Source organism: Ruegeria sp. BHSC043 (assembly GCF_059612985.1).
In genome coordinates, this window is record NZ_JBXWRS010000001.1 from 1 (window position 1) to 110,105 (window position 110,105).

Genomic DNA, 110,105 nt, shown 5'->3' on the forward strand with positions numbered 1-110,105 from the left:
ACCGGACCCGATGGCACGGCCTTTGAAATAAGGCTTCCGCGCGGCGATGCGGGTTTTTGAAATATTTTTGAAGAATCGGGTTGCACGTCTCGGGCGGCGGGTCTAAATAGCGCCTCACCAACGCGGACCGATAGCTCAGCTGGATAGAGTACTTGACTACGAATCAAGGGGTCGGGGGTTCGAATCCTCCTCGGTCCGCCACTTGGTGCTTTAAATCATTGATTTGCGGTAAGAAAATTTGTTGGGGTGCGGCTCGCCTGCCAACCTACCCGCCAAACTCAAATCACACTCATACCCTAAGTTTTTAAACCTCTTTTGCAGGCAATCCGTCTGCTCCTGCGCAGCATCGAATCAACCCACAAAAAAATGCCTCGCTGAAGTGGGGCTAGGAAACTCAGGGTGAGCCATGTCTTTGCCCGTTGGCGATTAACCTTTAAGGTTTCTTTCTGCATTCTTGTAAATAGAGAACAGGAGGAGAGATATGGCAACTTATCGCTGCGGTGTCTGCGGCATGAGGGTAAATGCCACCTGTGCTGACTGTAACGAGCCGCTCATCAACGATACGCTTGAACTGGAAGATGGTCGCAAGGTTCAGATCTCGCGCTGCCCAAAATGCAATGGCAAGATCAAGTCGCCTATGTGCTGCGGGCAGGATATGGTCTGCGAGACCTGACACTAACTGTCTCGTCCTTTTTGCAGAGAGCTCTAACGGCTCCGGTTTCCCATACGTTCCTGAACCCCTTTGCAGTTTAGGGTCAGTCCAAAAAATCTCCGCGGAAGTAGGCCCAAGACCAGGAGATAGATTAGGTCTTGTTCGCGCGCGAAGTCGGATTGCGGACCTTCACTGCACATCCCACGAAACTGCTTTGCAGTTAAAAAAAAAGCGACCTATCTAAGCTGGTCGAGGGTCTATGCGCCGTTTTCAACATCCTCTGGGAATCTCCAATAGCGTTTCAGGAACCAGTGCATTTGCGCTTTCTCAATCGGTCCAGCTTGTGTCGCCATTTCAACTAGTGAAGCTCTTACGCTCTTGGCCCAGTCCACTTCCTTTTTGAAGCCGTTCGAGCCCGTGTGCCGATCTGCCAGCACCTTCAGCACCTCCCCAACAGTGTCGAATTCTCCTGAGGTCACGTAGCCAAAGATCAGAGCTGCGAATTGACCGTGGTCTATCTCGTGTAGAATTTCAGTGCGACTGAAGCCAACTCGACCATCTTGTCCAGAAAACTCGCAGCTGAACGCTTCAAGATTTTCAGCCAACAAACCTAATAGCCGACCTGCTTCGTCAGCGATGGTTGCCTCAAAGGCCGCACGTTGAGCATGTATCATAGCGTTTACAATTGGTTTACTCACTTCATCGAGATCGAAACGGTATCCTCCGAAAGAAAACCCTCCTGAAAGGCTCCAGCCATATTCCCTCCCATATTTCGCAGCAGGGATCTTCCCCGAGTTGGACAGAGCATTGATCCGTTTCTCAATACTTTTCGCTAGTTCGGTTTCGTTTCCATCACCGTCTTTGGCAATTGTAATGAGGTCATGCGCCATATGCAGGTAAGGGCCGGGTTCGATGCTTTCTTCTTCAAACACGTAGTGTTTTGCTTCTTCATAGGTGCGTTTTAGATCATCGGTTGGCATACGTCTCCATTCGACGAAGCGCCGCCATAGGGGGGTGTCAACCATACCAGTAAACTGATTTGTCGCGCGAAGGGACGAATTGATTTTTTCTGGCTCTTCAAATCCAACCCCGATTAGTGACACGCCTAGATCGATCGGGAGTATATTTGTGGAACTACCCGCGAAAATCTCTGCTCGTTGGTGGTTAGTATGGTATTGAAATAGAGGATGGGGTTCTTCCTCCCCGTCCGGCTTTGTGAAGCATTTGTAATTTCCTCTTTCGGCCAGATGTTCCGGTTTGATTTTTCTAGTTGCAAGCGCCATCGACAAAATTAGGTAGGTGCGCACAAACCGGCGCATTGCATCCTTGGATTCGCGAAGGTCTCGGTCAAGTACGTCAATAACCCTTCCACAGTCTTGCACGCATTGCCTTAGAACTCTCAGGTTTCCATTCTTTTCCGTAGAAAAAACTTCGAGAACTAAATCATTGTTGGCTTCAAACCATGTTTTCCCGGGGCCGTCTGGCATCGCAGCAATGAATACGGGAAGAGCACTGCCTGCTTCAGCCACTATTTTGACGGTTCGGCCTACTACCTTTTCCTTACGCTTCAGGAATTTATCGCACTTTTCTTTTTCTCCATCGGATCTTTCTTCCCGTTCGAAAAAAGAACAAAGGATGACATTTTTCGATTTGTGTTCAACGAGTTCGTTGAGCAGCCCTAAGAGCTCAGTAGGTGGTATCTCGCACCGCTCGACGTCATCAAAGATAAGGATGTCGGGCAGATTATTGATCATAATTTCTTCGAGAGCGTCTTGGGCTAGGGATCCAACATTTTCCAGTTTCGCTAGCTTTCCTAGAGACTCACCTAGTGTTCCAACCGCCTCCGCTAATTTTGCACCGGAAGTCCCGGCGAGAAGCGCACGTCGGAAGGCCCTTCGATCGTTGACGCCGTTCAACGTCGCATAGCGGGCAGTACCTTGTCTGAGGGCATCCTTGAACTCATTCCTCACTAGGTATGTTTTGCCTGCTCCCCATGGGGCTTCGATCATAAAGGCGTATCCTGGACTTTTGATCTTTGCGTATTCATGGAGTGCATTGATTGCTGCTTTGTTCTGATCCACGATCTCGCTCCGCTCCGGCTGGTCGAATGCACGCTAGGCGGATTTTCTGGCAAGTCCAAGGCCCGGGTTGGGCCAGCAAAGTTGTTAGGCGGAGTCGGAGCGATCCGGCTTAATGAGGATTGAAGTCTGCTAATACCTGTCAGTTCCCAACTTCAAACTGCGCCCAAGGATCATCTTCATCCGGTTCCTGCGGTGCCTGAACGCTATGACGGCTCGTCGGGGTGCCGCCCAAGGCCGTCAAGTGCATCCGCAGTTCCCGGATATGCGCCGCCGTCACGTCGCCACCAGCCTGAAGGCCAGCGCGCAGGCGGCAGGCCGATTCCAGCAATGCTCGATCCGACGAAACCAGCCAGGGCAGTTCGTCAGAGAAGGTTGCCCAGACCGCTTTCTCGGCCTCGGAGAGATAGTCAGGAGGCCCGCCAAGTTCGCCCGTGCCTGTCGGCTCTTTGATGCCCTTGTAACGCTCCGGGTGCTTGTTCAGCGCCCCTGTGAGCGCCGCCTTTGCCAAGGGTGTCTTGCGTCGTGCCATGCTCAAACCTCGAAATTCTGAATTGGGGATGCGTGAAGAAAGTGGGGCGGGCGGTTAGCAGGCTGTTTGCCCTGAAGATCGAACCACCCCCCCCCTCTGTTGGCCGGAGCCGTGACAGGAGGTGCCACGCTCCGGCTGCGGGTGTTTTGTTGGCACTCCACCGCCCGCTGGGAGTGGATGCACACTCAAAGGGATGCGCATCCTACCATTCATCAGCCCTGAACCCCGGTGATGGTGTGGAAGGCCGCTTCGTGCTGTGCGGCGATATCCGCCCGCATATGCGCCAAGAGGCCATACTGAAGGTTGTCGGCGAACCGTTCCTTCAGAACCTCGACGCGGATCTCGGAGCGAATGCCGATCATCAGGTGGGCGAAGTTGCCGACAAATATGGTGGACTCGTCGGAGCCAGCGCCGCCATCGGTCGGGATTGCCGTGGTCGTTAGCAGCGGAATGTCCGAGATTGCCTTGGGGGCCATCAAGGGTTGCCCGGTGCTGTCGGTCAGGCCGGTGAGGGTGCCTTCATCGCGCGGGTGCATGATGATCGCCGAAACCGAGCCTGCATTTGCACTGAGGATGCCCGTGCGTGCCGTCACGAAAGGCGCGTATGTGGTGAGCGCCGCACCGTGTGCCGTGGTGCCGATGCCCGCCATGTTCGCCACGCCCTTGGGTTCGGGAGCAGTGCCGCTGCCCAACAGGGCCACGCGGTCCAGTTCCTTCGCCAGGGCGGTTGCGAGGATGCGCGGCAACTCGGTGTCGAGGTTCAACGTGTCATCGAACAATTCCCGCGAAACCTTGGTCATCACTGCCAGAGACTTGGGAACCAGCGGCACATTGGTGAAGGTCGGATCGGATTCGGCAACAAGCGCGTTTTCAACGCGCCATGCCGGAACCGGGTCGGATGCCAGCTTGGCAATGTTGTTATTGTCGCTGCCGAGCGGCACCGTGCGCGCCCCTGCTGCAATGGCAACCGAGTTCGCGCGCAACAGGTCGATCAGTTGCGCCGAGAGCATGGTGGGCACTGTATAGCCGCCCGCGCTGTCGGTGCCTTCCGCAAGCGCCCGTTTCTCGGCTTCGGTCTTTGCGCCGCGCACCATAGCGCCGAGATACTGCCCCAGTGTCAGGTCGTGCTTGGCCGGGTCTTTCGCCTGCGCCCAGGTCGTCATGCGTTCTTCGGGTTTCAAGCCAAAGGCCGCATCGCGTGCGCCGGTTTCACCGCCAGCGCCATCAATCGCGATATTGCTGCCAATCGGGCGGCGGGTGTCGCCATCGTCGGAACTCTGTTCCTTTGCATCCTCGATCTGCTCGCGCAGTTCGTCTGCTTCGGCCAGAAGTATGTCAAATTCGCGCTCGATCTTCCGCGCCTCCTTCTCCGGCGTGTCGTCGGTGATCTTCTTCGACAGAGCGCGGGCCTGTTTGACCTTGGCCCTGTGCTCCGCTCTCAACTCTTCGAGAATCATCGCTCGTGTCCTTCGCTCTTGGGGCGCGCGTCGGAAAGCCGCCCCGGTTTATGGGGTTGTGCTTTCTCCTGCGCTTGGGGCGAAGGGTGGCCTGCCGAATTTCCGGCGGCGTGCTCCGGTCGTTGACCGGGCAAATCACACTGCCTGCAAGATACATGTTCTTGTAATGTTCTGTCAACCGCAGTGCGACGTAAACGCAGCTTTCGGCGTAAGCGCGCAGCATGGAAGTTCCGACGCCGAATGGATTTTCGCGTTCTCGCCATATCAAGCCCGCCCGCGGGGTTGGTGGCGTTGCTGTTCCCGGTGCAACAGATGTGGGATCGCCTTTTCCAGTTCCGGGAAACCACGCACTTCGGCAAAGAGGCGCATACTTGCCAGCAACATGGCGTAGCTGAACATGTGAACGTTGCCGCCGAATTGCTCCATCGTGGAGATTGCGTGTTCCAGAGTTGCCATTGAGCGCTCAGCCTCGACCTGAAATTGCAGTTCGTTCTCGGTCGTCATTGCCCGACCTCCTTTGCTGTCGATTGGTTGAATGATTGCCCCAAGCCCTCGCCAGACTGGTGCCCATAGCAGGGGGAAAAGGGTGTATAGTGATTGTGCCCAGATCTGGGATAGTCAGTCGCTAAGCGATAGAGGCCCGTTTTTCGGCGCAACTTGTCTGGGGCTGCCAGTTCCTCGATAAAGCCCCGCTGCAACAGAACATCGCGCGCGGTTGCGATCCTGTGACGTGACCAAGGCGGGCTTCCGGCCTCGCTCATGGCCCTTGGCGCGATGGCAAACGACGCTCTGTTGCTGTGCCAGCGCTGGAACATCTGCAACAGCGTGAAGGCTTCGGGATGGTCTATGAGGTCATCCATGATCTGGTCTCCATCGGTGACTTGGGGTTTGCGAAGACCGAGGAAGTTGCGGCCCGTGGCCTCGTATTTCCAAGCGGACTGTGCGCAGCGCTCAATCTCGGCTGCACATAGCGGCTCGGGGAAGGCGCTGGCCCAGGTCTGTGCAACGTCCACGAGGTCGTCTAGGCGGTCGCAATGGCGCGCCTGAGCCATGCAGTAGCGCCATAGGCTTTGATTGCGTTCACCGGGCAGGGTGAGACTTGCCCGATGCCCAGAGACAACCTCTAGCGCCTCTGAGGGGATCGTGGGCAGATTGGCAACGTCATGCAGACCGCCAGATTTGAACGTGTAGGATGCTGCAAGATCCTCTCGCCATGACGGCGGTGCGATGGTGAAGCCATTCCCCAGCACGTCGATGGGCTGACCTGGGAACGGGCGGATGTGCCGCCCTTCGCCATTGTGGCGATACCACAGCTTTGCCTTGCCGCTGGCCGTGCGGATGGCAACGGGTGTTTCCCCGAAGCGTTCCACCGCCAAGGCAAGCCAAGCCTCCCCAACACCGTCAACGTCAATCTCGGTCAGGCCTGACGGTTTGCCCATGACGATGCCAAGGCCATCGGCACCGCCGAGGTTAGGAATGTTTGCCCACGTCCGCGCCCGCTGAGGGGTGGCATTCTTCCATCCCCGAACGGCTGGTCGCTTGTTGCGCGTGTCCACCGGGAAGGCGGGCAGGCCAGCGTCAGCATATGCCTCCGCATGTTGTGCGAAAATGCCAATACTGGCGTCCATCACTTCAGCGCCCCCGAACGCTTGTGCGCCTGTTTGTGGTGCTTGCGGCATAACCACTCCACCATAAGGGGGCGGTCATAATCGGGGTGATGGGCTTCGGCCTTTTCTTCCCCACAGATCTCGCATGGCTTGCGCTGGATTAGGCCGCGCCGCAGGGCCGATTGCGTTGCAACATGCGCCCAAACCTTTTTCGGGTTGCGCCGACGCCACTGCTCCTGCCGGGTGAGTTTCCGCTTTTCCGCCATGGTTCAACCTCCCCAGATCAGGAAGGCCAACGCGCTTGCCTGGGCTTCTGTCAGCCCGTGAAGGCGCATCAGAAGTTTGACTTGAAGTGTCTTCATTGCTCTTGCCTCAAAGGTTTGCCTTTGACGGCGCAGAGTGGTAAATTCTGACCCAGAGAAGCCCGCAAAGCCTCTGGATTTAGAACCCCGCCCGCGACCGTCGCAGGTGGGGTTTTTCATGCCGCTGTTCCGTGAGCTTGGGACTGTTCCCAAGCTTCAAGCTCGGACAGTTTCCAGCGTGCGCAACCGGGTGTCAGTCTTACAACGCGAGGAAAGTTGGGTTGCTCACGATGCCAGCGCCAGACTGTCGGGCGGGCGATGCTGTAACGATTTGCTACTTCGGTATCGGAAAGGAAAATATCTGCCATTGTCGTGCCTATTTTTGTTTCAGCACGATCAATTTGGCCTTGCTCACCGGAAAATGCGTCCACAGGTGGATGGCAAATTCTTGGTTATGTGTTCACCTACTTTTCGGCCTCTTCAGCGTTCTTTGCCCAGGCGCGAAAAGCCGCCTTCGGATCTCCACCTACTTCGAAGGCGTCAAACAGTTCAGAAAGAAAAAATCCAAACTTCGAAGCGGGATTCAGTGCTTTCGCTGGGGCGGACTTGCCTGTGTACTGTCTCCAAATGTCTCGTGCCGCTGAGACCAATTGAATTCCGCGCAAATTCATTTTGCTCAGAGCTTTGCGTTTTCGATCTGATTTTTGGATTTGGCGCTTTGTTTCTGCGACAGCAAACAGAATTGCCGAGCTATTCTCTGGAAAACGGTACAAGACCTCACTGGCCGGTTTCCCAGTTTCTTGAAGATATTTTTGCATCTCGGCGTCGGCATAGAGCAACCCGTCGTTTACCCGCCTTTGATGTGGTCCGCGTAGAACAGTCATTGCAAGCGTGTCGCGTGCCGATTCCGTCATGCTATCCACATCCAACAATCTCACGAGGTCGCGAACGCACCGTTCAATTTTCTCCAACGTGGCAATGTCGTGAATCTCATCGTAGAGATACGGATCATCACCGAATGCGTATTTTGCCAGCCGATCATGCACGAGCGGCGCGAGGTTCGGTTCGATGTCCAGATACTGACAAAGGATTTCCTCTACTCTATCCGTCACCATGTCGCCTCCATCGAAACGACTTTTGCCCCTGCTTCCCCGCGTAGAAAGCGCCCCCATGCGGCCATCATACCACGTCGCTTTTCGATCATGTCGCCACGTCGATACGCTCGTTCAACCTCGGACCCGACCGAGTGGGCTAAGGCAATCTCTGCCATCTCGCGCGGATATTCGGTTCTTTCTGCCGCCCAGTCGCGAAACGTGCTACGCAGCCCGTGCGGCACCGCTGGACGCCCTGAGCGTCGATCTAGGTAACGTTCAGGCTTCGCTGCATGTATGCGCTTCATACAGGCTGACAGAGCGGCATCAGATAGCATTCCACCCCGTGCTGCTGGGAACACAAACTCACTGCCCTCCATCCGGTCGAGACCGTGCAAAAGCTCCACCGCTTCGCGAGTTAAGGGAACTCGGTGTTCGTTCCGCATTTTCATGCGCTCGGCTGGCACCGTCCAAAGTGCATTGTCCAAGTCGAATTCCGACCACACTGCACCGCGTACCTCGCCGGATCTGGCGGCAGTCATTGCCATGAACTCCAACGCGCGTGTTGCATAGCCGGAGCGCGATTGAACATCGCTAAACCAATCGGGAACATCATCCAAACTCAAGGCAGGATGATGCTCGACTTTCGCCACTTTGGACGGCTTCGGCAAAACCGCGTCCAGGTTGTTTTTCCATCTGGCCGGGTTGTCGCCTGTCCGGTGTCCCGCAACCGTGGCCCATGCCAACACGGCCTCGACGCGCCCGCGCAACCGGGATGCGGTTTCGTTCTTGGTCAGCCAGATCGGTTCCAGGATGCGTTGAACGTCCGAGACTTCGATGTCCGCGACCAGCATGTTTCCGACTGCCGGAACCGCGTATTTGTCCAAGGTCGCGCGCCACTGCTTCTTGTGCTTGGGGTTTTCAAACTCCTTCAGCTTGCCCACCAGAAACTTTTCCATCGCCTGAGCAAACGTCATGCCGCGCTTCTGAGCAGCTATGAGTGCTGCTCTGTTGGCTTTGCGTTGCTCAACGGGGTCGATCCCTTCGCGGATCATCTGGCGCGCCTCTCGCGCTCGTTCACGCGCCTCTGCCAGCGGAACGTCGGGATATCCGCCCAAACCAATGTGACGTCGCCGGTTGCCAACCTTGCACCGGAGCAACCAAGACCGAGCGCCGCTTGGCGTGACCTGCAAGAGAAGCCCATCAACACCGCCGACGGCAAAGGTGGCGTTGCCCCCGTGGCCAGGGTGTTCAAGCCGCTTTACCTCAAGGGCTGATAGTTCTCTCGCCTTCTTCGGCATAGTTCGACTCCCGATTTTTTCGTCCCGCCAACCTACCCGCCATAAATTATGATATTGGGCGTTACGGATAGCAACGGGAAATTTCAGGAGGTCCAAGAAAATTACATATTTTCAAATCTTAATGCGCTGTGGCGATACAGGTTGCACTAGCACTGAGGCGGTTCCTCGGTCCGCCACTTGGTAAAATCCAGCCGGTGACTTCCAAGAGAAATTTTTCAAGTCGGCGACTGTCTTTCTCCCCCAAGACAATCTGGAAGGTGCCGACACTCCCGGCCGCAATGCACTTTAAATGCGCGGTGTGACCCTGCCGTGCGGCGGAAGCAATACAAAGAGTGATGGACTGGCATCGGATTTCTTTGCGGTATCCAAAACGCCGGTCGGTGCGGCCTTCTGGCAGACGGGAGGCGGCCCTTTCGGGTTCTGGAAGAACCGGCCTGCCCCGCGGCGTTGCATCTGGACTGGGGCAGGTGAATAGCCGTTTGATTTGACCCGTCACTTTGCAAGAGCTCACATCCTCGTGGGGGGCACTTCTGCTGCAAGTCGTTCGGGCTGAGCGGCGCAGACTCCGGTTCGCAGTACATGGAACTGGCGCCGAAGCGCCGCGAATTCGACGGGTAACGTGGCTGTAAACCGGCCGAAGATTTCCTTCCGGTGGCCTGCATGACGGCGCGTACCGTTTAGCAGCGTTTACGAGATCTAATCAGGGCGAGCGGCAATTCGGGCGGCGACATCAAGATGTTTTTATGTTGAACTGGGCAACCAGTGCTGCTTGCCCCTCTTTCTGGGCGAAAGAAAAAAATTTTTGTGTTTGCGGGAGGAAAATGATGTTTGGAACAACACGAAATTTGATCGCAGCGACCGCCACGTGTGCGGTTGCGTTTGTCATCGGGGCAGATTCGGCCCGGGCCCAGCAAGGCGATTGGTCCTATCAGGCGACGATCTACCTGTTCATGCCGGAAACCAAGACCAGCCTCGACACGCCCGCAGGAGGCGTAGAGGGCACGTTGAGTTTCTCGGACGCGCTGAGCAACTTGGATCTGGCCTTCATGGGTACATTTTCCGCGACCAACGGGCGCTGGACCCTGTTGGCGGACTACAACTACACGGACCTGTCGTTCGGAACCGATACGCCCGGACCGATTTTCTCGGGTCTCGACACCTCGGCAACAACACAATTCCTCAGCGCCTATCTGGGCTATCGGGTCTACGAGGATCCGACCGTTCAACTGGATCTGGCGGGTGGTCTGCGCTGGTTCAGTACTGAAACTACCTTCACGCTTCGGCCCGGTTCCGCGCCGGGTGGTACAAGTTCGGTCGACAATAGTTGGACCGATGCGGTGATTGCAGCGCGGGCGCGTTTCGTCCTGTCCGAACGGTGGACCGGCACCGCCTTTTTCGATTATGGCGGCTTTCAGAGTGACAGCGAAACCTGGCAGGTGCTGCTGACCGCGGATTATGCTTTGAACGAAAGGTGGCTGATCCGGGGTGGCTATCGCTACATTTCCTTTGATCACGTCCTGAACGGCAACGACTTCACGTTCAGCCAATCTGGGCCAGTGATCGGGGCGACTTACCGTTTCTGACGACTTTTCAGGGTCTTTAGGTGGTCATCTGGCCCCAAGGCAAGTTTCTCAGACTTGCGCTGCCTCACTGTGATACTCTGTGAGTCGAGCCTGCGGCAAAGACCGGTCGCACAAAACGGAAATGGGGGGACCAGATGTTTAGAGTGACCGCGATACTCGCCGGATTGATAGCCTTGCCAACCTCGGGTTTTGCGGATGCCGTTCCCAGCAAGGAGGCTGCCGAAGGCACTTTCGCCGAAGCACCGTTTTCGCCTTATGCAAATCGTACTTTTCCCGAACGTCCGTTGTGGGGCGATACACATCTGCACACGTCCTTGTCATTGGACGCCGGCGCTTTCGGCAATACGCTCGGTCCGGATGAGGCGTGGCGATTTGCGAAGGGCGAGCAGGTAATCTCTTCGACAGGTCAGCCGGTGCGCCTTGCGCGGCCTCTCGACTGGATGGTTCTGACCGATCACACCGACTTGATGGGGTTTGCGCCTGACCTGCAGGCGGGCAAGCCGGGTGTGCTGGCTGATCCGAAGGGGTTGCAATGGTACCAGGGCTACAAGGCTGGCGGGGAAGAGGCCGCCAAGGCCGCCTTTGATATCATTACCAATTTTTCGCAAATGACCCTGCCCGAGGTGCTGCTGGAATCCTACAGCCCCGGCGCCGATGCATTTGCCTTTACATGGGAGCAGATCGTTCTGGCCGCCGAACGGCACAACGACCCCGGCAATTTCACCGCTTTCATTGGGTTCGAATGGACTTCGGTACCCAAGGGGTTCAACCTGCACCGCAACGTCATGCTGCGGGACGGGCCGATCCGAGCGCTGCAGGTGGTGCCACCGGTCACACAACCGCCCTACGGGGATACGGATCCCAAGGCGCTCTATGCTTGGTTGGAAGACTATCAGGCCCGGACCGGCGGACGGGCTTTGGCCTTTGCGCATAATGGCAATCTGTCCAACGGCTGGATGTTTCCGACCGAAGACACCTATCACGGTGGCAAGGTCGACGAAGAATACGTCAAGAATCGTGCCAAGTGGGAACCGCACTACGAGGTGACGCAGATTAAGGGCGACGGAGAGGCGCATCCCTTTCTCAGCCCGGATGATGAATTTGCCGACTACGAGAATTGGGATGTGGGCAATCTGGATATTACGCAACTGAAAACCGACGACATGTTGGCCGGCGAATACGCGCGCGAGGCGCTGAAACGCGGATTGATGCTCGAAGAGAAATTCGGCGTAAACCCCTACAAGTTCGGAATGGGCGGCGCCACCGACAGCCATACTTCGTTGACCACAGCGGAGGAGGAAAACTATTTCGGAAAATCCGTCAGTGCCGAACCATCGCCGACCCGTGTGCTGCACCCCTTCGTCGAAAGCGAGTTGGGCGCGTTCGAAGGGCATACGCTGGTGGCCTCGGGCTACACGGCGGTCTGGGCGTCGGACAACACGCGCTCGGCCATTTTCGACGCGTTCAAGCGGCGCGAAACCTATGCCACGACCGGGCCTCGGATCGGGCTGCGGTTCTTTGGCGGATGGGATTTTGTCGAGGACGATTTGCTGACGCGTCTGGTGGCCGATGTAGGCTATACCAAGGGCGTACCCATGGGCAGTGATCTCCGCCCGCGCGAGGGTGAGGGTTCACCGACCTTCCTGATCGGGGCGTTGCGCGATCCGATTGGCGCCAACCTGGATCGTGTCCAGGTGGTCAAGGGCTGGTTGGACGCCGAGGGTGAGATGCAGGAAAAGGTGTTCGACGTTGTTTGGTCAGGGGATCGAGAGCCGGACGCAAATGGCAAACTGCCCCCGGTCGGAAATACGGTCGATCTGGACACCGCAAGCTGGACCAACACGATCGGCGCGTCCGAGTTGGTGACCGTCTGGACCGATCCCGAATTCGATCCGGCAGCCCGGGCTTTCTACTATGTCCGGGTATTGGAAATCCCGACCCCACGCTGGGTTCTGTACGACAAGTTGCGCTTTGACCTTGAGCTTCCCGAGGAGGCGCAACTGGTGCATCAGGAGCGCGCCTATTCGTCACCGATCTGGTACACACCGGAGGGATGACCGGTTGTCGAAAATGTTTCAGCCGGGCGGATGACAACGCCCGGTTTTTTTTGTCATGATGGGCGAGTGGGCTTTGCCCCGGTGTCGTGGCCACTTTTCCGTGAAAGCTTTTCGAGAGTACAGGTAATTTGATGCGTTTTCTGAAAGAACCACTGGCACATTTCCTGCTGATTGGAGTGGCAATCTTCGCGTGGTTCTACTGGATATCCCCACCGTCCGAGGAGCAGGCTCAGCAGCAAGCAATCGTTGTTGACGACAATGATGTATCGATGTTGGCAAGCCGGTTCAGCGCCAGTTGGAATCGTGCGCCCACCCCAGAAGAATTGCGGCGGCTGGTGGATGGCTTGGTACGCGAAGAAATATTGGTGCGCGAGGCTCGCGATCTTGGTCTGGACCGGGGCGATCCAGTCATTCGGGCGCGGCTTGCTCAGAAGATGGAATTCCTGACTCGCTCGATTGCGTCGTCTGTCGTGCCCGAAGATGCGGAACTTGCGGCGTATCTGCAAGACAATCCAGATAGATTCCGAACGCCCCCGAAATTCGCCTTTGAACAAGTCTTCTTGGGCGAGACCCCCGGCAGCGCCGATGTTGAGGCGGCTCAATCGGCTCTTGCGGTGGGCAATGACCCTATGCAGGTGGGGCTGCCCACGCTGTTGCCAAAGACGGTGCCGCTGTCGTCGGCGCGCGCAATCGATAGCACGTTTGGGCGCGGCTTTTCCGAGATCCTGGCGACGTTGCCAAGCGGAGCATGGGCCGGACCGGTGGTGTCGGGCTATGGCCAGCACTTGGTGAGGGTCAACGCAGTGGAGCCGGGCATACTGCCGCCGCTGGATGACGTTCGTGACATGGTGATTCAAGATTGGCGCAGACAAACCTCCGAGGAACTGGCCGAAGCACAATACCAGAGCCTGGCTGACAGGTATGAGATCTCGCTGCCCGCGTGGGAGCCGCAAGAATGACGAGGATCCTCGCAGCGCTTTCCGCCTTTTGGTTGATGCTTGCGGCCGGGCAAAGCCAAGCCCATGCCTTGGATCCCGGTTTCCTCGATCTGCGGCAGTTGACGGAAAACACGTGGCAGGTTCTGTGGAGGCTGCCGGATGTGAACGGGCGGCCGATGGCAATCGAGGCGGTCTTGCCAAAGATTTGTACGCCGCAATCAGGACCCGCGCCGCAGAACGATGGGGCTGCGTGGGTTTCGGTCTGGGTGGCGCAATGCCAAGGACCAATCGCGGATCAACCGATCGCGATTGATGGGCTTGAGTTGCAACGCAACGACGTATTGCTGCGGATGCAGCCATTGGCTGCAGAAGCGGTAACGCTGCGTTTCACCCCAGACAATACCAAGCTGACGATCCCGGCCGATCCGTCAACCTGGGCGGTTTTCGCCAGCTATTTTCAATTGGGGTTCGAACACATTCTCGAAGGTTGGGATCACCTGTTGTTCGTGTTTGCCCTGATCGTTCTGGTGCGCGATCCTTGGCGGCTTGTCGGGGCGATTACGGCGTTTACGGTCGCACATTCAATCACATTGGCCTTGGCCACACTTGGCTTGCTGCAAGTGCCGGGTCCTCCGGTCGAAGCGGTGATCGCCCTGTCCATCGTGTTTCTTGCCCTTGAGATATTGCGGCACAAGGACGGGCAGTTGCGACTGTCCGAGCAATATCCGTGGATTGTCTGCTTCAGTTTCGGTTTGTTGCACGGTTTGGGGTTTGCCGGGGCCCTGTCCGAGATCGGTTTGCCTGCAGGTGACATTCCAGCCGCATTGCTAGCCTTCAATATCGGGGTCGAAGCCGGCCAATTGGCATTTGTCGCCGTCGTCGCGCTTGGCTTGGCGGTGCTGCGTGTTCTGGGTGCTTTCCAATCCCGTGGCGCACTCGACTGGGCGACGACGGTAACCGGATATGGAATTGGAACCGTTTCGATGTATTGGCTGATCGAGCGGGTCAGTGGTTTCTGACCCCGACCCGTCAAAACCGATAAAAACGTCGGGCCGTGCGCCCGAACACATCCGCCTGCATCTCAGCCGGAATCAGCGAACGGTGGCGAGACACCAGTTCCGCATAGTCCGAGGACAGGCTGTCTACAGGGAAGTTGGACCCGAACATGCAGCGGGCGAGGCCGAACTGGTTCAGGCACTCCTGAACGATCGGGCGGACGGAGTCTGCCGTCCAACCGTGGTCGAACATGCCTAGCCCGGACAGTTTGCACGACACATGCGGCAGCGCGGACAGCGACCGAAGGGATCTGGACCAGGATTTTATCCCGCCCTCTGTTCTATCATGTGGCGAGCCGGCATGACACAGGGCAACCGAAGTTTCGGGCGCGCGCTCCAGAACGCGGGCGGCTTGCTCCATCAGCTCGGGCAGCAGTTGCAAATCAAATGAAAGACCGCGCGCGCCCAGTTCCTGCAGGCCGGCCAGAAAACGTGGGTCGTCCAGCAGGGCATTGGTGCCGGATGCCATGTCCTCTTCGGGTGCGCGGCCGACGATCTGGCGCACGCCCCGCAACGAGGGCAGGGTTTGCAGCCTGTCCAGCCGGTGCCCCAGGTCCGGGGCAGTCAGATCGCAGAAAGCCACTTGGACCAACGGCCAGTCGGGTGTCTGATCGGCAACCGATTGCACCCAAGCGGCCTCGGCCCAAGGGTCCGCCGCGCCCACCTGAATGTGCACGGACGCAGAAAACCCCTGCGCCGCGGCGTCTGCGCGGAATTCGTCCAGAAGATAGTCGCGTTGGATCGCTGATGGGTCACCGAAAAACCTCACAGCGCCGGTTTCCATCAGCCAAGGATAGTGCACCGCCTTCAGGTTCCACAAATGGTGATGTGCGTCGATCATCATGGCGTGGCAGTCCTTAGCGTGCGCGACAGGATGTCGACCCCTTGCTGGTTCCAGAAATGCAGCAGGTCGATGAAAATCCAGTTTTCGGCCAGCTTGTCGCCCGCGCGCCGATAGATGTCGATGACCCGAAACTCACCCGGTTTGCCGGTTGCGGGCATGCCCATGAAGCCGCCTGTCGGAACGGCGGTGAAGTTGGGCCATCCGAAGAACCCGCCATAATGCCCCTCGGCCATGCGGCAGATGTGTCGCGTTTTGGACCGCTCGGCGAAACCGGCGCGGAACGGGCCCGAGTGCTGCTTGGCATAGCGCGGGATGGTGTAGGTGGCTCCGATCCCCTCGGGACCCCACCACAGCATGTCGTCATGCCAGGTGCGTGCCAGTTCCTCCTCCAGCGTCAGGCCGCTGTTCCACTGGCCCAGGTCCGAAATCATCGCGTTGATCAGCGCCAGTGTCTTTTGGCCTTCGGCTGCGGGCTGGTCGTCGATCAAAAGCCCGTCATGGGTTCTGGGGCCGGGCTGCACGAGGTGTGCCGCGGTTTGTGGAGGAAAGGGGTTCAGCCCGGCCTGCACCATGAGGTGGGGAATGTCGAAATACATGGCCGTTTCGGTGATTTTTCCATCTGCGACCCTGTAAAAGGCGCAGTACCGCAGAAAGGCCAGCTTGCCGGTGGGCGGAATGCCCAGCCACGGCGCGTCGAACAGGCCCATCAGATGCCCCATCGACACGACCCAGACATCATCGGATTGGGTCAGCGAGTTTCGGCCGGCAAAGAAGATGTCCATCCGGTTCTGCATGCGCTTCAGGCCGTGCTTGATCGGTTGCCAGAACGTCTCGGCCACGGCCTTTGCGCCGACGATTTCATGGAAGGGGTGAAAGCCGCGCCACAGCAGATCGGGTGCGCAGAATTGTTCGATGACCTGGCCGACGCCGGCGGCATCCGTGTCATCCAGCGCGTCGTGGAATGCCAAAATCAGTTTTTTCTGGTCCTGAAAACTCACGGTTTTTCCGTTTCCTGGCAGAGGGTTGCGATTTAGGTCAGGAGTGTGTGAATCACCTGCTTCGGACAGTTTTGCATACGTTTGCAAAATTGTCTTGCCAGAATTGATGTGGCTGGATTACTCTTTTGCAAACGTATGCAAAACGATTCCTTCCCGGGAGGCACCATGGCGGAAATTCAACTGCGCAATGTCGGCAAGCGCTGGGGGTCGTTCGTGGGGGTCCACAATTTCGACCTGACCATCGCCGATCGCGAATTCCTTGTGCTGTTGGGGCCGTCCGGATGCGGCAAGACCACCACGATGCGTATGATCGCGGGGCTCGAGGACGTGACCGAGGGCGAGATCCTGATCGACGGCAAGGTGGTCAACGATCTGGAACCCAAGGACCGCGACGTGGCGATGGTGTTCCAGAGCTATGCCCTGTACCCCAACATGAACGTCTATGAAAACATCCGCTTTCCGCTGAAGGTTCGCGGCATCGACCCCGCGACCCATGACGAGAAAGTGCGCCGCGCCAGCGCGATGGTCGAATTGGACGACTTTCTGCATCGCAAACCGGCCGAGCTGTCGGGCGGTCAGCGCCAGCGGGTCGCTCTGGCCCGCGCGATCGTGCGCGAACCGAACGTGTTCCTGATGGATGAGCCGCTGTCGAACCTGGATGCCAAGCTGCGGGTATCGACGCGGGCGCAGATCAAGAACCTCAGCCACGAACTGGCCGTTACCACGATCTACGTCACCCACGATCAGATCGAGGCGATGACCCTGGCCGACCGTGTCGTGGTGATGAAGAAGGGGATCGTGCAACAGGTCGGCAGCCCGACCGACATCTATGACCGCCCCGCCAACACCTTCGTGGCCAGCTTCATCGGCTCACCCGCCATGAACCTGATCGAGGGTCGCGTCGAAGGTGGCGTGTTCCGCGCGCAGCACGTGGACATCCCCGGAATAGATGCCCCCGACGGGCCGCTGACGCTGGGGTTCCGGGCCGAGGACGCCGCTCTTGCTTCAGAGCAGGGTCAGATCACGGCCCCGATCTATACGCTCGAGCTTTTGGGCGACGCCACGATGATCTCGGTCCGGGTCGGCGGCGCGCTGGTCTCGGTCAAGGCCGACAAGTCTTTCCGCGCCGAGATCGGCGATTCCGTCTCGTTCTCGGTGCCAAGCGAAATCTGTCATCTCTTCGAAGCTGGAAGCGGTGCGCGGATCGGGGATTGACCCCGCAACAGCCCGCAAGGGCAAACCACCGGTCCGGACGTCGACGACGGACCGATCCTGACAGGGAGAAACGCATGAAACTCAAGACTCTCATACTGGCCGGCGCGATGTCGGTGGCCTCGGGCGCCGCTTGGGCCGCCTGTTCGTTCGAAAACACCGTTCCGCTTAAATCGCTTTCGGCCGGGTTCGAGGCCTGGAAGGCCGCCACCGACGCCATGGCCGAATGCGGCAATTTCAGCGCCTCGCTGGATCAGGAATTCCGCGAGAAGCAACCCGAAGCCTTTGCGGCCAACCCGGCGCTGTACCAGATCGGCGGCGTGTCGAACGCCACGCTGGTGCCGCTGCTGAACGCGGGCACCATTCGTCCGCTGGATGATCTGGTCGCCAAATACGGCCAGGACTTGCTGCCGAACCAGCTGATCAAGGTGGACGGCCAGACCATGGCCATCGCCATGATGGTGAACGCCCAGCACCTGATGTACCGCAGCGACATTCTGGCCGATCTGGGCATTGCCGAGCCCAAGACCTATGCCGACGTGCTGGCCGCGGCGGAAAAGATCAAGGAAGCCGGCGTGGTCGAGTATCCGCTGGGCGGCACGTTCAAGACCGGCTGGAACCTGGGTCAGGAATTCGTGAACATGTATTTGGGCGAGGGCGGCGAGTTCTTTGCCGAAGGCAACATGCCCGCGATCAACAACGAACAGGGGGTTCGCGCGCTGGAAACGCTCAAGGCGATGACGGCATATATGGACCCGGAATACCTGGTCTCGGATTCGACATATGTTCAGCAGCAGTTCCAGCAGGGCAAGATCGCCATGGCCAACCTGTGGGCCAGCCGCGCGGCCGCAATGAACGACGAGGCCGAAAGCCAAGTGGTCGGCAAGGTGACGATGGCGGCGGCTCCGTTGGGGTCGGCGGCTCCGGCGACCACGATCTGGTGGGACGGCATGGTTCTGGCCAAGAACATGAGCGACGAGGAAGCCGACGCCGCCTTCCGCGTGATGATGGAAGGCATCGACGCGGAAATGGTGCAGGCCAACAATGACGTCGCAGTCTGGCTGAACCCGGCCTACACGCCCGGTGAACTGGCTGCGGGTGCTGCCGCCTCGGCCGAAGCAGGCGCCAAGCCCTACCCGGCGTCGGGGCCGATGGGCATCATGCACACCGCGCTGGGCAATGGGTTGGCCGACTATCTGACCGGTGCCAAGGACGCCCAGACCACCCTGGCCGACATCGAAGCCGACTATCTGACCGCCGCAAAAGAAGCCGGCCTGGTCGGCAACTGATCCGCACGCGGGAGGGGGCCGACCTCCTCCCGCATCTTCCACCACCGAGAACCATGAGAAAGGCAGAGCCATGAATTTCCGGACATTTGCCGCCTTTGTCGGCCCCTCTGTCTTTATGATGCTTCTCTTCATCGCGTTCCCGCTGGTCAGCGTGTTCAAGCAGAGTTTCTATGTCACCCAGCCCATCTACGAGACGGTCGAGGTCGAGACCTGCACGCCCGGCTTCCTGACGCAGACCTGCGTGACTGAAGAAAAGTCCATTCCGAAACTTGATGAACACGGCGAGATCATCACGCAGACCCAGTTTGTCGGGCTGGAAAGCTATCGCAACGTGCTGGAGCCCGAACGGGCCTGGCGCGCGATCAGCGAAGGCAGCTGGAGCGTGCTGTCCACCATCAATTTCTGGAAGGCGCTGCGCTTTACGCTGACCTTCACGTTGATCACCCTGCCGCTGGTGATCGGGTTTGGTTTGGCCATCGCCATCGTCATCAACAACGCCGCGCAGGCGATTCGGGGGCCGGTGATCTTCGTGTCGCTCCTGCCCTTTATCATCACGCCGGTCATCGGTGCCTTGTCGATCAACTGGCTGTTTCGCGGTGACGGCATCCTGACGGCCATGCTGGAATGGTGGCTGAACCGCGACATCGCCCTGTTCGCGCAGGCCTGGACGATCGAGTTGCTGATGATGCTGTACCGCGTCTGGCATGTCGCGCCCTTTGCCGCGATCGTGTTCTATGCCGGTCTTCAGACCGTGAACCAGGACAGCCTTGAAAGCGCAGTTATCGACGGCGCAAGCCGCTGGCAGCGCCTGAAATACATCGTCATCCCGCACCTGATGCCGCTGATCATCTTCGTGTCGATGATTCATCTGATGGACGCATACCGGGTGTTCGAAGAAATCGTCGGCTTCTCGAGCCAAGGCTACGTCATCTCGCTGCAATGGCTGACCTATGACTTCCTCGTGCCGGATCAGGCGGGCAACCGTTCGATCAGCCGGGCCTCGGCCAGCGCCATGCTGACCATGGTCGGAATCGTCATCCTTCTCATCGCACCGCTGCGCCGGACATGGCGCGACCATAAGGGAGGCCACTGACATGTCCTCAAGCGCGCTTCGCCAACCGCTCGGTCTGCGGCTGACATCGAATTTCTGCCTGGCCTTCTGGTGCCTGGTGGCGGCCTTCCCGATCTTCTGGATCACGGTGATGAGCTTCAAGTCGCCGGTGGACGCATTCGACGGCAATGCGCTGAACGTGATCTTCGGTCCGGCTACGCTCGAGACCGGAAAGGGGATCTCGATCCTCGATATCCTGATGGGCATCGCAGTGCTGTGGGCCACCGCGCGCCTGGCCACCAAGACCCTGCCCGAAATGGTGAAGTCCTACACGCGGCCAGGGCAGGCCTGGTTCGGCTGGATCATCGGCGGGCTGGTTCTGGTGCTGGGTTTTCTGCTGGTGTTCTTCATTGTTCTGCCGGCCATTCTGAACGTGCTGAACCCACTGTTCGGCCCGCTGGGGCGCGACGTGTTGGGCCTGACGACCGAGCACTACAAGACCGTTTGGATCGACCGCGGCTTTTCCAACAACTTCAAGAACTCGCTGATCGTTACCGCGGGCGTCGTGACCGTGTCGCTGACAGTGGGCACGCTGGCGGGCTATGGGCTGGCGCGGTCCGGCTCGACGCTTGCGTTCTGGATCCTGATCGTCGCGTTGGTGTTCCGCGCGCTGCCGCACTCGGTTCTGGTGGCGGGCTATTTGCCGGTCTTCATCAACTCGGCCGAATGGCTGCGCCCGATCCTGGGGGAAAACGCGCCCACGCTATATGGCAAGCCCTTTGCCGTGATCGCGGTTCTGGTGGCGATCAACCAGCCCTTTACCATCTGGATGCTGCGGTCGTTCTTCCAGAACATCCCGGCCGAGCTGGACGAAGCCGCGCGCGTGGATGGCTGCAACCATTTCCAGGCCTTCCGTCGGGTGATCATGCCTGTGATGTGGCCGGGCGTCATCACTACCGGGCTGTTCAGCTTCCTGCTGGCCTACAACGACTTTCTGGTGACCTCGCTGCTGCTGGACGCGCAGAACCAGACCATGGTTCCCGCCATCGCCGGCATGTTCAACCGCGAAACCACCACCACCGACCAGGTCGTCGCCGTGGCCGCCGCCGTGTCGATCACCGCGCCGCTCTTCTTCCTGGTCATGATCTTCCAGCGCCAGATCGTCAGCGGACTGACCGCCGGCGCGGTCAAGGGCTGATGAGCCGCCGGTTCCGCCATAACGCCCTGACGCGCCACCCGGCGCTAAACAGGTTGCCAAGGGATTTTCCCGGGTTTGGGGGCATGCTCCCCCGATCCCCAATACCTGACAATCTGACAAGGACAAGACGATGAAAGGTTCCCGACCTGAACAAGCGGTTCTGACCCGCGACACCGACCTGACCAAGACCGAAGACACGCGCCGCGTGATCGAAGCCATGGTCGACGGCCTGAATGACCACCGCATCAACGACATTGGCGAGTTCTTCGCCGAAGGGTTCCGCTGGATGGGCAACCAAGGCTGCGGCACGAAGAACGGTCTGCAAGAGTTTCAGGACAACTGGCAGCGCCCCTTCCAGGCCGCGTTTTCCGACAAGGTCTGCATCGACGAGGCGCGGCTCTACATGGGCGAATGGGCCGCGGCCTTTGGCCGGCAGGAGGCGACCCATTCGGGTGAATTTCTGGGCATTCAGCCCACCGGCAAGCGGGTCGAGATCCGCTACATGGATTTCTGGAAAGTGGTCGACGGCAAGATCGTCGACAATTGGGTGAACGTCGACTTCGCCCATGTCGCCGCGCAGCTGGGCGTCGACCTCTTCCAGGGCCACGGCTGGGAAGCATATGACCGGGGCGAGAAAACTCCGCCCCGTCCAGACAACTGAGGATCAAGACAATGGCAATCGAGTATCTCAAACGCGGCAAGTCCGACGCAGACCGGGCCGAGGATGACGCCAAGACCCGCGCCGTGGTCGAGGCGACCCTGAAGGATATCGAAACCCGTGGCGACGCCGCCGTACGCGAGCTGAGCGAGAAGTTCGACAACTATTCGCCCGCCTCGTTCCGCCTGTCGCAACAGGAGATCGACGACCTGATCGCTCAGCTGTCAGACCGTGAGCTGGCCGACATCAAGTTCGCGCAGGAGCAGGTGATGAACTTTGCCCGCGCGCAACGCGCCTCGATGACCGATATCGAGGTCGAGACCCTGCCGGGCGTGATCCTGGGCCACAAGAACATCCCCGTGCAGTCGGTCGGGTGCTATGTGCCCGGCGGCAAGTTCCCGATGGTGGCTTCGGCTCATATGTCAGTGGCCACGGCCAGCGTTGCGGGTGTGCCGCGCATCATCGCCTGCACCCCTCCGTTCCAGGGCAAGCCGAATCCGGCGGTGATCGCCGCCATGCATCTGGGCGGCGCGCACGAGATCTATGTCATGGGCGGTATTCAGGCGATCGGCGCGATGGCGCTGGGTACCGAAACGATCGACCCGGTGCACATGCTGGTCGGCCCCGGCAACGCCTTCGTGGCCGAGGCCAAGCGCCAGCTGTTCGGCCGCGTCGGCATCGACCTGTTCGCCGGCCCGACCGAGACCATGGTGATCGCCGATGAAACCGTCGATGCCGAGATCTGCGCCACTGACCTGCTGGGGCAGGCCGAACACGGCTACAACTCGCCCGCGGTTCTGGTCACCAACTCGCGCAAGCTGGCCGAGGAGACGCTGTCCGAGATCGACCGCCTGCTGGGCATCCTGCCGACGGCTGACACCGCGCGGGTCAGCTGGCAGGATTATGGCGAGGTGATCCTGTGCGACAGCTATGACGAGATGCTGCAGGTCGCCGACGAGATCGCCTCGGAGCATGTTCAGGTGATGACCGATCGCGATGACTGGTTCCTGGACAACATGACCTGCTATGGCGCGCTGTTCCTGGGGCCGCGTACCAACGTGTCGAACGGTGACAAGGTGATCGGCACCAACCACACTCTGCCGACCAAGAAGGCCGGGCGTTATACCGGCGGCTTGTGGGTTGGCAAATTCCTGAAGACCCACAGCTATCAGAAAATCCTGACCGACGAGGCGGCAACCCTGATCGGCGAGTACGGCTCGCGTCTGTGTCTGCTGGAAGGGTTCGTGGGCCATGCCGAACAATGTAACGTACGGGTGCGCCGCTATGGCGGCATCAACGTGCCGTATGGCGCACCGGCCCCATACCGGGATGCCGCCGAATGAGTGACAAGCATACGCAGCACAAGGCGCTGATCGCGCCGCTTCGGGCGGCGATGTATGATTTCGACGAAGCCGGCGTGCGGGACGCGCTGGCGCAGGTGACCGCGCCTGACGCTCTGTTCCGCCTGTGCCATCCTTTCGGTGACAGCACCGGCAGCGAGGCGTTCTACGATCTGGCCTTCAAGGGCCTGCTGGATGCCTGGCCGGACCTCGAACGGCGCGACTATATCGTGATGGCCGGACCGGACGAGTTCGGCGCCGACTGGGTCGGCTGCGGCGGCTACTATACCGGAACCTTCACCGGTCCGTGGCTGGACATCCCGCCCACCGGCCATCAGGTGACCATGCGGTTTCACGAGTTCTACCGGTTCGAGAACGGCCGGATCGTAGAAATGCAGGCCCTGTGGGACATCCCCGAGGTAATGATGCAGGCCCGCGCATGGCCGATGGCGCCCAGCCTGGGACGCGAATGGCATGTGCCCGGCCCGGCCACGCAGGACGGTCTGGTGCCGGGGCCCTACGACGCCGACAAGGGCCGCGCCACCTGCCAGCACATCATCGACATGCTGGAACATCTGAAAAAGCACCCCTCGCAGGGCGGGCCCGAGGTGATGGAGATGGAGCGGTTCTGGCATCCGCGCATGAACTGGTACGGGCCTTCGGGCATCGGCACCGGGCGCGGCTATGCCGGGTTCCGTAATTGGCACCAGATCCCGTTCCTGAACGGAATGCCGGATCGCGGGCAATATGTCGACGACATCACCTATCATTTCTTCGGCGATGGCGACTATGCGGCAGTGACGGGCTGGCCCAACATGATCCAGACCGTCACCCATGACGGGTGGATGGGCATCGCGCCTTCGGGCAAGCGGATCACCATGCGCAGCCTCGATTTCTGGCGGCTGGAGAACGGACGGATCCGCGAAAACTGGGTTCTGGTCGATCTTCTGGACGCCTATGCGCAGCTTGGCGTTGACGTCTTTGCCCGCCTGCGGGAATTCAACAAGGCCCGGAACCTGGGCCGCATTGAAACCCCGGATGGAATGAGCTGATGACCCAACTGCCCCGCACCCCTTCGTTCTCGCTGAGCGGCAAGACCGCGTTGGTCACCGGCGCATCTTCGGGCATCGGATTGGGGTGCGCTGTCGCCCTGGCCGAGGCCGGCGCGCATGTGGTCTGCGCCGCGCGCGGGGCCGAGCGGCTGAACGAAGCGGTGTCCGCCCTGCAGGCGCAGGGCTGGTCGGCCGAGGGGCGGGTGCTGGATCAGAGCGACCTGACCGCGTTGCAGGCGCTGTTCGCCGCGCAAGCCTTTGACGTGGTGGTGAACTCGGCCGGGACCGCGCGGCACGGGCCAGCCGTCGAAACCACGCCCGAGGATTTCGACGCGGTCACGAGTGTCAATCTGCGCTCGGCCTATTTCCTTTCGGCCTATGCCGCCAAGGCGCTGATGGCGGCCGGGCGGCCTGGTTCGATCATCCATATCTCCAGTCAGATGGGCCATGTCGGCGGCATCGACCGGGCGCTGTATTGCGCGACCAAGCACGGGCTGGAAGGCATGGTCAAGGCGATGGCGATCGAATGGGGCAAGCAGGGCGTCCGCATCAACACGGTCTGCCCGACCTTCATCCGAACCCCGCTGACGCAATCGACCTTCGACAACCCCGAACGCGCGGCCTGGATCATGGACAAGATCAAGCTGAACCGCGTAGGCGAGGTCGAGGACATCATGGGCGCGGTTCTCTATCTTGCGTCCGACGCCTCGGGGCTGGTCACCGGCACGTCGATGCTGATCGACGGCGGATGGACGGCAGACTGATGGCTGACAAGGTCACATCGCTTCAGGTCGCGCAACTGGCCGGCGTCAGCCAGTCGGCGGTCAGCCGGGTGTTCACGCCCGGCGCTTCGGTCAGCAAGAAGACCGAGGAAAAGGTGCGCAAGGCGGCGGCCGAACTGGGCTATCGTCCCAACGTGCTGGCCCGGGCGATGGTGTCGGGCAAAAGCCGGATCATCGGCCTGGTGGTCGGCTACCTGGACAACTACTTCTATCCCGAGGCGTTGGAGAAACTGTCGAACCGCCTGCAAGAGCATGGCTATCACGTGCTGATCTTCATGGCCTCGCGCTCGGCCGGAAACATCGACGACGTGATGGAAGAGATCCTCGATTATCAGGTGGACGGGGTCATTCTGGCCTCGGTGCCGATGTCGTCGGATATCGCCACCCGCTGCCAGCAGGCGGGCGTTCCGGTGGTGCTGTTCAACCGCAGCCAGGATATCGAGGGCATCACCACCGTGACCTCGGACAACTATGCCGGCGGCCGCAAGGTGGCCGAGTTTCTACTGGCGGGCGGGCACCAGCGCATCGCCTACATCGCGGGCTGGCAGGGTGCTTCGACCCAGCGCGACCGCGAGGCGGGATTCCGCGCCGCGCTGGCCGCCGCCGGCCAAAGCCTGTTTGCCCATGACACTGGCGATTTCCACACCGAAAACGCCCGGCAAGCCGCCCGCCGCATGTTCGACGTGGCGCCCGAGGCGCGCCCGGATGCCGTGTTCGTGGCCAATGACCACATGGCGCTGGCGGTGATGGACGTAATCCGGTTCGAACTGGGCCTGCGCATCCCCGAGGATGTCTCGGTCATCGGCTACGACGATGTGCCGCCCGCTGGCTGGCCGGCCTACAACCTGACCACGATCCGTCAGCGCGCCAACCTGATGGTGGCCGAAACGGTGACCGCTTTGCTTGATCACATTGAAAACCCAAAGGACGCCGCCCCCCGCAAGGTTGCCATCGACGGACCTCTCGTCGTGCGGACCTCGGCGCGGCTGCCCAAGGGGTGGACCCCCAAAAGGACTGACTCATGAAAGGCTTCGATCCCAAGTTCAAGGATTTCCCTGACTATATCATCGGCATCACCAAGGAGATCTGGGAAGACCGCGGCATCGCCACGCTGCACGACTATTACAGCCCCGACATCGTGGTGCGGTCGCCCGCCTCAGTGGTGCTGGGCAACCAGAACGTCATCGGCGCCACGATGGCGACCCTGGCCGAGTTTCCAGACCGGCAGCTGCTGGGCGAGGACGTTATCTGGTCGGGCACGCCCGAGGACGGCATGCTGAGCTCGCACCGGATCATCTCGACCGCCACGCATCTGGGCGACGGGGTCTATGGCAAGGCCACGGGGACCAAGCTGCGCTATCGGATTCTGGCCGACTGCCACGCGATCGACAACCAGATCAACGATGAATGGCTGATCCGCGATCAGGGCGCGATCGTGCGCCAGATGGGTTGGGACCCCAAGGAATACGCTGCCGACCTCATCGCGCGCGAAGGCGGGCCGCAGAACTGCGTCAAACCCCTGTCGCCCGACACCGACCAGCCAGGCCCTTACACGGGCAGTGGCAACGACAACGAGTGGGGCCAGCGCTATGCCGACATCCTGACCCGGATCATGGGCGCCGACATGGGCGTGATCGGGGCCGAATACGACCGCGCGGTGCAGTCCGAATATGTCGGCGGCCTGACGGGGCACGGCTGGGATGCGGTGGACCGGTTCTGGATGGGGCTGCGCGCCAGTTTCCCCAATGCGGAGTTCCGCATCGAGCACCAGATCGGCCGCGACGATCCCAACATGCCGCCCCGTGCCGCGATCCGCTGGAGCCTGTGGGGCAAGCATGAGGGCTGGGGCGTGTTCGGCGTTCCGACCGGGGCGCAGGTCTATGTGCTGGGCATCAGCCATGCCGAGTTCGGCGCGTTGATCACCGGCCAACCCAGGCTGCGCCGCGAATACACGCTGTTCGATGAAACCGCCGTGTGGAAGCAGATCCTGCTGCAGACGGGCGAGGCCTGATGCTCAGACCGTGGCCATACCGGCTGAACCACAGCCAGGCTGCGCGACGGTTCCATGCCCATCGCGCCTCGCTGCGGGCGCGGCGTCTGAACCTGCGGCCACCGGGTTGAACGGAGTCTCTTCCCATCGTTCAACCCAATCACAGGAGCCCAAAAATGACCCAGCTTGAAACCCGCATCGTCCGCTATGGCGAACTCAAGCCCTGCAAGACCGCCTTCATCGACGCCCACACGCCCGGCTCGGATCAGAAGGAGAATTTCACCATCATCGGCGGCGGCGTCTCGGAAAGCCCCGATCAGCATGTCCACATCCGCGACACGCCCGGCTTCAACATCGGCGCCGCGGGCCAGCCGCCCAAATGCCGCAACTCGCTGCACAGCCATACCACCGCCGAGGTGTTCTTTGTCCTCAAGGGGCGGTGGCGCTTCTTCTGGGGCCGCTGGGGCGACGCCGGTGAGGTCGTGCTGGAGGAAGGCGACATCTTCAACATTCCCACCGGTATCTTCCGCGGCTTTGAAAATATCGGCACAGATTACGGGATGATTATGGCCATCCTGGGGGGCGATGATGCCGGCGGCGGGGTGACCTGGGCGCCGCAGGTCATTCAGGATGCCTCGGCCCATGGTCTGGTGCTGGGCGAAAACGGGGTGCTGTACGACACCAAGAAGGGCGAAAACCTGCCCGACGGTGTCGAACCCATGCCTTTGTTGACCGAGGAGCAACTCAAGGCCTTCCCCGAGGTTCCGGTGCAGAACGTGGTGCGCGACTATGTGGCCCGCTACTGGGACCTGATGGCGCTGGCCGCCAAGGCACCGGCCAGGGTGATCGGCCCCGACGCCCTGCTGAAGGACCGCCCCGGTTTCGAGGTCGAATTCCTGACCCGTGGTTCGTTGGGGGCAGAGAGGGTCACGCCCGAGAAGCACACCGTACTTATGCCAGTGCGCGGCCACTGGCTGCTGCGTACCGACGAGGCCGAGGCGATCCTGAATCCCGGCGACACCTGCCTGCTGAACCCGGGCGAGGCCTATACGCTTGAGCCGTCGATGACCGGCGAGGCCAGCCTGTATCGCGTCGTGGCCACCGATGATCCGGCCGGCGCAACCTGGACCGGCCAGTAACGAAAGGAGAGCCCGCATGACACGGATACTGACAACCCATGTGGGCTCGTTGCCCCGCACGCAGGAGGTGGTGGATTTCATCTTCGCCCGCGAACGGGGCGAACCCTATGATGCCGCCGCCTTCGATGCCTGCATGACCCGGGCCGTTTCCGAAACGGTGCGCAAGCAGGTCGAGGCGGGGGTAGATATCGTCAGCGACGGCGAGACCTCCAAGATCTCGTACGCGACCTATGTCAAGGATCGCTACACCGGCTTTTCCGGGGACAGCCCGCGCAACGCGCCCGCCGACCTGAAGATGTTCCCCAGCTTTCTGCAACGGCTGGCGGATGAGGGCGGCACCCCGCAATACGCCCGTCCGCAATGCACGGGCGAGGTGCGGTCCAAGGGGCAGGATGAGCTGAACAAGGACATCGCCAATCTGAAATCGGCCATGGCGCAGCACGGGGTCGAGCGTGGGTTCATGAACGCAGCCTCGCCGGGCGTGATCTCGCTGTTCCTGCAGAACGCGCATTACCCCACGCGCGAGGCATATCTCGCCGCGCTGGCCGATGCGATGAAGGACGAATACGAAACCATCGTGGCCGCCGGGCTAGATCTGCAGCTCGATTGCCCCGACCTGGCCCTGTCGCGCCACATGCTGTTCACCGACCTGTCGGATGATGAGTTCGTCAAGGTCGCCAACCTGCATGTCGAAGCGCTAAACCACGCCCTGCAGAACGTACCACAGGACCGCGTGCGCGTGCATATCTGCTGGGGCAACTACGAAGGCCCGCATTGCTGCGACATCGCCATGGACAAGGTGTTCTCGACGCTGATGGCGACCAGGTCACGCTATGTCCTGTTCGAAACCTCGAACCCGCGCCACGCCCATGAATGGACCGTGTTCCGAGACCGCAGGGCCGAGATCCCCGACGACAAGATCCTGGTGCCGGGGGTCGTGGACACCACCACCAATTTTGTCGAACACCCCGAACTGGTCGCGCAGCGGATCCGCCGCTTCACCGAGGTCGTGGGCGCCGACCGCGTGATCGCCGGCAGCGATTGCGGGTTCGGCACCTTCGCCGGGTTCGGGGCCGTCGATCCGCAGATCGCCTATGCCAAACTGGCCGCCCTGGCCGAGGGGGCGGCGCTGGTCAAATGACCCCGCTGGTTTTGCTGCCCGGCATGATGTGCGACGCGCGCCTGTTCGCCCCGCAGATCGCGGCGCTGTCGGGCACAACCCCGCTGATCAGCGTGCCGCTGACGGGCCATGACAGTGTTGAGGCGCTGGCCGCCGATGTGCTGGCCTGCGCCCCCGGCCGGTTTGCGCTGGCCGGCCTGTCCATGGGCGGCATCGTCGCGATGGAGGTCCTGCGTCAGGCGCCGGACCGGGTCGCGCGGTTGGCGCTGCTCGACACCAACCCGCTGGACGAACGGCCCGAAGTCAAGGCCCGTCGCATCCCCCAGATGGCGGCGGTCGAACGGGGCGAGCTGTGGCGCGTGATGCGCGACGAGATGAAGCCGAACTATTTGGCCGATGGCCCGCGTCAAGGCGCGATTCTCGATCTGTGCATGGCCATGGCGATGGATCTTGGCCCGGATGTCTTTCTGCGCCAGTCCCGCGCCCTGATGGATCGCCCGGTTCAGACCGAGACGCTGCGGTCTTTCGTAGGACCGTCGCTGGTTCTGTGCGGGCGGCAGGATGGGTTATGCCCGGTCGAGCGGCACGAGCTGATGCACGGTCTGCTGCCCAACGGCACGCTGTCGGTGATCGAGGGCGCGGGGCATCTGCCGACGCTCGAGCAACCCGACGAAACAACGGCGGCCCTGCGCCGCTGGCTGGAGGAATGATGACACCGTCCCTTTTGACCCTGCTGCGCCAGGTCGACACCCCCACCGTCTGCAACGCGATCGAGTTCGCACAGGGCAAGCGCGGCTTTGACGGGTTCACGCGCGGCACCATGGTGTGTTCGGCCCCGACCGAGCCGCCGGTCGTGGGCTTTGCCCGCACCGCAAAAATCGCCGCGGTGCATCCGCCGACCGAGGCGCCCGAGGTCATCCGCCAGCGCCGGATGGCCTATTATGAGTACATGGCAGCGGCCCCGTCGCCTTCGGTCGCGGTGATCGAAGACCTCGACTTTCCCGATTGCATCGGCGCCTATTGGGGCGAAATCAACACCACGGTCCACAAAGGGTTCGGCCTGTCAGGAGCGTTGACCAACGGCGTTATGCGCGATCTAGGTGACTTGCCGGCGGGCTTTCCAGTGATTGCGGGATCGATTGGCCCCAGCCATGGCTTTGTCCACGTCCGCGAGATCGACACGCCGGTTTCCATTTTCGGCCTGACGGTCCGGCCCGGCGACTTGGTGCATGCGGATCGTCACGGCGCGGTGGTCGTGCCCGCCGAAGTCATCGACCGGCTGGAGGACGCCATCGGGCGCTTGATTCAAACCGAACGCATCGTTCTGGATGCAGCCTGCCAACCGGGCTTCGATTTCGAAGCCTTTCAGCAGGCGTGGGCCGCGTTCGAAAAGTCGCGGGTCTGAAACCAACCGCCCGCGGCGGACCATGGCCCGTCGGGTTCTGCCGATATTCTGACGGTTTGCCGGAAGACGACGCGCGTCGGGCGGTGTAGATCGGGAAAGGTTGGACTTTTCCACCGCATTCCCTCAGGGTCCGGTCGGAAACACCGCGGGCGCCGTTGACGGCGGCTTACACCGCATTTCACACCGGACCGGCGCAGCAGAGAGCATCAGATGCGATACGACACCAAGCCCTATGACGAGATCCAGGTCGGAGAGACCGCCGAACTCGAACGCGTGTGCAGCGATGACGATCTGTTGGCTTTTGCCGCGGCCTGCGGCGATCACGGCGCGTTGCATTCCGCCTTGCCCGAAAGCGGCAATCTGGTTGCGTCTCCGGCCTTTGTCGGCGGGCTGGTTTCGGCGGTCGTGGGCAATCTTTTGCCCGGCTTGGGTGCGGTTCAGAAATCCTGCACCTTCGACCTGGCGACGCCCGCCGCCGCAGGAGACGCGTTGCTGGCCCGAGCGACCGTGGCCGAAAAGCGCCCGAACCGCGAGGTGCTGCTGGAGGTCGCCGTGACTCGTCCGAGCGATGGCACCTTGATCCTGTCAGGCCAGGTCGTGGCGGTCGCGCCGGACCGCCCCGTGCCGGTCGACGGGATCGAAACGCCAAGAGTTGTCGTTCTGCGTCACCGTCACTTCGATGCGTTGGTGCAGAAATCCCGGCCGCTCGACCCCATTCCGACGGCGGTTGCCGCCCCCGAGGACGCCAATTCGTTGGGCGGGGCCATGCTGGCGGCGCGCGAAACGATCATCCATCCCATTCTGGTCGGCGACCCGGCCAAGATCCGTGCGGCCGCGCAAGAGCTTGGCGTCACGCTGAACGGCGTCGAGATCGTCGAGGCCACCTCGCATGCCCATGCGGCCAGCCTGGCTGTTGACCTGGTGGCGGATGGCCGCGCCCGGGCGCTGATGAAAGGTCATCTTCATACCGACGATCTGTTGCGGGCGGCCCTTCGGCGCGAGCGCGGCCTGCGGGCTGGACGGCGCTTCACGCATGTCTTCGTCATGGATGTGCCGGGCCAGCCGCACCCGATCCTGATCACCGATGCGGCGATCAACATCGCGCCGGATCTGGAGACCAAAGTGGACATCACCCAGAACGCAATCGACCTTGCCAGGTCGCTGGGCTTCGCCACGCCCAAGGTGGCCGTGCTTTCGGCGGTCGAGACGGTGAATCCTGCGATTCCGTCCTCGGTCGACGCGGCGCTGCTGTCGAAGATGGCGGACCGCGGGCAGATCACGGGTGGTCTGGTCGAGGGGCCGTTGGCCATGGACAACGCCGTCAGCCTGGACGCGGCCCGCACCAAGGGCATCATGTCGCCGGTGGCCGGGCAGGCCGAGATCCTGGTCGTGCCCAATCTGGATGCGGGGAACATGCTGGCCAAGCAACTGGCCTATGTCGCCAACGGAAAAGCCGCCGGGGTCGTTTTGGGTGCCCGGGTGCCGATCATTCTCAACAGCAGGTCCGACGACGACAAGGCCCGTTTGGCATCATGCGCCATCGCCGCCCTGCATGCGGCCCGGACCAGAGGCGTTGTCACATGAGCCATGTGGTCACCCTGAACGCCGGCTCGTCTTCGCTGAAATTCAGCCTGTTCACGCTGCACAAGGATGACCCGGTGGCGATCTGCACCGGCGCGGTCGAGCGCATCGGTAGCCCCGAGCCGACCATCGCAGCCAAGACATCGGATGGCCGGGTCCTCGGAGGCGACGAGGTCGGGCCCATCGCGGATCACATGGCGGCGATGAACCGGGTTCTGGATCTGTTGACCCAATGGTTTCCAAAGGCCGAAATCGTGGCCGTCGGGCATCGTATCGTCCATGGCGGACCAAAGCATGATCGCCCAATTCAGCTGACACCAGACAGCCTGCGCGCGCTGGAAGATCTGGCGCCCTTCGCGCCGCTGCATCAACCCTACAACCTGCAAGGGGTGCGCGCCGCGATCGAGCGTTTTCCCCAGGCAGTTCAGGTCGCCTGTTTCGACACGGCTTTTCACCGCCACCATCCGTGGGTGAACGATACCTTTGCACTGCCGACCGAATATTACGACATGGGCGTGCGGCGCTATGGGTTCCACGGGCTCAGCTATGAATACATCGCGGACCATCTGGCCAAGACCGCGCCTCTTTTGCATGGGGGGCGGGTGATCGTGGCCCATCTGGGCAATGGCGCGTCGATGTGCGGCTTGATCCATGGGCGTTCGGTGGGGTCCAGCATGGGCTTTACGGCTCTGGACGGCCTGCCCATGGGGACCCGCTGCGGCCAGCTTGACCCGGGCGTTGTGCTGTATCTGATGCAGCAGAAAGGCATGACTGCGGACGAAATCACCGAGTTGCTGTATTGCAAGTCGGGTCTGCTTGGCCTGTCCGGCCTGTCCAACGACATGCGCACGCTCGAGCAGGCGGATACCGGGGCCGCGCGCCGCGCCATCAGCTATTTCAACTTTCGCGCCCGGCGCGAGATGGGCGCCCTGGCCGCAGTTCTGGGCGGGCTGGATGCGGTGGTGTTCACCGGCGGGATCGGCGAAAATTCGGCGCTGGTCCGTGAACGCATCTGCGTCAACATGGGCTGGCTGGGAATCGAACTGGACCATGACGCCAATACCGAGCATGTGCGGATAATTTCGACGCCCTTGTCGCGGGTTCAAGTCATGGTGATTCCCACCAACGAAGAATTGGTGATCGCCCGTGCAGCCGCGCGGTTCGTCTATCCTCACATGTACGAGGCACTTTTAGATAAAGCAGCGGCCGGGACAGTCTGAATCGACGCGTCAAACGCAATCAAAACGCCTTGGAGCGTCAAAAAAATGTCGGGACTACGGGAAACCCCCAATTTTGGCGGGGCTGCGCTTGGGCTAGTTTCTGATTAACCAAGGTTGAACTTGGCCTACCACTTTCCCCGCGAGGGGCTGGCTACCTACCCCCTCGGCCGGCCCCTCGAAATTCTTGACGATCGCGATCTGATTGTGCCCCAGGGTTGGGCTTGTTCGGACTACGCCGTGAGTTGCGACTGGATCAGTTGGGGCAGGTCGAGAAATTCGTCAAACGTGGAATGATGCGGGATCCGAGCGACTGGCGATTTCCGGTAGCCGCGGGAAAACAGCAGAAACGGCACGTTTGCCCTCTGCGCGGTTTCCGCATCAACCTCGCTGTCGCCGACGAATATTCTGACCGGATGCTGGCCCAAAGCGTCGAATGCGGCGTTCAGATGATCGGGGTCGGGCTTGCGCACGGGCAAGCTGTCACCGCCGATCACCGCGTCGAAGTAGGGCTCCAGATTCAGCGCCTGCAGAATGTGTCGTGCCGGTGCCTCGGGCTTGTTGGTGCACAGACCCAAGGACATGCCCGCCTGCCGTAGGGCTTCCAACGCCTCTTGCACCCCTGGATAGGAACGCGTCCGTGAGCTGGACGCGTTTGTATAGTGGCGCAGGGTCGCCTGGGTCAGTTTACCGTGCCTGTTCATGTCCATGTCGCAATGAACCATCACCCGCTCTACCAGCTTGGGCAGGCCATTGCCGACGAATCCTCGGATCGTTTCTTCGGGCAGGGGCGCAAGGCCCTGATCGGCCAGCATCCGGTTTGCCGCCGCCGCGATGTCGGCCAGGCTGTCCACCAGCGTGCCGTCCAGATCAAACACGATTGCCGCCGTCATCCTTGTCCCTTCCGTCGGTCATCCGCCCCGGCCTAGCGGGCCTGCCGATGGGGCGCAACGGTTCGGTTGAAAAACCGGCTCTTGACATACCTTAGTATTTTTATCAGATTAAGAGCGTAAACGCATAGCCAACCCGGCGCCGGGCCAGCCAAATCCATGAAAACCGAACGGAAAAGGCGCTTTGCCTGAACACAACCGGAGATGACCCGATGAACGCGCAGAACCCGAATCCGACCCAAGCCTATGCCGTTTCGATGCTGCCGGCCCACAAGGCCGAGGATCTGACCCAGGGCGGCAACCTGGCCCATATCGAGCTGGGCGACCAACTTTACACCCTGCGCATCACCCGCGCGGGCAAATTGATCTTGACGAAATGAGCGGCGCATCCACCCGGGGCGGCGCCCCGGTCGGGCGGCTGGCGGATCTGACTCCGATCGAGGCTGGCGCCGTCATGTATCTGCGGATGTGGAGTGACGGTGCCGCCGGCCGTGCCGACGCGGCGCATGATTTCGACGTCGCGCTGGGCGCCGATCATGGGCAGCTGGCTATGCTGGCGCTGGATCGTCTGTGCAGCCTGTGCGCCCATCACGGCCGCCGCCCCCTGATCCGGCACGAGTTGGGTTGCGCCTGTCTAGGCGCGGACGAAAGCTGTTTCGCGCAGATGATCGCCGCGGCCTCGGAAGGGGCGCGCGAGGATGCGATGATGCTGGCGGCCTTGATCGTACGCCCCGATTTCGCACCCGCGCTGGCGTCGCTGTCCGAACAGTTCGGGCTGGCTCTGCGGCGTATGACTGCGGACTTCCCGCTACCGTCCACCGGCCATCAGATCCCCTCGGCCGTGCTGCATTGACAGCGCGGTCAACTGCCTGGCCGAATCCGGCCGGGGCGTATCTTAGCAGCAGCCGCACCCTTCATGGTGATGGGTGTGGTTACAAACCGGGGCAGGGGCATAGTCGCCCACCTCGGCCAACACAGACCGCAGCGCCCACAGGATCATGTCCACATCCTCGGCCTCGATGGTCAGAGGCGGGCGGATCTTCAGAATGTTGTCCTTCGGCCCCTCGCTGCCGATCAGGATGCGGTGGTCCCGCATGCGGTTCTTGACGTATCGGCAGATCTCGGTGCCTTCCGAGCCGTCGGGGTTGATCAGTTCGACCCCAAGAAACAGGCCCATGCCCCGCACGTCGCCTACGCAAGCGAACTCGGCCTCGATCGCGCGCAGACCATCCATCAGCCGTGCGCCCATCACGCGGGCATTCTCCTGGAGGCCCTCGTCATCGACGATGTCCAGCACCTCTTTGCCGATCCGGCAGGACAGGGTCGAGCCGCCGAAGGTCGAGAAGAACTCGATCCCGTTGTCGAAACTGTCGGCGATCTCGCGCGTGGTGGCCAGCACGCCCAGAGGGTGGCCGTTGCCGATGGGCTTGCCCAGAACCACGATGTCGGGCGACGCCCCCTGATGCTCGAAGCCGAAGTAGTACTCGCCCAACCGGCCTAGGCCTGTCTGCACCTCGTCGGCGATGCATACGCCGCCGGCGGTGCGGATTTTTTCGTAAACCGCCGGAAGATAGCCCTTGGGCGGGATGATCTGCCCCCCAACTGAGGGGAAGGTCTCGGCGATGAACCCGGCCACCCCGTGCCCCTTGCGCTGAAGGGCGGCAATCGCGTCGTCCACAAGGTCGGCATATTTGCGCGCGCGGTCGGGGTCGTCGCGTTTGAACCGGCCGCGATAATCGTCGGCCACCTCGACCAGTTCGACCCAATCGGCCTGACCCACGCCGCCGGGCTTGTTGAACTTGTAGGCCGAAATGGCCACCGCCGCATTGGTGTTGCCGTGATAGCCGTGATCGGGCGTCACCATACCTTTGGCCCCGCTATGCGCCCGGGCAAGGCGCAGGGCCAGCTCGTTGGCCTCGGTGCCCGAGTTGACGAAGAAGCACACCTGCAGGTGATCGGGCAGCTTCGACAGCAGCTTGTCGGCAAATTCCACCTGCGCGGGGTGCAGATAGCGGGTGTTCGAATTCATCCGCTTCAACTGATCCACCGCGACGGCCTGAATGCGCGGATGCGCGTGCCCCACATGCGGCACATTGTTGTAGGCATCCAGATAGGGCCGCCCCCATTCGTCGAACAGGTGATGTTTCCACCCACGCACCAGCATCACCGGGTCGTCATAGGTCAGGCTCAGGTTGCCGCCGAAATGCGCCCGCCGTTTGTTCAGGATCTCGGCCTTGTCGGTCGGGTGATAGTATACCTTCTCGTCCGGCAGGTTCAGCAGGGCCGCCGGGTTCGGGCAGACCGCATGCCACAGGTCCAGCTCGTCCGGGTCAGCGACACCGGGCCAGTCGGCCTGCATGCCGGCCGTGGTCAGGGCCAGCTGGAAATGCACATGCGGCGCCCAGCCGCCGTTCTGGCCAGCATCGCCCAGCCGGGCGAACGCCGCCCCCTGCGCCACCGGATCGCCGGGTTTCAACCGGTCACAGACCTCGGGATCCAGATGTCCATATAGCGTATAAAACGCGTCACCCTCGGGGGTTTCGTGATGCAGGATCACCACGCCGCCATAGTCCAGATGGTTCGCCCGGTTCTCGACCGCCTCGACCCGACCGCTCAGCGGCGCCAGCAAAGGCGTCCCCGCCGGAGCAAACACATCCACCGCCAGATGTACCGTGCGCCGGTCCGACGCCTTCCAAGGGCCCTTGCGGAACGTCGGCTCGGCATAGATCAGGCGCGGTTCGTTGTAATAGCCCAGCCACAACCCGTCGCCGAATTCCGCGCCCACCCGCGCGGCCTCGTCCAGCGGCATGTGAAACGGGTTCTGCGGCCAGGTCGAGTTTTCGACCGACAGCGAACCCATCGGAACGTTCGACAGATCCTGTCCCAACAGCTGCGCAAACTGACCACGATGTTCGGACAGGTACGCGTGAATGCGCTCGGCCCCGTCGGTGACGGGCAGCCCGCAGGCCGCCCGCAGCCGCGCCGGCATCAGCTCGCCATTGACCGAACCATCCTCGAGGAACCGCCAGGCCGGTGCCTGGCTGATGGTCACATACGGGTCGTCCGGGTTTTCAGCGGCCATCAGCGTGGAATTGACGACCGACACGGCCAGCCGCATCCGCAGCAGAGGCCAGATCAGGTCCACTTCCTGCGGGCGCAGTCGGTTTGCGGCGTGATAGCCCCTCACCAGCGCAACCAGTGCCCGTTCGGGGTGCGGGTGATCCAGCACCACATACGCCCCGGCGATCGCCAGTTCGCACACCCGCGGCGCGGCGCACATGTCGCCCAGATCGATCAGGCCCGAAACCTGACGGCGCTCCGACAGCTCTCCTTCGACCAAGATGTTGTAGTCATTCACGTCATTGTGGAGGGCTTGCCGGGGCAGCGTCGCCAGCATGTTTGAGACGGCATCGAACTGTGTACAAATCTCGCGCAGAAGGGCTGCACGATCCGGGTCGGCAACCGCATCTAATTTGTCAGCGATCCAGCCAGCCTGGGTCAGGTCCCATTTGAAATCCGGCCGCTCCAGGCCGGGATGCGAAAACCGCTCCAGCGCCCGATCGGTCGCCCCCAATACCCGGCCCAGTTTCAGGATCAGGTCCTCGGTTTTCGGCGCCGCCTTGGCATAGCACCGGCCCGGCAGCCGCTCCAACAGCCACGCCAGCCGAGGCCGTCCCGCGTCGTCGTCGATCTGCGGCAACAAGCTACCGTCCAGACCGGGGATCACCTTGGGAAACGGTAGCCCGGGGGCCTCGGCCGCGATATGCTCCAACGCCGTGATCTGTAGATCCACCAGCTGCGGGTCGCATTCGGCCCGCATGACCTTCAGAACATAGTCCTGCCCATTGGTGGCCTGAACTAGGAAATTCAGGTCATACTCGCCATCCAGCCGCGAGAGCCGGGCGTCCAGCCCCCAGACCCGCCGCAGCGCGACCGCCCAAAAAGCACTGACATCATTCATTCGAAATTCCGCCCCGCGCCCGCCGGAGCCCTTTTCATCTGGCCAATAATATCCTCAGGGGGAATCGCGCCTTGGCGCGATAGGGGGCAGACAGCCCCCCGCGTTACCCCATGGCCCGCAGGCGCTTGATCAACGACGAGGTGTCCCAGCGGCTACCGCCCATCTTCTGCACATCCTTGTAGAACTGATCGACCAGCGCAGTCACCGGCAGCGATGCCCCGGTCTCGTCCGCCGTGTCCAGGCAGATGCCAAGGTCCTTGCGCATCCAGTCCACCGCAAAGCCGTGGTCGAAATGGTCGTCCAGCATGGTCTCGTATCGGTTCGACATCTGCCAGCTTCCGGCGGCACCCTGGCTGATCACCTCAACCACCGCGCGCCCGTCCAGCCCGGCCTTCTCGGCGAAATGCAGCGCTTCGCTCAGCCCCTGCACCAGCCCTGCGATGGCGATCTGGTTGCACATCTTGGTCATCTGGCCCGCGCCGCTGTCCCCGATACGGCGGCAGATCTTCGCATAGACCTGCATCACCGGCTCGGCCCGGTCATAGGCTGCCTGATCGCCGCCGCACATGATCGACAGAACCCCATTTTCGGCCCCGGCCTGGCCGCCCGAGATCGGCGCATCGACAAAGGAGATACCGCGGGCCTTGGCCGCGGCGTACAGCTCGCGTGTGACCTTGGCCGAAACGGTGGTGTGGTCAATGAAAACCGAGCCTTCCGCCATGCCTTCGAACGCGCCGTCCTCGCCGGTGCAGACCATGCGCAGATCGTCGTCGTTGCCGACGCAGGCCATCACGAACTCGGCCCCTTCGGCGGCATCGCGCGGCGTGGTCGCCATCTGGCCACCATGCTGCGACACCCATTGCTCCGCCTTGGCCGCGGTGCGGTTGTAGACGGTCACTTCATGCCCGGCCGCCTGCAGATGCCCGGCCATCGGATAGCCCATGACGCCAAGGCCAAGGAATGCAACTTTTGCCATTTTCGAGATCCTCCCTGTGACCGGTCCGGGGCAGAGAACGCCCGCTGGCCGGATTGTTCGTCAAAGACAAAGCAAAGCCGCGCCCAAAGGGCAACCCCGCACCGGGAAACAGGCCGCAAATAATGGCCGCGCGTCACGCGCCGCTGATATTGCGCTCCATCAGGCGCTGGTACAGGCGTGGGGCCAGCCGGTTCAGCCACCAGGCCAGCCGCGCCACCCGTCCCACCGGGATGACGGGCCGCCCGCGATCCAGCCCTTGCAGGATCACGCGAGCGGCCGCCTCGGGGGTCATCTCGTCCATGCCGTCGCTGGCCGATCCGGGGCGTGCGGTGCCGTCCGGCTGCCGCTCGGCCCGGCCCGGGTTGGTCGCCACGAATGAGGGCGCCGCGATATGCACCCGCACGCCATGGGGCCGTTCTTCGGATCGCAGCGATTTGAAGAAACCTTCCAGCGCGTGTTTCGAGGCAGCATAGGCCGTGCGGTGATACAGCGGCGCAAACCCCGCCACCGACGAGATTGCAAGATGCGCCCCGCGCGACTGGCGCAGCGCCGGTAGAAAGGAGCGGGCCATCGAGACGGCTGCGAAATAGTTGATCTCGAACACCTTGCGGTGGCTGGTATCGTCGGACTGATCGAACCCGCAGATCTGGGTGATCCCGGCGTTATAGACGACCAGATCGATGCTGTCGCAGTGCGCAAGCGTATCGTTCACGGCGCGCGCCAACTGGGCCGGATCGGTAAGATCACAGGTAATCGCCATCTGCGTGGCGGTGTCCTGCACCCCATCCACCTTCAGGTCCAACAAGACCACACGCCATCCACGCTCTTGCAGCGCGGCCGAGAGCGCCTGACCCAGGCCGCCGGCCCCGCCCGAGATCACTGCGGTTTTCATAGGCCCACACTCCTTTTCCAAAGGTCGAACACCTCGGCGCTGGTCTTCTGCGGGACATAGCCGAACACGGTTTTCAGCGCCGTATTGTCCAGAACCGGTCGGTATTGCAGGAACCGCACCTGTTCGGGCCCGTATCGCGACAGGCGCAGGGGGCGGGCCACGGCCAGCGCCGCCTTCAGCGCCCAGGCCGGCAGGCGCAGCACAGATTTGTCCAGCGCGCGGGCCAGATCGTCGACACTCAGCGCGCCGTCCCCGGCGACGTTGTACACTCCCGGCGGCCCGTCGGTGGCCGCGCGTTTCAGGATGCGGGCCAGATCGTGGGTCCAGATGAACACGAAGGGGCTGTCGCTACCCGCCACCGCCAGCAGGCGGGATTTGCGGAACAGGGCAGTGATCTGGTTGTCGGTGTCGTCGCCCAGCACCGTGCCCACCCGTAGCACTACCTGCTCCAGCTGCGGCGCGGCGGTTCGGGCCTCGGCCAGCAATTCTTCGACCTGCCGCTTGTGGTCGGAATAGGGAAACTCGGGGTTGCCGCGCACCGGATCGGTTTCGCGCAGCGGCACCGGGTTGTCCGCGTGATAGCCATAGGCCGCACCCGAGGAGGTGACGACCAGCCGCCGCACGCCATGGGCCAGCGCGGCATCGATCACCTTGCGCGTGCCGCCCACATCCACCGCATGGGCCTCGGCCCGCGACATCCCCGGCGGAGGTGTGACGACCGAGGCCAGATGCACGATCACCTCGGGCTTCACCTTGGCGATCACCCGCGCGGGGTCGCCCGTGGTGACGTCCATGCGCAGAAACGGAACCTCGTCCGGCAGCGTGTCGGGGCGGCGCAGGTCGGTGGCAAACACCTCATGGTCGCTCAGCTCGTTCAGCAGGGCGCGGCCAACCAGCCCCGCGGCGCCGGTGATCAGGATGCGGGTCATCGGGCGGCCTCGGTCCGGGCCATCAGTTGCGCCAGCGCCAGCCCCGAGATGGCATGCCAGATTCCCCAGAAGGCGGCCACCACGGCCATGCCGCCCAAGCCGTTGAAAAAGGCGAAGATCAGCACCAGTCCAAGGCCCGAATTCTGGATGCCGGTCTCGATCGTGATTGCACGCCGGTCATAGGGGGACAGCCGGGTCAGAGTGGCCACGACCCAACCGCCCCCCAGTGCCAGTGCGTTGTGAGCGATCACAAGCCCGGCGACCGCCCCCGCGTAGCCCAGGAAGAAACTCCAGTTGGCCGCCAGGGCGAGTACGATGAAGGCCACGAAAATGGCCATGGACAGGATCTGCAGCGGCCCGCGCAGCCGCGCCGTCAGGGCGGGGCGCTTCTGGTTCAGGGTCACGCCCAGAACCAGCGGCAAGATCAGCATCAGCCCGACAATGATGGCGATCTGCACCGGGTCGATCTGGGTCTGCTGCAAAATGGCGCGGGTCGGCGGGTACAGCCCGCCCCACAGCGCGATGTTGAACGGGGTCATCACGATGGCCCCGATGGTGGCGAAGGCGGTCATCGACACCGACAGCGCAGCGTTCCCGCCCGCCCGATGGGTGATGAAATTCGAGATATTGCCCCCCGGACAGGCCGCCACCAGGATCAGCCCCAATGCGATCGAGGGGCGCGGCTCGGTCAGCCAGACCAACAGGAAGGTCAGCGCCGGCAGTACCAGGAATTGCGAGGCCAGCCCCACCACCACTGGCTTGGGCGCGCGCCGCAGCCGGTCGAAGTCGCGTGGTGACAGGTCGATGGCGATCGAGAACATCACGATCGCCAAAATCGCGTTCAGCAGGGTCAGCGAGCCGGGGCTGAAATTAAGCGTAATCTCGTCGATGCCGGTCATGCGCGGGCTTTCCGGAACCGCGCGATCCAGTCTGTCACCGCCTTGCGATAGGTCGCCTTGTCCACGTAATAGGCCATTCGGGGCAGGTTCAGGTACTGCATGCCTCCGGTGGCGCGCTTATAGTCTTTTTGTTTTTCCGCCTTCAGCGCCGCGGCCACGGGGCAGCCGGATTGAAGACCCTTGATATAGCGCGCCACCATTTCGGCCTGCTCATGGCGTCCTTGCCAGCCCAGCCCGGTGGCTTCGATCATGCCCAGAACGAACAGATCGTCGCGTTCGGGATGCATGGCGTTCAGATACAAATGTGGCGCGTCGCCCTGCCAGTTCAGCAGGTTCGGGTCGATGAACGGATAGTGCAGCTTGTACCCGGTCGCGGCCAGAATAATGTCATAGTCGCTGGCGCTGCCGTCCTTGAAGTGGACCGTGCGCCCCTCGATCCGGTCGATATCAGGGCGAATGCGCAGGTCGCCGTGGCCTGCGTGGTAAAGGACCAGCGAATTCACCACCGGGTGGCTTTCGTAGAGTTTGTAGTCAGGTTTGGGAAAGCCGTATTTCTGCGGGTCGCCCACGAACCAGCGCAGGATCATCCCGTCGATCCGGCGCTTCAGCCACATGGGCAGGCGGATCATCCCGCCCAGCGTGTCGGCGGGTTTGCCAAAGACGTATTTCGGCACGAAATAGTATCCCCGCCGCATCGACAAATCGCACCGCGTGGCGTGGTGGATGGCGTCCACCGCAATGTCGCACCCGGAATTGCCCGCGCCCACGACCAGCACCCGCTTGCCGTGAAACTGGCTGGGATAGCGGTACTGCGCGGCGTGGATCAACTCGCCGTCAAACCTGCCGGGAAAATCGGGCATGTTGGGCTCGGACAGGGTGCCATTGGCGATCAGCACACCGGCAAATTCGGCTCTATGAGTCCCTTGGCTGTCCCGCCAGGTTAGCCGCCAGCCATCGCCCGGCGCACCCAGGGGCGATGCTTCGATCACCTCGGCATTGAACCTGTAGTGATCATGCAGGCCGAAATAATCGGCAAAGGCCCGAAAATAATCGCGCATCTGCCGGTGCGACGGGTATTCGGCCACGTCGTCACCCATCGGAAAATCGGCAAATTCGGTCATCGACTTGGACGAGATCAGATGCGCGGATTCGTACATGGTCGACCGTGGCGCATCGATATCCCACAGCCCGCCCACATCGGAATGCAATTCGAATCCCTGGAACGGGATGCCCTGTTCCTTCAGCACCTTGGCGGCCGCCAGCCCCATCGGACCTGCGCCGATCAAGGCATAAGCCTTGCGCGCCTGTATCATGAACCCTCCCCTGCTCGTGGCGCTTAACTTGAACGATCGTCCAAAATAAGGCAAGATGAAAAACATGAGCGCGAAATACATTGAAAAACAAAGGCAAAGGGCGCCGTCGGCCCGGTCGCTGGAAACCAAGGCGCGGATTTTGGACGCGGCTGAGGCGCTGTTTGCCGAGCGGGGATTCGAGGGCGCCTCGATCCGCGACATCGCCACGCGCGCCGGAGTACAGGTGGGTCTGGTCCACCACCATGGCGGCGGCAAGGAAGAGCTGTTCTTCCAGACCGTCGCGCGCCGCGCTGACGAGCTTGCGCAGATCCGGATGCAGGCGCTGGAGGATCGGCGCGCGCAAGGCCCGCTGACCCTGCGGGGTATTCTGGACTGTTTCATCCGCCCCTATGTCAGCCTTGCAGAAACGGGCGGCCCGGGCTGGATGGCCTATGGGCGGCTAGTGGCGCATGTGTCGGTCGATCCGCGCTGGCGCCATATCGCGGCCGCGTGTTTCGACCCCACCGCTGAGCTATTCATTCGCGAAATCGCCGCGCTGTATCCGCAGGCCGACCGGGCGCTGTTGGCTACGGGCCAAGTCTATACGGTTTCAGCGATGCTGGCGCATCTCAACAGCGCCTGGCGGGTGCAGGCGCTGTCACAGGGGGGCGATCTGTCCGGGATCGACCAACTGGTCGAGTTCTGCGCTGCGGGGATCGAGGCAATGGTACACTCGGGCCGCGCACGGCCCTGACCCGGCTCAGTCGATGGCGCGGGTGGTTCCCGAGACGCGCACGCCGTCGCCCTTCGCGGCGCCGATCTGAACGCGCAGAAGGGATCGCGCGCCCATATCCTCGCCTTGCACGATGTTGATTTCGCCGCCATGCGGCCAATCCAGGTCGCGCAGATACCCGGCAAGCGCGGCGGCTGCGGCGCCGGTGGCGGGGTCTTCCAGCACCCCGCCACTGGCAAAGGCGTTGCGGCTGTGAAACAGCCGGGGCGTTTCGGCCCAGATCAGGTTGATCGTGGTGAACCCTTGGGCCTGCATGAACTCGGCCCCGGTTTGCAGGTCATAAGTCATCTGAGCCAGACGATCGCGGGACGTCAGCGCCAGGATAAGGTGGTCGTTGCCTGCATTGGCGATGGCGGGCGCCAGATCGGTGCTCAGGTCACTGGGCGCAAGCCCGAATAGGGTCAGTGCCTGCGCCAGAACATCGTCAGTCACCGCGCGGCTGTGGGTCGGCGGCGACACCAGCGTGGCCGCGACCCTGTCGCCGTCACGCCGACATTCGACCGTGATCTGCGCGTCGTTCAGCTGCAGCGCGTATTCTCCATCGCCGAACCGCTGCGCCAGCTGCGCCCCCAACGCGATGGTGGCATGGCCGCAAAAGGCGACCTCGCCCACCGGTGCGAAATAGCGCACCCGCCAGCCCACGCCCTGCGGCGCGGCAAAGGCGGTTTCGGAATAGCCGACAACGGCGGCGATCTTCTGCATTTCGGCATCCGAGGGCAGGGTACCCGCGATCAGAACCCCGGCTGGGTTGCCCCCGGCGGGGCCATCGGAAAAGGCGGCGATACGGTCAACATGCGAGGTCATGGGTAAGTCCTCCGGTATAGGGCGCCCCCCCCGAACAGGCCCGGGGGGCAGGGGGGTCAGTTGATGCGGGCCAGGAAGTCCTGCATCTCGGCGGCGATCTCGGGGCCGTATTCCTCGAGCGCGAAATGCCCGGTGTGCGGATGTGGGACTCCAGATCGGTCAGGTCGTTTTTGTATGGATGCGCGCCCGCTTCGGGGAAGATCACGTCATTCTTGCCCCACATCAGCAGCGCGGGCAGCTGGTATTCGCGAAACAGCGCCTGCCATTTGGGGTATCCGCCCACATTGGTGCCCAAATCCAGAAACATCTCCAACTGCACTTCCCGGTTGCCGGGACGGTCCAGCAGGTACTGGATGTGCCAGAAATTGTCCGGGCTGATCGCGTCGGGGTTCTGGGTGCCGTGGGTGAACTGCCACTGGGTGGCATCCATGGTCAAGAAGGCGCGCAGGGCATCGCCGTTTTCCTTGGACTGGTCGGCCCAATAGGCCTTGATCGGGTCCCAGAACTCGCGCAGGCCCTCGTCATAGGCATTGCCGTTTTGGATGATGAAGCCGGTCACGCGGTCGGTAGCCTCGGGGAACATCCGGAATCCCACCGGCGCGCCGTAGTCCATCAGGGAGACGGCACAGCGATCGACGCCCTTCGCATCCAGCCGCTCGGCCATCATATGCGCGGTTCCGGCAAAGCTTTAGTCATATGTATCCGCCGGGGGCATATCGGACGCGCCAAAACCGGAGTAGTCGGGCGCGATCACATGGTCATCCTGCGCGAGCAGCGGGATCAGGTTGCGGAACAGGCGCGACGAGGGCGGAAAGCCGTGCAACAGCAGAACCGTCGGGTTGGCCGGGTCGCCGGCCTTGCGATAGGTGATCTTCATGCCGTCGATGGTCTGCGCGCGGAACTGGGTCTGGAACGGGTCGGGCTCGGCGGCGCGCACGGCTTCGGGCGAGAGGTAGAACCCGACGGTCACGACCGAGACGGCAAAGACCGATCCGGCGATCAGGGTGGCAAGTGTGTTAGTAATCGCGCGTAGCATGGCATTGATACTCCTGTTGCTGGCTTATTCGGGGTCTTGGGGTTTGGCTCAGGCCTTTCGGGCCAGGGCCTGCTTCAGTTGGTCGTTTTCGGCCTGCAGCTGGGCCATCTGGCGGCCAAGCTCGTTCAGATGCGGGCGCAGCTCGGCCTCGGTGAAGCGGGGAGTGATGTGGCGCGGGCAGTTCCAGTCCAGCGCCGCGACATGGATGATCGCCGCGCGTTCGGCCTCGGCCCCATCGGGAAACAGATCGCGCGCGGCCTCGGCACCTTCGCAGAAGTCCACACGGCCCAGGATCTTGAGCCTGCGCTGGTTGGCATAATCCATCAGGATCAGCGCGATCCGGTCATTGCCGTCCAGGTTCCCGCGCGAGATATACTGCTTGTTGCCCGAGAAATCGGCATAGCCGATGGTCCGATCGTCCAGCACCTTCAGAAACCCCGCCGGGCCGCCGCGATACTGCACATAGGGCCATCCGGTCTCGGACACGGTGGATTGATAGAACCCGTCGCGCGCCTCGATGAAGGCCTGCTCGGCCGGGCCGATCAGGTGGCCCTGCTGCGGGCCGCCGTCGATGAACCTGGCGTATGAGGCGGCGGACCCCATCCGCTCTTGGTGCGCGCGGACGGCGGGGGTGAAGGTCAGTTCGGAAAAGGCGCGGGGCATGGTGGGGGCTTTCAGGCGAGGGTGGCGGCTAGAAGGGCTACGGTCAGAAGGAAGGGAACATAGCTTGCGGGAAATAGGCTGGCGCGGCGTCGCATCGGTCAAATCCTTTGGGTGTACAGATCAGTAAACTGTGCTGATAAGGTGTACAGTTCGGTTAACTTTTTCAACCATTTTTGCGGAATTTATTTTCCTGCGGTGGCCGGAAGAAAAATTTATTGATTAAAAACAGAGAATTCAGATTGGTGATTTGCAGCCGTTCGGCAGAAGGATTATGTACTGATCTGTACGCGAAGGAGCCGAATCATGCGTCCGAACAAACGGGATGAGCTGGTCCGCAAGGCACTGCAGGTGTTTTATCGCGACGGGTTTCACGCCACCGGAATGGACCGGCTGGTGGTCGAAACCGGCGTGTCCAAGACCTCGATGTACAAGCACTTCCGCACCAAGGAAGAGCTGATCCTGGCAGTGCTGCGCCTACGGGACGAGAATTTCCGCAACTGGTTCGTACGCCGGATCGAGGAACTGGCCGACACCCCCGCCGCTCAACTGCTGGCCGCGTTCGATGCGCTGGGCGAATGGTTCCGCGAGGACAATTTCCGCGGCTGCATGTTCATCAAGGCCGGGGCCGAATATCAGGCCCCCGACCACCCGATCCATGTGCAGGCGGGCGAGCACAAGCGCCTGCTGCTGGAATATTTCACTGACCTGTGTCGCAAGGCCGGCGCGCAGGACCCGGACAAGCTGGCCTGCCAGCTGCTGCTGCTGAAAGAGGGCGCGATCGTCACCGCCGTTCTGCTGCACAGTTGCGATCCGGCGCGCGATGCGAAAGCGGCCGCGCAGGTCCTTTTGCAGAACGCGCTGGCCTGACCGGCCGAAACCCGCTTTAGTGGCCCAATGGGCAGAGAGCGGGAGTGCCATGGATCAAGCTGCGGATTTCTTTGAGGAATGCCAGGTTCTCGACCATGCCCTTGAGCGTCTTGGTGCCAGCGCCTGGCGCACCGTGACCCAATTCAAGGGTTGGACGATCGACGATGTGTTGGTGCACCTGCATTTCTGGAACCAGATGGCCGACCTGTCACAGCGCGATGCGGATGCGTTCGATGCAAGGGTGCAGCAGGTGATGCCGCGCATCCAGGCCGAGGGTTTTCGCGCCACGGAAAACGCCGCGATCTCCCAGCGGGGCCATGACCTGCGGCTGGCCTGGCGCGATCTGTACACCCGCATGGCCTATGACTGGGCCCTTCTGGACCCCAAGGCGCGGGTCAAATGGGTGGGGCCGGACATGTCGGTGCGGTCCTCGATGACCGCGCGTCAGATGGAGACCTGGGCGCATGGGCAGGAGGTGTTCGACATCCTTGGCCTGACCCGACCCGAGACCGACCGGATCCGCAACATCGTCGTGCTGGGGGTGAACACCTTTGGCTGGACCTTCACGGTGCATGGCCGCCCGGTGCCACCGGTGCCTCCCCATCTGCGCCTGACCGCGCCCTCCGGGGAGCTGTGGGAGTTCGGCGCGCCCGGTGCCGACCTGATCGAAGGGCTGGCCGTCGATTTCGCCCGCGTGGTGACCCAGACCCGAAACGTGGCGGACACCGGCCTGTCGGTGCGGGGGGCGGTCGCGCGGGAGTGGATGGACATCGCCCAGTGTTTCGCCGGCGCCCCGGAAACGCCGCCGCCGCCCGGCGCCCGGCACCGCGTAGGGCATTGACGCCAAAGGACGTTGCGTAGCAGCGCAAACCGACGCGGCGTCACCCGGATTGGCGGAATCGGCCGCGAAAGCTACCCTTTTCGCCAGCAGAATTCCGGAGAACCAATCATGTCGCTTTTTACCTCGACCGCTTCCTGGGTCACTGACGAACACCGCATGTTTGCCGAAATGGCCGGGCGGTTCATGGATGATGAACTGGTGCCCAACATCGAGGCCTGGGCCGAGCAGGGCGTCGTCGATCGCGACTTCTGGCGGAAGGCCGGGGAAACTGGGCTGATGGCCGGGGCCATCCCCGAGGAATTCGGCGGTGTCGGTGGCGGCATGGGTTTTGATGCGGTCACGATCTATGAACAGACCTCGCGGGGGGATGCGGGCTGGGGCTATGGCATCCAGTCGATCGTGACCCATTACATCACCGCCTATGGCAGCGAGGATCAAAAGCGCAAATGGCTGCCCAAGCTGGCCTCGGGCGAGATGGTCGGTGCGCTGGCCATGACCGAACCGGGCACCGGCTCGGACGTGCAGGCGATCCGCACCACAGCCGAGAAGGATGGCAATTCCTACCGGATGAACGGGTCCAAGATCTTCATCACCAACGGCCAGACCGCGGACCTGATCATCGTGGCTGCCAAGACTGACAAGTCGCTGGGCGCCAAGGGCGTGTCGCTGATCGCGGTCGAGACCGAGGGGGCCGAGGGCTTCCGCCGGGGGCGCAACCTCAAGAAACTGGGCATGAAGGCCAATGACACGGCTGAGCTGTTCTTCGAGGACGTGAAGGTGCCGATGACCAACCTTCTGGGCTCCGAGGAGGGTCAGGGTTTCTATCAGCTGATGAAGCAGCTGCCGTGGGAACGTTTGACCATCGGTATCATGGCGCTGGGCGCGATCGACTTCGCCATCGCTGAAACGGTCAAATACACCCAAGAGCGCAAGGCGTTCGGCCAGCGCGTGATGGACTTCCAGAACACCCGCTTCAAGCTGGCCGAGTGCAAGACCAAGGCCGAGGTGCTGCGCAGCTTTGTCAATGACTGCATCGCCAAGCTGGAGGCCGGCCAACTGGATGCGGCCACCGCCTCGATGGTGAAATACTGGGGGTCTGAGGTGCAAAACGAGATCATGCATGAATGCCTGCAGCTGTTCGGCGGCTATGGCTTCATGATGGAATACCCGATCGCGCGGCTTTATGCGGATGCGCGGGTGCAGATGATCTATGGTGGCACCAACGAGGTGATGAAGGAACTCATCGCCCGCTCGATCGACGTCTGATAGGGCGCTCCCGCCCGTCGTCTACGGCCCTGGCGGGCCGCCTCCTCCGGTTGGGCCCGGCCGCGCCCGAGCGATGCTCGGCCGCGGCTGAGGCACTGTCCGTCCGCCCCATTGCCGGATGTCCGGTGGTCTGCCAGACTGATCGGTGTGGCATGACCGCCACCCGGCAGGAGGGCCCATGACCGCATCGAACAAGGACCGGATCCGCGCGTTGCTGAAAAGTATTGAAACCGGCGACCCGGCGCCGGTTTCGGTGGTCAACGAAGCGAAATACATCCAGCACAACCCACAGACCCACGAGGGCAGCGAGGGGCTGGCCGTGTTGTTTCAGCGCCTGTCCCGAACCTCTCCGCGGGTCAATGTCGTGCGGGCCTTCGAGGATGGGGACTTCGTGTTCGCCCATACCGAATACGATTTCTCGCGCCGCAATATCGGGTTCGAGCTGTTCCGCTTTGAAGATGGTCGCGCGGTCGAGCATTGGGACAACATCCAGCCGCGACAAGGGCCTAACCTGTCGGGCCATTCCATGGTGGACGGGCCCACCGAGGCGAGTGACCTTGATCGGACCGAAGACAACCGTGCTTTTGTCCGTGCCTTTGTCGAATGCGTTCTGGTGGGCGGCGATCTTGGCGGATTGCAGGCGTATCTGGAGACTGAGAGCTTTACCGAACACAATCCGCGACTGAGCGACGACGTCACCCTGTTGCGAGCGGCGCTGACCGAAGGCCGTGCGGGCCGGCGGCGGATCGACTATCACCAGCTGCATCGCTTGTTGGCGCAGGGGGATTTCGTTCTGACCCAGTGCGAGGGCGAATTCGATGGCGTTCCCAGCGCCTTTTACGATCTGTTCCGCGTCGCGGGCGGCAAGATCGTCGAACATTGGGACACGACCGAAAAGATCGCGCCGAAGAGTGAATGGAAGAACGACAATGGCAAATTCTGAGCCCTGATGGGCTCATTCGGGTTGCGCCGCCAATTGTCTCTCCAGCCACGCGCGGAACGAGACAAGCGGGGCCGGTTCCGATCGATCCTGTGGCCAGACAAGGTAGTAGTCGCCCAAGCTGACCGGTGGGGCGGGGCAGGCCGGAACCAACCGGCCGGCTTCCAGTTCGGTCGAGATCAGGTAGCTGGGCAGCAAGGCGACGCCCAGTCCGTGAATGGTCGCCTGGATCATGGTCGAGAACTGGTCGAACAGCATCCCGCGCAACCCTTGCGCCGCGATACCCTCGGCCGCGAACCACCGCTCCCAGGCGTCGGGCCGGGTGTCGAGATGCAGAAGCGGTGCGCTCAACAGCCAGTCGGGGCTGTCCGTCGCCTCTTGTGCCAGCCCCGGCGCGCAGACCGGCAGCACCTCTTCGCGCATGATCCGCAGGTAGTTCACCCCGGCCCAGTTGCGTTCACCGAAATGGATCGCCGCGTCGAAGGGTTCGGCGGCAAAGTCGAACGGCTCCAGCCGCGTGCTCAGGTTCACCGTCACTTCCGGATGGCGGCGCGCGAAATCCTGCAGGCGCGGCGCCAGCCAGTGCATCCCGAAGGCGGGCAGGATCGACAGGTTCAGCGACCCACCGGTCGGGTTCGCCTTGAGCTTCAGCGAGGCCTGCGCCAGCTGATGCAGCGCCGAGCGGGCGGTTTCCACGTATTCTTTGGCGGCCGGCGTCAGTTGCAGGCGCATCTGCGTCCGCTGGATCAGCGAAACGCCCAGTTGCTCTTCCATCACCTTCAGCTGGCGGCTGATGGCGCTTTGGGTCAGTGACAGTTCCTCGGCCGCGGCTGACGCGCTGCCCAGCCGGTCCACGGCTTCGAGCGCCAGCAGAGACGAGATCGAGGGCAGGAAGCGGCGGGGTGCGATCATATGACTTTTCCTCATGTTTTGTGGAGGGAATATCACTAGTGTTTTCCCTGTTCCAGAGCGAAAAGGGCGAGAAAGCGGCCAGAGAGCGTTGGTAATGTCATGACTATTCAGAACAGTTTGAGCGGATTTCGCCGGGCGGGGCGACTCGACGGGATCGAATTGTCCGAGATCGTCCAGATCTCGGAACGGGCCGCGCAGTTGCGGGCGCAGGGCGTGGACGTGATCGCGCTCAGCACCGGCGAGCCCGACTTTCCCACGCCGCCGCACGTGGTCGAGGCCGCCCACAAGGCGGCGCTGGACGGTCAGACTCGATATCCCGCCACCGCCGGAACCCCGGCCCTGCGTACCGCCGTCGCGGAACAGGCCGGGGTCGAGCCGGCGCAGGTCATCGTCTCGACCGGGGCCAAGCAGGTGATTGCGGGCGCGTTCCTCGCGACGCTCGATCCGGGTGATGAGGTCATCACCACCGCGCCTTTCTGGACCAGCTATGCCGACATGGTGAAACTGGCGGGCGGCACTCCGGTGGTGCTGGACTGCCCGCGTGAACAGGGTTTCAAGCTGACCCCCGAACAGCTCGAGGCCGCGATCAGCCCGCGCACCCGCTGGCTGCTGCTGAACACGCCCTCGAACCCGACCGGGGCGGTTTACACCGAGGCCGAATTGCAGGCGCTGGGCGCAGTGTTGGAGCTGCACCCGCAGGTCTGGGTGATCTCGGACGAGATCTATCAGCACCTTGCCTACGTTCCCTTCATGCCCTTCGTTCAGGCGGTTCCGGCGCTGGCAGACCGCACACTGACGGTAAACGGTGTGTCCAAGGCCTATTCGATGACCGGCTGGCGCATCGGTTGGGGCATCGGCCCCGCGCCGCTTATCAAGGCGATGGCGGCGGTGCAGGGGCAGATCACCTCGGGCGCCTGTTCCATCGCGCAGGCGGCAGCTCTGGCCGCGCTGACCGGCCCGCAGGACCTGCTGGCCGAACGCCGCGAGGCCATGCGCACGCGTCGCGATCTGGTCGTGGCGGGCCTGAACGCCGCCGGATTGGACTGCCCGGTGCCCGACGGCGCCTTCTACGTCTTTCCGCAGACGCCCGCTGCGATGCCCTCGGACCCCGAGTTCTGCCGTAACCTGCTGGATCACGCGGGCGTCGCGGTGGTACCGGGGCGGGCCTTCGGCATGCCGGGGCATTTTCGGCTTTCCTTTGCCTATGACACCGATAGCCTGACCCAAGGCCTGCGCCGGATCTCGGACGCCACGGCCAAACTCTGACCTGACCGGGGGAATCAGATGGATCGCGCCCAGATCGTTCACGAAAACTTCCTGACCCGCGTCGCCAATCGCGACCTGCCTGCGGGTGCGCCGCCGCGCCCAGGTCTCAGCGCGCCCGAGGCTGTGTGGCTGTTCCGCGCGCAGGTGCTCAGCCGTGCGCTGGACCGCACCAGCCGGGCGATGCAGAAGGCGGGGCAGGGGTTCTACACCATCGGATCCTCGGGGCATGAAGGTATGGCCGCCGTGGCTCACGCCCTGCGCCCGACCGATATCGCCTTTTTGCACTATCGCGACGCCGCCTTTCAGATCGCACGGGCCGAGCAGGTGCCCGGCCAGCAGATCGCCTGGGACATGATGTTGAGTTTCGCGTGTTCCAAAGAAGATCCGACCTCGGGCGGGCGGCACAAGGTGCTGGGCTCCAAGGCGCTGATGATCCCGCCGCAGACCTCGACCATCGCCAGCCACCTGCCCAAGGCGGTGGGCGCGGCCTATAGCTTGGGCGCGGCGCGGCGTCACGACCCCGAACACCGGCAACTGCCCGAGGACGGCATCGCCATGTGTTCCTTCGGGGATGCGTCCGCGAACCATTCCACTGCACAGGGGGCGATCAACACCGCCGGTTGGACCAGTGTCCAGTCGATCCCGCTGCCGCTGCTCTTTGTCTGCGAGGACAACGGCATCGGCATCTCGGTCAAGACGCCCAAGGGCTGGATTCAGGCCTCAATGGAGCATCGACCGGGCATTAAGTATTTTCAGGCCAACGGGCTGGACATCTATGAAACCTTCGCGGTGGCGCAGCAGGCGGCCGAATACGTCCGCACCCGGCGCAAACCGGCCTTCCTGCACCTGAAAACCGTGCGCCTGTATGGTCATGCGGGGGCGGATGTGCCCACCACCTATCTCAGCCGTGCCGAGGTCGAGGCCGACGAGGCCAATGATCCGCTGCTGCATTCGGTGCGCCTGTTGGATCAGGCCGGGGCGCTGTCGCCCGAACAGGCGCTGAAGATCTATGAGCAGACCTGCGCCCGCACCGATCGCATCGCGGCCGAGGCCGCCACCCGCCCGCATCTGGCTACCGCCGCCGAGGTCGCGGCCAGCCTGATCCCACCCAAGCGCCTCTGCAAGCCCACCAACGGCCCCAGCGCCGAGGCCCGCGCCGCCGCCTTCGGCAGCGACCTGCGCGCGATGGACGACCCGCAGCCGATGGCGCGCCTGATCAACTGGGCGCTGACCGACCTGATGCTGGAACATGGCGAGATCGTCTGCATGGGCGAGGACGTGGGCCGCAAGGGCGGCGTCTATGGCGTGACGCAGAAGCTGCAGCAGCGCTTTGGCCCCGACCGGGTGATCGACACGCTGCTGGATGAACAGTCCATCCTCGGCCTCGCCATCGGCATGGCCCACAACGGTTTCGTCCCGATCCCCGAGATCCAGTTCTTGGCCTATCTGCACAATGCCGAGGACCAGATCCGGGGCGAGGCCGCCACGCTGCCCTTCTTCTCGAAGGGGCAGTTCACCAACCCGATGGTCGTGCGGATCGCCGGGCTGGGATACCAGAAGGGCTTTGGCGGGCATTTCCACAACGACAACTCGCTGGCGGTTCTGCGCGACATTCCGGGCGTCATCATCGCCTGCCCCTCGACCGGGGCCGATGCGGCGCGGATGCTGCGCGAATGCGTGCGGCTTGCGCGTGAGGAGCAGCGCGTGGTGGTGTTCCTGGAACCCATCGCGCTCTACCCGATGCGCGACCTGCACGAGGGGCAGGACGGCGCGTGGATGACCCGCTATCCCGCGCCCGGCGAACGGATCGCGCTGGGCGAGGTGGGTGTTCATGGCGACGGCACCGATCTGGCGATCGTGACCTACGGCAACGGCCATTGCCTGTCGAAACAAGCGCTGCCCGAGCTGGCAGCGGCGGGCCTCAAGACCCGCATCATCGACATGCGCTGGCTGGCGCCGCTGCCCGAACAGGCGCTGCTGGAGGCCACCAGGGGCTGCAGGCACGTCCTGATCGTCGATGAATGCCGCCGCACCGGCAGCCAGTCCGAGGCGCTGATGGCGCTGTTTGTCGAACAGACCGACCTGCCCACCGCCCGCGTGGCGGCCGAGGATTGCTTCATCGCCACCGGCCCCGCCTATGCCGCGTCGCTGCCCTCGCGCGAGGGGATCGTGGCCGCCGCCCTGACCCTGACCGGAGCCCAGAAATGACCCGTACCGCCGTCGTGATCTGCCCCGGCCGGGGCACCTACAACAAGCCCGAGCTGGGCTATCTGCACCGCCACCACGCGCGCCGGATGGAGCTGTTCCGCGAATTCGACGCGATCCGCGCCGAGAGCGGACAAGAGGCGGTGACCGTGCTGGACGGCGCTTCGCGCTTCTCGGTCAGCAAATTTTCGCGCGGCGACGTGGCCTCGCCCCTGATCTACGCCGCATCGCTGGCCGACGCGCAGGCGCTGGCCGAGGATATCGAGGTGGTGGCCGTCACAGGCAACTCGATGGGCTGGTATATCGCGCTGGCCGCCGCTGGCGCGCTGTCGCCCGAAAACGGCTTCCGGGTGGTCAACACCATGGGAACGCTGATGCAGACTCACCTGATCGGCGGGCAGCTGGTCTATCCCTTCACCGGCGACGACTGGCGCGACGACCCGGCCCGCAAGGCCGAGCTTTTGGCCGAGGTGGCGCGCATCGACTCTCTGTCGGAACATGACCTCGCCCTGTCGATCGACCTGGGTGGGATGCTGGTGCTGGCGGGCAACGAGGCCGGACTCAAGGCCTTCGAGGCCGCGCAGCCCGTGGTGCAGGAGCGGTTCCCGATGCGGCTGGCCAACCACGCGGCTTTTCACACGCGCCTTCAGGCCCCGGTGGCGCAGGAGGGTCGCCGCCAATTGCCCGCCACGCTGTTCACTCAACCGGACCTGCCGATGATCGACGGGCGCGGCAAGATCTGGTGGCCCGGCGCAACCGACACGGGTGCGCTGTGGGATTACACGCTGGGCCATCAGGTGACCGAGCCTTACTACTTCACCCGTGCGGCGCAGACGGCGGCCCGCGAATTCGCGCCCGACCTGTTCATCGTCACCGGCCCCGGCGCCACGCTGGGCGGCGCGGTGGCGCAGTCGCTGGTGCTGGCCAACTGGCGCGGCATGTCCGACAAGCAGAGCTTTCAGGCCCTGCAAGCGCAAGACCCGTTCCTGATCGCGCTGGGGCGCGAGGATCAAAGACCTCTTGCCATCGGCTGAGCCCTCGGGAAATCTGCGTGCGCATTCAAGGACATCCCGCCATGACCACCGACCCGGAAACCAGCCTTTGGACCAAGACCAGCCGCGAGCGGGTGGACGCCCCGCCCCTGACCGGGTCTGCCACGGTGGACCTCGCCGTGATCGGCGGCGGCTATACGGGCTGCTCGGCGGCGCTGCAGGCGGCGCAGGCGGGGGCGTCGGTCTGCCTGCTCGAGGCACACCGGATCGGCTATGGCGGGTCGGGCCGCAATGTCGGGCTTGCCAATGCCGGACTGTGGCTGCCCCCGGCCGAGATCCGGGGCCATCTGGGCCGCGCGGCGGGCGACCGGCTGATCGCCCTGCTGGCGCAGGCCCCAGCCGAAGTGTTCCGCCTGATCTGTGATCACGCCATCGATTGCGAGCCGGTGCAGGCCGGAACCCTTCACCTGGCCCACTCGCCCAAAGGCCTGCGCGACCTGCAGGTCCGCCACCAACAACTGTCGGCCGATGGTGCGCCGGTCGAGCTGCTGTCCGCGCAGGAGACCGCCCGCCGCACTGGCAGCGAGGCGTTTCACGGCGCCATTTTCGACCCGCGCGCCGGGACGATCCAGCCTCTGGCCTATGTGCAGGGCCTCGCCCGCGCAGCGCAGCAGGCCGGGGCGGCGATCCACGCCAACAGCCCGGTGCAGGCCCTGCGCCACGATGGTGATACTTGGCATCTGGACACCCCGCAGGGTTCGGTGCGGGCCAAGGCGCTGATCCAGGCCACCAACGCCTATCACGCGGGGCTGTCCCACACCCGGCAGGACTATGTGCCGGTCTACTACTTCCAATACGCCACCGACCCGCTGCCCGAGGACACCCGCGCCACTTTGCTGCCGGGGGGCGAGGGGTGCTGGGATACCGGGCTAATCATGACCTCGTTCCGCATGGATCGGGCCGGGCGGCTGGTGATCGGGGCGATGGGCGATCTGGGCCATGCGGGCAGCTTTGCTCATCGCGGTTGGATCACGCGGAAAATGGCGCAGATATACCCCGCGCTGGCCGACCAACCGCTGAAAGACGGCTGGCACGGGCGTATCGCCATGACCTCGGACCATATCCCGAAGCTGGTGCAGATCGGGCCGAACGCGCTGTCGGCGCATGGCTATTCCGGGCGCGGCATCGGGCCGGGCACGGTGTTCGGCCGCATGATGGCCGACAGCCTGCTGTCGGGCGACCCCGCCCGCCTGCCGCTGCCGCCGGTGCCTGCGCACAGCGAAAGCTGGACAGGCCTACGCCGCGCCTTTTTTGAAACCGGCGCGACGCTGACGCATCTGGTTAAGGCGCGGTTCTGACCGATCAGACCGAGCGGGTGATCCCGCCATCCACCCGGATGTTCTGCCCGGTGATATAGCCGCCGCCTTCGGAGGCCAGGAACGCGATGACCGAGGCGATCTCGTCATAGCTGCGCCCATAGCGGCCCATGGGGATCTTGGCCTTGAACTCCTCCTTTTCCGGCAGGCTGTCGATGAAGCCGGGCAGGACGTTGTTCATGCGGATGTTCTCGGCGGCGTACCTGTCGGCGAAAAGCTTGGTGAACGCCGCCAACCCGGCCCGGAACACGCCCGAGGTCGGAAAGACCGGGTCGGGCTCGAAGGCCGCGAAGGTCGAGATGTTGATGATCGACCCACCGTCCTGCGCCTGCATGATCGGGGTCACCAGCCGGGTGGGGCGCACGGCATTCAGGAAATAGACCTCCATGCCGCGATGCCAGTCCTCGTCGGTCAGCTCCAGAACCGGCGCGCGGGGACCGTGCCCGGCCGAGTTCACCAGAACGTCGATCCGCCCCCAATGGGCCATCGCCGCATCCACCAGCCGCTGCAGATCGTCATTCGACTGGTTCGAGCCGGTCACCCCCACGCCGCCCAGCTCAGCCGCCAGCGCCTCGCCCTTGCCGGACGAGGACAGGATGCCCAACTTGAACCCGTCCGCCGCCAGCCGCCGCGCCGCATCCGCGCCCATGCCGCTGCCGCCGGCGGTGATCAGAGCCACTTTGTCCGTCATCTTCGTTCTCCGTTTCCATCTGTCGCCAAGATGAAGCGTGGCCGACCGTTTGACCAATCAGTTCTTCTGCCCTATGGCTGTAGAAAATCTATTGTGTAGACGCCATGGCTGCCCTTCCCCCGCTGAACGCCCTGCGCGCCTTCGAGGCGTCGGCCCGCCACCTGAACTTCAGGCTGGCGGCGCAGGAACTGGGTGTCACCCAAGGGGCAGTGGCACAGCAGGTCCGGGGCCTCGAGGCGCGGCTGGGCACTCCGTTGTTCGACCGCCTGCCGCGCGGCCTGCGGCTGACCGAGGCCGGACGGCGGTTCCACGCGCCCCTGCGCCGCGCTTTCCGTCTGATCGAAGAGGCGGTCGATGATCTGTCCGGCCAGCGCCAGATCACCCTGTCGGTCACGCCCAGCTTTGCCTCGAAATGGCTGGTGCCGCGGCTGGGTGATTTCACCGCGCGGCATCCGGATGTCTTAGTGCAGGTCGATGCGCGCGAGCGGCTGGCTGATTTTCAGACGGACGGGGTGGATATCGCGGTCCGGCAGGGCCGCGCACCGTTTGGTGATGGCCTGGTGGCCGAGCCGCTGTTCCCTACCGAATTCGTCGTGGTCGGCAGCCCCGACCTGGCCGCGCAGGTGACATCGGCGCAAGACCTGCTGGCGCATGTACTGCTGAGCGATTCTCATGGCCTTTGGCCGCTGTTTCTGGATCGCGCCGGTGTGCAGGGGCGCCCGAGGATGATGAATTTCAGTCAGACCAGTCTGGCCATTGACGCCGCCGTGGCCGGGCAGGGCTTTGCGCTGGCCAATGCGCCACTGGTCGCCGCCGAGCTGACGACGGGGCGGTTGGTGCAACCGCTGGCGCAGGTGTTGCTGGACGGTCTGGGGTTCCATATCGTCACCCCGTGCAAGCCTCGGCAGCCGGATCTTGTGGCGCTGATGCGCGACTGGCTGCGGGCTCAGGCCTGAAGCGTGGCGGCAATCGCCGCGATCCGCCCCCGCAGCCAGCGATGGGCGGGATCGTTGGCGAACCGCTGATGCCAGACCATGTAGATCGACACCGGCTGACAATCGAAGGGCAGGGGCGCACAGTCCAGTGCCGCCAAAGGCCCTTGTTTCATCAGCGCTGTGTCGGTCGAGATCAGATCGGTGCCCTTCACGAAGGCCGGGATCGCGTTGAAATGCGGTAGAGTCACGGTGGGCGGGCGGATCTGGCTCTGGTCCACGCCGCGCATCACAGCCCGCGCGTTGCGCCCATCGGGAAACCGCACCTCGACATGGTCCGAGGCGCAATAATCGGCCCAGTCGGCGGGCGGGTCGCGCCGTTCGGCGTCGTAGAACACCATCAAACGGCTGCTCACCAGCAGTTTCTGAAAGATGTCGGGACCGTCCGGCGGCAGTGGGGTCAGCATCAGCTGGCACCGGTCGCTGCGCAGCAGTTCCGGGTCAGGCACACCCGAGGGCATGAACCCCAGCCGCAGCCGCACCCCATCAACCCGCGCCCCGCGCAGCAACTGCGGAAAGATCAGCTCGCGCGGCATGTCGTTGGTGGCGATCTGGACGGTGATCTCTTCGGACAGCGGGTCAAAGGGCCGCTCGTCGGTCAGGGCGCGCATCCCGTCCAGCACCTGCTGTACCGGGTCTTTCAGCGCCAGAGCCCGCTCGGTCGCGCGCAGCCCCTGGCCCGACCGTATGAACAGCGGGTCACCCAGCACTTGCCGCAGCTTGGCCAGCGTGTGGCTGATGGCCGATTGCGTGACGCCCAGCCGGTCAGCGGCCTTCGAGACCGAGTTTTCCTCGAGGATCGTCAGGAAGGTGCGCAGGACCTTGCCGTCTAGGTCCATGAAATCGATTTTCTTCATACCGTTTATTATCTGTCATGAATGGTATTGCTGTTCATGCCGCGCTAGGGGAAGCTTGGCAACAGGAGGCACGCGATGGGGATCCGCTTTTTCTCGGACAAGAACCGACCCGTTCACATGGGTCCTTATCCGCTCGAGCGGCTGCGGCGACAGGATACGCTGCCCGATCTGTCGGCGCTGGCCCCGATGTCGGTGCTGAGTTTTGACCGCCCCGAGCAGCCCCACAGCATCGTCAACGCGATGGGCGAGTTTCAGGCGATGCTGGACACCATCCGAGATGGCTTCGTCAATCCGGCCCGAGCCGAGATGCCCCATGACCCGGTCGAGCGCGCCAACCACCTGAAGGCATTCGGTTATTTCAACGATGCCTCGATGATGGGCTGCGGGCCTCTGCCGCCGCAGGCGCTGCTGGATCGGCCCCGGCGCAATCCCGATATCGACCGGCTGGCCCATGCGCTGCAGACCCGGCAGACGAAGACCCTGGCCTCGGGGATTGACATGATCATGGCCGACCTGCGCGACAGCGTGGCAGCCCAGCCCGGGCCAATCACCGCCCATCGCCATGCGATCGTGTTCCTGTACGAACATCACCGCGACCCGGACCCGGCCGAGCCTGGTGCCGAATGGATCTTGGATGCGCAGGACCACCGCGCCTGCCTGCTGGCCACCGAAAACGCGGTGGTGATCGCCAATTACATCCGTCTGTTGGGGTATGACGCGCGGGCGCATTCGGTGATGTCCTCGGACGTGGACCTGCCGCGCCTTGCCGCCGCAGCCGGGTTGGTCTGGGCCGAGGGTGGCACCGCCGTGGCCCCTTGGCTGGGGCATCGGTTTGGCCTGGCCGCTGTGACCACCGAGATGGAAATCGCCCATGATCGCCCGCTGGCCCCGCGCGACCGGCAGCCGTGGTTCAGAACCCAAGGCCCCGCGTGGTGGCTGGGCGCTGGCTTTGCCAAAAACGCGCTGAACCGCGACCCTTTCGCCCGCCGCCGCTATGCCGATGGCGCGCACCCGTTCGAAACGCTCAAACGCGTGGACAGCCCGACCACCTATATCGACGAGGCAAACGTGGCCCGCGTGCCCAAACGCGCCGATATGTTCGCGCGGGCGCAGTTCGGCGATATGGGCACACCGCTGCAGGATGCGGCCAAAGGCGGGCATTACGTCCGAAAATCCGCGCCCAGCTTTGCGCAAAGGCGTGCGCTGGGGGCGTTCGTCCTGCTGCAGGACGGCGACAGCGCCGATGGCCCCAAACCCAATGACGCAGATCGCAACGCCGCCAACCTGAAGGCGGCCAGCTATTTCCTTGGCGTCGATGCCGTGGGCCTCAGCCGGTGCCCCGATTGGGCGTGGTATTCCCACGACGCCACCGGCGAGGAAATCGTGCCGCCCCACGATCAGGCCGTCAGCATGATCATCGACCAGGGCTATGAGACGATGGAGGGCGCCTCGGGCGATGACTGGATCAGCGTCGCCCAGTCGATGCGCGCCTATCTGCGGTTCTCGCTTCTGGGCGGTGTGATCGCCCAGCAGATCCGCAACCTGGGCTACAAGGCCAAGGCGCATACGGTGATGGATGGCGAGGTGCTGCAGCCGCCGCTGTTGCTGCTGTCGGGGCTGGGCGAGGTCAGCCGCATCGGCGAGGTGATCCTGAACCCCTATCTGGGCCCGCGCCTCAAGTCGGGCGTCGTGACGACCGACATGCCGATGGCGCATGACAAGCCCATCGACTTCGGCCTGCAGCGATTCTGCGAGAGCTGCAACAAGTGCGCTCGCGAATGCCCCTCGGGGGCGATCACCGCTGGGCCCAAGCTGATGTTCAACGGCTACGAGATCTGGAAATCCGACAGCCAGAAATGCGCCACCTACCGGATCACCACGCCCGGCGGTGCGATGTGTGGGCGCTGCATGAAGACCTGCCCGTGGAACCTCGAAGGCATCTTTGCCGAACGCCCCTTCCGCTGGGCCGCGATGAACATCCCCGCTGCAGCGCCCGCGCTGGCACGGCTGGATGACGCGCTGGGCAATGGCGGGCTGAACGACACCAAGAAGTGGTGGTGGGATCTGGAGCTTCAGTCCGACGGGGCTTATCGCCCCACGAAACACCCGCTGAACCGACGCGATCTGCAAAAGGATCTGGACCTGAAATACGAGGACCAGACGCTGGCCGTCTATCCCGCCCCGCTTGCGCCGCATCCCTGGCCCTATCCCTTTGCGATGGATCGCGAGGCCGGGATCGCCGCCTATCAGGCCATGGTCACGGTCGGGGAATACAAGGCCCGTCTGGCCGCCGGGGATACGTCGGTGGTGCATCGCTACACGATTGCCGGCGACGCCCCGGTCATGCGGGTCGAGGTGACCAAGGTCGAGAAGATGACGCCGTATGTCAGCAAATACGAGTTCTCGGCCCCGGATGGCGCGCCTCTGCCGGAATGGACGGCGGGCGCGCATCTGGACGTGCTGGTGGCCCCCGAGTTCCTGCGCCAGTATTCTATGTCGGGCGACCCCGCGGACCGGTCGAAATACCAGATCGGCGTGCTGCGCGAGAATGAAGGCCGCGGCGGATCGGCCCTGCTGCACCGGATCTTCACGCCGGGCCGCAAGGTGTTCGTGTCAAAACCGATCAACCATTTCGAACTGGACGAAACCGCCACCCGCACCCTGCTGATGGGCGGCGGCATCGGGATTACCCCAATGATCGCCTTCGCCCATCGCCTGCACGCGCTGGGGCGCGATTTCGATCTGCACTATTCCGTCCCCTCACGGGAAAAGGCCGGGTATCTGGCCGATCTGGCCGCCGCGCCCTGGGCGGACCACGTGCATCTGCATGTCTCGGACGAAGGCACCCGCGCCGATCTGGACTCGATCCTGGCGGGCTATCGCGACGGCTGGCATGTCTATACCTGCGGTCCCGACCGGTACATGGAGGCGGTGATGCAGGCTGCCGAACGTCAGGGCTGGCCCGAGGTGGCCCGGCATCTGGAGTATTTCTCGGTGCCCGAGCAGCCCGAATATGAAAACCACCCGTTCACCCTGCGGTTGGCACGGTCAGGGCGTGACCTTGAGGTGCCCGCCGACAAGGACGCGGCGCAGGTGCTGAACGAGGCCGGCATCCATGTCGACGTGAAATGCGCCGACGGCATCTGCGGCGTGTGCAAATGCGGGCTGATCGGGGGCGAGGTCGAGCATCGCGATTTCGTCCTGTCGAACAAGCAGCGGGAATCGGCGCTGATTCTGTGCCAGAGCCGCGCGGCCGAGCCGGGCGGGGTGGTCGAGATCGACCTCTGACCCCGGTCGGAAAGCGACATTTGCAGGCAAAAAAATAGGTCGCGCGGGCCATGGACGCCGCCGCGCGGCTGCTCTAACGTCGCCCCAAACCCAGTGAACCCTGACCAACAGGCGCGAGGTACAATCATGCAATATCACCGCCCCGCCAGCTTTGCCGAAGCTTCGGATCTGGCTGCCCATGCAACGGGCATCACGCGGTTTCTGGCCGGCGGCACCGACGTCTTGGTGCAACTGCGGTCCGAGATCGTGACCCCCGACACCCTGATCGACATCAAGACCATCGACGGGGTGCGCGACATCACCCGCCACGCCGACGGAAGTTGGACGCTGGGCGTGGCCGTCACCGGTGCCGAGATGAACGAACACCCCCAACTGGGCCGAGAGTGGCCTGGTGTGGTCGAGGCGATGGACCTGATCGGCTCGACCCAGATTCAGGGCCGTGCCACGCCGGTTGGCAACCTGTGCAATGGCTCGCCCGCCGCCGATTCCGTTCCGGCCATGGTTGCTGCGGGGGCGAGCGTGACGGTGACCGGCCCCGCGGGCGATCGGGTCGTGGCGGTCGAGGACATCCCGACCGGCCCCGGCAAGACCTCGCTGGCGCAGGGCGAACTGATCTCGGCCCTGCACATCCCGGCGCGGGGCGAGAACGGCGGTGACGCCTATCTGCGCTTCATTCCGCGCACCGAGATGGACATCGCCGTGGTCGGAGTGGGCGTGAACCTGCGCATCGATGGCGACACCATCACCGAGGCCCGTGTTGCGCTGGGCGCCGTGGCGCCTACCGTCCTGCTTGTCGAAGACTGCGCCCGGGCGCTGATCGGCACCACGCTGGATGATGCCGCGTTGGCGGCGCTGGCCGCCGCCGCCTCGGCCGCCTGCAAACCCATCGACGACAAACGCGGCACGATCGAATTCCGCACCGAAGTGGCCGGCGTTCTGGCAAAACGCGCCGCGAAAATCGCCTATGCCCGCGCCAAGGGAGAAACCGCATGACCAAGCATCACGTCACCACCACCGTCAACGGCGACACGGTCGAATACCTGTGCGACGCGCGCGAAACCCTACTGGACTGTCTGCGCGACAAGTTGAACCTGACCGGCGCCAAGGAAGGCTGCGGCACCGGCGATTGCGGGGCCTGCTCGGTCACGCTGGACGGGCGGCTGGTCTGTTCCTGCCTCGTGCTGGGGGTCGAGGCCGAAGGCAAGCAAATCGAAACCATCGAAGGCATGGCCGAGGGCGAAACCCTGCACCCGCTGCAGCGCAAGTTCATCGAACATGCCGCGCTGCAATGCGGGGTCTGCACGCCGGGCGTTCTGGTCGCCGCCAAGGCGCTGCTGGAAAAGAACCCCGACCCGACCGAGGAAGAGGCCCGCTATTGGCTGGCCGGCAACCTGTGCCGCTGCACGGGTTATGACAAGATCATCCGCGCCGTTCTGGACACGGCCGCCGAGCTGCGGGAGGCTTCGTAATGGCACTCGACGATCGCAAGTCGCACTTCACCTTCGTGGGCACCCGCCCGAACCGCCCCGACGGGCTGGACAAGGTCACGGGCCGCGCCCGGTTCGGGGCCGACGTGACCGCGCCGGGCATGCTGTTCGGCGCCATCCTGCGCTCGCCCCACGCCCATGCGCGGATCGTCCGGATCGACACCTCGAAGGCCGAGGCGCATCGGGACGTGAAGGCCGTGGTCACCCGCGCCGATTTCGCCGATGTCCCGTTCAAGCCGGGGCTTGAGGGCGAATTCTGGAACGTTCTGGAAAACGTCATGGCCGGGGAAAAGGCGCTCTATGACGGGCATGCCGTGGCGGCGGTTGCGGCCAGTTCGGCGCTGGCGGCGCGGGATGCGCTCAAGCTGATCGAGGTCGAATACGAGGTGCTGCCCCATGTCACCGACGTGGACAAGGCTATGGCGCCCGACGCACCGGTGATCCGCGAAGGCGCGGCCGATTATTCGGTGCCCGAGGGCATGCATCCCAACGTCGTGCGCTATCACGAAAGCGGTCACGGCGATGTTGAGGCGGGCTTTGCCGAGGCCGATCTGGTGATCGAGGATCAGTTCGTCACCGAGGCCACCCACCAGGGCTATATCGAACCGCACGCCTGCCTTGCCTCGCTGGGCGCTGACGGCAAGGGCGAGCTGTGGTGCTGTACGCAGGGCCACTGGATCGTGCAGAAGACCTGTGCCGCGCTGCTGGGGATCGAAACCGCGCAGCTGCGCGTGACCGCATCGGAAATCGGCGGCGGGTTCGGCGGCAAGACCACCGTATTCATCGAACCGGTGGCGCTGGCGCTGTCGCGCAAGGCCAACCGTCCGGTCAAGATCGTGATGTCCCGGTCCGAGGTTCTGAGGGCCACGGGGCCGACTGCCTCGGCCTCGATGGACGTCAAGATCGGCATGAAAAAGGATGGCACCATTACTGCCGCCCAAGGCGTGTTCCGTCTGCAAGGCGGTGCCTTTCCGGGCGCGCCAGGCGACATGACCGCGATGTGCGCCTTTGCCCCCTACAACCTGACCAACGTGCGGCAGGTGGGGTATGACGTCATGTCCAACCGCCCGAAACAGGCCGCCTATCGCGCGCCGGGCGCGCCGATGGGGGCGTTTGCGGTAGAATCGGTCATCGACGAGCTGTGCAAGAAACTGGGTCTCGACCCGGTCGATGTGCGCCTGAAGAACGCCGCGCGCGAGGGCACCAAGGCCAGCTATGGCCCCACCTATGACCGGATCGGCCTGGTCGAGACGCTCGAGGCCGCCAAGGCCCACCCGCATTATTCCGCGCCGCTGAAGCCGGGTCAGGGGCGCGGCATCGCCTGCGGGTTTTGGTTCAACCACGGCGGCGAGACGTCGGTGTCGCTGGCCCTGTCCGAAGACGGCTCGGCGCAGCTGATGGTCGGTACGCCCGATATCGGCGGCTCGCGCGCGTCGATGGCGCTGATGGCGGCCGAAGTGCTGGGCATCCCGTACGAGAACATCCGCGTGACCATCGCCGACACCGCCACGCTGGGTTACAACGACGTCAGCCACGGCTCGCGCGTGACCTATGCCAGCGGTCTGGCCACGATAAAGGCGGCGCAGCACGCGGTCGAGAAACTGTGCGAACGCGCGGCGGCCAAATGGGGCATCCCCGTGGACGCGGTGAAATGGGAAAACGGCTGCGCGGTGCCATCCGGCCCCAACGCGGGCGACTTCGACCCGCTGCCGCTGGCCGAGATCACCGCTGACATGGGGCGCACCGGCGGCCCGATCTCGGGCCATTTCGAGGCGACCCCCGAAGGCGCAGGCGTGTCGTTCGGCACCCATATCGTCGATGCCGAGGTCGATCCCGAAACCGGCAAGACCTCGATCACCCGCTACACGGTCATCCAGGACGCGGGCAAGGCGATCCACCCCGCCTATGTCGAGGGCCAGTACCAGGGCGGCGCGGCGCAGGGCATCGGCTGGGCGCTGAACGAGGAATACATCTATGGCGAGGATGGCCGGCTGCAGAACCCGGTGTTCCTCGACTATCGTATTCCGGTGGCCAGCGACCTGCCGATGATCGACACGGTGATCGTCGAAGTGCCCAACCCCGGCCACCCGTTCGGCGTGCGCGGCGTGGGTGAAACCGGCATCGTGCCGCCGCTGGCGGCCATCGCGAATGCGGTTTCGAACGCGGCGGGCGTGCGGATGCGGCAACTGCCGATGTCGCCGCCGCGCATTCTGGCCGCGCTCAAGGACAATGGTTGAGGTCCATCTCTGGTCCGGCCTCCGGTCTCTGACCGGGGGTCAGGAGGTGGTCGAGGTTGAGGCCGAGACAACCGGCGAGCTGCTGCGCGAACTGGTGCGTCTCCATCCGCAATTGCAGGCGCCGATCGATGCGGGCGTGTCCATTGCCGTCAATGGCAGGATCATTGCAGCGGGTCTGTCCGAACCCATTCCCGACGGGGCCGAGGTCTATCTGATGCAGAGGTTGCGGGGCGGCTAGGCGGGGAAAGACACGGTCATTTCGGCGACAGGGCCTGATGATCGGTCCTTCCCCTGACCCTGCCGAAGTACCCCCTCGTTAAAAAAACACCATAAAACAGATCAGCAGGGGTGAGTTCCACCTGTATCCGAATATGGGCATATGTGGTGCCGAAAGGTGTCATAATTTTGTGATTTTGCCCGTTTGCATCCTGACGTCGCGTCAACATGACGCTTCGGTTCGTCATGGCCAGCGCGCTGCTTGAATCTGGAGGATGCAGAGGCAAACCGTGCGATTTTGGCGCGGAAATTGGTCAGTCTGCGGCCCGTTTTCCAAAGATCCGTGTAAACCAGCCTCTATTTTTCTGCGGAGGTGCAGCAATCGGTTCGGGGCTGGTTGCCGGCTGGTAGTCCTTGAAGATTTCAAAACCCTGCTGGGCAGTGTTCAAGGCGCTTTCCAGAAGCCTTTCTTCTTCGGGGTCGAATATACCTCGGGCGGCATTCTGGAATGCCTGGGCAAAAGGCTGGTCAATATTCAGATGGTCAGGTGCAGGTTTCTGTTTCGTGGTCGCCTGCAGCGAGACGTTGAACCGTGCCTCGATCAGGGGGCGTTCTTCGTCCCATTTTGCAAGCACATCGTCGAAAACCTTTTTCGGCAGGAAGGTTTTATTTGAATCGTCAAATTTTTCCCCAAGGCCTTTTACTTTGGGGTGTGTCGTTGGGTTGTGCCTGATACTAAAGACGCCCAGTTCTTTCCGGAAGCCCATCAACACCAACCCGGTCTTGTAGCCGAATGATCTAGTGTTTGCGTATTTTTCCGGCCCGTCTTCAAGGTACGGTATATCTAAAGCCTGACAGAAATCGCGCACGACGCCGATCCGGGCAGCTTGTTCGTAGGAGCGAACCAGCATCGTCCCGTGCTGTGCAAATTCAGCAAGAGAATCCTTATAGCCCTTGTGAACATATCGTCTGGCAATTCTCGGCAGAGCCTTCAGGAATTGGGGATACGCTTCGGCGCTTCCGGCAATGCCTTGCAATGTTCTGGAGTTGATAAGGTCAATAGGATGCCGGAGATAGGCCAGAAAAATAACTTCGATGTTTTTGGGCAGGCCGGAAAATACTTCGGTACGAAGGCCTTGCACAGAATTGAAGAGGGTCTCATCCGAGGTCAGAAAAGAGTGCAAGTGTTCGGACTCGGCAAACTCGCGAAGTTCCTGTGCCCAATCGATCGATGTGGCCGGGACGTCCCGCCTGGGCGTTTTGAAAAAATACTCTGACCCGTCAATTTGGGGGACGCCAATCGGGTTTCCATCTGCACCTTTCGGGCGCCTGGACAGATCGAACGGAAAGGCGATGCCTGCCTCCCGCAGCTGCGGAGCATGTCTGACAAGGTACCTTTGAATGGATGTCGTGCCCGTTTTGGGCAGCCCCACATGAAAAACAAGACGTTTCGGAGTCATGGAAATACCTCTGCTGCGGGTTGGGTACAGCACCACACCGCGCCGCGCAAGCTACGCCGCAACACGTCTAAATCCTGCAATTTCAAGAGAGATGGTGCTGCTGGAGAGAATTGAACTCTCGACCTCTCCCTTACCAAGGGAGTGCTCTACCTCTGAGCTACAGCAGCGCTGTGGGCGGGTGATTAGACTCAAACGAAACGGGGCGCAAGGGTCTCTGGACGGTTTTTTTCACCTCCTGTAGAGAAAGATCATGTCAGACAAAAATTCACCCAAAAAACACGGCAAATCCGGCGATACGCGCGAGGATCGGCTCAAGGCCGCTCTCAAGGCGAATCTCGCGCGGCGCAAGGCGCAGGCCAAGGCGCGGGCGGGCTCGGACGGCAAGGCCGGTCAGGACAAGGGCTAGAGCAGATGGATTCGATTCTTGTAACGGGCAACGGGCCGCTTCATGGCCGAATCCCGATCGCGGGGGCAAAGAATGCCTGCCTCACACTGATGCCGGCCACGCTGCTCAGCGAAGAACCGCTCACGCTGACCAACGCGCCGCGTCTGAGTGACATCAAGACCATGACCGCGCTGCTGCAGTCGCTGGGGGCCGAGGTGTCGGCCCTGCAGGACGGGCAGGTTCTGGCGATGTCCAGCCACGACCTGACCAGCCACACCGCCGATTACGAGATCGTGCGCAAGATGCGTGCCTCGAACCTCGTTCTGGGGCCGCTCTTGGCGCGATTCGGTCAGGCAGTGGTTTCGCTGCCGGGCGGCTGCGCCATCGGGGCGCGGCCGATGGACCTGCATGTCGAAGGGCTGGAAGCCCTGGGCGCTGAGATTGAGCTGAAGGACGGCTACTTGCACGCCAAGGCGCCGAACGGGCTGAAGGGCGCGGTGCATGAAATGCGCTTTGCCTCGGTGGGGGCCACCGAGAACATCGTGATGGCCGCGACGCTGGCCAAGGGCACGACGGTTCTGAAAAACGCCGCGCGCGAACCCGAGATCGTCGATCTGGTGCAATGCCTGCGCAAGATGGGCGCGCAGATTCAGGGCGAGGGGACCTCGACCATCGAGATTCAGGGCGTCGACCGGCTGCATGGCGCGACGCACCAGGTGGTGACCGACCGGATCGAACTGGGCACCTACATGCTGGCCCCCGCCATCTGCGGCGGCGAAGTCGAGCTGCTGGGTGGCCGCCTGTCGCTGGTCGAATCCTTCGTGGAAAAGCTGACTGCCGCCGGGGTCGATGTCGAGGAAACCGAACAGGGCCTGAAGGTCTCGCGCAGGAATGGCCGGGTGCGCGCGGTCGACGTGGTGACCGAGCCTTTCCCGGGTTTCCCCACCGACCTGCAGGCGCAGATGATGGCGCTGATGTGCACGGCCGATGGGGTTTCGGTGCTGGAGGAGCGGATTTTCGAGAACCGCTTCATGCACGCCCCGGAACTGGTGCGGATGGGCGCGCAGATCGAGGTGCATGGCGGCACTGCGACGGTGACCGGGGTCGAGCGCCTGAAGGGCGCGCCGGTGATGGCCACCGATCTGCGGGCCTCGGTCTCGCTGATCCTGGCCGGTCTGGCGGCCGAGGGCGAAACACTTGTCAGCCGGGTCTATCATCTTGACCGCGGATATGAGCATGTGGTCCGCAAGCTGGAAGGCGTGGGCGCCAAAATCGAACGGATCAAGGGCTGATGGCAGACGCAACATTTGAAGATGGGCGCGAGGCGCCGCTGAACCTGGGCGCGTTGGACGCCGACGACCTGCGGGTGATCGCGGCGCTGGGGCAGGATGCCGTGTTCCCGGTGACCGAAATGACATGGCGCCCGGCCGAGCGTCGGTTTGCGCTGCTGCTCAACCGGTTCCGGTGGGAAGACAAGGAGGCCGCCGAGCGCCGCGACCGCCCCTACGAGCGGGTGCAGTCGGTGCTGGTGTTCGATTCGGTCCTGGCGGTGGCCAGCCAGGGCATCACCCGGTCCGACAAGGACCTGATCCTGTCGCTGCTGGATATCGAGTTCCACCCGGCCGAGGACGGTGCTGGCGAGGTGCTGCTGACGCTGGCCGGCGATGGCGCGATTCGTCTGACGGTCGAGGCGCTCGAGGCCACGCTCAGGGACGTCACGCGCCCTTACCGCGCGCCCTCGGGGCATGCGCCCAAGCACCCGGTCTAGGTGAAGAACAAGCGCGGGATATCACAGGTATTCTCCGCCGCGCCGAAGGGTGAAGAGATTCGCCGCGCCACCCTGTTCGACCTGTTCGAGATGAGCCGGGTTCTGACCCGCTCGATCGAGAGGCTCTGCGTGGACGACCACGGCAACGATGCGGACGTGATCGCCCGCTGGACGGCGAACAAGACACCGAAGGCTCTGCGGAACTACCTGTCGAACTCGGATGACGAGGTCTGGCTGTTTCTGAGGGATGGCAGGCTTGCCTCGGTCGGGGCGCTGGGCGAGGTCGAGCCGGGGCAGGGCACCGGGCGCATCACCCTCAACTACGTGGACCCGGATTACCGGGGGCAGTGCGCAAGCTCCACCATGCTTTCCCATCTCGAATCGCGCCTCTCGGCCGTCGACGTGACCGAGGCGCGTATCACCAGCACCGCCACCGCGCACCGGTTCTACTTGTCGCGCGGGTGGGTGGACGCAGGACAGCCGCGCGCCGGGCGCTGGATCGTCGGATACCCGATGCGCAAATCGCTGCACCCCTGATCTAAGCCCTTGAGGCGCGGGCCGCCCCCGGATATTCCCCGCAGGACTGCCGGAGACACCATCATGCCCGTTTTCCTTGATACCACTGCGCCCGACTTCGAAACCGCCTTCGCCGACCTGCTCTCGGCCAAGCGCGAGGACAGCCCGGACGTGGACGCGGTCGTCGCGCAGATCATAGCGGACGTTCGGTCGCGCGGTGATGCCGCCGTGATCGAGCTGACCGCGAAATTCGACCGGCTGGAGCTGACGCCGGACACGCTGGCCTTCACGGCCGGGGAAATCGATGCCGCGATCGAAGGCGTCTCGGCCGAGGACCGCGCGGCGCTGGAACTGGCCGCCGGGCGCATCCGGGCCTATCACGAACGCCAGATGCCGCAGGACCGTGAATGGACCGACGAGGCGGGTGCGACCCTGGGCTGGCGCTGGTCGGCGGTGTCCGCCGCGGGGCTTTACGTGCCAGGCGGGCTGGCCTCTTACCCGTCCTCGGTGTTGATGAACGCGATCCCGGCCAAGGTTGCGGGGGTCGAACGTCTGGCCATCGTGGTGCCCACGCCGGACGGACAGGTCAACCCGCTGGTCCTGCTGGCCGCGCGCCTGTCGGGCGTCGATGAAATCTACCGCATCGGCGGCGCGCAAGCGATTGCGGCGCTAGCCTATGGCACCAAAACCATCGCGCCGGTGGACAAGATCACCGGGCCGGGCAACGCTTTTGTCGCGGCGGCCAAGCGGCGGGTGTTCGGCAAGGTCGGCATCGACATGATCGCGGGGCCGTCCGAGATCCTGGTGATCGCCGACAGGGACAACGATCCCGACTGGATCGCGCTGGACCTGCTCAGCCAGGCCGAGCATGACGAAAGCGCCCAGTCCATCCTGATCACCGACGACGCCGCTTTCGGCCGCGCGGTGGCCGAGGCGGTGGACAAGCGGCTGGAAACGCTCGAGCGCCGCACGATCGCCGGGGCCAGCTGGCGCGACTATGGCGCCATCATCACCGTGCGCGATCTGGACGAGTCCGCGGCCCTGTCGAACCGCATCGCGCCGGAACACCTGGAACTGTGCGTGGCTGATCCGGTGGCGCTCAGCCAAAAGACGATCCACGCTGGCGCCATTTTCCTGGGCCAGTACACGCCCGAGGCCATCGGCGACTATGTCGGCGGCCCGAACCATGTGCTGCCCACCGCGCGTTCGGCGCGGTTCTCGTCGGGCCTTTCGGTTATGGATTTCCTCAAGCGAACCACGCTCAGCCGCATGACGCCCGAGGCTCTGCGTGCCATTGGCCCGGCGGCCGAGCAGCTTGCGCAGTCGGAAAGCCTTGAGGCGCACGGGCTATCGGTGGGGGCGCGGCTCAAGCGGCTGAACGGCTGATCTAGGGACAATTGCGGTGGGGTCACATCCGGCCCGGGACTGCCGCGGCCGGCGCAAAACCACTTGCGGTGGTCGTCCGACCCGTGCGTTTTAACCGGTGATGTCTTAGGACAAACCCGGAGCCGAAATTGGAACGTGTCGCAACCCTCTGGATCGGAGAGCGCTTCAGCTTTCTGGAGCATCTGTGCCTGAAGTCCTTTGCCGATCTCGGCCAGACTCCGATCGTTTATCATTATGGCGAGTTGCAGGACATTCCGAGTTACGTCGAGGCCCGCGACGCACGCGAGATTTTCGATACGCCCGAGATCTATCGCGATCCGATCACGCGGTCGGTCGCCGTGCACGCGGACCTGTTCCGCCTGAAACTGCTGCAGCAGACCGACCAGATATGGGTCGATGCCGACGCCTATGCGGTCAAACCTTTCCAGACCGATCAGGGCTATTTGTTTCCAGCGGCCAACCGCAGGCGGCAACGCATCATGAATGGCGTTCTTGCCCTGCCGATCGACAGCCCGGCCCTGGCCGAAATGTGCGCCTTTGCCTTTGACGGCGATCTGGTGCCGCCCTGGTGGCCCGAGGAACAGCAGCGCGCCTATCTTCAGATCTTCGGGCGCTCGACCTACTGGAGCCTGCCGATCTTCAGCTTTGGCCCGCCGATGTTGTTTCACTACCTTTTTCCGACGCCGGAACATGCCAAGGCCATCTCGCGGAAATCGCTGTATGCGATTCCGCTGCGCCACCGGGCACTGTGGAACGAGCCGGATCAGGACAAGCTTGAGTTCCTGGACTGGCAGAACCAAACTTCGATCCATTTCTACGGGTCCTGGTTCCGCAAGATATTCAAGGACCGCGACATCAATCCCGGCTCGCTGGTTGACACCTTGCTGCGCAAGCACGGCATCGACCCCAACGATCACCCCATCTAACCTTGCGTCCGGCCGGTTTCGCGCGTTGTCCCGCGGGCATAGGTGCGCTAGGTCTGGCCTGACCTGAACGGAAGTCGATGACCATGACCCGCATTTCGCATATCGAACTGGACGATCGAAACCTGCCGCCGCCCACACCGGAAATCGAGCAGGAGCGCAAGGTCGCCATCTATGATCTGCTCGAGGAAAACTCGTTCACGCTGCCCAAGCGCGACGACCGAGTGGTGCCCGATGGCCCCTATCACCTGCAGCTGTCGATCCGCGACAAGCGGCTGGTGTTCGACGTCAGCACCGAAGATAGCCAGAAAGCCGCCGAGTTCCACCTGTCGCTGGGCCCGTTCCGGCAGGTGGTCAAGGACTACTTCCAGATCTGCGAAAGCTACTTCGATGCGGTAAAGACCCTGCCGCCCAGCCAGATCGAAACCATCGACATGGCCCGGCGCGGCATCCACAACGAAGGCAGTCGGGTCCTGCAGGAACGGCTGGAGGGCAAGGCCGAGATCGACGCCGATACCGCCCGCCGCCTGTTCACGCTGATCTGCGTGCTGCACTTCGGAGGTTGACGGGTGAAGCCTCTGCCGCATTCGGTCCTGTTCTGCTGCGACCACAACGCGGTGCGCTCGCCCATGGCCGAAGGTATCATGAAGAAATTCTATGGCACGGGCACCTACGTGCAGTCGGCCGGTGTGCGCAACGACTTGGAAATCGACGGGTTCAGCATCGCCGTCTGCCAAGAGATCGACGTGGAACTGTCACGCCACCGGTCGCGGTCGTTCGACGAGATGCAGGAATGGGGCGACGATCTCAGCTCCTTCGATCTGATCGTGGCCCTGTCGCCAGCCAGCCAGCGCAAGGCGCTGGAACTGACGCGGGTTTTTCACCTGGATGTCGAATACTGGCCAATAATGGACCCTACCGGACTGGGCGAGACGCGCGAAGAAAAGCTACACCACTACCGTCAGACCCGCGATCAGATCATCAAGCACCTGAAGGATCGCTGGGGGGAACCTACGGAGATCGCATGACCCAGACTGTCCAAGCCTATTTCGATGCCTTCAACGCCGGGGATGTGGCCGGCATGCTGGCCTGCCTGTCCGACGACGTGGCCCATCACGTGAACGAAGGCCAGATCCGCGTCGGCAAAGACAAATTCGCCGAATTCTGCGCGCATATGAACCGCTGCTATCGCGAGACCCTGACCGACATTGTGATCTTCGAGGCCGAGGGCGGCACCCGCGCCGCCGCCGAATACATCGTTATCGGCACCTATCTGGAAACCGATGCCGGCCTGCCTGCGGCCTCGGGTCAGACCTATCGCCTGCCCGCCGGGTCGTTCTTTGACCTCGAGGACGGCAAGATCACCCGCGTGACCACCTATTACAACCTGGCTGACTGGGTGAAGCAGGTGTCGGGTGGCTGAGGTCACTGCCGTCCGCGCCCTGACCGGCGAGGCGTTGTCGGCTGCGCTGGACGACGTGGCGCGGCTGCGCATCTCGGTGTTCCGCGACTGGCCCTATCTCTATGACGGCGATCTGGACTATGAGCGCAGATACCTGCGATCCTACCGTGACAGCGACCGGGCGATCGTCGTCGGCGCCTTTGACGGCGACCGGCTTGTGGGGGCCGCGACCGGCGCGCCGCTGGCCGACCATGCCGAGGATTTCGCAGCCGCTTTCGACAGCACCGGGCTGGAGTTGTCGAAGATCTTCTACTGCGCCGAATCCGTACTGCTACCCGAGTATAGGGGGCAGGGCGTCGGACATGCGTTCTTTGATATGCGCGAGGGTCACGCGCGGGGCTTGGGCTTAGCCAAGTCTGCCTTCTGCGGCGTGCAGCGTCCGGACGACCACCCGATGCGGCCCGCAACCTACCGCCCGCTGGACGATTTCTGGCGCGCGCGCGGGTACGGTCCGCTGCCCGGGGTGATCGCCCAGTTCTCGTGGAAGGATCTGGGCGAGGCATCGGAAACCCAAAAGCCTTTGCAGTTCTGGATCAGGGATTTGTGAGGCGGCTCTGCACAAGCTTTCAGGTGTTTCGATCAAGCATGGATCTTGGAGTTCGGATGAACGACCGCTGTGCAGGCGTTTCGTTCATTCGGCGATGACCACATTCGGCCTGCGCAACGTCAAATTCACCGTTTCCATTCCAGCCTATGAAGCAAATGCCTTCCTTCAAAACCTTTGAAAAACACAGATACGGGCTCTGAAAACTTCATGTCCGGAGCGTTCTCAGCCATGGTGCATGTGGCGTTGGATACCAAGATCTGACCAGCAGAGGCCATGGTTGTTATCCTGGCAGCCTTGTTTACCACAGCACCAAAGAAGTCACCGCGATTCTGAACGACTTCTCCGGTGTGGATGCCGATGCGCAAACCAAGTTGCGGGTCCTGATTTTGGGAAACAACGGCCTTCTGCATTTCAACGGCAGCTTTCAAGGCTTGCTGTGCCGAAGGGAAGCTCGACAACGTGCCATCTCCAAGGGATTTCACGAACTGACCGCCCTGCGCCTCCACGATGTCTGCAATATCGCGAAAGTGGTCATTGATCAGGCTCGACCAGCGTGCATCGCCCAACGCAGCCGCCAATTCCGTGCTGGCTTCCAGATCGGTGAACAGGATCGAAGCCAATCCCTCAGATTGTTCCAGCTTCGGACCTTCGTCTCTCGCCGCATCGACCAGCCGCTGTATGGCTGTTTGTTCCGTGCCCATATGAACAGCGTTCGGTACTGGTGCAGAACCATGTCGCTGAACTATTTTCCACCGGGCCCCATCCAAAACAAACACGTATGTTTCGCGTTGAAGGCTGGGTTCGGGCAAACCTGAAAAGTGGACCCGATAAACGAAAGACGCCCAGCCGGTTTCGCCGTTCTCGAACGCCTCGGCCTCGATTTCTTCCACGGCAAGTATGTCAGGCACTTCGCTGAAAAAATCGGCAACCCCTTCGCTTACAACCGAACCGTTCCAATATTCGTTCTCGGCCGTGCCAATGAAGCGCATTTCTTCGGCGGTAGAGAAAAAGCCCGGCAGAATTTCGGTGTTGCGGGTGAGGATGGCCTGATGCATCCGGCGCGAAATCGCAAGCAACTCTGGAGACGGCCGTATCATCTTGCTGTGTACGGCGGTCTGAGCAGATTTGTGGCTTCGCGTTCTGGCACAATCAACTCCGATGGGGTTACCCAGACTATGCTGATGGTCAGCGTTTCACCAATCAAGGTTTATTTGTTCCGGAGAATCGATGGTGTCGGCTTCGATCTCACATCAGCATTGGCGTTTCTTTCGTATCGATTAGGGCAATTCATCTATACACCTCTCGCCTGTAGCCGATAGCTTTGCCGGGCCTGTTTCTGCGGCGGGGCCGGCAGGGTCCAGTCGAAATCTGCGATCGAGAACGCCCTTTAAGGGTTCGAGGAAGGGCCCCTAAATGACAAAACAAAGCGTCTTGGCAAAGCCGATCCTGGCATGGGGCGGATCCAGACGCTGGCTCAAGCGAGCGTTGTGACGCCGATCGTCGACTACATAACATGTGACCCTGAGGCGGAGCGCAACAAACGCGACAAAGTTATCTTCGGTATCCGAATCCGAAAGCACGTGACGCCGTGCGCAGTTTTATCTCGGAGATCGTTGTCTCTCCGGCCGACGAAGACGGCGTGCCGGTCGAGGTCAAGGGCTGCCTCGGCGCCTTGGTTTCTAACCGTTCGGAAAAGGTGGGGGGTTCGGTGGTAGCGGAGGAGGGACTTGAACCCCCGACACGCGGATTATGATTCCGCTGCTCTAACCAACTGAGCTACTCCGCCAAGGTGAGTGGCGATTTACGGGAGGTGCCCGAGAGGGTCAAGAGGGAAAAATACTCAATCCACCAGATTTCTTTCTGGTCAGGCCTGTCTCGGTTTGGAAGGCGTCGGGTCGGTTCGCGGAGCATTGTTTGCGACGCGACGGACGAAATCTGCGCAGTCATCGGGCGCCGTCATCGGAATCATGTGGCCCTGCCCTGCAAGCCGCTCGTACACGAGACCGAAGTCAGCCATGGATGCGCCTTGGCATTCCGGCGACAGGATAGGGTCGTCGGCGCCGAACAGGATCCCGCCGGGAACCCGCAAGTCGCCATAGCGCGCGACCTGCGAGTCAATGCTCGCGTCCACACCGGCCAAATCTTGCGATCCGGTCACATAGGCCGACGGCCGCAGGCCCAGGGCGCCCCCGGCGCGGTCCAGAAAGTCATCCGGCGCCGGCTCGGGGGCGAAGGCCTGGTCGATGACATGCGGCGCCGTGAGTCTGGCCAGCGGCACCGCGATCGTGTTGGCGATCAGATGGCGCACCCTTTCGCTGCGGATCTCCAGCGCCTTGAAGATGGCAGGGGTCTCGGGCACCCGATGCGTCAACGGCGCCAGCAAGGCCAGACCGCGGACGTGGTTGGGGTAGTCCAGCGCCATGGCCAACGAAACCGCTCCGCCAAGGGAGTGTCCGACCAGAAGCGGGTCTTTGACGTGGATCGCCTGCAGGAACTCGTGGATCATGCGGGCTTGTTCGGGCAGGGTTGCCAGCCGCGCGCAATCTCGGGTCGAATACCCGCAGCCGGGACGGTCCAGCGCGATCACGTAAAACCTGTCGGTCAGCCGGTCGGCCATTTCATAGGTGAAGTGCTGCAACTGCCCGGTCAGCCCGTGGATCATCACAAGGGCCGGTCTGGACGGGTCGCCCGCGGCGACATAGTGGATACTGCCACCGTCAACCGGCACGATCCGCCCCGCCTGCGGCACGCGTCTGGTGCCTGTCTTCGTCAGGTAGCGTGTCCACAGGTGCAGCCCGATGAGCAGCAGGCAGACTGCGGTCACGGCGATCGGCAGCAGGGTCATAGGCAGGGCCTCGTGTCAGGGCGTGTCGCCCATGAGGATAGGCCAAGAGCGGCACCAAGAGGAACCCACCGCCGGATCAGTCGTCATTCAGGTCGCCGGGCCGGGGGCGCGGCAGTTGGTCCAGCAGGCGGAACACCTGCGCCCTACAGGCCGGGCCGGTCCAGTCCGGCGGGCAGAAACCGTCGGGCAGGTCGGGCAGACGCAGAACGACGCGCCGCCACCGATGCACGATCAAAGTGCGTAGGGTGCCGATCTGACAGGGCGTGGGCTCCCAACTGGCCGGGCGGTCCTGAGACACGTGGCGGACGGTCTCGTGCAAGGATCGGCAAGCCGCGCGCAGATCCGACGGGAACAGCTTTTCATGCACCCATTGCGGAACCGAGCGGGCAGTAACCTCAAGGATCAGCAGCTCGTCCTGGTCCTCGGGCGGTGCCCCCGATCCCAACGCGGCGTTGCGCGCGATCGGCGTGTAATCGTGGCTGAGCAGAATGTCCTCGAGCAGCCGGGTGCCGGTGCCATCCTCGGCGATCAGCAGGTGCAACGGCGCATCTGGCGCAGGGTCGCGGGCATAGATGCGCGGGGTGACCCGGGCCGACTGCGTGCGGCCATATTCGGTCAGGAAATGCATCGAGACGCGCCCGATCCGGTCGCTTTCGATCCAGCCATCCTTGCGCAGACGGTGCAGGGCGACGCGGATCGCCTCGGGCTTGATGCCCATCGGTTCGATGATGCGGCCCAGCGCCCCACCCGATATCTTGGCGCCGCGCTCCTGCGCCATGTCGCCGAACAGCGACACGATGATCGACCAGACCCGCTGATTCTGCGGGTCAGCCAATTCGGCCACGGCCTTGGTGAACCACGGATGCGCGTTGGTCATACACTCAGTCTATCCGGCCTGGCGGTGCAAGAAAAACACTTTGCCGTGCGCTCAGTAGGCGTTCATGGTCAGCAGTTCGTATTCGGCGACCTTCTCGTCATCCTGATTGGTCAGGGTCACGTGCCAGCGCACCTCGCCATAGTCGTCGGTGCGGCGGGTCTTTTGCTTGACCGTCAGGCGGACGTTGATGCTGTCGCCGGCCACGACCGGCTTCATGAAGCGCAGGCCGTCCAGCCCTGTATTGGCCAGCACCTGCCCCTCGTTCGGTTCGACGAACAGGCCGGCGGCAAAACTCAGCAGCAGATAGCCATGCGCCACCCGGCCCGGAAAGAACGGGTTTCTGGCCGCCGCGTCCTCGTCCATATGGGCATAGAAGGTGTCGCCTGTAAAATGGGCGAAATGTTCGATGTCGTCCAGCGTGATGGTCCGAGGCGCCGTGTGCAGCGTCTCACCGATCTGCAGTTCCCCGAACTTGCGGGTGAAGGGATGCGCCGGACCTTGGATCTCGGGCGCGCCGGGGATCCATTTCCGGCCGATCGTCGCCAGCATCCGGGGCGAGCCCTGCAAGGCCGTGCGCTGCATGTAGTGTTTCACGCCGCGCACGCCGCCCATCTCTTCACCGCCGCCGGCGCGGCCGGGGCCGCCATGGACCATGTGCGGCAGGGGCGAGCCATGGCCGGTGGATTCCTGCATCGAGTCGCGGTCGTTGATGTAGATCCGCCCGTTGAAGGCAGCCGCGCCCATCACCACCTGGCGCGCGACCTCGGGGTCATGGGTGATCAGCGAGGTGACCAGCGACCCCTGGCCGCGATTGGCCAGCGCGATGGCGTGGTCCAGATCGCGGTAGCCCATGATGGTCGAGACCGGGCCGAACGCCTCGGTGTCATGCACATGCTTGGCGGCGTCGGGATCGGCGCAGTGAAACAGCATCGGCGGTACGAAGGCGCCTTTTGTGGCGTCGGCGCCGATCACCTCGAAGGCATCCGGGTCGCCGAATACGCGTTCGGCTTCTTGCCCGATGAGGCTGGCCTTGGCCAGAACGTCGGCCTTCTGCCCGTTCGACACCAGCGCGCCCATGCGCGTGCCGTCCAGCCGCGGATCGCCGATCGTGGTCTGCGCCAGCTTGGCTGAGATCGCGGCGATCAGCGGCTCGACCTGCGCCTGGGGTGCGATGATGCGGCGGATGGCGGTGCATTTCTGCCCGGCTTTCGTCGTCATCTCGCGTACGACTTCCTTGACGAACAGGTCGAATTCGGGCGTGCCGGGTGCCGCGTCGGGGCCAAGGATCGAGGCGTTCAGGCTGTCCTGCTCAGCCACGAACCGCACCGAGTTGGTCACGATCACCGGGTTCTGCCGCAGCTTCATCGCGGTGTCGGCCGAGCCGGTAAAGCTGACCACGTCCTGACAGGTCAAATGATTCAGCATGTCGCCCAGCCCGCCCGAGACCAGCTGCAGTGCGCCGCCGGGCAGGATGCCGCTGTCGAGCATGATCCGCACGGCCAGTTCGGTGACGTAGCAGCTGTTGGTGGCCGGCTTGACGATCGCCGGAACCCCGGCCAGCAGGGTGGGGGCCAGTTTCTCAAGCATCCCCCAGACCGGGAAGTTGAAGGCGTTGATATGCACCGCGACCCCTTGCAACGGGGTGCAGACGTGCTGGCCCAAGAAGGTGCCGTTCCGCGACAGCTGCTCGACATCGCCATCCAGATAGACATGGCCGTCGGGCATCTCGCGCCGCCCTTTCGAGGCAAAGACGAACATGGTGCCGATGCCGCCGTCGATGTCGATCAGATGATCCTTCTGCGTGGCGCCGGTTTCAAAGCTGAGGTCATAGAGCGCCTGTTTCTGTTCCGACAGCGCCTGCGCCAGCGCCTTGAGCATCTTGGCGCGTTCATGGAAAGTCAGCCGGCGCAGGGCAGGCCCGCCCACGTCGCGGGCATGGGCCAGCATCGCCTGCACGTCCAGCGCGTCGTTTCCGGCGGTGGCGAAGGGCTCTCCGGTGATCGCCGAGGCGATGGTGCGGGCCCCGGCTCCGGGCGCAACCCACTGGCCCGCGGCGAAACTGGAAATCTGTTTCAGAGACATGAAATGCTCCTGTATTGGGGCCGCTTTGCGCGGCGAAATGTGCTCAGTGACCCAGCGCGCCCATCTGTTGCGGCAGGTACAGAACCACGATCGGAACCAGAACGATCAGCGCCAGGCGGAAGATGTCGGCCACCCAGAACGGGGTCACGCCGCGAAAGATCGTGCCGGTCGAGACATCCCCCACCACGCCTTTCAGGATGAACACGTTAAGGCCCACCGGCGGGGTGATCAGCGAAATCTCGGTTACCACCACCACGACGATGCCGAACCAGATCGGGTCATAGCCCAGCGAGGTCACCAGCGGGAAAAATATCGGAACAGTCAGCAGCAGCATCGACAAGGATTCGAATACGCAGCCCAAGATGATGTAGATGCCGAGGATCATGAGGATCACCACGAACGGCGCCACGTCATAAGCGGTGACCATGGCGATCAGCGCCTCGGGCAGACCGGCCAGGTTGATGAAGTTCGAAAAGATCTGCGCACCGATCAGCACCGCGAACAGCGCGGCTGCGGTAAAGCAGGTTTCCTTCAGCACCTCAAAGGTCGATCCCACGGTCAGCCCACCGCGGAACAGCGCGATCAGAAAGGCGCCGGCGGCGCCCATGCCAGCGGCCTCGGTCGGCGAAAAGGTCAGGTTCAGCGGTTCGAAATCGAACACGCCATACAGCCCGCCGATCACCAGGAAGAACAGCAGAAGCACCGCCCAGACGGACCCCAGCGCGCTGATGCGCTCGCCCCAGCTGGCGCGTGCACCGGCCGGGCCGGCCTCCGGGTTGCGCCAGACGGTCCAGCGCACGGCGAACAGGTAGAACAGGATGCCCAGTGCGCCGGGAATGATGCCGGCCATGAACAGCTTGCCGATCGAGGTTTCGGTCAGCAGCCCATAGATGACCAGGATGACCGAGGGCGGGATCAGGATGCCCAGCGTTCCGCCGGCTGCGATCGAGGCGGTCGAGAGCTCGTCGGAATAACCGTAACGGCGCATCTGCGGCATGGCGACTTTGGACATGGTCGCAGCGGTGGCCAGCGACGATCCGCAGATCGCCGAGAACCCGCCGCAGGCCGCCACGGTCGCCATGGCGATACCGCCGCGCATGTGGCCCAGAAAAGCGTTGGAAACCGCATAAAGTTCGCGCGCCATGCCACCCTTGTTGACGAACAGGCCCATCAGGATGAACAGCGGCACGACCGACAGGCCGTAATCCTGCGCGGTATCGGTGATCTGGCGGCCAACCATCGACATCGCGGCCTTCAGCCCGCGCTCGTCAAAGATCGAGCCGCCGCGTTCATAGGCGAAGCCCAGCGTACCGACCAGCCCCATGGCAAAGACAATGGGCAGGCGCATTAGCACCAGGATCAGGACAAGGGCAAATCCAATCAGTGCAGCGGTCATTGGGAGGTTTCCGTCAGGGTTTTGGGTGCGAAAAGGTGCAGCAGGCCGGTGATGATCATCACCACGGCGGTGATCGCCACCGATGCAGTGATGAACCAGCCAACGAGGTAGGTCGGGATGCTGAGATATTCGGTAACATCGCCGTAATCGCGGGCGCGCTCGGCCAAGACCCAGACGCGCTGGACCGGCCAGTACAGCATGACGCCGCTGAGAATATAGATCACCGCGTCGCGAAGGCGGCTGAGCCGCAGGCGGTGGAAGATACCGTCGGTCAGGTCCACGGCGATATGCCCGTTGGTGACCGAGATGATGGGCAGCACCGAGAACACCAGAATCGCCATCAGGATGCGCGTCAGTTCGGTGGCGGCCTCGATCGGCGCGTTGAAGACCGACCGCAAGATCACGTCGCAGAAGGTCATCACCATCAGGATGAACAGGGCCGTGCAGGCGACAATCACCGGCAGGACGCTGGCGCGCCGTACAAGCTGGATGAGAGGGGTCATCGGGTGGCTCCGGAAGGGGCTGGATGGGGGCGGCCAGTGCCGCCCCGCATCAAAGATCAGTTCGAGGACATTTCTGACTTGATCATGTCATAGGCGGCTTGCGCATCGACGCCGGCTTCGTTGACCTCGGCAATGACCTTGGCGCGGACGCCCTCGGCGATCGTCGCGAACTTTTCCATGTCCTCGGCGCTGGCCTCTTGGATGGCGTTGCCTTCGGTGGCTTGGGTCTCATCCCGGCCGATGGCGTCGATCTCGTCCCAGATCTTGCCGATTTCGCGGCTCAGCGGCTCGCCGAACACGTTTTCCTCCAGTGCTTGCTGGATGTCTTCCGGCAGGGCGGCAAACGTGTCTTCGTTCATGATAAAGGCAAACGACCCGCGATACAGGCCGCCCGGCATCTCATAGACGTTCGGGGCAACCTCGGTCAGCTTGAAGCCCTTGCGCGATTCGAACGGCATGACCACGCCATCGGCGGCCTTTGAGGCCAGCGTTTCATAGACTTTGGGGGCCGGAACCTGGATGCCGGTCGCACCCAGTGCGGTGCCTACGTCGCCACCGACACCACCGGGGATACGAACCTTGAGGCCCGAAATCTGGTCCATCGAGGTCACCGGGCTGCTGGTGTGCAGCTGGGCCGGGCCGTGGGTGTGCAGGGCGATGACCTTGACGCCGCGATGTTCGTCGGCCGCCTTCAGATACTTGTCATAGGCCCGCCAGTACGCGACCGAGGCGGCCTCGGCCGAACCCTCATAACCCGGCAGTTCGATCAGCTTGGTCGTCACGAAACGGCCCGGCTGATAACCGTGGAAGATGATCGACGCATCCGCCGCACCATCCATGATCAGGTCCATCTGGGCGGGGGGCGGGGCGATGCCCAGCTTCAGCTCGGCGGTCACCTTGCCGTCGGTGGCCTCTTCAACCATCTCGACGAATTTGGGCCACATCTTGGCGTTGATTCCGTGGGTGGGCGGCGCCCAGCTGGAAATCGTCAGGGTGTAGTCCGCTGCAAATGCCACGCTGCCCGATACTGCCAGGGCAGCAGTCGCCAACAGCGTTTTGATCCCGTTGAGTTTCATGACTGGTTTCCTCCTCCAAAACATGAGTCATTAATGCGTTAATGGTCACTTTTGTAACCATCAACCGGCCGAAAGCCGGATTCGGCACTTCGTCGGAGAAATTTATTGACCAACCGTTCGGTTAATGCAAGAAGAATATCGAAACGAATGCAAAGCGAGCGGCCCATGAGCGATACGATTCTTGCGCAGTGGCATGGAAATTATGTGGAAATCACTCTCAACCGCCCTGATCGCCTGAACAGTTTCACCGAAGAAATGCATCATGCCCTGCGCCGCGCCATCGAAAGCGCGCGCGATGAGGGCGCGCGGGCGATCCTGCTGACCGGGGCCGGGCGTGGGTTCTGCGCCGGGCAGGATCTGGCCGATCGCGACCCGTCGAAAATGGACGGTCCGCCGGATCTGGGCCACACGGTTCGCACTTTCTATGCGCCGCTGGTGCGGTTGATCCGGTCGCTGAACTTTCCGGTGATCTGCGCGGTCAATGGCGTGGCCGCGGGCGCGGGCGCCAATCTTGCGCTGGCCTGCGATATCGTGCTGGCCGCCGAGTCCGCGAAATTCATCCAATCCTTCGCCAAGGTCGGGCTGATCCCCGATACCGGAGGCAGTTGGCACCTGCCGCATCTGCTGGGCGAGGCGCGTGCCAAGGGGCTGGCTCTGACCGGCGAGCCTTTGGCGGCGAAAACGGCCGAGGACTGGGGCCTGATCTGGAAAGCCCTGCCTGATGCCGATCTGATGAGCGAGGCGCGCGCGCTGGCCGAACGCCTGTCGAACGGTCCGACGCTGGGCCTGGGCCTGACCAAGCAGACCATCCAGGCCGCCGCGACCAACAGCCTGACCGATCATCTTGAGATCGAGGCCGACGCCATGAAGACCTGCGGTGAATCCGCCGACTATGCCGAAGGCGTCGCGGCCTTTCTGGAAAAGCGCAGCCCGGAGTTTCGGGGCAAATGAGCATGACACCGAAAGAACGCGCCGAAAAAGCCGCCGCCGCGATGTGGGCGCAGGACCATGCCTCGAAATGGGCGGGGATGGAACTGATCGAGGTCGACGAGGGCACCGCGACGCTGGCGCTGACCGTGCAGCAGCACCATTGCAACGGGCACGGAATCTGCCATGGCGGCGTGACCTTCATGCTGGCCGACAGCGCCTTTGCCTTTGCCTGCAACAGCCGCAACCAGTCGACCGTGGCACAGCACAACGTGATCAGCTATGTCGCGCCGGGCCGGCTGGGCGACCGTCTGACCGCCCGCGCGACCGAGCAGAGCCTGACCGGCCGCAGCGGCATCTATGACGTGACAGTGACCAACCAGGATGGCCACAAGATCGCCGAGTTCCGGGGCTTTTCCCGGGCGATCAAAGGGACCCTGTTTCCAGAATCTTGAGGTGAGGAGGACATCATGAAGGATCTGACCCCGAACAAAGCGGATCTTGACCCGATCGAGATCGCGTCGATCGATGAAATCCGCAGCTTGCAGCTGGACCGCCTGAAATGGTCGCTGCGTCATGCCTATGACAATGTGCCGATGTACAAACAGCGGTTCGACGAGGCAGGGGTGCATCCCGACGATCTGAAAACCTTGGACGATCTGGCCAAGTTCCCCTTCACCTACAAGAATGACCTGCGCGACCACTATCCGTTCGGCCTGTTTGCCGTGCCGCGCGAACAGATCATCCGCCTGCATGCGTCGTCCGGCACCACGGGCAAGCCGACCGTGGTAGGTTACACCAGGAACGACATCGACAACTGGGCCGATCTGGTGGCCCGCAGCCTGCGCGCCAGCGGTCTGCGCAAGGGCGACATGATCCACAACGCCTACGGCTACGGCCTGTTTACTGGCGGTCTGGGCGCGCATTACGGAATCGAGCGACTGGGCGCTACGGTCGTTCCCATGTCCGGCGGTCAGACCGAGAAACAGGTAGCCCTGATCACCGATTTCAAACCCGACGGCATCATGGTCACGCCGTCCTACATGCTCAACATCCTCGAGCAGTATCACAAGGTCGGGATGGACCCGCGCGAAAGCTCGCTGTCGGTGGGCGTGTTCGGGGCCGAGCCCTGGACGGATGCGATGCGGAAAGAGGTCGAGCAGGCCTTTGACATGCATGCCGTCGACATTTACGGCCTGTCCGAGATCATGGGGCCGGGCGTCGCCAACGAATGCGTGGAAACCAAGGACGGCCCGGTCATCTGGGAGGATCATTTCTATCCCGAGATCATCGACCCTCAGACCGGCGAGGTTCTGCCCGACGGCGAAATGGGTGAGCTGGTCTTCACCACGCTGACCAAAGAAGGCCTGCCGATGATCCGCTACCGCACCCGCGACCTGACGCGGTTGCTGCCGGGCACCGCGCGCTCGATGCGACGGATGGAGAAGATCACCGGCCGCAGCGACGACATGATCATCCTGCGCGGGGTCAACGTCTTCCCCAGCCAGATCGAGGAACAGGTCATGGCCACCGGCGGCATTGCCGCGCATTACCAGATCGAGCTGTACAAATCCGGCCGCATGGACGCGATGCGCGTCTATGTCGAGGCGATGCCCGACGCGGCCGATGAACTAAGCAAGACCGCCGCCGCCCGCATGCTGACCAAGCGGATCAAGGACATCGTTGGCGTTTCCACCGAGATCGTTGTAGGGGACCCCGGCGATGTCGAGCGCAGCCAGGGCAAGGCCAAGCGCGTCGTCGACAACCGAGACAAGGAGTGAGGTTTGGCCCGTACGATTGCAAAAGATCACGACCAGAAACGCGCGCAGATCCTTAAATCGGCGGCGCGGGTCTTTGCCCGCGAAGGCTTCGACCGCGCCTCGATGACCCAGCTTGCGCGCGAATGCGGGATCTCGAAGGCCAACATCTATCACTATTATGACAGCAAGGACGCGATCCTGTTCGACATTCTCGAGACCTATCTGCGGGAATTGCGCGACCTGATCTGCGGGCTCGAGATTGAAGGCCTCAGCCCGCCCGACAAGCTTCACCGCGTGGTGGCTGAAATCCTGTTGGCTTATCAGGGCGTGGATGACGAACACCGGGTTCAGACCAGCGGCATGTCGGCCCTGCCCGAGGAGCAGCAGCGCCTGCTGCGCGGGTATCAGCGCGACATGGTGAATTTCCTCAGTTCCATCATTGCCGAAGTCGCTCCTGACGTGTTTCGCGGCAACAGGTCCAAGCTGCGCTCGGCCACGATGTCGGTCTTCGGCATGCTGAACTGGTACTACATGTGGAATTCCGGTGCCGATGCACAGGCGCGCCGGGACTATGCCGCGCTGGTCAGCAACCTGACCCTGTCGGGCGTCAAGGCGCTGTAGCACCGGCCCTGCCGGCATTGTGATTTGGCTTTTGAGCCAAACCGGCGTCTACTTGCGGTCGGAGGGCGCCATGCAAAAACCCGAACGGTTCGACGAATTCTATTTCGCCAAGGTCGGGATGGGCGAGGCCTGCGGCTGCGCCGAGCGCATCATCGACGTCTATGAATTCAACCGCAAGGCCGGTGCGCGTGACGCGGGCACGGGCAAGGTGGCTCGGCCACGGCGTCGCGGCCTGCGATCGCTTGCCCTTAAATACGGCCTGATCAGCCGCCCCAGCGGGCGGTGATCACGGGGTGCGCAAGCCAAGCCGCGTTACGACCTCGGCGGCCTCGGCCAGCCAGCGGTTTTTCAGTTCGACCCCCGAGGCGCGGCGCAGGCCCATCTGGCGCAGCTTTTCCATCCTCTCGGGGTCGCCCGCGCCGAAACTTGCGGCCACGCGGGGCCACCAGTAATCGACCGAGTCCTGCATGGCCGGCGCCGCGCCCTGTTCCAACAGCTTGACCGCGCCTTCCAGGGCCAATTCACCGTGATGCGCCTCGATCGGGGCGATGGCGCGGAAGGCCTCGGCCAGCGGCTGATAGGACACCAGCGCGAACTCGGCCAGTTGCACGCCCACGGCGCGGCTCATCAGCAGGTTCATCACCACCGCATCGGTCCAGCCTTCGATCGGATAGTTGAAGACCGCAAGGCGCATGTCATGTTCGCTGCGCGTGGCCCCGATATCGGCGGAACGGTCCAGCCGTGCGGTCCACGGGTGATGCGTGGCATATCGGTCGGTATCCGCGCCGAACTCGCCCATGATCTTCAGGACGCGGTCGGCATTGTCGGTTTTTTCCAGAACGATCTTCGCCGCCGCGATGCGTTCCTTGATGCCCGGTCCCTGGTTGATGATGTCGGCAAACCCAGCCGCACCGGCCAGTTCGCTGTCGACGAAGGTCGCCATCAGCTTCATCAACTCCGCGCGGTATCGGGGCGGCACGTTGGTCGGGTTGGTCAGAACGCCGCCCGCGGCCAGGTAGCTTTCGATGCTCATGTCTTCGGCCATGGTCCCTCTCCCTTTATTGGTCGTAGTCGACGACGACATTGTCGGTCAGCGGGTAGGCCTGGCAGCTGAGCACATAGCCTTTCTCGACCTCGTAATCCTCGAGCGCGTGGTTGGCGACCATCTCGACCTCGCCTTCGATCACCTTGCAGCGGCAGGTCGAACAGACCCCGGCCTTGCAGGCATAGGGGGCGTCCATCGCGTTTTCCAGCGCCGCGTCCAGAATGGTCTGGTCCTTGGGCATGGTGATGGTCTGGGTGGCGCCGTCCAGCGTGACCCGCGCCTGGGTCTGGTTGGCCTGCGCGGCGCTGGCGGCATCGCCCTGCTTGCGTTTGGCGCGGCCCGGTTGGGCGCTGGCAAACAGCTCGAACTTGATCTGGCTGTCATCCAGCCCGTGTTCGCGCAAAGCCTCGGCAATGCCCAGCATCATCGGCTCGGGGCCGCAGATGAAGGCGGTGTCGGTGTTTTCGACGTCGATCCAATGCTGGAACAGTTCGGAGCATTTCTCTTTGGTTACCAGCCCGGTGAACAGGTCGATCTCCTGCGCGTCGGTTTCCAGGATATGGATCACGTTCAGGCGGCCCATGTACTGGTTCTTCAGGTCTTCCAGCTCTTCGCGGAACATGATCGTGTTCACGCCCTTGTTGGCATAGACCAGAGTGAAGCGCGAATGCGGTTCGCGTGCCAGCGTGGTCTTTAGGATTGACAGAACCGGCGTGATGCCCGACCCGCCGGCAAAGCCCAGGTACTGCCGGTGCGCGGACGGGTCCAGCGGCGTGTGGAAGGCCCCCATCGGCGGCATCGCCTGCAACCTGTCGCCCACTTTCAGCTCGGTGTTGGCCCAGGTCGAAAAAGCGCCGCCCTCTACCCGTTTGATGCCCACCTGCAGAACGCCGTCATCCTTGCCCGCGCAGATCGAGTAGGAGCGGCGCAGCTCTTCCCCGTCAAATTCGCGGCGGAAGGTCAGGTACTGGCCCTGGACAAAGTCGAACGCCTCGGCCGCGCCGTTCACCGGCTTCAGAGTGACCACGACCGCGTCGCGGATGGTCTTGTGGATGTCGGTGACTTCCAGATCGTGAAAACGTGCCATCCGGTCCTCCTCAGATGCACTTGAAATAGTCGAAAGGTTCCAGGCATTCGGTGCAGCGCCAGTGCGCCTTGCACGGGGTCGAGCCGAACTGGCTGACCTTTTCCACTGCCGTGCTGCCGCAATGCGGGCAGCGGTCGGGTCCGCCTGCGGGCTGGGGCGGTGCGATGCCGTATTCTTCGAGCTTCGCACGGCCCTTGTCGCTGAGCCAATCGGTCGTCCAGGCCGGAGAGATGCGGGTCTCCAGCTTGATCTTGTCGATGCCGTGGTCGCGCAGGGCGGTTTCGATGTCCATTGCAATGACCGAGGTCGCCGGGCAGCCGGAATAGGTGGGCGTCACGGCAACCTTCAGCGTGTCGCCCTCCCATGTCACATCGCGCACGATGCCCAGATCGACGACCGAGATCACTGGGATCTCGGGGTCGGGCACGGCGTCGAGCCATTCCCAGACCTGCTCTACGGTGGCGCGATCCATCGGCCTTTACCAGGTTGCGCCCGGATAGGCCCGCTGCAGCCATTGCATCTGGGTCAACAGGTGGCCCAGATGTTCGGTATGCATGCGCCCGTCGCGGCCGCCCTTGTGGGAAAAGCGGCTGTCGGGAATGGTCAGGGTGGCTTCGGTTAGTACGCGCTGAACCAGCGCGTCGTATTCCTCGCGTAGGCCGGCCGGGTCGGGTGCGATACCCGCGGCGGCCATCTCGGCATCAACCTCGTCGCTGGCGAACATCTCGCCGACATAGGGCCAGAGGTTATCCAGCGCCTCTTGCATGCGCCTGTGGCTTTCCTCGGTCCCGTCGCCCAGTCCGACCACCGTGTCGCTGGACCGTTCCAGGTGATAGGCGACCTCTTTGCTGGCCTTCTCGGCAATCGCCGCGACCCGGTCGTCAGACGATTTCATCAGCCGGCCCAGCATGATCGAGTGCCACGCATCAAACAGGAACTGGCGCATCAGGGTGCGGCCGAAATCGCCGTTGGGCACCTCGACCAGCAGCACGTTGCGGAAATCCCAGGCGTCGCGCAGAAAGGCCAGATCGTCGGCAGACTTTCCTTCGCCCTGAACCTCTCCGGCCAGGCCCAGCCACATCTGCGTCTGGCCGATCAGGTCCAGCGCGGTGTTGGCCAGCGCGATGTCTTCCTCCAGCACCGGCGCGTGGCCGCAGCATTCGCTGACGCGATGGCCCAGGATCAGCGTATTGTCGCCCATCCGCAGCAGGAATTGCAGGAATGCCTCGTCGCGTGTCATCACATCGCCCCCACTTCTTCGGGGATGTCGAAAAAGGTCGGGTGACGATAGACCTTGCTTTCGCTGGGCTCGTACAGCGGACCCTTGTCGCTGGGCGAACTGGCGGTGATGTTGTTGGCCTCGACCACCCAGATCGAGACGCCCTCGTTGCGGCGGGTATAGACGTCGCGGGCGTTCTTGATCGCCATTTCGGCGTCGGGCGCGTGCAGCGAGCCGACATGGCGGTGGCTCATGCCGTGCTGGCCGCGGATGAAGATTTCCCACAGGGGCCATTCGTTTTTCATCAGGTGTCCTCCTATCGGGTGGGTTATTCGGCTGCGACCTTGCGGGCGCGTTTCTTGCGGGAATGTTCCAGCAGACCGTCACGCACCCATTTGCCGTCGTCCCAGGCCTTGTTGCGGGCGGCCAGGCGGTCGGTGTTGCAGGGGCCGTTGCCCTTGATCACGTCGAAGAATTCCGACCAGTCGGGCTGAGTGAAATCGTAATGCCCGCGCTCTTCGTTCCATTTCAGGTCCGGGTCGGGGATGGTCAGGCCCAGATACTCGGCCTGCGGCACGGTTTGATCCACGAATTTCTGGCGCAGTTCGTCATTGGTGTTGATCTTGATCTTCCACGCCATCGACTGGGCCGAATGCACCGAGTCCTTGTCGGACGGGCCGAACATCATCAGCGACGGGTACCAGAACCGGTTCAGCGCGTCCTGCGCCATCTTGCGCTGTTCGGGCGTGCCCTCGGCCATCTTGCGGATCGCGTCATAGCCCTGGCGCTGGTGAAAGCTTTCTTCCTTGCAGATGCGGATCATCGCGCGCGAATAAGGCCCGTACGAGGTGCGCTGCAGCGGCACCTGGTTCATGATAGCCGCCCCGTCGACCAGCCAGCCCACCGCGCCGATATCGGCCCAGTTCAGCGTGGGATAGTTGAAGATCGAGCTGTATTTCATCCGCCCGTCCAGCAGCATTTCGGTCAGTTCGTCGCGGCTGACGCCCAGAGTTTCGGCGGCGCAGTACAGGTACAGGCCGTGCCCGGCCTCGTCCTGCACCTTGGCCAGCAGGATTGCCTTGCGTTCCAGCGTGGGCGCGCGGGTGATCCAGTTGCCTTCGGGCAGCTGGCCGACGATCTCGGAATGGGCGTGTTGCCCGATCTGGCGGATCAGCGTCGCGCGATAGTCGTCGGGCATCCAGTCCTTGGGCTCGATCTTGATGTCGGCGTCGATCTTGTCCTGAAAGGCGCGTTCCTGCTCGGTCATTTCCTCGCGGGATTTGACGCCTGTTCCTGCCGTCTTGATCATCTGAGCATACATGTCGGGTCTCCTCCCTTACACGCGTTCGAGAATTAGCGCGGCGCCCTGGCCTACGCCCACGCACATGGTGCACAAGGCATAGCGTCCGCCGGTGCGGCGCAGTTGAAAGGCCGCCGTCATGACCAGCCGAGCGCCGGACATGCCCAGCGGATGGCCGATGGCGATGGCGCCGCCATTGGGATTCACATGGGGTGCGTCATCGGCCACGCCAAGTTCACGCAGGGTGGCCAGACCCTGAGCTGCGAAGGCCTCGTTCAATTCTATCACATCCATCTGCTCGATGCTCAGCCCTGTGCGGGCCAGCACTTTGCGGGTGGCCGGGACCGGACCAATTCCCATGACCCGAGGCTCGACCCCCGCGACCGCCATGCCCACGACACGCGCCATCGGGGTCAGGCCGTTCTTCTGCGCGGCGGCCTCGTTGGCCAGCAGAATGGCCGCGGCGCCGTCATTGACGCCCGAGGCGTTGCCCGCGGTCACGGTCTTGTGCGGGCCGTTGACGCCGTGCAGGCTGGCCAGCTTCTCGACGGTCGTGCCGGGGCGTGGGTGTTCGTCCGTATCGACGACGATGGCGTCGCCCTTGCGCTGCGGGATGGTGACCGGGGTGATCTCCTCCGCAAACACCCCGGCCTGGTGCGCCGCGGCCCAGCGGGCCTGGCTGCGTGCCGCGAATGCGTCCTGATCAGCGCGGCTGATGTTGTATTCCTCGGCCACGTTGTCGGCCGTCTGCGGCATCGTGTCGGTGCCGTACATTTTTTCCATCTTCGGGTTCACGAAGCGCCAGCCGATGGTAGTGTCATAGACCGAATTGGCGCGGGAAAAGGCGCTGGTGGCCTTGGGCATCACGAATGGCGCGCGCGACATGCTTTCGACGCCACCGGCAATCGCCATGTCATAATCGCCCGCCTTGATGGCCCGCGCGGCCATGCCGACCGCATCCATGCCGCTGGCGCACAGGCGGTTGATCGTGGTGCCGGGCACCTGAACCGGGAAACCGGCCAGCAGGGCGGCCATGCGGGCCACGTTCCGGTTGCTTTCGCCGGCCTGGTTGGCATCGCCCAGGATCACGTCATCCAGGCTAGCCCAGTCCACCTGCGGGTTCCGCTCTTTCAGCGCGGCCAACGGGATCGCGGCCAGATCGTCGGTGCGAACCTGGGACAGGGCCCCGCCATAGCGTCCGATCGGGGTGCGCTGTGCGTCGCAGATGAAAGCGTCCATGCGTCAAACCTCGTGTCTTGAGCTCAGGTCATTAGGTGACCGCTTGGTCGGGTAATACGCCCGGAAGCGATTCGCAGCAAGGAAAATGTAACGCAACTGTGCATCAAATCGAAATTCAGTAACATATTCGTGCTGAAACGAGGAAACCCGCGCGGGGCGGGTGATCTCGATCTGCGGCGGTGGGGGGTGGCTAAAGCTGACCGGCCTCGGTCAGAACCTTGCGCGCCACGCGAAAGCATTCCAGCGCCTGCGGGACGCCACAATAGATGCCGACGACATGGATGATCGCCCGGATTTCCTCCTTGCTGACGCCGTTGTTCAGGGCTCCGCGACAGTGGATCTCCCACTCGTGCATCTTGCCCAGGGCGCCGATCATCGACAGGTTCATCATCGAACGGGTCTTGGGATCGATCACCTCGTCCCCCCAACCAAAGCCCCAGCACCAGGCTGTCATGGCCTCCTGAAACGGGCGGGTGAAATCATCCGCCGCAGCCAGGTTCTTTTCCACGTATTCGTCGCCCAGCGTCGCCTTGCGCTGTGCCAGTCCTTTCAGGAACAGGTCTTCGTCAAAGATGTCGGCCATCGTCTACTCCGCTTGCATCTGTATCCACCGCCTCGCGCATCCATTGCTGCAAGCGGGCGATCGAATGTTCCGACAATACGCCGCAAGCCGGGTCCAGCACCAGCGGGCCGGGGCGATAGCCGCGCGATTTCAGGCCGCGATGCACGCTTTCAACCAGCCGGATGTCTTCTTCGACCGTGGTTTCCCGGTCCTGCACCGCCAGTTGGCGGATCACCGCGCTTTCGGACCCGCCCTCGGTGTACCATCCGCGCCAGACGGTACAGTGATCGGCATCATGCGCGCGCCAGTGATAGGTGTTCAGGACATTGCCGGGATAGCACTGGAACGAGAACATCGGCCATAGAAACCATGACCGATAGTCGCCCGCATGGGGCACCGAAAGGTCGATGGGATAGGTCATCTTGTCGAGGCTCTGACACTCGGTCGTATGGCGCAGAACGTATCCGCCGCCTGCATCGGGTTGAATGTCATAGGTCTCGGGTTTGACCACACCGGTGGAAAAGGTCGGGTGATTGGTCGGGCAGTGATAGCATTCCGAGTAGTTCTCGATACTGACCTTCCAGTTGCAGTTTTCGGGAATCTCGACCCATTCCAGCGGCTCAAGATCGTCAATGTGTGGAACGAATGCGCGGATTTCCGCTCGCACCCCGGGGTACCAATCGTCCATCGGGGCGGCGTCATCGTCGAGGTTGACGAAGATGAAGCCGTTGAACAGCTCGGTCCGCACCGGGGTCAGGCAGATCGCGCTGCGGTCGAAGCCCGGAACCGACTTGATGTTGGGTCCGGCGCGCAGGTGCCCTGTGAGCTCATAGGTCCACGCGTGATAGGGGCAGACGACGACGCGGGTGTTGCCGGCCCCGGTCACCATTTCATGCGCGCGGTGCTGGCAGACGTTGTAGAAGGTGCGGATTTCGCCATCGCGCCCGCGGATGCAGAACAGGTTCTGACCTGCGATTTCAAAGGCGAAATAGTCGCCCGGTTCGCGCACCTGAGCCACATGGCCGGCAAATTGCCAGGTGCGGGCCAGAAGGCCCTGTTTCTCCTGCTCGAATATCGCCGGGTCGGTGTAATAGCGGGCTTCCAGCGAGCGGGTCAGCGGTGCGGTCATTCAGGCTCCTCCGCATATAGGCCAAGTTGGTGCCGGCGGCGGTGAAACCGCTCGACACGCTCGACGATTTCATCGCTGGACAGGGCGACCACGAAAGACAGAAGCGTCTCCAGCAACGCGATGGTCGAAACAGATGATGGAAAGAACTGGGGCGTGTCGGCGGCGACGACAAACCCATGTTGCGCGTTCAGAATGACCGGGCTGGCGGGGCTGTCGGAAATGCCGACCACGGTCATGCCCTGTTCGCGGGCCAGCTTTACCGCCTCGATCACCTCGGTCCGGTAGGGGTGGCAAGTCATCGCGATCAGCACGTCCTGTTCGTCGGCCCAGGCCAGATCGTCCACCGGGGTCGAGCCGGGCCGGGGAATGGCGTGGAACTGCTTCATCCCGGTCGAGGCCAAATAGGTAAAGTTGCGCGCGTTCGCGTTGTTGACGCCGACGCCCAGCGTGAAAATCTGCCGGGATGTCCAGATCGCCTCGGCCGCGGCCTGCAACCGGGTGGCGTCGATCCCGGCGAAGGTTTCCTCGATATTTCGGATCGCGGCTCCGACCATGTCGGCATAGAGCCCGCCCAGTTCGCCGGATTTGCCGATCTCCTGCAGCCAGCGGGCGCGGTCCGGGAACGACACGGTGCCACGCCGGATGGCGTCGCGGAACGGCGCGCGGAAATCCTCGTACCCCTCAAACCCCACCTGCCGCGCCATGCGGACGAAGGTGTTGGGTTTCACGTTCGCGGCCTCGGCGATCTCGCGCACGGTCGAAACGCCCACATCCGCCGGATTTTCCAGCACATAGCGGGCGGCTTTCTGCGCCTCGGGCGTTAGTGCGTCCCATTCACGGGTCAGCCGGTCAAGAACGGCATTTGATACATTTGTGTCATTCATGATTGACGATGGTACAAATGTGGCCTTAGCCTGTCGAGAAGAAATGCGACTCGGTGAGAGGAAAAATCATGTCCGGGAAGGAACTGCCGTCACAGGCCCGCGTGGTGATCGTGGGCGGAGGTGTCATGGGCGTGGGTCTGGCCTATCACCTGGCGCACGAGGGCTGGACGGATGTCGTTCTGCTGGAAAAGGCCGAGCTGACCAGCGGCAGCACCTGGCATGCGGCCGGGCAGATCACCCACTCGACCAGTTCCTTTGGTCTGGGCAAATGCGTGGACTACAACATCGCGCTTTATTCCGGAGCGCTTGCGGCCGAGACCGGGCAGGCGGTGACATGGCATGGCTGCGGCTCGTTCCGGCTGGCCTATACCGAGGACGAGATGGACTGGCTGCGCCACACCCTGTCGGTGGGCCGGTCACTGGGCTTCAACATCGAGCTGGTGGGCCCCAACCGCGTGGCCGAACTCCACCCGTTCTACAACCTCGACGGGGTTCTGGGCGCGCTGCACACGCCGGATGACGGGCATGTGGACCCGACGAACGTGACCATGGCCATGGCGGCGGGGGCGCGTCAGCTCGGCGCGCGGATCATCCGCCGCTGCCGGGCCACCAACATCACCCAGGCGGCCAATGGCGAATGGGTGGTCGAGACCGAACGGGGCACGATCCGCTGCGAACACGTGGTGAATGCGGGTGGCACTTATGCCCGGCAGATGGGCGAATGGTCGGGCCTGCAACTACCGATGACTTCGATGACCCACCACTATTTCGTGACCGAACCGGTGCCACAGTTCCAGGACCTCGATCACGAGTTGCCGGTGATCCGCGATGACCGCAAGGTCTCGGGCTATATCCGCATGGAGCAGAAGCGCGGGCTGATCGGGATCTACGAGAAGGAAAATTCGAACTCGGTCTGGCATGACCACTGCCCGTGGGACTATGAAAACTGGCTGTTCGATGCCGATTACGACCGGGTCATGCCGTGGCTCGAAGAGAGCCTGAACCGGATGCCGATTTTCGCCGATCTGGGCATCCAGCGCGAGGTTCACGGGGCGATCTCGCACCCGCCCGACGGCAATCCGCTGATCGGCCCGGCGCCGGGGGTGCGAAACTATTGGTGCTGCTGCGGCACGCAGATCGGCATCGGCTGGGGCCCGGGCCTGACGCGCGAACTGGCGCGGTGGATGGTGCATGGCGCGGCCGACATTTCGATGCGCGACTATGATCCGCGCCGGTTCGGGGCCTATGCCACCAAAGACTGGCAGGTCACCAAGGCGCATGAGGATTACAAACTGCGCCACGAAATTCCGTTTCCGCATTTCAACCGTCTTGCCGGGCGGCCGATCAAGCCGTCCCCGCTGTATGACCGGCTGAAAGCCAAGGGGGCGGTGTTCGAAGAGGTCTATGGCCACGAGCGCCCCCGCTGGTTCGCAAAGGATGGCGTTGAACAGCGCGACCATTATTCTTTCCGCCGCAATGTGGTGCATGACATGGTCGCCGTTGAATGCAGGGCCGTGCGCGAGGCGGTCGGCATTATGGATATCTCGGCCTTCACCAAGGTCGAGGTCAGCGGCCCAGATGCCCGGGTCCTGCTGGACCGGTTGGTTGCCAACCGCCTGCCGCAAAAGGTGGGCGGCATCGCGCTGACCCACATGCTGAACCGCCGTGGACGGATCGAGCTGGAGACCACGGTCGTGAAACTGGCCGAAGGCCGGTACTACCTCGTCTGTGCCGCCTTCTTCGAGCAGCGCCTACTGGACCACCTGACCCAGCATCGCGACGAAGAAAACGTCGATATCATCCTGCGATCCGACGACTGGGCCTCGCTCAGCCTCAATGGCCCCCGGGCGCGCGAGGTTCTGGCCGCCTGCACCGATGCCGACCTGAGCAATGCCGGTTTCAAGTGGCTGACCGCGCAGGAAATCGACGTGGCGGGCCACCGGCTCTGGGCTTTCCGCATGTCCTATGCCGGTGAATTGGGATGGGAACTGCACATGCCGCGTGACAGCGCCTTGGCCGTCTACGATGCGCTCTGGTCCGCGGGCGAGCCGTATGGCATCGCCGATTACGGGTCGTTCGCGATGAACGCGCTGCGGATGGAGAAGGCCTTCAAGGGCGCGGGTGAGTTGACCAACGAGGTCACCTTGGCCGAAGCCGACGTCCTGCGCTTTGCCCGCACGGACAAGGAATACCTGGGCAAGGACCAGACTCTGAACCCCGATCTGCGCTGGGTCTGCGCCTATCTGGAGATCGAACCGGATGGCCAGAACGATGGGCATGGCGGCGAGGCGGTCCTGCTGAACGGCAAGGTCGTGGGCTCTACCGCCTCGGTGGCCTACGGGCATACGGTCGGCAAGATCCTTGCCTTTGCCTATGTCAAACCGCAGGCCAATGTGCCGGGAACAGAGGTGCAGGTGGTGATCGCGGGCGCGCCGCGTCCCGGGCGGATCTTGGGCGCGCCTGCCTATGACCCGCACAGCGTTCAGCCCCGCACCGATACCGCGATGGAGGCTGCGGTATGATCCCGAAAACCATGAAAGCCATGGTCCTGACTGGGCATGGCGATCTGGACAAATATGAATGGCATGAGGACTGGCCTACGCCCACACCCGGCCCGATGGAGGTGCTGATCAAGGTTGGTGCTTGTGGACTGAACAACACGGATGTGAACACCCGCACCGGCTGGTATTCCAAGGCGGTGGACGAGCCGACCACCGGCGGCGCCTATTCCGAGGTGGATGACGACGACAGCACCTGGGGCGGCGCACCTCTGACCTTCCCACGCATCCAGGGCGCGGATGCGGTCGGCACGGTCGTGGCCGTGGGCGAGGGGGCCGATCCTGCGATCATCGGCCGGCGGGTGATCGTGGCGGGCTGGCTGCGCGACTGGTCCGAGCCGATGAATCGCGACAAGGCCGGATATTTCGGCTCGGAATGTGACGGCGGCTTTGCCGAATACACCAAGGCCGACATCCGCGGCGTGGCGGCGATCGACTCCGGCCTGAGTGATGCCGAACTGGCGACCTTCAGTTGCTCATATGTGACGGCCGAAGGCATGTTGGACAGGGCGCAGGTCGGCGAGGGCGACACGGTTCTGATCCCCGGTGCCTCGGGCGGTGTGGGCGGGGCGCTGATCCAGCTGTCCAAGCTGCGCGGTGCACGTGTGATCGCCATGGCCAGCGCGGCCAAGCACCCCGAGGTCGCCAAACTGGGTCCGGATCGCATCCTGCCGCGCAGCCCCAGGAACTTGCGGGCCGAGCTGAAAGGCGAACGGATCACCGTCGTCGCCGACGTCGTGGGCGGAAAGATGTGGCCCAAACTGATCGACATGCTGGAGCGTGGCGGGCGCTATACCTGTTCGGGCGCGATTGCCGGTCCGATCGTGCAATTCGACCTGCGCACCTTCTACCTGCGCGATCTGACCTTCACCGGGTCGACCGTGAACACGCCGCAGAACTTCTTTGATGTCGTGAAATACATAGAAAATGGGCAAATCAAGCCAGCGTTGGCCGCCACTTACCCGTTGACTGAGCTGCGAGAGGCCCAGCAGGCCTTCATCGACAAGCATCATACCGGCAACATCGTGGTGATCCCATGACTCTGGAAAACGTTCTCGAAGCCGCGCGGCAACTGCATCAAGCACTGCCGGCGCTGTCCGCATTCGGCAACTGGCCCACCGACCTGACCGCAACCGGTTTGCAACCGCGGGCGATCCCCGCCACGCCGCTGGTGCAGGCGCTGGATCAGCCCGGATCACCCCGGACCACGGGGCTCGTTCAGGCGATCCGGTCGGCGGCGCATCTTGCCCATTGGAAACGAACCTATTCCGAGGCAGAGGTCGGTGCCGATTTCCGCAATCGGTACGGGTATTTCGAACTGTTCGGGCCAACCGGGCATTTCCATTCGACCCAGTTGCGAGGCTATGTCGCCTATTGGGGCGCCGGGTTGGACTATGACTGGCACAGCCACCAGGCCGAGGAGCTCTATCTGACGCTGGCGGGCGGCGCGGTCTTCAAGGTTGACGGGGATCGGGCCTTTGTGGGCGCTGAGGGCACGCGGTTGCATGCCAGTTGGCAAAGTCACGCCATGTCCACAGGGGATCAGCCGATCCTCACTTTCGTACTGTGGCGGGGCGAGGGGTTGAACGACCTGCCCAGGATGGACGCCGCATGAAGATCTCTCGCATCTCGGTCTTTCACGTCGATCTGCCGCTCGAGCATCCCTATTGGCTGTCTGGCGGACGTCTGAAATTCGAGGTGCTGGATGCCACCTTCGTCAAGATCGAAACCGACGCCGGCCTGACCGGCTGGGGCGAGGGCACGCCGTGGGGCCACACCTATGTGCCCGCGCACGGGCCGGGTATCCGGGCGGGGATCGAGACCATGGCGCCCTTCGTCCTCGGGCTGGACCCCCGCCGGGTTCTAGAGGTCGAGCGGGCGATGGACCACGCGCTGCCCGGGCATCTTTATGCCAAGTCGCCGATCGACATGGCCTGCTGGGACATTGCCGGACAGGCGGCCGGTTTGGCGATTGCCGATCTGATGGGCGGCGGATCGCGCAGCCCCGCGCCGATCGCCTCATCGGTCGGGGCCAAGACCATCGAGGAAACCCGCGCGGTGATGGATCGCTATCGTGACCGCGGCTATTGGGTACATTCGGTCAAAGTGGGCGGCGACGTGGATCGCGACATAGAACGCATACGCGATGTCGAGGCGCACCGCCCGGCGGGTGAGCGCATCCTCTATGACGTCAACCGCGCCTGGACGCGGCAGCAGGCGCTGCGGGTGATGAAGGCCACCGAGGATCTGGGCGTGATGTTCGAACAACCGGGCGAGACGCTGGACGACATCGCCGCCATCCGGGCCCTGCATTCCGCGCCGGTCAGCGTGGATGAAAGCCTGGTCACCCTGCAGGACGCCGCGCGCATTGCCCGCGACGGGCTGGCCGAGGTCTTCGGGATCAAGCTCAACCGTGTCGGCGGCCTGACCAAGGCTGCTCGGATGCGGGACATCGCGCTGGCGCATGGCATCGACATGTATGTAATGGCCACCGGCGGCTCGGTTCTGGCCGACACCGAGGCGCTGCATCTGGCCGCCACCATCCCCGACCACAACCGTCTGGGCGTCTGGGCCTGTCAGGACATGCTAACGCTGGACGTTGCGGGCGGACGCGGCCCACGCAACCGTCAGGGTCATCTGGAACTGCCCGAGGCCCCCGGCCTTGGCCTGGCCCCGGATGAAGATGCACTGGGCGATCCCAAGGCCGTGTACCAATGACTCGCATCACCCGCATTTCGCTCTGGCATGTGCCGCTGACCAGCCACCAGGCCTATTACATGGCTGACGGCAAGGCCTGCGACACGGTTGAAACGGTGGTTCTGGCACTGGACACCGATGACGATCTGACCGGCTGGGGCGAGGTCTGCCCGATTCCGCATTACCTGCCCGCCTATGCGCGCGGCGTGGCTCCGGCGGTTCAGGACATGGCCGCGGCTCTGCTGGGCGCCGACCCGATCGGACCCGAGGCGTTGATGGCGCGGCTGGACCGGCACCTGCCGGGGCATGTCTATGCCAAATCGGCGATTGACATCGCGCTGTGGGATCTGACGGGGCAGGTGGCAGGGCTGCCGCTGCACGCGCTGCTGGGCGGTCGGCGGGCGCAGACGATGCCGCTCTATCACTCGATCACCTGTATCGCCCCGGCCGAGATGGCCCGCATCGCCCGCGAGGCGCAGGCGCAGGGCGTCACCCAGTTCCAGGTCAAGCTGGGCGCGGATGCCGATTGGCAGGCCGATGTCGAACGCCTGCGTCTGGTGCGCGAGGCGGTGGGCGACGGGCCGCTGGTCTATGGCGATTGGAACTGCGGCGCCACGTCTCTGGACGCCAGCCGGGTGGGGCGGGCGGTTGCGGATCTGGATGTGATGCTGGAACAACCCAGTGCCACGATTGAAGATTGCGCCCGCGTGCGCGCCGCCACCGGCCTGCCGATGAAGCTGGACGAAAGCGCACACGACACCGCCAGCCTGCTGGCCGCGCATGCGCTGGGCTGCATGGACGCGGTCGCGGTGAAGCTGTCGAAATTCGGCGGGCTGTCGGCTGCGCGCCGGGCGCGTGATCTGTGCCTGCATCTGGGCGCGAAGATGTGCGTCGAAGACACCTGGGGGTCTGACATCACCACAGCCGCCCTGCTGCATCTGGGCGCGGCCACCGAACCCGCGCGCTTGATGAACGTGTGCGACCTGTCGGGCTATGTCGCGCCGCGGCTGGCGCCGGATGGCCCGGCCCGCAAGGGCGGTCGGATCGCGCCGCCCGACGGGATCGGCCTCGGCGTCTCGCCAGACCGCGAATACCTGGGCGCGCCGGACGTGATACTGGATTAGGGAGGCGACCATGCCGCGACATCTCAGCCAATCCGACTGGGGCCAGCGCGCCCGCGCGGTGCTGCCCGGCGGCGGCTTTGGCAATTTCGACCCGTCGGTCTTCATCCGCGAGGGCCGGGGCAGCCGCGTCTGGGACGAAGACGGCAAGGAATATGTCGACCTGCTGATCGGCTCGGGGCCGATGCTGCTGGGCCACGGCCACCCCGAGGTCTTAGAGGCCGTCGTCGAACAGATGCCCAAGGGCATGACGTTCTTCGCCAACAACGCGCGCGCGGTCGAACTGGCCGAAGAAATCTGCGCTGCCGTGCCCTGCGCTGATCAGATCCGCTATGTCTCGTCCGGCGGTGAGGCTGACATGTACGCGATCCGGCTGGCCCGCGCCTTTACCGGCCGCGACAAGATCGTGAAGTTCGAAGGCGGCTATCACGGCATGAGCGCCGAAGCACAGATGAGCCTGGCCCCGTCACGAATGGTGAATTTCCCGCAGGCGGTTCCCGACAGCGCGGGCATACCGGCCAGCGTTCAGGCCGAAATGCTGATCGCGCCGTTCAACGACCCGGATTACATCCGCTCGCTGCTGGCCGAGCACGGCAACCAGGTCGCGGGTATCATCGTCGAGCCGCTGCAACGCATCATCCCGCCCGAACCCGGCTTCTTGCAACTTCTGCGAGACGAGGCCGACAAGTACGGCATCGTGCTGATCTTTGACGAGGTGGTGACCGGGTTTCGTTTCGCCTATGGCGGCGCGCAGGAGCTGTATGGCGTGACCCCCGATATCGCCACGCTGGGCAAGATCATCGGCGGCGGCTTTCCCCTGGCCGCGATCGCCGGGCGGGCCGAGATCATGGCCCATTTCGACAAACCCGCCGTTGGGCCTGAGAAATGGCTGATGCAGCTGGGGACTCTGTCAGGCAATCCGGTGGCAGCGGTGGCCGGGCTCAAGACGATGGAGGTGTTGCGCCGTCCCGGTCAGTACGACCGGCTGCGCGCCAATGGTCAGCGTCTGATGGATATGGCCTCGGCCGCGCTGACCAAGCAGGGGGTCGCCCATCGTATCATTGGCGATTCGACCCTGTTCGAGATCGTGTTCACGGACGGAAAAGTGCGGGATTACAGGGATGTAGTCCGCGCGGATACGGCCAAGGCCACCCGGTTCAATGCGGTTCTGATGCAGAACGGGATGTTCAAGTCACCGGGCAAGACCTATCCGTCCCTGGCGCTGACCGAAGCGGACTTTGACCTGTGCAAAGCCGCCTATGCCAAGGCCGCGCAGGCCGTGGTCGAGATGCAGGATGCGGGCGTGTCTTAGTAGACGCCCGCCATCACCAAACGCACGATGTCTTCGCGCTTCATGCCACGCGCGGCCAGTTCTTCGTCGGTCAGCGCGTGCAGTTGCTTGATCTTGACGACTTTGGCGTTGGCCTCGCCCATGCGGATCAGCGCCTCGTAGATGCCGTAGAACACATCGGCCGCTGTCGACAGCAGGTTGAAGACCGCCGGGCGGCGCGTCGTATGTGCCATGAGCAGAACTCCTCTGGTCTGAAGTTGACCCCGCGTAGTTAGACCCGATGCTGCGGTGCAGCTAGGGTTCTGCCCGAATACCCGCCGTGCGTCTGATGCAAATCTGCGGGCAGAATGCAGGATTTCAGGCTTTGAACCGGTCATCCACCGGCACCTGCAAGGCTGTGGCCAGAGCGTTGGTCTGGCTGGCCATCGCGATCACCGCCAGCAGCTCGGCCTGCATTTGGTCGGTCATGCCCTTGGCGCGGGCCGCGGCCGAATGGGAGTGCACGCAGTATTCGCAATTGTTGGCGATCGAAACCGCCACATACAGCATCTCCTTCATCAACGGGTCCAGCGCGCCGGGGGCCATGACGGTCTTGAGCCGCTCCCACGTCGCTTTCAGCAGCACCGGGTCATGGGCCAGAGCGCGCCAGAAATTGTTGATGTAATCAGTGTTGCGGGTGGCGCGGATGTCATCGAAGACGGCCAGCGCCTCGGCGCTGACCTCTTCGTCCGTCAACAGGCGAACCGTTGCCATGCTCAGACCATCGCGAAGATGCGCGCCGGGCCGCCCGACCCGCCACGATGGGCCGGCGCGCCGACCACCAGCGTTGCTCCGCTGGCGGGCACCTTGTCGAGATTGGCGAGGTTCTCGATGCCGTAACGGTTGGTGGGCAGCCACGCGTAATGCGTCACGAAATCAGCCGATGGCCCGTGATCCAGCGACAGCGTGTCAACGGCCAGCGCAACGGCGCCGGTTCCTTCGATCAACATCTGAGCCGCTTCGACGTGGAAGCCAGGGAAATGCATCTTGCCTTCGCCGTCGGCGTTGCGGAACTCGGGCGTGGCGGTTTTGGCGGCCCATCCCGAATGCATGGCGACGCAGGCGCCATCGGGGATGTCGCCATTTGCAGCGATCCACGCTTTCAGATCATCTGGGGTCACCTGCGCATCCGGGTCCTCGGCCGCGCGGGCGGCAATGTCCACCACGCATAGAGGGCAGACGAGGTTCGCGACCGGGATTTCGTCCACCGACTGCCCATCCGCCGAGAAATGCAGTGGGGCATCGACATGCGTGCCGGTGTGTTCGTTGACGGTCAGGTTGAACAGGTTGAAGCCATGTTCCTTGAAATTGAAGGCCTGGGTCGCCTCGATCCCCGGTTGGCCGAAATAAGTGGGGAAATCGGCGTCGTAGACATGGGTCATGTCCAGCACCTCGCCATGACCCGCGGCCAGTGCCGGGGGTGCTGCCACCGTTCCAAGCGCCGTGCCTGCCGCCATCGCCGCGCCAGCCTTGAAAAAGGAACGGCGGGACAGCATCCGGTCTTTCACCGCGTTTATTACGCAAACGTCACACATTTCAAAACTCCCTGTTCTGCAATCTGTTTTCGTTCCCGGCCGAATTCATTGGCCGGGTGGGCAAAGCCTAGCACGGTTTTCCGCGATCCGGTTCACAAGTTGTTTTGACCCCGCTCGCCGACAACAAATGCGGCCCGGAGGCGTAGTCGGGTATAAGGGGTTGAACCCGCGCGCGGACGGGTTCAATCTGTTGCGGAATATTGTTCCGCAATGCGGAACAAGCTCTGGTTGGCAAGAGGAGACCAAGTGTGATGTCCGAGGCGGTGGAATACGAACGGATTGGCGATATCGCGGTGCTGGCGGCGAACAACCCGCCGGTCAATGCGCTGGGCGTGGACGTGCGCCGGGGCCTGCTGGCCGGAATTGAACGGGCCGAGGCCGAGGGCGCAAAGGCGGTGTTGATCTACGGCAAGGGGCGGACCTATTTCGCAGGGGCCGATATCCGCGAGTTCGGCAAACCCCCGCAAGAGCCCTGGCTGCCGGGCCTGTGCGACCGGATCGAAGCCTCGCCCCTGCTGGTGGTTTCGGCGCTGCACGGCACGGCGCTCGGTGGCGGGCTCGAGGTTGCGTTGTCCAGCCACTACCGCATCGCGCTCCCCTCAGCCAAGGTCGGTCTGCCCGAGGTCAATCTGGGCATCCTGCCCGGTGCCGGCGGTACTCAGCGTCTGCCGCGCGTGGCCGGGGTCGAGGCCGCGCTGGATATGATCACAACCGGCCGCCATGTCCAGGCCGACGAGGCGCTGAAGCTGGGCGTGATCGACAAGGTGCAGGATGGCGACCCGCGCGAGATCGGGCTGGCCTATGCGCAGGAGCTGCTTGACTCGGGCGCGCCCCGTCGCGCAGTCGGAGAGATGCCTGCGCCGGACTCTGTCGATTTCGATGAGGTCTACGAGGCCGTTCTGAAGAAGGGCCGGGGCCAGCTGTCCCCAGCTGTTGCCGTGCGTGCGGTGCAAGCCGCCTGCGAGGCGCCCAACTTTGCCGAGGGCATGGCGCGCGAGCGGGAACTGTTCATGCAGTTGATGGAGTCGGATCAGCGCAAGGGCCTGATCCACGCCTTCTTCGCCGAACGCGCTGTGGGCAAACTGCCTGAACTGAAGGGTGTCGAGCCGCGTCCGGTGCATCAGATCGGGGTCATCGGCGGCGGCACGATGGGCGCGGGGATCGCCACCGCCGCCTTGCTGGCGGGTCTGCCCGTGACCTTGCTGGAGATGACGCAGGAGGCCGCCCATGCCGCCAAGGACCGGATCGCCGGAAACATCGCCGGCGCCCTGAAGCGCGGCAAGATCAGCCAACAACAGCATGACGCGATCCTGTCGGACCAGTTGCAGCTTGCCACCGGCTATGACGCGCTGAGCGCCGTCGATTTGGTGATCGAGGCCGTGTTCGAGGATATGGACGTCAAGAAACAGGTCTTTGCCCAGCTGGATGCGGTCTGCAAACCGGGGGCGGTTCTGGCGACCAACACCTCGTATCTGGACGTCAACGAAATTGCAGCCGCCACTACGCGCCCGCATGACGTGATCGGGCTGCATTTCTTCTCGCCTGCCCATGTGATGAAGCTGCTCGAGATCGTTGTGGCCGACAAGACCGCGCCCGAGGTGGTCGCCACCGGCTTTGCGCTGGGGCATCGGCTGAAAAAGGTCTCGGTGCGGGCGGGGGTGTGCGACGGGTTCATCGGCAACCGGATCCTCAGCACCTATCGCACCTGCGCCGACCACATGGTCCTGGACGGGGCAAGCCCGTTCCAGATCGACAAGGCGCTGACCGATTTCGGCTTTGCCATGGGGCCGTTCGCGGTGTCCGATCTGGCCGGGCTGGATATCGGCTGGGCGGTGCGCAAACGCAAACGCGCCGAGGGGCTGGACCCGCGTGCCCGCGACAGCAGCTATGCCGACAAACTGTGTGAGGCCGGGCATTTCGGACAGAAGACCGGTAAGGGCTTCTATGTCTATGAAAAGGGCAAGCGCGGTGGCACGACCAACCCCGAGGTTCTGGACCTGATCGCGGCCGACCGCGCGGCGCAGGGCATCAACCCGCGCACATTCACGGATGACGAGATCGTGCGGCGATATATGGTGGCGATGGTCAATGAGGCCGCCAAGGTGGTGGGCGAGGGCATCGCGCGCCGCCCCTTGGACGTGGATGTGGTGCTGCTCTATGGCTATGGGTTCCCGCGTTATCGCGGCGGGCCGCTGAAATGGGCGGATCTGCAGGGTCTGCCGGGTATTCTGGAGGATATCCGCGCCTGGTCGGCCGAGGACGACTATTTCTGGCAGCCCGCGCCACTGCTGGAAAAACTGGTGGCCGAGGGCCGCAGCTTTGATGATCTGAACAAGGGCGCCGAGTGATGAAACAAGCCGTAATCGTATCCGCCGCGCGCACCGGGCTGGCCAAGTCGTTCCGGGGCTCGTTCAACATGACCCACGGCGCCACGATGGGCGGCCACGCGGTTCAGGCCGCGGTCGCGCGCTCGGGGCTGGATGGCGCCGAGATCGAGGATTGCATCATCGGTTGCGGTTTCCCCGAAGGCGAGACCGGCAGCAACATCGCCCGCCAGATCGCCATCCGGGCCGGGCTGCCGGTCAGCGTTTCGGGTATGACCGTGAACCGGTTCTGTTCGTCGGGGCTGCAGACCGTGGCGCTGGCGGCGCAGGCCATCACCGAGGGCGGCGCGGGCCCCATCGTGGCCGGTGGGGTCGAGAGCATCTCGCTGGTCCAGCCGAAAACCCGCCCCGTGCCCGAGGCGTGGATTCAGGAGCACAAGCCCGCGATCTACATGACGATGATCGAGACCGCCGACATCGTGGCCGAGCGCTATGGTATCAGCCGCGAAGAACAGGACGCCTATGGCCTGCGGTCGCAGCAGCGCATCTCGGCGGCGCAGGCGGCGGGCAAGTTCGACGTCGAGATCGTGCCGATGCAGACCACCATGGCGGTCAAGGACAAAGAGACGGGCGAGGTCTCGCACCGGAAGGTCACCGTGGACCGGGATGAATGCAACCGGCCGAACACGACGCTGGAGGGTCTGGCCGGTCTGGAGCCTGTGCGTGGCCCCGGAAACTACATCACTGCCGGCAATGCCAGCCAGCTGTCGGACGGCGCAGCCGCGGTTGTCGTGATGGACAGCGCCGAGGCAGAGCGCCGGGGTCTGGAGCCCATGGGCGCGTTCAAGGGGTTCTGCGTGGCGGGGTGTGAGCCCGACGAGATGGGTATCGGCCCGGTCTTTGCTGTGCCGCGCCTGCTGGAACGGCATGGTCTGAGCGTTGAAGACATCGACCTGTGGGAGCTGAACGAGGCCTTCGCCTCGCAGGCGCTGTACTGCCGTAACCGTTTGGGAATCGATGACGAGAAATGCAACGTGAACGGCGGCTCGATCGCCATCGGGCATCCATTCGGCATGACCGGCGCGCGGATGGTCGGCCATCTGCTGCGCGAAGGGCGGCGGCGCGGGGCAAAGCTGGGTGTCGTGACCATGTGCATCGGCGGCGGTATGGGCGCGGCCGGTCTGTTCGAGATCTATTGAAGAAAAGGGGCGCCGGGCCAGCCCATTGAGGGCCGGCCCAGCGCAGCCCGGCCCATAGGGCCGAGCAGGCAAGGTTCCGATCGCGTCGAGGAGGAGGGCGGCTGTGGACTTGAATTATACGGACGAGGAGAAGGCCTTTCGCGACGAGGTACGCGGTTTTCTGGCCGAGAAACTGCCCAAGGAGATCTCGGACAAGATCCGGGCTGGCCGGAACATCGGCAAGGAAGGGTATGAGTGGTGGCATGCCACGCTGAACGAGCGCGGCTGGTTGAATTTCAACTGGCCGAAGGAGTTTGGCGGCGCCGAGTGGAACGCGGTTCAGCGCCATATCTTCGAGGAGGAATGCGCCGCCGCCTATGCGCCGCGCATCGTGCCGTTTGGCCTGTCGATGCTGGGCCCGGTGCTGCAGAAATTCGGCTCGAAGGCGCAGCAGGATTATTTTCTGCCGCGCATCCTGAATGGTGAACACTGGTGGTGCCAAGGCTATTCCGAGCCGGGCGCCGGGTCGGACCTGGCCTCGCTGAAGACCCGGGCGGTGCGCGATGGCGACCACTATGTCGTCACTGGCCAGAAGACCTGGACCACGCTAGCGCAATACGCCAACTGGATCTTCTGCCTGGTGCGCACCGACCCCGATGCCAAGGCGCAGGAGGGGATCTCGTTCCTGCTGATCGACATGAATACGCCGGGGATCGAAGTGCGCCCCATCGTCCTGCTGGACGGAACGCCCGAGGTGAACGAGGTGTTCTTTGACGATGTGCGCGTCCCGGTCGAAAATCTGGTGGGCGAGGAGAACAAGGGCTGGACCTATGCCAAGTATCTGCTGACGCATGAACGCACCAACATCGCCGGGGTTGGCTTCAGCCAGGCGGGGCTGGACATGGTCAAGCGGATTGCCCGGATCGAAACCGCGAATGGCCGCCCCCTGATCGAGAACCCGCATTTCGCCGCCCGGCTGGCACGGGTCGAGATCGACCTGATGGCCATGGCCACCACCAACATGCGCATCATCAGCCAGGCTTCGGCCGGACAGGCACCGGGGGTGGAAAGCTCGATGCTGAAGGTCAAGGGTACGATCATCCGGCAAGAGATCAACGACCTGGCCCGCCGCGCGGTGGGGCCTTATGCGATGCCTTTCGCCTCCGAGGCGGTGGCAGGCGACAACGACCCGATCGGGCCGGACTATGCCGCGCCGGTCGCCGCCCAGTATTTCAACAACCGGAAACTGTCGATCTTCGGCGGGTC

Annotated in this window: 109 protein-coding genes and 3 tRNA genes (1 of these 112 running past the window's edge); 63 read left to right on the forward strand and 49 right to left on the reverse strand. The window is 63.2% G+C overall.

Annotated elements, in window-relative coordinates; translation table 11 throughout:
* Positions 1–124 precede the first annotated feature (124 nt).
* A tRNA-Arg gene (locus tag AC2FMM_RS00005) sits at positions 125–201 on the forward strand.
* Between the two features lie 280 nt (positions 202–481).
* Positions 482–673 carry a hypothetical protein gene (locus AC2FMM_RS00010; RefSeq protein WP_496795436.1) on the forward strand — a complete coding sequence of 64 codons (192 nt, stop codon included), beginning with the start codon at positions 482–484 and terminating at the stop codon, positions 671–673.
* A gap of 236 nt (positions 674–909) precedes the next feature.
* On the opposite strand, the gene AC2FMM_RS00015 is transcribed toward AC2FMM_RS00010, so the two are convergent.
* The 10 genes from AC2FMM_RS00015 to AC2FMM_RS00060 all read right to left on the reverse strand — a co-directional run bounded on the left by AC2FMM_RS00015 (position 910) and on the right by AC2FMM_RS00060 (position 9,020).
* Positions 910–2,733: a P-loop NTPase fold protein gene (locus tag AC2FMM_RS00015; RefSeq protein ID WP_496795437.1), complete on the reverse strand. Its 1,824-nt coding sequence runs from the start codon at positions 2,731–2,733 to the stop codon at positions 910–912.
* A gap of 139 nt (positions 2,734–2,872) precedes the next feature.
* Positions 2,873–3,262 (reverse strand): hypothetical protein, encoded by a 390-nt coding sequence (locus tag AC2FMM_RS00020; RefSeq protein ID WP_496795438.1) that lies wholly within the window; start codon positions 3,260–3,262, stop codon positions 2,873–2,875.
* A 212-nt stretch (positions 3,263–3,474) separates the two neighbouring features.
* Positions 3,475–4,719: a phage major capsid protein gene (locus tag AC2FMM_RS00025; RefSeq protein WP_496795439.1), complete on the reverse strand. Its 1,245-nt coding sequence runs from the start codon at positions 4,717–4,719 to the stop codon at positions 3,475–3,477.
* Positions 4,720–4,983: 264 nt separating this feature from the next.
* Positions 4,984–5,223, reverse strand: coding sequence for a hypothetical protein (locus AC2FMM_RS00030; protein WP_496795440.1), 240 nt, complete (start codon positions 5,221–5,223; stop codon positions 4,984–4,986).
* Positions 5,220–6,347 carry a bifunctional DNA primase/polymerase gene (locus tag AC2FMM_RS00035; RefSeq protein ID WP_496795441.1) on the reverse strand — a complete coding sequence of 376 codons (1,128 nt, stop codon included), beginning with the start codon at positions 6,345–6,347 and terminating at the stop codon, positions 5,220–5,222. Before AC2FMM_RS00035 ends, AC2FMM_RS00030 begins: the two co-directional genes overlap by 4 nt.
* A complete protein-coding gene (locus AC2FMM_RS00040; protein ID WP_496795442.1) occupies positions 6,347–6,592 on the reverse strand; it encodes a hypothetical protein in 246 nt (81 codons plus the stop codon). The genes AC2FMM_RS00035 and AC2FMM_RS00040 overlap by 1 nt, the downstream gene beginning before the upstream one ends.
* Before the next feature lie 3 nt (positions 6,593–6,595).
* The gene (locus AC2FMM_RS00045; RefSeq protein ID WP_496795443.1) at positions 6,596–6,808 is read right to left on the reverse strand and encodes a hypothetical protein; all 213 of its coding nucleotides are present in this window, start codon (positions 6,806–6,808) and stop codon (positions 6,596–6,598) included.
* Positions 6,805–7,059, reverse strand: a complete 255-nt coding sequence (locus AC2FMM_RS00050; protein WP_496795444.1) for a helix-turn-helix transcriptional regulator — start codon at positions 7,057–7,059, stop codon at positions 6,805–6,807. The genes AC2FMM_RS00045 and AC2FMM_RS00050 overlap by 4 nt, the downstream gene beginning before the upstream one ends.
* A gap of 33 nt (positions 7,060–7,092) precedes the next feature.
* Complete coding sequence (locus AC2FMM_RS00055; protein ID WP_496795445.1) at positions 7,093–7,743, reverse strand: hypothetical protein; 651 nt, start codon at positions 7,741–7,743, stop codon at positions 7,093–7,095.
* A complete protein-coding gene (locus AC2FMM_RS00060; RefSeq protein ID WP_496795446.1) occupies positions 7,737–9,020 on the reverse strand; it encodes a tyrosine-type recombinase/integrase in 1,284 nt (427 codons plus the stop codon). Before AC2FMM_RS00060 ends, AC2FMM_RS00055 begins: the two co-directional genes overlap by 7 nt.
* Before the next feature lie 824 nt (positions 9,021–9,844).
* On the opposite strand from AC2FMM_RS00060, the gene AC2FMM_RS00065 reads away from it, so the two are divergent.
* The 4 genes from AC2FMM_RS00065 to AC2FMM_RS00080 all read left to right on the forward strand — a co-directional run bounded on the left by AC2FMM_RS00065 (position 9,845) and on the right by AC2FMM_RS00080 (position 14,617).
* Positions 9,845–10,603: a porin family protein gene (locus AC2FMM_RS00065; RefSeq protein ID WP_496795447.1), complete on the forward strand. Its 759-nt coding sequence runs from the start codon at positions 9,845–9,847 to the stop codon at positions 10,601–10,603.
* Positions 10,604–10,737: 134 nt separating this feature from the next.
* Positions 10,738–12,660, forward strand: a complete 1,923-nt coding sequence (locus AC2FMM_RS00070) for a DUF3604 domain-containing protein (RefSeq protein WP_496795448.1) — start codon at positions 10,738–10,740, stop codon at positions 12,658–12,660.
* 131 nt (positions 12,661–12,791) lie between these two features.
* Positions 12,792–13,619 (forward strand): peptidyl-prolyl cis-trans isomerase, encoded by an 828-nt coding sequence (locus tag AC2FMM_RS00075; RefSeq protein ID WP_496795449.1) that lies wholly within the window; start codon positions 12,792–12,794, stop codon positions 13,617–13,619.
* Complete coding sequence (locus AC2FMM_RS00080) at positions 13,616–14,617, forward strand: HupE/UreJ family protein (protein WP_496686712.1); 1,002 nt, start codon at positions 13,616–13,618, stop codon at positions 14,615–14,617. Before AC2FMM_RS00075 ends, AC2FMM_RS00080 begins: the two co-directional genes overlap by 4 nt.
* 10 nt (positions 14,618–14,627) lie before the next feature.
* Here AC2FMM_RS00080 and AC2FMM_RS00085 read toward each other — a convergent pair whose 3' ends face one another.
* Both AC2FMM_RS00085 and AC2FMM_RS00090 read right to left on the reverse strand, forming a co-directional pair.
* Positions 14,628–15,494: an amidohydrolase family protein gene (locus AC2FMM_RS00085; protein ID WP_496795955.1), complete on the reverse strand. Its 867-nt coding sequence runs from the start codon at positions 15,492–15,494 to the stop codon at positions 14,628–14,630.
* The gene (locus tag AC2FMM_RS00090; protein ID WP_496795450.1) at positions 15,494–16,495 is read right to left on the reverse strand and encodes a nuclear transport factor 2 family protein; all 1,002 of its coding nucleotides are present in this window, start codon (positions 16,493–16,495) and stop codon (positions 15,494–15,496) included. The genes AC2FMM_RS00085 and AC2FMM_RS00090 overlap by 1 nt, the downstream gene beginning before the upstream one ends.
* Before the next feature lie 165 nt (positions 16,496–16,660).
* Here AC2FMM_RS00090 and AC2FMM_RS00095 point away from each other — a divergent pair, with 165 nt between their 5' ends.
* From AC2FMM_RS00095 to AC2FMM_RS00170, 16 genes are all read left to right on the forward strand, one after another.
* Complete coding sequence (locus tag AC2FMM_RS00095) at positions 16,661–17,710, forward strand: ABC transporter ATP-binding protein (RefSeq protein ID WP_496686715.1); 1,050 nt, start codon at positions 16,661–16,663, stop codon at positions 17,708–17,710.
* A gap of 74 nt (positions 17,711–17,784) precedes the next feature.
* Positions 17,785–18,996 (forward strand): ABC transporter substrate-binding protein, encoded by a 1,212-nt coding sequence (locus AC2FMM_RS00100; RefSeq protein ID WP_496679128.1) that lies wholly within the window; start codon positions 17,785–17,787, stop codon positions 18,994–18,996.
* Between the two features lie 118 nt (positions 18,997–19,114).
* Positions 19,115–20,089, forward strand: a complete 975-nt coding sequence (locus AC2FMM_RS00105; protein WP_496742872.1) for a carbohydrate ABC transporter permease — start codon at positions 19,115–19,117, stop codon at positions 20,087–20,089.
* Between the two features lies 1 nt (position 20,090).
* Entirely contained in the window at positions 20,091–21,245 is a 1,155-nt protein-coding gene (locus AC2FMM_RS00110; RefSeq protein ID WP_496795451.1) for a carbohydrate ABC transporter permease, read from the forward strand.
* Between the two features lie 130 nt (positions 21,246–21,375).
* The gene (locus tag AC2FMM_RS00115; RefSeq protein WP_496795452.1) at positions 21,376–21,906 is read left to right on the forward strand and encodes an ester cyclase; all 531 of its coding nucleotides are present in this window, start codon (positions 21,376–21,378) and stop codon (positions 21,904–21,906) included.
* 11 nt (positions 21,907–21,917) lie between these two features.
* Positions 21,918–23,246 carry a histidinol dehydrogenase gene (hisD, locus tag AC2FMM_RS00120; protein ID WP_170361379.1) on the forward strand — a complete coding sequence of 443 codons (1,329 nt, stop codon included), beginning with the start codon at positions 21,918–21,920 and terminating at the stop codon, positions 23,244–23,246.
* On the forward strand, positions 23,243–24,295 hold the full coding sequence (locus tag AC2FMM_RS00125; protein ID WP_496711557.1) for an ester cyclase: 1,053 nt from the start codon (positions 23,243–23,245) through the stop codon (positions 24,293–24,295). The genes hisD (AC2FMM_RS00120) and AC2FMM_RS00125 overlap by 4 nt, the downstream gene beginning before the upstream one ends.
* Positions 24,295–25,059, forward strand: a complete 765-nt coding sequence (locus tag AC2FMM_RS00130; protein WP_496686721.1) for an SDR family NAD(P)-dependent oxidoreductase — start codon at positions 24,295–24,297, stop codon at positions 25,057–25,059. Before AC2FMM_RS00125 ends, AC2FMM_RS00130 begins: the two co-directional genes overlap by 1 nt.
* Positions 25,059–26,102, forward strand: a complete 1,044-nt coding sequence (locus tag AC2FMM_RS00135) for a LacI family DNA-binding transcriptional regulator (protein WP_496679113.1) — start codon at positions 25,059–25,061, stop codon at positions 26,100–26,102. The genes AC2FMM_RS00130 and AC2FMM_RS00135 overlap by 1 nt, the downstream gene beginning before the upstream one ends.
* Positions 26,099–27,088 (forward strand): nuclear transport factor 2 family protein, encoded by a 990-nt coding sequence (locus AC2FMM_RS00140; protein WP_496686723.1) that lies wholly within the window; start codon positions 26,099–26,101, stop codon positions 27,086–27,088. The genes AC2FMM_RS00135 and AC2FMM_RS00140 overlap by 4 nt, the downstream gene beginning before the upstream one ends.
* A gap of 155 nt (positions 27,089–27,243) precedes the next feature.
* Positions 27,244–28,206 (forward strand): cupin domain-containing protein, encoded by a 963-nt coding sequence (locus AC2FMM_RS00145; protein ID WP_496795453.1) that lies wholly within the window; start codon positions 27,244–27,246, stop codon positions 28,204–28,206.
* Between the two features lie 16 nt (positions 28,207–28,222).
* Positions 28,223–29,347 carry a cobalamin-independent methionine synthase II family protein gene (locus AC2FMM_RS00150; RefSeq protein ID WP_496686725.1) on the forward strand — a complete coding sequence of 375 codons (1,125 nt, stop codon included), beginning with the start codon at positions 28,223–28,225 and terminating at the stop codon, positions 29,345–29,347.
* A complete protein-coding gene (locus tag AC2FMM_RS00155; RefSeq protein ID WP_496795454.1) occupies positions 29,344–30,036 on the forward strand; it encodes an alpha/beta fold hydrolase in 693 nt (230 codons plus the stop codon). The genes AC2FMM_RS00150 and AC2FMM_RS00155 overlap by 4 nt, the downstream gene beginning before the upstream one ends.
* Positions 30,036–30,731, forward strand: coding sequence for an RraA family protein (locus tag AC2FMM_RS00160; protein ID WP_496711551.1), 696 nt, complete (start codon positions 30,036–30,038; stop codon positions 30,729–30,731). The genes AC2FMM_RS00155 and AC2FMM_RS00160 overlap by 1 nt, the downstream gene beginning before the upstream one ends.
* A gap of 210 nt (positions 30,732–30,941) precedes the next feature.
* A complete protein-coding gene (locus AC2FMM_RS00165; RefSeq protein WP_496795455.1) occupies positions 30,942–32,315 on the forward strand; it encodes a bifunctional enoyl-CoA hydratase/phosphate acetyltransferase in 1,374 nt (457 codons plus the stop codon).
* Complete coding sequence (locus AC2FMM_RS00170; RefSeq protein ID WP_496795456.1) at positions 32,312–33,532, forward strand: acetate/propionate family kinase; 1,221 nt, start codon at positions 32,312–32,314, stop codon at positions 33,530–33,532. The genes AC2FMM_RS00165 and AC2FMM_RS00170 overlap by 4 nt, the downstream gene beginning before the upstream one ends.
* A gap of 230 nt (positions 33,533–33,762) precedes the next feature.
* Here AC2FMM_RS00170 and gph read toward each other — a convergent pair whose 3' ends face one another.
* Positions 33,763–34,422 (reverse strand): phosphoglycolate phosphatase, encoded by a 660-nt coding sequence (gph, locus tag AC2FMM_RS00175; protein ID WP_496795457.1) that lies wholly within the window; start codon positions 34,420–34,422, stop codon positions 33,763–33,765.
* 209 nt (positions 34,423–34,631) lie between these two features.
* On the opposite strand from gph, the gene hemP reads away from it, so the two are divergent.
* Both hemP and AC2FMM_RS00185 read left to right on the forward strand, forming a co-directional pair.
* Entirely contained in the window at positions 34,632–34,799 is a 168-nt protein-coding gene (gene hemP / locus AC2FMM_RS00180) for a hemin uptake protein HemP (RefSeq protein ID WP_005978533.1), read from the forward strand.
* Positions 34,796–35,272: a hypothetical protein gene (locus AC2FMM_RS00185; RefSeq protein ID WP_496742883.1), complete on the forward strand. Its 477-nt coding sequence runs from the start codon at positions 34,796–34,798 to the stop codon at positions 35,270–35,272. The genes hemP and AC2FMM_RS00185 overlap by 4 nt, the downstream gene beginning before the upstream one ends.
* Before the next feature lie 42 nt (positions 35,273–35,314).
* Here the strand turns inward: AC2FMM_RS00185 and AC2FMM_RS00190 are convergent, their stop codons facing one another.
* From AC2FMM_RS00190 to AC2FMM_RS00215, 6 genes are all read right to left on the reverse strand, one after another.
* Positions 35,315–38,380 carry an aminotransferase class III-fold pyridoxal phosphate-dependent enzyme gene (locus AC2FMM_RS00190; protein WP_496795458.1) on the reverse strand — a complete coding sequence of 1,022 codons (3,066 nt, stop codon included), beginning with the start codon at positions 38,378–38,380 and terminating at the stop codon, positions 35,315–35,317.
* Positions 38,381–38,483: 103 nt separating this feature from the next.
* Positions 38,484–39,356 carry an NAD(P)-dependent oxidoreductase gene (locus AC2FMM_RS00195; RefSeq protein WP_496686737.1) on the reverse strand — a complete coding sequence of 291 codons (873 nt, stop codon included), beginning with the start codon at positions 39,354–39,356 and terminating at the stop codon, positions 38,484–38,486.
* 133 nt (positions 39,357–39,489) lie between these two features.
* Positions 39,490–40,248: an SDR family NAD(P)-dependent oxidoreductase gene (locus AC2FMM_RS00200; RefSeq protein ID WP_496686739.1), complete on the reverse strand. Its 759-nt coding sequence runs from the start codon at positions 40,246–40,248 to the stop codon at positions 39,490–39,492.
* On the reverse strand, positions 40,245–41,177 hold the full coding sequence (locus AC2FMM_RS00205; protein WP_496795459.1) for an SDR family oxidoreductase: 933 nt from the start codon (positions 41,175–41,177) through the stop codon (positions 40,245–40,247). The genes AC2FMM_RS00200 and AC2FMM_RS00205 overlap by 4 nt, the downstream gene beginning before the upstream one ends.
* Positions 41,174–42,076 carry a bile acid:sodium symporter family protein gene (locus tag AC2FMM_RS00210; RefSeq protein WP_496679096.1) on the reverse strand — a complete coding sequence of 301 codons (903 nt, stop codon included), beginning with the start codon at positions 42,074–42,076 and terminating at the stop codon, positions 41,174–41,176. The genes AC2FMM_RS00205 and AC2FMM_RS00210 overlap by 4 nt, the downstream gene beginning before the upstream one ends.
* Positions 42,073–43,389: a flavin-containing monooxygenase gene (locus AC2FMM_RS00215; RefSeq protein WP_496795460.1), complete on the reverse strand. Its 1,317-nt coding sequence runs from the start codon at positions 43,387–43,389 to the stop codon at positions 42,073–42,075. Before AC2FMM_RS00215 ends, AC2FMM_RS00210 begins: the two co-directional genes overlap by 4 nt.
* A 64-nt stretch (positions 43,390–43,453) precedes the next feature.
* On the opposite strand from AC2FMM_RS00215, the gene AC2FMM_RS00220 reads away from it, so the two are divergent.
* Positions 43,454–44,122, forward strand: a complete 669-nt coding sequence (locus AC2FMM_RS00220; protein WP_496686745.1) for a TetR/AcrR family transcriptional regulator — start codon at positions 43,454–43,456, stop codon at positions 44,120–44,122.
* Between the two features lie 6 nt (positions 44,123–44,128).
* On the opposite strand, the gene AC2FMM_RS00225 is transcribed toward AC2FMM_RS00220, so the two are convergent.
* The 4 genes from AC2FMM_RS00225 to AC2FMM_RS00240 are packed head-to-tail and all read right to left on the reverse strand — an operon-like array spanning position 44,129 to position 46,664.
* Positions 44,129–44,965 (reverse strand): PhzF family phenazine biosynthesis protein, encoded by an 837-nt coding sequence (locus tag AC2FMM_RS00225; protein WP_496795461.1) that lies wholly within the window; start codon positions 44,963–44,965, stop codon positions 44,129–44,131.
* Positions 44,949–45,629 carry an alpha/beta hydrolase family protein gene (locus tag AC2FMM_RS00230; RefSeq protein ID WP_496795462.1) on the reverse strand — a complete coding sequence of 227 codons (681 nt, stop codon included), beginning with the start codon at positions 45,627–45,629 and terminating at the stop codon, positions 44,949–44,951. Before AC2FMM_RS00230 ends, AC2FMM_RS00225 begins: the two co-directional genes overlap by 17 nt.
* A gap of 24 nt (positions 45,630–45,653) precedes the next feature.
* On the reverse strand, positions 45,654–46,001 hold the full coding sequence (locus AC2FMM_RS00235) for an alpha/beta fold hydrolase (RefSeq protein ID WP_496795463.1): 348 nt from the start codon (positions 45,999–46,001) through the stop codon (positions 45,654–45,656).
* Positions 46,002–46,049: 48 nt separating this feature from the next.
* Complete coding sequence (locus AC2FMM_RS00240; protein ID WP_496686753.1) at positions 46,050–46,664, reverse strand: pyridoxamine 5'-phosphate oxidase family protein; 615 nt, start codon at positions 46,662–46,664, stop codon at positions 46,050–46,052.
* A 303-nt stretch (positions 46,665–46,967) separates the two neighbouring features.
* Here AC2FMM_RS00240 and AC2FMM_RS00245 point away from each other — a divergent pair, with 303 nt between their 5' ends.
* The 4 genes from AC2FMM_RS00245 to AC2FMM_RS00260 all read left to right on the forward strand — a co-directional run bounded on the left by AC2FMM_RS00245 (position 46,968) and on the right by AC2FMM_RS00260 (position 50,581).
* Positions 46,968–47,531, forward strand: a complete 564-nt coding sequence (locus AC2FMM_RS00245; RefSeq protein ID WP_496795464.1) for a TetR/AcrR family transcriptional regulator — start codon at positions 46,968–46,970, stop codon at positions 47,529–47,531.
* Between the two features lie 49 nt (positions 47,532–47,580).
* A complete protein-coding gene (locus AC2FMM_RS00250) occupies positions 47,581–48,372 on the forward strand; it encodes a TIGR03084 family metal-binding protein (RefSeq protein ID WP_496795465.1) in 792 nt (263 codons plus the stop codon).
* A 108-nt stretch (positions 48,373–48,480) separates the two neighbouring features.
* Positions 48,481–49,638 carry an acyl-CoA dehydrogenase family protein gene (locus AC2FMM_RS00255; RefSeq protein ID WP_496743160.1) on the forward strand — a complete coding sequence of 386 codons (1,158 nt, stop codon included), beginning with the start codon at positions 48,481–48,483 and terminating at the stop codon, positions 49,636–49,638.
* A 178-nt stretch (positions 49,639–49,816) separates the two neighbouring features.
* Positions 49,817–50,581: a nuclear transport factor 2 family protein gene (locus AC2FMM_RS00260; RefSeq protein WP_496795466.1), complete on the forward strand. Its 765-nt coding sequence runs from the start codon at positions 49,817–49,819 to the stop codon at positions 50,579–50,581.
* Positions 50,582–50,593: 12 nt separating this feature from the next.
* On the opposite strand, the gene AC2FMM_RS00265 is transcribed toward AC2FMM_RS00260, so the two are convergent.
* Positions 50,594–51,490: a LysR family transcriptional regulator gene (locus AC2FMM_RS00265; protein ID WP_496795467.1), complete on the reverse strand. Its 897-nt coding sequence runs from the start codon at positions 51,488–51,490 to the stop codon at positions 50,594–50,596.
* A 99-nt stretch (positions 51,491–51,589) separates the two neighbouring features.
* Here AC2FMM_RS00265 and AC2FMM_RS00270 point away from each other — a divergent pair, with 99 nt between their 5' ends.
* From AC2FMM_RS00270 to AC2FMM_RS00285, 4 genes are read left to right on the forward strand one after another with little or no spacing between them, the layout of a single operon-like run.
* Positions 51,590–52,756: a pyridoxal phosphate-dependent aminotransferase gene (locus AC2FMM_RS00270; protein WP_496795468.1), complete on the forward strand. Its 1,167-nt coding sequence runs from the start codon at positions 51,590–51,592 to the stop codon at positions 52,754–52,756.
* An 18-nt stretch (positions 52,757–52,774) separates the two neighbouring features.
* Complete coding sequence (locus AC2FMM_RS00275; protein ID WP_496795469.1) at positions 52,775–54,964, forward strand: dehydrogenase E1 component subunit alpha/beta; 2,190 nt, start codon at positions 52,775–52,777, stop codon at positions 54,962–54,964.
* Complete coding sequence (locus tag AC2FMM_RS00280) at positions 54,961–55,995, forward strand: ACP S-malonyltransferase (protein WP_496795470.1); 1,035 nt, start codon at positions 54,961–54,963, stop codon at positions 55,993–55,995. Before AC2FMM_RS00275 ends, AC2FMM_RS00280 begins: the two co-directional genes overlap by 4 nt.
* A 41-nt stretch (positions 55,996–56,036) precedes the next feature.
* On the forward strand, positions 56,037–57,311 hold the full coding sequence (locus tag AC2FMM_RS00285) for an NAD(P)/FAD-dependent oxidoreductase (RefSeq protein WP_496795471.1): 1,275 nt from the start codon (positions 56,037–56,039) through the stop codon (positions 57,309–57,311).
* A 4-nt stretch (positions 57,312–57,315) separates the two neighbouring features.
* Here the strand turns inward: AC2FMM_RS00285 and AC2FMM_RS00290 are convergent, their stop codons facing one another.
* Complete coding sequence (locus AC2FMM_RS00290; protein ID WP_496795472.1) at positions 57,316–58,020, reverse strand: SDR family oxidoreductase; 705 nt, start codon at positions 58,018–58,020, stop codon at positions 57,316–57,318.
* Positions 58,021–58,124: 104 nt separating this feature from the next.
* On the opposite strand from AC2FMM_RS00290, the gene AC2FMM_RS00295 reads away from it, so the two are divergent.
* Entirely contained in the window at positions 58,125–58,976 is an 852-nt protein-coding gene (locus AC2FMM_RS00295; protein ID WP_496795473.1) for a LysR substrate-binding domain-containing protein, read from the forward strand.
* Here AC2FMM_RS00295 and AC2FMM_RS00300 read toward each other — a convergent pair.
* On the reverse strand, positions 58,967–59,869 hold the full coding sequence (locus AC2FMM_RS00300) for a LysR family transcriptional regulator (RefSeq protein ID WP_496795474.1): 903 nt from the start codon (positions 59,867–59,869) through the stop codon (positions 58,967–58,969). The two genes, AC2FMM_RS00295 and AC2FMM_RS00300, sit on opposite strands and share 10 nt — an antisense overlap.
* A 75-nt stretch (positions 59,870–59,944) precedes the next feature.
* Between AC2FMM_RS00300 and AC2FMM_RS00305 the strand changes: the two genes are divergently transcribed.
* From AC2FMM_RS00305 to AC2FMM_RS00325, 5 genes are all read left to right on the forward strand, one after another.
* Positions 59,945–63,157 (forward strand): reductive dehalogenase, encoded by a 3,213-nt coding sequence (locus AC2FMM_RS00305; protein ID WP_496795475.1) that lies wholly within the window; start codon positions 59,945–59,947, stop codon positions 63,155–63,157.
* Positions 63,158–63,283: 126 nt separating this feature from the next.
* Positions 63,284–64,150 carry an FAD binding domain-containing protein gene (locus AC2FMM_RS00310; RefSeq protein WP_496686772.1) on the forward strand — a complete coding sequence of 289 codons (867 nt, stop codon included), beginning with the start codon at positions 63,284–63,286 and terminating at the stop codon, positions 64,148–64,150.
* A complete protein-coding gene (locus AC2FMM_RS00315) occupies positions 64,147–64,626 on the forward strand; it encodes a (2Fe-2S)-binding protein (RefSeq protein ID WP_170435415.1) in 480 nt (159 codons plus the stop codon). The genes AC2FMM_RS00310 and AC2FMM_RS00315 overlap by 4 nt, the downstream gene beginning before the upstream one ends.
* The gene (locus AC2FMM_RS00320; RefSeq protein WP_496795476.1) at positions 64,626–66,881 is read left to right on the forward strand and encodes a xanthine dehydrogenase family protein molybdopterin-binding subunit; all 2,256 of its coding nucleotides are present in this window, start codon (positions 64,626–64,628) and stop codon (positions 66,879–66,881) included. Before AC2FMM_RS00315 ends, AC2FMM_RS00320 begins: the two co-directional genes overlap by 1 nt.
* Positions 66,874–67,119, forward strand: coding sequence for a MoaD/ThiS family protein (locus AC2FMM_RS00325; RefSeq protein WP_496679068.1), 246 nt, complete (start codon positions 66,874–66,876; stop codon positions 67,117–67,119). Before AC2FMM_RS00320 ends, AC2FMM_RS00325 begins: the two co-directional genes overlap by 8 nt.
* A 292-nt stretch (positions 67,120–67,411) precedes the next feature.
* Here the strand turns inward: AC2FMM_RS00325 and AC2FMM_RS00330 are convergent, their stop codons facing one another.
* Together AC2FMM_RS00330 and AC2FMM_RS00335 are read right to left on the reverse strand one after the other, a co-directional pair.
* Positions 67,412–68,557, reverse strand: coding sequence for a hypothetical protein (locus AC2FMM_RS00330; RefSeq protein WP_496711526.1), 1,146 nt, complete (start codon positions 68,555–68,557; stop codon positions 67,412–67,414).
* A gap of 92 nt (positions 68,558–68,649) precedes the next feature.
* Positions 68,650–68,724 (reverse strand) — tRNA-Thr (locus AC2FMM_RS00335).
* 83 nt (positions 68,725–68,807) lie between these two features.
* Between AC2FMM_RS00335 and AC2FMM_RS00340 the strand changes: the two genes are divergently transcribed.
* The 10 genes from AC2FMM_RS00340 to AC2FMM_RS00385 all read left to right on the forward strand — a co-directional run bounded on the left by AC2FMM_RS00340 (position 68,808) and on the right by AC2FMM_RS00385 (position 75,544).
* Positions 68,808–68,963, forward strand: a complete 156-nt coding sequence (locus AC2FMM_RS00340) for a hypothetical protein (RefSeq protein ID WP_496711525.1) — start codon at positions 68,808–68,810, stop codon at positions 68,961–68,963.
* 5 nt (positions 68,964–68,968) lie between these two features.
* On the forward strand, positions 68,969–70,234 hold the full coding sequence (gene murA, locus AC2FMM_RS00345; RefSeq protein WP_496679064.1) for a UDP-N-acetylglucosamine 1-carboxyvinyltransferase: 1,266 nt from the start codon (positions 68,969–68,971) through the stop codon (positions 70,232–70,234).
* Positions 70,234–70,710 (forward strand): DUF2948 family protein, encoded by a 477-nt coding sequence (locus tag AC2FMM_RS00350; protein WP_496795477.1) that lies wholly within the window; start codon positions 70,234–70,236, stop codon positions 70,708–70,710. The genes murA and AC2FMM_RS00350 overlap by 1 nt, the downstream gene beginning before the upstream one ends.
* Positions 70,711–71,247 (forward strand): GNAT family N-acetyltransferase, encoded by a 537-nt coding sequence (locus AC2FMM_RS00355; protein ID WP_496795478.1) that lies wholly within the window; start codon positions 70,711–70,713, stop codon positions 71,245–71,247.
* 63 nt (positions 71,248–71,310) lie between these two features.
* Positions 71,311–72,612, forward strand: coding sequence for a histidinol dehydrogenase (gene hisD / locus AC2FMM_RS00360; protein WP_496795479.1), 1,302 nt, complete (start codon positions 71,311–71,313; stop codon positions 72,610–72,612).
* A gap of 128 nt (positions 72,613–72,740) precedes the next feature.
* The gene (locus AC2FMM_RS00365) at positions 72,741–73,538 is read left to right on the forward strand and encodes a hypothetical protein (protein ID WP_496795480.1); all 798 of its coding nucleotides are present in this window, start codon (positions 72,741–72,743) and stop codon (positions 73,536–73,538) included.
* A gap of 83 nt (positions 73,539–73,621) precedes the next feature.
* Positions 73,622–74,101, forward strand: a complete 480-nt coding sequence (locus AC2FMM_RS00370; RefSeq protein ID WP_496679056.1) for a UPF0262 family protein — start codon at positions 73,622–73,624, stop codon at positions 74,099–74,101.
* Positions 74,102–74,104: 3 nt separating this feature from the next.
* Complete coding sequence (locus AC2FMM_RS00375) at positions 74,105–74,563, forward strand: arsenate-mycothiol transferase ArsC (protein WP_496686785.1); 459 nt, start codon at positions 74,105–74,107, stop codon at positions 74,561–74,563.
* Positions 74,560–74,958: a ketosteroid isomerase-related protein gene (locus AC2FMM_RS00380; RefSeq protein WP_496795481.1), complete on the forward strand. Its 399-nt coding sequence runs from the start codon at positions 74,560–74,562 to the stop codon at positions 74,956–74,958. The genes AC2FMM_RS00375 and AC2FMM_RS00380 overlap by 4 nt, the downstream gene beginning before the upstream one ends.
* Positions 74,951–75,544, forward strand: coding sequence for a GNAT family N-acetyltransferase (locus AC2FMM_RS00385; protein ID WP_496795482.1), 594 nt, complete (start codon positions 74,951–74,953; stop codon positions 75,542–75,544). The genes AC2FMM_RS00380 and AC2FMM_RS00385 overlap by 8 nt, the downstream gene beginning before the upstream one ends.
* A 125-nt stretch (positions 75,545–75,669) precedes the next feature.
* Here AC2FMM_RS00385 and AC2FMM_RS00390 read toward each other — a convergent pair whose 3' ends face one another.
* The 8 genes from AC2FMM_RS00390 to AC2FMM_RS00425 form a co-directional block, all read right to left on the reverse strand.
* Positions 75,670–76,641, reverse strand: a complete 972-nt coding sequence (locus tag AC2FMM_RS00390) for an adenylate/guanylate cyclase domain-containing protein (RefSeq protein ID WP_496686788.1) — start codon at positions 76,639–76,641, stop codon at positions 75,670–75,672.
* A gap of 612 nt (positions 76,642–77,253) precedes the next feature.
* Positions 77,254–77,330: transfer RNA gene (locus AC2FMM_RS00395), tRNA-Met, on the reverse strand.
* 78 nt (positions 77,331–77,408) lie between these two features.
* Positions 77,409–78,389 carry an alpha/beta fold hydrolase gene (locus AC2FMM_RS00400; protein WP_496712910.1) on the reverse strand — a complete coding sequence of 327 codons (981 nt, stop codon included), beginning with the start codon at positions 78,387–78,389 and terminating at the stop codon, positions 77,409–77,411.
* Between the two features lie 76 nt (positions 78,390–78,465).
* A complete protein-coding gene (locus tag AC2FMM_RS00405; RefSeq protein WP_496742402.1) occupies positions 78,466–79,266 on the reverse strand; it encodes a PaaX family transcriptional regulator C-terminal domain-containing protein in 801 nt (266 codons plus the stop codon).
* 51 nt (positions 79,267–79,317) lie between these two features.
* On the reverse strand, positions 79,318–81,348 hold the full coding sequence (paaZ, locus tag AC2FMM_RS00410) for a phenylacetic acid degradation bifunctional protein PaaZ (protein ID WP_496795483.1): 2,031 nt from the start codon (positions 81,346–81,348) through the stop codon (positions 79,318–79,320).
* Positions 81,349–81,391: 43 nt separating this feature from the next.
* Entirely contained in the window at positions 81,392–82,744 is a 1,353-nt protein-coding gene (locus AC2FMM_RS00415) for a TRAP transporter large permease (RefSeq protein WP_496679045.1), read from the reverse strand.
* On the reverse strand, positions 82,741–83,247 hold the full coding sequence (locus tag AC2FMM_RS00420; protein ID WP_170434228.1) for a TRAP transporter small permease: 507 nt from the start codon (positions 83,245–83,247) through the stop codon (positions 82,741–82,743). The genes AC2FMM_RS00415 and AC2FMM_RS00420 overlap by 4 nt, the downstream gene beginning before the upstream one ends.
* Positions 83,248–83,303: 56 nt before the next feature.
* On the reverse strand, positions 83,304–84,323 hold the full coding sequence (locus AC2FMM_RS00425; protein ID WP_496795484.1) for a TRAP transporter substrate-binding protein: 1,020 nt from the start codon (positions 84,321–84,323) through the stop codon (positions 83,304–83,306).
* 165 nt (positions 84,324–84,488) lie between these two features.
* Here AC2FMM_RS00425 and paaG point away from each other — a divergent pair, with 165 nt between their 5' ends.
* From paaG to AC2FMM_RS00450, 5 genes are all read left to right on the forward strand, one after another.
* Entirely contained in the window at positions 84,489–85,274 is a 786-nt protein-coding gene (gene paaG, locus AC2FMM_RS00430) for a 2-(1,2-epoxy-1,2-dihydrophenyl)acetyl-CoA isomerase PaaG (RefSeq protein WP_496679042.1), read from the forward strand.
* Between the two features lie 2 nt (positions 85,275–85,276).
* Positions 85,277–85,705, forward strand: a complete 429-nt coding sequence (paaI, locus tag AC2FMM_RS00435) for a hydroxyphenylacetyl-CoA thioesterase PaaI (protein ID WP_496795485.1) — start codon at positions 85,277–85,279, stop codon at positions 85,703–85,705.
* 15 nt (positions 85,706–85,720) lie between these two features.
* On the forward strand, positions 85,721–87,031 hold the full coding sequence (paaK, locus tag AC2FMM_RS00440) for a phenylacetate--CoA ligase PaaK (RefSeq protein WP_496795486.1): 1,311 nt from the start codon (positions 85,721–85,723) through the stop codon (positions 87,029–87,031).
* A 3-nt stretch (positions 87,032–87,034) separates the two neighbouring features.
* Entirely contained in the window at positions 87,035–87,631 is a 597-nt protein-coding gene (locus tag AC2FMM_RS00445; RefSeq protein WP_496679037.1) for a TetR/AcrR family transcriptional regulator, read from the forward strand.
* A gap of 70 nt (positions 87,632–87,701) precedes the next feature.
* Entirely contained in the window at positions 87,702–87,917 is a 216-nt protein-coding gene (locus AC2FMM_RS00450; protein ID WP_496795487.1) for a hypothetical protein, read from the forward strand.
* Here AC2FMM_RS00450 and AC2FMM_RS00455 read toward each other — a convergent pair whose 3' ends face one another.
* The 10 genes from AC2FMM_RS00455 to AC2FMM_RS00500 form a co-directional block, all read right to left on the reverse strand.
* A complete protein-coding gene (locus AC2FMM_RS00455; RefSeq protein ID WP_496712899.1) occupies positions 87,918–88,676 on the reverse strand; it encodes a Phenylacetic acid catabolic protein in 759 nt (252 codons plus the stop codon).
* Between the two features lie 13 nt (positions 88,677–88,689).
* Positions 88,690–89,763, reverse strand: coding sequence for a 2Fe-2S iron-sulfur cluster-binding protein (locus AC2FMM_RS00460; protein ID WP_496795488.1), 1,074 nt, complete (start codon positions 89,761–89,763; stop codon positions 88,690–88,692).
* Positions 89,764–89,773: 10 nt separating this feature from the next.
* The gene (gene paaD / locus AC2FMM_RS00465; protein WP_496679032.1) at positions 89,774–90,235 is read right to left on the reverse strand and encodes a 1,2-phenylacetyl-CoA epoxidase subunit PaaD; all 462 of its coding nucleotides are present in this window, start codon (positions 90,233–90,235) and stop codon (positions 89,774–89,776) included.
* A 6-nt stretch (positions 90,236–90,241) separates the two neighbouring features.
* Positions 90,242–91,003, reverse strand: a complete 762-nt coding sequence (gene paaC, locus AC2FMM_RS00470; RefSeq protein WP_496795489.1) for a 1,2-phenylacetyl-CoA epoxidase subunit PaaC — start codon at positions 91,001–91,003, stop codon at positions 90,242–90,244.
* Positions 91,003–91,287 (reverse strand): 1,2-phenylacetyl-CoA epoxidase subunit PaaB, encoded by a 285-nt coding sequence (paaB, locus tag AC2FMM_RS00475; protein WP_005978248.1) that lies wholly within the window; start codon positions 91,285–91,287, stop codon positions 91,003–91,005. The genes paaC and paaB overlap by 1 nt, the downstream gene beginning before the upstream one ends.
* Before the next feature lie 23 nt (positions 91,288–91,310).
* On the reverse strand, positions 91,311–92,303 hold the full coding sequence (gene paaA, locus AC2FMM_RS00480; RefSeq protein ID WP_496679029.1) for a 1,2-phenylacetyl-CoA epoxidase subunit PaaA: 993 nt from the start codon (positions 92,301–92,303) through the stop codon (positions 91,311–91,313).
* A gap of 15 nt (positions 92,304–92,318) precedes the next feature.
* Positions 92,319–93,521, reverse strand: coding sequence for a 3-oxoadipyl-CoA thiolase (gene pcaF / locus AC2FMM_RS00485; RefSeq protein ID WP_496679027.1), 1,203 nt, complete (start codon positions 93,519–93,521; stop codon positions 92,319–92,321).
* 190 nt (positions 93,522–93,711) lie between these two features.
* Complete coding sequence (locus AC2FMM_RS00490; protein ID WP_170357019.1) at positions 93,712–94,104, reverse strand: carboxymuconolactone decarboxylase family protein; 393 nt, start codon at positions 94,102–94,104, stop codon at positions 93,712–93,714.
* Positions 94,088–95,212, reverse strand: coding sequence for an aromatic ring-hydroxylating oxygenase subunit alpha (locus AC2FMM_RS00495; protein ID WP_496795490.1), 1,125 nt, complete (start codon positions 95,210–95,212; stop codon positions 94,088–94,090). The genes AC2FMM_RS00490 and AC2FMM_RS00495 overlap by 17 nt, the downstream gene beginning before the upstream one ends.
* Positions 95,209–96,096: a MurR/RpiR family transcriptional regulator gene (locus tag AC2FMM_RS00500; protein ID WP_496679023.1), complete on the reverse strand. Its 888-nt coding sequence runs from the start codon at positions 96,094–96,096 to the stop codon at positions 95,209–95,211. The genes AC2FMM_RS00495 and AC2FMM_RS00500 overlap by 4 nt, the downstream gene beginning before the upstream one ends.
* Positions 96,097–96,164: 68 nt before the next feature.
* On the opposite strand from AC2FMM_RS00500, the gene AC2FMM_RS00505 reads away from it, so the two are divergent.
* Genes AC2FMM_RS00505 through AC2FMM_RS00530 form a run of 6 tightly spaced genes read left to right on the forward strand, consistent with a single transcriptional unit; the run spans position 96,165 to position 103,784 of the window.
* Positions 96,165–98,618 (forward strand): FAD-dependent oxidoreductase, encoded by a 2,454-nt coding sequence (locus AC2FMM_RS00505; protein WP_496795491.1) that lies wholly within the window; start codon positions 96,165–96,167, stop codon positions 98,616–98,618.
* The gene (locus tag AC2FMM_RS00510) at positions 98,615–99,694 is read left to right on the forward strand and encodes an alcohol dehydrogenase family protein (protein ID WP_496686810.1); all 1,080 of its coding nucleotides are present in this window, start codon (positions 98,615–98,617) and stop codon (positions 99,692–99,694) included. The genes AC2FMM_RS00505 and AC2FMM_RS00510 overlap by 4 nt, the downstream gene beginning before the upstream one ends.
* Positions 99,691–100,269: a dimethylsulfonioproprionate lyase family protein gene (locus tag AC2FMM_RS00515; RefSeq protein ID WP_496795492.1), complete on the forward strand. Its 579-nt coding sequence runs from the start codon at positions 99,691–99,693 to the stop codon at positions 100,267–100,269. Before AC2FMM_RS00510 ends, AC2FMM_RS00515 begins: the two co-directional genes overlap by 4 nt.
* A complete protein-coding gene (locus AC2FMM_RS00520; protein WP_496795493.1) occupies positions 100,266–101,372 on the forward strand; it encodes a mandelate racemase/muconate lactonizing enzyme family protein in 1,107 nt (368 codons plus the stop codon). The genes AC2FMM_RS00515 and AC2FMM_RS00520 overlap by 4 nt, the downstream gene beginning before the upstream one ends.
* On the forward strand, positions 101,369–102,475 hold the full coding sequence (locus AC2FMM_RS00525; protein WP_496795494.1) for a mandelate racemase/muconate lactonizing enzyme family protein: 1,107 nt from the start codon (positions 101,369–101,371) through the stop codon (positions 102,473–102,475). Before AC2FMM_RS00520 ends, AC2FMM_RS00525 begins: the two co-directional genes overlap by 4 nt.
* 10 nt (positions 102,476–102,485) lie before the next feature.
* Positions 102,486–103,784, forward strand: a complete 1,299-nt coding sequence (locus AC2FMM_RS00530; protein ID WP_496795495.1) for an aspartate aminotransferase family protein — start codon at positions 102,486–102,488, stop codon at positions 103,782–103,784.
* On the opposite strand, the gene AC2FMM_RS00535 is transcribed toward AC2FMM_RS00530, so the two are convergent.
* The 3 genes from AC2FMM_RS00535 to AC2FMM_RS00545 form a co-directional block, all read right to left on the reverse strand.
* The gene (locus AC2FMM_RS00535; RefSeq protein ID WP_496795496.1) at positions 103,781–103,996 is read right to left on the reverse strand and encodes a DUF1127 domain-containing protein; all 216 of its coding nucleotides are present in this window, start codon (positions 103,994–103,996) and stop codon (positions 103,781–103,783) included. The genes AC2FMM_RS00530 and AC2FMM_RS00535 overlap by 4 nt on opposite strands.
* Before the next feature lie 124 nt (positions 103,997–104,120).
* Positions 104,121–104,516: a carboxymuconolactone decarboxylase family protein gene (locus tag AC2FMM_RS00540; protein WP_496686819.1), complete on the reverse strand. Its 396-nt coding sequence runs from the start codon at positions 104,514–104,516 to the stop codon at positions 104,121–104,123.
* Positions 104,517–104,518: 2 nt separating this feature from the next.
* The gene (locus tag AC2FMM_RS00545; protein WP_496679009.1) at positions 104,519–105,337 is read right to left on the reverse strand and encodes a cyclase family protein; all 819 of its coding nucleotides are present in this window, start codon (positions 105,335–105,337) and stop codon (positions 104,519–104,521) included.
* A 251-nt stretch (positions 105,338–105,588) separates the two neighbouring features.
* Between AC2FMM_RS00545 and AC2FMM_RS00550 the strand changes: the two genes are divergently transcribed.
* The 3 genes from AC2FMM_RS00550 to AC2FMM_RS00560 all read left to right on the forward strand — a co-directional run.
* Positions 105,589–107,685, forward strand: coding sequence for a 3-hydroxyacyl-CoA dehydrogenase NAD-binding domain-containing protein (locus AC2FMM_RS00550; protein WP_496795497.1), 2,097 nt, complete (start codon positions 105,589–105,591; stop codon positions 107,683–107,685).
* Complete coding sequence (locus tag AC2FMM_RS00555) at positions 107,685–108,860, forward strand: acetyl-CoA C-acyltransferase (RefSeq protein WP_496795498.1); 1,176 nt, start codon at positions 107,685–107,687, stop codon at positions 108,858–108,860. Before AC2FMM_RS00550 ends, AC2FMM_RS00555 begins: the two co-directional genes overlap by 1 nt.
* Positions 108,861–108,963: 103 nt before the next feature.
* Positions 108,964–110,105, forward strand: partial view of an acyl-CoA dehydrogenase family protein gene (locus AC2FMM_RS00560; RefSeq protein WP_496795499.1) — the 5' portion only. The gene runs 49 nt beyond the window's last position; only the first 1,142 of its 1,191 coding nucleotides appear in the window; it begins with the start codon at positions 108,964–108,966; the stop codon falls past the right edge of the window.

What these genes read in the sequence shown, in the direction of transcription:
- AC2FMM_RS00285 (WP_496795471.1), top strand. Translation starts at nt 56,037, where the DNA reads ATGACCACCGACCCGGAAACCAGCCTTTGGACCAAGACCAGCCGCGAG.
- AC2FMM_RS00260 (WP_496795466.1), top strand. Translation starts at nt 49,817, where the DNA reads ATGACCGCATCGAACAAGGACCGGATCCGCGCGTTGCTGAAAAGTATT.
- AC2FMM_RS00080 (WP_496686712.1), top strand. Translation starts at nt 13,616, where the DNA reads ATGACGAGGATCCTCGCAGCGCTTTCCGCCTTTTGGTTGATGCTTGCG.
- AC2FMM_RS00460 (WP_496795488.1), bottom strand. Translation starts at nt 89,763, where the DNA reads ATGGCACGTTTTCACGATCTGGAAGTCACCGACATCCACAAGACCATC.
- AC2FMM_RS00140 (WP_496686723.1), top strand. Translation starts at nt 26,099, where the DNA reads ATGAAAGGCTTCGATCCCAAGTTCAAGGATTTCCCTGACTATATCATC.
- AC2FMM_RS00010 (WP_496795436.1), top strand. Translation starts at nt 482, where the DNA reads ATGGCAACTTATCGCTGCGGTGTCTGCGGCATGAGGGTAAATGCCACC.
- AC2FMM_RS00305 (WP_496795475.1), top strand. Translation starts at nt 59,945, where the DNA reads ATGGGGATCCGCTTTTTCTCGGACAAGAACCGACCCGTTCACATGGGT.
- AC2FMM_RS00505 (WP_496795491.1), top strand. Translation starts at nt 96,165, where the DNA reads ATGTCCGGGAAGGAACTGCCGTCACAGGCCCGCGTGGTGATCGTGGGC.
- AC2FMM_RS00025 (WP_496795439.1), bottom strand. Translation starts at nt 4,719, where the DNA reads ATGATTCTCGAAGAGTTGAGAGCGGAGCACAGGGCCAAGGTCAAACAG.
- hisD (WP_496795479.1), top strand. Translation starts at nt 71,311, where the DNA reads ATGCCCGTTTTCCTTGATACCACTGCGCCCGACTTCGAAACCGCCTTC.
- AC2FMM_RS00200 (WP_496686739.1), bottom strand. Translation starts at nt 40,248, where the DNA reads ATGAAAACCGCAGTGATCTCGGGCGGGGCCGGCGGCCTGGGTCAGGCG.
- AC2FMM_RS00495 (WP_496795490.1), bottom strand. Translation starts at nt 95,212, where the DNA reads ATGACCGCACCGCTGACCCGCTCGCTGGAAGCCCGCTATTACACCGAC.
- AC2FMM_RS00100 (WP_496679128.1), top strand. Translation starts at nt 17,785, where the DNA reads ATGAAACTCAAGACTCTCATACTGGCCGGCGCGATGTCGGTGGCCTCG.
- AC2FMM_RS00115 (WP_496795452.1), top strand. Translation starts at nt 21,376, where the DNA reads ATGAAAGGTTCCCGACCTGAACAAGCGGTTCTGACCCGCGACACCGAC.
- AC2FMM_RS00220 (WP_496686745.1), top strand. Translation starts at nt 43,454, where the DNA reads ATGAGCGCGAAATACATTGAAAAACAAAGGCAAAGGGCGCCGTCGGCC.
- AC2FMM_RS00290 (WP_496795472.1), bottom strand. Translation starts at nt 58,020, where the DNA reads ATGACGGACAAAGTGGCTCTGATCACCGCCGGCGGCAGCGGCATGGGC.
- AC2FMM_RS00125 (WP_496711557.1), top strand. Translation starts at nt 23,243, where the DNA reads ATGAGTGACAAGCATACGCAGCACAAGGCGCTGATCGCGCCGCTTCGG.
- AC2FMM_RS00130 (WP_496686721.1), top strand. Translation starts at nt 24,295, where the DNA reads ATGACCCAACTGCCCCGCACCCCTTCGTTCTCGCTGAGCGGCAAGACC.
- AC2FMM_RS00540 (WP_496686819.1), bottom strand. Translation starts at nt 104,516, where the DNA reads ATGGCAACGGTTCGCCTGTTGACGGACGAAGAGGTCAGCGCCGAGGCG.
- paaK (WP_496795486.1), top strand. Translation starts at nt 85,721, where the DNA reads ATGAAGGATCTGACCCCGAACAAAGCGGATCTTGACCCGATCGAGATC.
- AC2FMM_RS00075 (WP_496795449.1), top strand. Translation starts at nt 12,792, where the DNA reads ATGCGTTTTCTGAAAGAACCACTGGCACATTTCCTGCTGATTGGAGTG.
- AC2FMM_RS00310 (WP_496686772.1), top strand. Translation starts at nt 63,284, where the DNA reads ATGCAATATCACCGCCCCGCCAGCTTTGCCGAAGCTTCGGATCTGGCT.
- AC2FMM_RS00390 (WP_496686788.1), bottom strand. Translation starts at nt 76,641, where the DNA reads ATGATACGGCCGTCTCCAGAGTTGCTTGCGATTTCGCGCCGGATGCAT.
- AC2FMM_RS00240 (WP_496686753.1), bottom strand. Translation starts at nt 46,664, where the DNA reads ATGCCCCGCGCCTTTTCCGAACTGACCTTCACCCCCGCCGTCCGCGCG.
- AC2FMM_RS00095 (WP_496686715.1), top strand. Translation starts at nt 16,661, where the DNA reads ATGGCGGAAATTCAACTGCGCAATGTCGGCAAGCGCTGGGGGTCGTTC.
- AC2FMM_RS00190 (WP_496795458.1), bottom strand. Translation starts at nt 38,380, where the DNA reads ATGAATGATGTCAGTGCTTTTTGGGCGGTCGCGCTGCGGCGGGTCTGG.
- AC2FMM_RS00040 (WP_496795442.1), bottom strand. Translation starts at nt 6,592, where the DNA reads ATGGCGGAAAAGCGGAAACTCACCCGGCAGGAGCAGTGGCGTCGGCGC.
- AC2FMM_RS00280 (WP_496795470.1), top strand. Translation starts at nt 54,961, where the DNA reads ATGACCCGTACCGCCGTCGTGATCTGCCCCGGCCGGGGCACCTACAAC.
- paaA (WP_496679029.1), bottom strand. Translation starts at nt 92,303, where the DNA reads ATGTATGCTCAGATGATCAAGACGGCAGGAACAGGCGTCAAATCCCGC.
- AC2FMM_RS00450 (WP_496795487.1), top strand. Translation starts at nt 87,702, where the DNA reads ATGCAAAAACCCGAACGGTTCGACGAATTCTATTTCGCCAAGGTCGGG.
- AC2FMM_RS00425 (WP_496795484.1), bottom strand. Translation starts at nt 84,323, where the DNA reads ATGAAACTCAACGGGATCAAAACGCTGTTGGCGACTGCTGCCCTGGCA.
- AC2FMM_RS00325 (WP_496679068.1), top strand. Translation starts at nt 66,874, where the DNA reads ATGGTTGAGGTCCATCTCTGGTCCGGCCTCCGGTCTCTGACCGGGGGT.
- AC2FMM_RS00185 (WP_496742883.1), top strand. Translation starts at nt 34,796, where the DNA reads ATGAGCGGCGCATCCACCCGGGGCGGCGCCCCGGTCGGGCGGCTGGCG.
- murA (WP_496679064.1), top strand. Translation starts at nt 68,969, where the DNA reads ATGGATTCGATTCTTGTAACGGGCAACGGGCCGCTTCATGGCCGAATC.
- AC2FMM_RS00500 (WP_496679023.1), bottom strand. Translation starts at nt 96,096, where the DNA reads ATGAATGACACAAATGTATCAAATGCCGTTCTTGACCGGCTGACCCGT.
- AC2FMM_RS00545 (WP_496679009.1), bottom strand. Translation starts at nt 105,337, where the DNA reads ATGTGTGACGTTTGCGTAATAAACGCGGTGAAAGACCGGATGCTGTCC.
- AC2FMM_RS00065 (WP_496795447.1), top strand. Translation starts at nt 9,845, where the DNA reads ATGTTTGGAACAACACGAAATTTGATCGCAGCGACCGCCACGTGTGCG.
- AC2FMM_RS00320 (WP_496795476.1), top strand. Translation starts at nt 64,626, where the DNA reads ATGGCACTCGACGATCGCAAGTCGCACTTCACCTTCGTGGGCACCCGC.
- AC2FMM_RS00215 (WP_496795460.1), bottom strand. Translation starts at nt 43,389, where the DNA reads ATGATACAGGCGCGCAAGGCTTATGCCTTGATCGGCGCAGGTCCGATG.
- paaI (WP_496795485.1), top strand. Translation starts at nt 85,277, where the DNA reads ATGACACCGAAAGAACGCGCCGAAAAAGCCGCCGCCGCGATGTGGGCG.
- paaG (WP_496679042.1), top strand. Translation starts at nt 84,489, where the DNA reads ATGAGCGATACGATTCTTGCGCAGTGGCATGGAAATTATGTGGAAATC.
- AC2FMM_RS00525 (WP_496795494.1), top strand. Translation starts at nt 101,369, where the DNA reads ATGACTCGCATCACCCGCATTTCGCTCTGGCATGTGCCGCTGACCAGC.
- AC2FMM_RS00165 (WP_496795455.1), top strand. Translation starts at nt 30,942, where the DNA reads ATGCGATACGACACCAAGCCCTATGACGAGATCCAGGTCGGAGAGACC.
- AC2FMM_RS00155 (WP_496795454.1), top strand. Translation starts at nt 29,344, where the DNA reads ATGACCCCGCTGGTTTTGCTGCCCGGCATGATGTGCGACGCGCGCCTG.
- gph (WP_496795457.1), bottom strand. Translation starts at nt 34,422, where the DNA reads ATGACGGCGGCAATCGTGTTTGATCTGGACGGCACGCTGGTGGACAGC.
- AC2FMM_RS00170 (WP_496795456.1), top strand. Translation starts at nt 32,312, where the DNA reads ATGAGCCATGTGGTCACCCTGAACGCCGGCTCGTCTTCGCTGAAATTC.
- paaD (WP_496679032.1), bottom strand. Translation starts at nt 90,235, where the DNA reads ATGGATCGCGCCACCGTAGAGCAGGTCTGGGAATGGCTCGACGCCGTG.
- AC2FMM_RS00020 (WP_496795438.1), bottom strand. Translation starts at nt 3,262, where the DNA reads ATGGCACGACGCAAGACACCCTTGGCAAAGGCGGCGCTCACAGGGGCG.
- AC2FMM_RS00330 (WP_496711526.1), bottom strand. Translation starts at nt 68,557, where the DNA reads ATGACTCCGAAACGTCTTGTTTTTCATGTGGGGCTGCCCAAAACGGGC.
- AC2FMM_RS00085 (WP_496795955.1), bottom strand. Translation starts at nt 15,494, where the DNA reads ATGATCGACGCACATCACCATTTGTGGAACCTGAAGGCGGTGCACTAT.
- AC2FMM_RS00105 (WP_496742872.1), top strand. Translation starts at nt 19,115, where the DNA reads ATGCTTCTCTTCATCGCGTTCCCGCTGGTCAGCGTGTTCAAGCAGAGT.
- AC2FMM_RS00255 (WP_496743160.1), top strand. Translation starts at nt 48,481, where the DNA reads ATGTCGCTTTTTACCTCGACCGCTTCCTGGGTCACTGACGAACACCGC.
- AC2FMM_RS00195 (WP_496686737.1), bottom strand. Translation starts at nt 39,356, where the DNA reads ATGGCAAAAGTTGCATTCCTTGGCCTTGGCGTCATGGGCTATCCGATG.
- AC2FMM_RS00270 (WP_496795468.1), top strand. Translation starts at nt 51,590, where the DNA reads ATGACTATTCAGAACAGTTTGAGCGGATTTCGCCGGGCGGGGCGACTC.
- AC2FMM_RS00150 (WP_496686725.1), top strand. Translation starts at nt 28,223, where the DNA reads ATGACACGGATACTGACAACCCATGTGGGCTCGTTGCCCCGCACGCAG.
- AC2FMM_RS00055 (WP_496795445.1), bottom strand. Translation starts at nt 7,743, where the DNA reads ATGGTGACGGATAGAGTAGAGGAAATCCTTTGTCAGTATCTGGACATC.
- paaZ (WP_496795483.1), bottom strand. Translation starts at nt 81,348, where the DNA reads ATGTCTCTGAAACAGATTTCCAGTTTCGCCGCGGGCCAGTGGGTTGCG.
- AC2FMM_RS00045 (WP_496795443.1), bottom strand. Translation starts at nt 6,808, where the DNA reads ATGAAAAACCCCACCTGCGACGGTCGCGGGCGGGGTTCTAAATCCAGA.
- AC2FMM_RS00380 (WP_496795481.1), top strand. Translation starts at nt 74,560, where the DNA reads ATGACCCAGACTGTCCAAGCCTATTTCGATGCCTTCAACGCCGGGGAT.
- AC2FMM_RS00230 (WP_496795462.1), bottom strand. Translation starts at nt 45,629, where the DNA reads ATGGCCGAGCGGCTGGATGCGAAGGGCGTCGATCGCTGTGCCGTCTCC.
- AC2FMM_RS00250 (WP_496795465.1), top strand. Translation starts at nt 47,581, where the DNA reads ATGGATCAAGCTGCGGATTTCTTTGAGGAATGCCAGGTTCTCGACCAT.
- AC2FMM_RS00350 (WP_496795477.1), top strand. Translation starts at nt 70,234, where the DNA reads ATGGCAGACGCAACATTTGAAGATGGGCGCGAGGCGCCGCTGAACCTG.
- paaB (WP_005978248.1), bottom strand. Translation starts at nt 91,287, where the DNA reads ATGAAAAACGAATGGCCCCTGTGGGAAATCTTCATCCGCGGCCAGCAC.
- AC2FMM_RS00510 (WP_496686810.1), top strand. Translation starts at nt 98,615, where the DNA reads ATGATCCCGAAAACCATGAAAGCCATGGTCCTGACTGGGCATGGCGAT.
- AC2FMM_RS00530 (WP_496795495.1), top strand. Translation starts at nt 102,486, where the DNA reads ATGCCGCGACATCTCAGCCAATCCGACTGGGGCCAGCGCGCCCGCGCG.
- AC2FMM_RS00400 (WP_496712910.1), bottom strand. Translation starts at nt 78,389, where the DNA reads ATGACCCTGCTGCCGATCGCCGTGACCGCAGTCTGCCTGCTGCTCATC.
- AC2FMM_RS00300 (WP_496795474.1), bottom strand. Translation starts at nt 59,869, where the DNA reads ATGAAGAAAATCGATTTCATGGACCTAGACGGCAAGGTCCTGCGCACC.
- AC2FMM_RS00235 (WP_496795463.1), bottom strand. Translation starts at nt 46,001, where the DNA reads ATGCTACGCGCGATTACTAACACACTTGCCACCCTGATCGCCGGATCG.
- AC2FMM_RS00160 (WP_496711551.1), top strand. Translation starts at nt 30,036, where the DNA reads ATGACACCGTCCCTTTTGACCCTGCTGCGCCAGGTCGACACCCCCACC.
- AC2FMM_RS00455 (WP_496712899.1), bottom strand. Translation starts at nt 88,676, where the DNA reads ATGGCCGAAGACATGAGCATCGAAAGCTACCTGGCCGCGGGCGGCGTT.
- pcaF (WP_496679027.1), bottom strand. Translation starts at nt 93,521, where the DNA reads ATGGACGCTTTCATCTGCGACGCACAGCGCACCCCGATCGGACGCTAT.
- AC2FMM_RS00225 (WP_496795461.1), bottom strand. Translation starts at nt 44,965, where the DNA reads ATGACCTCGCATGTTGACCGTATCGCCGCCTTTTCCGATGGCCCCGCC.
- AC2FMM_RS00415 (WP_496679045.1), bottom strand. Translation starts at nt 82,744, where the DNA reads ATGACCGCTGCACTGATTGGATTTGCCCTTGTCCTGATCCTGGTGCTA.
- AC2FMM_RS00030 (WP_496795440.1), bottom strand. Translation starts at nt 5,223, where the DNA reads ATGACGACCGAGAACGAACTGCAATTTCAGGTCGAGGCTGAGCGCTCA.
- AC2FMM_RS00245 (WP_496795464.1), top strand. Translation starts at nt 46,968, where the DNA reads ATGCGTCCGAACAAACGGGATGAGCTGGTCCGCAAGGCACTGCAGGTG.
- AC2FMM_RS00295 (WP_496795473.1), top strand. Translation starts at nt 58,125, where the DNA reads ATGGCTGCCCTTCCCCCGCTGAACGCCCTGCGCGCCTTCGAGGCGTCG.
- AC2FMM_RS00135 (WP_496679113.1), top strand. Translation starts at nt 25,059, where the DNA reads ATGGCTGACAAGGTCACATCGCTTCAGGTCGCGCAACTGGCCGGCGTC.
- AC2FMM_RS00550 (WP_496795497.1), top strand. Translation starts at nt 105,589, where the DNA reads ATGTCCGAGGCGGTGGAATACGAACGGATTGGCGATATCGCGGTGCTG.
- AC2FMM_RS00405 (WP_496742402.1), bottom strand. Translation starts at nt 79,266, where the DNA reads ATGACCAACGCGCATCCGTGGTTCACCAAGGCCGTGGCCGAATTGGCT.
- AC2FMM_RS00370 (WP_496679056.1), top strand. Translation starts at nt 73,622, where the DNA reads ATGACCCGCATTTCGCATATCGAACTGGACGATCGAAACCTGCCGCCG.
- AC2FMM_RS00490 (WP_170357019.1), bottom strand. Translation starts at nt 94,104, where the DNA reads ATGGCCGACATCTTTGACGAAGACCTGTTCCTGAAAGGACTGGCACAG.
- AC2FMM_RS00340 (WP_496711525.1), top strand. Translation starts at nt 68,808, where the DNA reads ATGTCAGACAAAAATTCACCCAAAAAACACGGCAAATCCGGCGATACG.
- AC2FMM_RS00110 (WP_496795451.1), top strand. Translation starts at nt 20,091, where the DNA reads ATGTCCTCAAGCGCGCTTCGCCAACCGCTCGGTCTGCGGCTGACATCG.
- AC2FMM_RS00265 (WP_496795467.1), bottom strand. Translation starts at nt 51,490, where the DNA reads ATGATCGCACCCCGCCGCTTCCTGCCCTCGATCTCGTCTCTGCTGGCG.
- AC2FMM_RS00035 (WP_496795441.1), bottom strand. Translation starts at nt 6,347, where the DNA reads ATGGACGCCAGTATTGGCATTTTCGCACAACATGCGGAGGCATATGCT.
- AC2FMM_RS00520 (WP_496795493.1), top strand. Translation starts at nt 100,266, where the DNA reads ATGAAGATCTCTCGCATCTCGGTCTTTCACGTCGATCTGCCGCTCGAG.
- AC2FMM_RS00205 (WP_496795459.1), bottom strand. Translation starts at nt 41,177, where the DNA reads ATGACCCGCATCCTGATCACCGGCGCCGCGGGGCTGGTTGGCCGCGCC.
- hisD (WP_170361379.1), top strand. Translation starts at nt 21,918, where the DNA reads ATGGCAATCGAGTATCTCAAACGCGGCAAGTCCGACGCAGACCGGGCC.
- AC2FMM_RS00535 (WP_496795496.1), bottom strand. Translation starts at nt 103,996, where the DNA reads ATGGCACATACGACGCGCCGCCCGGCGGTCTTCAACCTGCTGTCGACA.
- AC2FMM_RS00515 (WP_496795492.1), top strand. Translation starts at nt 99,691, where the DNA reads ATGACTCTGGAAAACGTTCTCGAAGCCGCGCGGCAACTGCATCAAGCA.
- hemP (WP_005978533.1), top strand. Translation starts at nt 34,632, where the DNA reads ATGAACGCGCAGAACCCGAATCCGACCCAAGCCTATGCCGTTTCGATG.
- AC2FMM_RS00145 (WP_496795453.1), top strand. Translation starts at nt 27,244, where the DNA reads ATGACCCAGCTTGAAACCCGCATCGTCCGCTATGGCGAACTCAAGCCC.
- paaC (WP_496795489.1), bottom strand. Translation starts at nt 91,003, where the DNA reads ATGACACGCGACGAGGCATTCCTGCAATTCCTGCTGCGGATGGGCGAC.
- AC2FMM_RS00315 (WP_170435415.1), top strand. Translation starts at nt 64,147, where the DNA reads ATGACCAAGCATCACGTCACCACCACCGTCAACGGCGACACGGTCGAA.
- AC2FMM_RS00275 (WP_496795469.1), top strand. Translation starts at nt 52,775, where the DNA reads ATGGATCGCGCCCAGATCGTTCACGAAAACTTCCTGACCCGCGTCGCC.
- AC2FMM_RS00070 (WP_496795448.1), top strand. Translation starts at nt 10,738, where the DNA reads ATGTTTAGAGTGACCGCGATACTCGCCGGATTGATAGCCTTGCCAACC.
- AC2FMM_RS00060 (WP_496795446.1), bottom strand. Translation starts at nt 9,020, where the DNA reads ATGCCGAAGAAGGCGAGAGAACTATCAGCCCTTGAGGTAAAGCGGCTT.
- AC2FMM_RS00420 (WP_170434228.1), bottom strand. Translation starts at nt 83,247, where the DNA reads ATGACCCCTCTCATCCAGCTTGTACGGCGCGCCAGCGTCCTGCCGGTG.
- AC2FMM_RS00210 (WP_496679096.1), bottom strand. Translation starts at nt 42,076, where the DNA reads ATGACCGGCATCGACGAGATTACGCTTAATTTCAGCCCCGGCTCGCTG.
- AC2FMM_RS00555 (WP_496795498.1), top strand. Translation starts at nt 107,685, where the DNA reads ATGAAACAAGCCGTAATCGTATCCGCCGCGCGCACCGGGCTGGCCAAG.